Source organism: Streptomyces chumphonensis (genome assembly GCF_014779715.1).
Taxonomy (GTDB): Bacteria; Actinomycetota; Actinomycetes; order Streptomycetales; family Streptomycetaceae; genus Streptomyces; species Streptomyces chumphonensis.
In genome coordinates, this window is record NZ_JACXYU010000004.1 from 56,664 (window position 1) to 165,963 (window position 109,300).

The following is a 109,300-nucleotide window of genomic DNA, read 5'->3' on the forward strand; positions in this document are numbered from 1 at the left end:
CCGTACCCGCCGCGCCCCCCGTCGGGCTTCGACCGCCCGTCGGGGGCCCGACGGAGGCGCGGTTTCGCCGGGCACACCGTCGTCGTCCGGGCACGCCTGAGGGCCCCACCACGGGTGGGGCCCTTCACAGGCGAAAATCCTTTACGCCCTGCGCGGCGCTCGTCCAGCGATTGTTCCGGCGGAACCGGCGAACGTCACGCGCGGCGACGCTGGGGCGAGTCGTCCCGCTGGGACTCCTCGTCCTCGTCGTCGGCGTTGTAGAGGTCGGCGTACCGTGCGTACGGGTCGTCTTCCTCGTCGTCCTCGAACGGCTCACCGTTCGGCGGCTGCTGCGCCGGCGTTGCACCCAGCTCTTCGGCCAGACGCGAGAGATCCGTCCCGCCGCTGTTGTACTTCAGCTGGCGGGCGACCTTCGTCTGCTTGGCCTTGGCCCGGCCGCGCCCCATGGCTCGACCCCCTCAACGACGGGGCTCGACGGCCCCAGAGTCTTGACACGCGTTCATGGTGGAGAGCGGACTCTCGGTGGAGAGACCGGCTCTTAGAGCTTCAACGGTACCTGCTTCCGCGCCCGTACGGTACGCCGTCCGCGCGACCGAGCAGGTCCCCGGCACGCCCGGTGACCGATGCTTCGCTGGTCAGAACGCATTTTACCGCCCCCCGAGCGGAAGACCCGCCGGGGGGTGGTGAGAGAAATCTCCCCCACCACCCGTCACCCACCGTGACGGCGGCCGACGCCCGGACGGGTCCTCCGGCTCAGCCCACCGCGCCCGGCAGGCGCGTCCCGGCGGAGATCCGCTGTTCGGCGACGCGGTCGGCGGCGACGGCCGCCGGCACCCCCTCGGTGTCGGCCCTCCGGAGGATCTCCAGGGTCGTGTCGAAGATCCGCTCCGCCTTCGCCTTCGCGCGCGCGAAGTCGAACCCGTGCAGCTCGTCGGCGACCTGGATCACGCCGCCCGCGTTCACGACGTAGTCCGGCGCGTAGAGCACGCCGCGGTCCGCGAGGTCCTTCTCCACCCCCGGGTGGGCGAGCTGGTTGTTCGCCGCGCCGCAGACGACCGCGGCCGTCAGCTCCGGCACCGTCGCGTCGTTCAGGGCGCCCCCGAGGGCGCACGGGGCGTACACGTCCAGCCCCGGCAGACGGACCAGGGCGTCGGCGTCGGCCACCGCCGTGACCTGCGGATGGGCGGCCCGCACCCGCTCGACCGCCTCCTCGCGCACGTCGGTGACCACGACCTCCGCGCCGTCCGCCAGCAGGTGCTCCACGAGGTGGTGGCCCACCTTGCCGACGCCCGCGACGCCCACCGTCCGGCCGCGCAGGGTCGCAGCGCCCCAGCGGTGCCGCGCGGCGGCCCGCATGCCCTGGAAGACGCCGAAGGCGGTCAGCACCGAGGAGTCGCCCGCGCCGCCGTGCTCGGGGGAGCGGCCCGTCGTCCAGCGGCACTCCCGGGCGACGACGTCCATGTCGCGCACGTAGGTGCCGACGTCGCACGCCGTCACGTAGCGCCCGCCCAGGGAGGCGACGAAGCGCCCGTAGGCGAGCAGGAGCTCCTCGCTCTTGGTCTTCTCCGGGTCGCCGATGATGACGGCCTTGCCGCCGCCGTGGTCGAGGCCCGCCAGCGCGTTCTTGTACGACATGCCCCGCGCGAGGTCGAGGGCGTCCTGCGCGGCGGCCGCCTCGGGGAAGTCCTCGCCCTCGTAGGCGTGGAACCGGGTGCCGCCGAGCGCCGGACCGAGCGCGGTGGAGTGGAGGGCGATGACGGCCTTGAGCCCGCTCGCCGGGTCCTGGCAGAACACGACCTGCTCGTGACCGCCCAGCTCCGAGCGGAAGAGCCCGGACAGCACGGCGTCGGTCGGTGTTCCGTGCACGCCGTCGACGTTGACGGCGGCGCTACGTACGTCAGTCACGGTGGTGACTCCTGTAGTCGCGGTGGACGCCCTCCGGGGGTGGGGAGGGCCTGTGGGCAGCAGATTACGACCTCGCGGCGGAGTGTGGGGTCGTCCGATCATGGGGAGTGCCACTATGTCCCGGGGGACGTCCCGGCGGGGCGGCCGCGTCGCGGTCGTGCCCGCGGGCGCGGAGCCTCGGTACCGGCCCCGAGCGGGCCGCCGAGCGCGTCGAGAGGAGGGGGTGAGCGTGGGCCCGACCCCCGGAGTCCCCGTGCCGTACACGGCCTATCTGCGCGTGTACGAGCCGCTGGCCGCCTTCCCCGAGCCGGAGCGCACCCACTGGGCGCGGTACGCCCGCACGGAGCGCCGCCCCGGCGCCCAGGACGAGCTGCGCCGGGCCCTGGCCGGCCTGCTGCCCGTGCCGCCGCTCGCCGTCCCCGAGCAGGAGAGCGGCGACGCGTTCGTGGCCGAGATCGGCGGGGTGGTGTGCGTCTGCCCGTGGCGGACGCGGCTGCGCGCCTGGCTCGCCCTGGCCGAGGCCGACCGGGAGCTGCCGGCCCCGCTGCTGCGGGCCGCGCTGCCGTCCGTCGTCCGCAGGCAGGCCGAGGCCGACTACGAGAGCTGGCGGGAGCGGAACCCGGACGCCCGCCCCTGGCTGCGCTCCGCGCTCTGGCACGTGCCGGTCCGGTGGTTCCTGCTCTTCTCGGACGAGGAGCGGGAGTACCGCAAGCGCGGTGCGGGCGGCGACATCGGCGGCGCCGAGGACGCGGACGGCGCCGCCATCGGTGAGGGTGCCGAGGACGGGGCGGCCATGCTGCGCTACCGGACGCCCATGGTGCAGGCCCGGCGCCGGCTCGCGCGCTCCCTGCGGACGCTGCGCACGGAGGTGCAGGAGGGACCGCTCGTCGACGGCCTGGTAGATGTGGGGCGGTGGCTGGAGGAGTTCCATCCCCGTTCACTCGTCGAGCTGGACTACGGCGGGCTGGTGCATACGATCTCCGAGGACGACCTCGCGGCGGACCACTCGGCGGCGGACGCGGCCGAGGGGATCGCGGCCCTGCGCGACGGTGACACCGAACGTGCGGGCACGTGCTTCGAGGTCCTCACCGATCGGTGGCGCGCGGTGCAGGAGCGGCAGTTCGCGAGTTGACGGGCGTCCCGGCCCTCGTCGGGACTCCCGCCGCCCGGGTGCGTGACGGTAGGGTACCGGGACCTTGGTCCCGAACCGGGCCAAAGGCTCAAGCGTGACGGATGGCACGCAAGCGTGCGTAAAGAGCCCCTTGCCCGCAAGCCCACTCCTCGTGTCAAAATAGGACAAGGAGTCCGGACGGTCTCCTTCCGTCCTCCTGGGGGCGGACACTTCGGATACTTCGGTACCGCACCGCTTGTTCACTTTGGTGCCACCTCGTCTGGGATTGTGACGTATCGTCACACGGCCGTGACTGCCCGTTATGGGGCGGTCCATCGTCATCCGTCGAGGTTGCGCCCCGGAGAGGGCAATTCCGTCAGTTTGGCCGACGTGGCTGGACCGATGGTGTAGTTGTAGTGCCGAGGACAAGCCGTTCGTCCTATAACCGACTCGTCCCGCGTGCGCCATTTCGGGCAACGCGGGCCAAGGTGCAGAATTTAGAGGAAAGAACCGTGATGGTTCGGTTCTCCCGAGGAGGCCGCTCATGACCGCTCGCACCCCTGATGCCGAGCCGCTGCTGACCCCGGCTGAGGTCGCCACCATGTTCCGCGTCGACCCGAAGACGGTCACGCGCTGGGCAAAGGCGGGCAAGCTCACGTCGATCCGCACGCTCGGTGGTCACCGCCGCTACCGCGAGGCGGAGGTGCGCGCACTGCTCGCGGGTATCCCGCAGCAGCGCAGCGAGGTCTGAATACACCGCATAACGGACGTACCGGGATGACCCCCGGTGGTGTTCCGCCCCCACGAAACACGTCAGGTCGCCGCACCGCGGCGCCTGTGCATGCTCGTCGACGATCGCGTCGGACTCCGCCGGGTCCGGCGCGATTCGCGTTGTGGGGCCACCTCGACCGGCTCGCCCGTGCGGCCCCGTGGTGTCACATCCGTCCACACCGTCGCCCGGGTCGGCTCACTGCGGCTCGGGCCGCTTCGGCGGGTACCCGGGTCGGACCCGTCGGGGGAGTGTGCCGGGGTCCGGTGAGGGCACACGAGGGAGTGGTTGAAGGCTTCGTGCAATTGCACATATTAAATTGATCGGGTGTAGGGGTGGTATAAAGTCCCCGTTCTCACCACCCATTTCGGTGACTCCCGTCACACGAACGCGTTCTTGCCGCCCCAACGTACTGTGCGGTAATGGGACTTCGGTGTTCCACCCGTCTCACGGCCGCCCGTCCAGGACCAGCCTCCCACCTCGGGTGCCCCGCCGGAGCGGGCTTTCGTCACGACGTCCCGGGACTTTCGTCCCCCGTCGACCGGTAGGGCCGCTCGGTGCCCCCCGACGGGCGTTCACCGGCCTCCTCCTGCGCCAGGAGCAGCAACCGGTGGCAGACCGGGCAGCGCCGCGTCACGTGGCGGTAGCGGGCGTTCAGCGACAGGTGCGCGGCGGCGGACAGATGGGCCCGCAGCAGAGCGGCCGTCTCCCGGCGCCGTCCGCGCTCCACCGATCCCATGGGCGCCCCCTTCGTTGTAGCAGGGGTACTCGCGCTCCGTAGCGGCGTCAAGACGGCACGGCCCGCCCCCGTCCACGCCCCCGGGGCCCCGCCCGCGCCCCCGCCTGCGGCGCGGACCGATGTCCGGCAACGGGAAAGGGCCCGGATCTCTGGCGAGATCCGGGCCCTTCGACTGCTGCGGTCCTGACGGGATTTGAACCCGCGGCCTCCACCTTGACAGGGTGGCGAGCACTCCAAACTGCTCCACAGGACCATCGCGCCGATCTGCTCGACCGGCGCGAGACCAGACTGTACAGCAGCGTGGCCCACCTGTGCGAATCCGTCGCCCCCCGCCCCCGTACGGGCCGCCTGCGACCGGTCCTCAGCCGCTCCGCGGCCTGCGCGCGGCCCGTGCGCCGACGTCGTGGACGCGCCCTACGGGGCGGCGGCGTCCACCGCCTTCACGATCCGCTTGTCCGAGACCGGGTACGCCGTGCCCAGCGCGTGGGCGAAGTAGCTGACCCGCAGTTCCTCGATCATCCAGCGGATCTCGCGGGCCTGCGCCGGCACCGGCCGTCCCGCCGGGAACTGCTCCAGCAGCCACGCGTACTCGTCCTGCATCTCCTTGACCTTCGCCATGCGGCTGCGGTCCCGCTCCGCGTGCGTCGGCAACTGCTGGAGCCGCCGGTCGACGGCCGTGAGGTACCGCAGCAGGTCCGGCAGCCGCCGGGCGCCGTGCGCCGTCACCAGGCCCGGGCACATCAACGCGGCCAGCTGCTCCCGGACGTCCGCCAGCGACGGCAGCAACGTCGCGCTGCGCGCCAACGGCGGCGACTTCATGCGACGTTCGCACGACTGCCAGGCGACCAGCACCTCCTGCACCTGCCGCACCGTCTTCAGCGTCGCGTCCACGATGTCGGTGCGCACGGCGTCGAACAGCTTGCGGAACCCCTCCTCGTCCCAGGCGGGGCCCCCGTGCGCGGCGACGAGCAGGTCCGTCGCCGCGCTCACGCAGTCCTCGAACAGGGCCTGGACGCTGCCGTGCGGGGACGCGGCCAGCGCCAGCTTCTGCTGGTTCGTCAGCTTCGACTGGGCGAACTTCCCCGGATCCGAGGGCAGGTTCAGCCGGATCAGCCGACGCGTGCCGCGCCACATGGCCTCCTGCTGCTCGGCCTCGGTGTCGAAGAGCCGCACGGACACCGAGGAGCCGTCGTCCACCAGCGCCGGGAAGGCCTTGACCGGCTGCCCGGCCCGCCGGGTCTCGAAGGTGCGCTCCAGCGTGCCGAGGGTCCACGCCGTCAGCCCGCTGCGCGGCTGCGTCCCGGTCGCCGGTCCGGACGACCGCCCGTCGTGACCACCGGCGTCCGGCGAACCCGTCCCGGCGCCGCCACGTCCCCGGCGGCCACCCCGTCCGCCCTGGCCCGCCGTGGCCTCGAACGCCCGCGAGAGCGCCTCCCGCGCCTGCGGCCTGAACCGCAGCCGCAGCGCCTCCAGGTCCTTGTCCTCGGCCTCCGCCGCGGCCCTGCCCCGTACCGGCCGGCCGCGCTCGTCCACCACCCGGAACGTGACGCGCAGGTGGGCGGGGACCTTGGCCCGGTCGAAGTCCTCCTGCGCCACGGGCACGCCCGTCATCCGGTGCAGCGCCCGGCCCAGCACGGCGGTCAGCGGCTCGTCCAGCGGCACGCCCTCCGGCGCCCGGAAGCCGGCGAGGAACCGCTCGGCGAAGTTCGGCGCCGGCACGCAGTTGCGCCGGATCGGCTTGGGCAGGGAACGGATCAGCTCCGTGACGACGTCGAGCCGCAGCCCCGGGATCTGCCAGTCGAAGCCCTCGGGCCGCACCTGGTTGAGCACCTGCAGCGGCACGTGGACCGTGACGCCGTCCGCGTCCGTCCCCGGCTCGAACTGGTAGGTCACCTTCAGCCGCAGCCCGCCCTGCCGCCACACGTCCGGGTAGTCGTCCTTGGTGACGGCCCCGGCCCGCTCGTTCATGAGCATCGACTTCTCGAAGCTCAGCAGGTCCGGCTCCGCGCGCCGCCGGTGCTTCCACCAGGAGTCGAAGTGCGCGCCGGAGACGACGTGGTCGGGGACGCGCTGGTCGTAGAAGTCGTAGAGCGTCTCGTCGTCGACGAGGATGTCCCGGCGCCGGGCACGGTGCTCCAGCTCCTGCACCTCGCCGAGCAGCTTGCGGTTGTCGTGGAAGAACTGGTGGTGCGTACGCCAGTCCCCCTCGACGAGGGCGTTGCGGATGAACAGGTCGCGGCACGTCTCCGGATCGATGCGGCCGTAGTTGACCTTCCGCCGCGCGACGACCGGGACGCCGTACAAGGTCACCTTCTCGTACGCCATCACCGCCGCCTGCTTCTGCTCCCAGTGCGGCTCGCTGTACGTCCGCTTCACCAGGTGCTGCGCCAGCGGCTCGATCCAGTCGGGGTCGATCTTGGCGTTGACGCGGGCCCACAGCCGCGACGTCTCCACCAGCTCCGCCGACATCACCCACCGCGGCGCCTTCTTGAACAGAGCCGAGCCCGGGAACAGGGCGAACTTCGCGCTCCGCGCCCCCAGGTACTCGTTCCCGCGCGCCGCCGCCCGGCCGTTCTCCCCACCGGTGTCCTTCAGCCCGACGTGCGAGAGCAGACCGGCCAGCAGCGAGCGGTGGACGGCGTCCGGCGGCGCCTCCGCCTCCCCGATCGTGACGCCGAGGGTCCTGGCCACCTGCCGCAGCTGCGCGTAGATGTCCTGCCACTCCCGTATGCGCAGGTAGTTCAGGAACTCTCCCTTGCACATCCGGCGGAACGCGGAGGAGGACAGCTCCCGCTGCTGCTCCCGCACGTAGTTCCACAGGTTGAGGAAGGCGAGGAAGTCACTCGTCTCGTCCCGGAAGCGCGCGTGGTGCTGGTCCGCCTGCTGCTGCTTGTCCGCGGGCCGCTCGCGCGGATCCTGGATGGACAGCGCCGCCGCGATCACCATGACCTCGCGCACGCAGCCGTTGCGGTCCGCCTCCAGCACCATGCGGGCCAGCCGGGGGTCGACGGGCAGCTGCGCCAGCTTGCGGCCCGTCTCCGTCAGCCGCCTGCGGGGGTCCTTCTCCGCCGTGTCCAGCGCCCCCAGCTCCTCCAAGAGCTGCACGCCCGCCTTGACGCTGCGCTGGTCCGGCGGGTCGATGAACGGGAAGCGCGCGATGTCGCCGAGCCCCGCCGCCGTCATCTGGAGGATCACGGACGCCAGGTTCGTCCGCAGGATCTCCGCGTCCGTGAACTCCGGCCGGGAGAGGAAGTCCTCCTCCGAGTACAGCCGGACGCAGACACCGTCCGAGGTGCGCCCGCAGCGCCCCTTGCGCTGGTTGGCGCTGGCCTGCGAGATGCGCTCGATCGGCAGCCGCTGCACCTTCGTGCGGTGGCTGTAGCGGGAGATGCGGGCGGTGCCCGGGTCGATGACGTACTTGATGCCCGGCACCGTCAGCGACGTCTCCGCCACGTTCGTGGCCAGCACGACGCGCCGGCCGGTGTGCGCCTGGAACACCCGGTGCTGCTCGGCGTGCGACAGCCGCGCGTACAGCGGCAGCACCTCGGTGGAACGCAGCCTCTTCTTGACGAGGGCGTCCGCCGTGTCGCGGATCTCGCGCTCCCCGGACAGGAAGACCAGGATGTCGCCGGGCCCCTCGGCCTGCAGCTCGTCCACCGCGTCGCAGATCGCCGTGACCTGGTCGCGGTCGCCCTCCTCGCCGTCCTCCTCCAGCAACGGCCGGTACCGCACCTCCACCGGGTACGTCCGCCCGCTGACCTCGACGATCGGAGCCCCCGGCCCGGCGCCGTCCCCGCCCGCCTCGGCCGCCTCGGCCGCCTCGCCCGCCTCGGCCCCTGGGCCGGCGGCCGTGACGGTCGCGAAGCGACCGAAGTGCCGGGAGAACCGCTCCGGGTCGATGGTCGCCGAGGTGATGACGACCTTGAGGTCCGGGCGCCGGGGCAGCAGCTGCGCGAGGTACCCCAGCAGGAAGTCGATGTTGAGGCTGCGCTCGTGCGCCTCGTCGATGATGATCGTGTCGTACTGACGCAGCTCGCGGTCGGTCTGGATCTCCGCCAGCAGGATGCCGTCCGTCATCAGCTTGACGAGCGTGGTGTCGCTCACCTGGTCGGTGAACCGCACCTTCCAGCCCACGGCCTCGCCCAGCGACGTCCCCAGCTCGTCCGCCACCCGCTCGGCCACGGTGCGCGCCGCGATCCGGCGCGGCTGCGTGTGCCCGATCAGCCCCCTGACGCCCCGGCCCAGCTCCAGGCAGATCTTCGGGATCTGGGTGGTCTTGCCCGAACCCGTCTCGCCCGCGACGATCACCACCTGGTGGTCCCGGACGGCCGCCAGGATCTCGTCCTTCTTCTGGCTGACGGGCAGCGCCTCCGGGTAGGTGATCCGGGGCACCGCCGCGCGCCGGGCGGCGATCCGGGCCTCCGCCCGCTCCACCTCGGCGGCGATCTCGGCCAGCACGGCCTCCCTCGCCTCCGGCTTGCGGACACGCCGAACACCGTCGAGACGGCGGCCCAGCCGCCGCTCGTCGCGCGGCATCAGTTCGGAGACCCGCTCCAGCAGGGCGGGCAGGGTGAGGTCAGGCGCAGCAGACATACGCCCCCCAGCATCCCACCCGCCGGCCGGAACCGGCGAGCGCATTACCGTCGCCCGGGCCGGCCGGTCAGCGCGCGTCGTTCTCCCCCAGCCCGACCAGCCGGGCACGCCGTCCGGCGATCACCCCGTCCGGCATGACGAAGACCTCCGCCCTCGACGGCCACCTCGCCCTCCTCGACCCTCCGCACGACGCCGAGCCCCCGCGAACCGCCCCCCCCGGGCCCCTCGACGGCCCCGCCGTATGCCTGCTCCCCGTTCCGCGACCAGCCGCACCCCGCAGCTCCCTCCGGGCCGACCTCAAACGCGTCACGACCCTGAGCCCGCCCACCGACCCCCGCCGCCGGGCGGCTCCCGCTCAACCCCGGTCGTAGTGGTACCGGCACGCCAGGACGTGAGTCACGTCGTCCTCGTCGATGCGGTAGACCAGCCGGTGTTCGGAGTTGACGCGCCGGGACCAGTAGCCGGAGAGGTCGTTCCGCAGCGGCTCGGGCTTGCCGATCCCCTCATGGCCGTTGCGGCCGATGTCGGCGAGCAACTGGTTGACTCGTTTGAGGAGCTTTCGGTCGTTCTTCTGCCACCACAGGTAGTCGCTCCAGCCGTCGCCCAGGAAGCGGACCTTCACGCAGGGCTCCGGCGGGGCTCGTCGTCCGGATCCACCAGCTCCCGGACCGTGCCCCCGCCCGCCCGGTCCTGTTCGATGGTCCGGCGCAGACGCTCGGCCATCGCGGGTGACCGGAGCAGGTAGTCGGTCTCCTTCAGCGCCTCGTACTCGGCGAGCGAGACGACGACCATCGGCTCGTGGCCGGCGCGAGTGATCACCAACTCCTCGGCGTCGTTCTCCACCGCGTCGAGGGCATCGGCGATGCCGGCGCGCAGTTCGGTGACACTCATCGTCTTCATGGTGTACAGAATAACGTACAGGCGCTGGTGGTCTCGGCGCTGACGGCCGGGATCTCGTCGAGGCGGACGGAGCGGCCTGCGCTCACTGCGGGTGGTGACACCGCCCAGAACGGGTTCCGCCCGGCGGACCGTGGCCATGCCGCGCGCCTGAGCCGGAGGGGCTCGGAGGCCGGGAAGCAGAGCACTGTGGTGCTGACACGTCAGCACCGCGTCAGCACACGAAACTCTGGGGACGACCGCCGTCCGTGCGTTGCTTCACCCGGGGTACGCAACGAGAACGTCCCGGACGGCGTGCCGTCCGGGACGTTCTCGTTCTGGTGGCTGGGGCCGGGGTCGAACCGGCGACCTTCCGCTTTTCAGGCGGACGCTCGTACCAACTGAGCTACCCAGCCACGCAACCCCGGGGGGTTGCAGCGGTCCTGACGGGATTTGAACCCGCGGCCTCCACCTTGACAGGGTGGCGAGCACTCCAAACTGCTCCACAGGACCAGGCGTGTGCGGAACGGATTCCGCACGGGTGGTGCGTGCCCCCAACGGGATTCGAACCCGTGCTACCGCCTTGAAAGGGCGGCGTCCTGGGCCACTAGACGATGAGGGCTGATGGCCCACCTGGGCGCTTCGTCAGCGCGTCGGGGACGTGAGAAGCATATGGGATACCGCGACGGTTCGCCAAAACGGATTTCCGGTGGTGGCGCCGGTGGTGGCCGGGCCGGTTAGTTCGGGGTGGCGGTGGACGCGGGTTCGCGGGCGGGCGGGGAGGGCGTGTCGGGCGGGGCGTTCGGGGTGGCGGTGCCGGACGGGGCGGAGCCCGTCGGCGACGGCTGGGCCGAGGGGGCGTCGGACGGCTCGGCGAGCGGATCGTCGACGTAGTGCCGGCGGACCTCGGCGGACGTCAGCCCGAGCCCCCCGAGGGTGATCTCGTCCCACGCCTGGAGACGGCGGGTGTCCTGGTCGAGGTAGAGGACGGAGGCCTGGACGTCCGCCGGTGCCTCGCCCTCGACCGCGCGCAGCCCGCCGCCGCCGGAGGAGCCCTCGACCATCAGCCGGGTCCCGCGCGGCAGGTCGTGCTGCTTGCGGTTGTGCGTGTGTCCGGCGAGGGCGAGCGGGACGGCCCCGTCGATCTCCTCGGCCAGGACGGGGTTGTGGGCGACGGCGATGTCCACCGGACGTCCGGCCTCGGCGTGCAGGCGCAGGATCTCGGCCAGGGCGCGGCCCGAGGCCCGTTCGGCGGGGTCGCCGGCGGCGATGACGGAGCGGTCGGGGGTGAACTGGGGGTCGCCCATCCCGGCGATGCGCAGCCCCGCGACGTCGACGGGCTCGCCGTTGTCGAGGACGTGCACGTTCTCCATCTCCCGCAGGTACTGCTGCGTGGTCAGGGAGTCGTGGTTGCCGCGCACCCAGACGAAGGGGGCGCCGAGCTCGGCGGCCGGGTCCAGGAAGGAGTTCTCGGCGGCGGTGCCGTGGTCCATGGTGTCGCCGCTGTCGATGACGACGTCGATCTCGTACTGGTCGACCAGGGACTCGATGATCGACCACGACGCCGGGTTGAGGTGGATGTCCGAGACGTGCAGGGCCCGGATCGTCGAGGGGTCGGGCGCGTAGGTGGGGAGCGTGGAGACGGCGTCGTAGAGCTTGGTGACGTTCGTGACGAGCCGGGCCAGCTCCTTCTGGTAGACGTCGAAGTCGGACGCGATGCTGCGCGCGTTGCCGACCAGGCTGGGCGCGCCCGCGAGGAGCCCGGAGAACTTGGGCTCCAGGACGGCCTTCGGGTTCCAGGTGGCGGCGGCGGTCCCGGCGGAGGCGGCCAGCAGCACCAGGGCGAGCCCGCCGGCGGCCAGCGCGCGCCGGGGCCGGCGGTAGACGGCCAGGCCCAGGGTCGTCGCCCCGAGGACGACGGCCAGGGAGGAGCGTACGGCCAGGTCGCGGGTGCCGGACTCGACGTCCGCCGTGACCCGGTCCTGCAGCCCGTCGATGGTCTCCGGGCGGTCCACGAGGGAACCGACGCGTTCCGGGTCCAGCCGGGTCACGTCCACGTCGAGCCGCAGGGGCGCCGTGTGGCTCTCCAGCTCCAGCGCACCGAGCGGCGCCACGTTGATGCGGGTGCCGCCGTCGATCGAGGGGCGCAGCGTCATCGTGGTGTCCATCGGCCCGACGGGCTTGTGCACGTTGCCCACGGTGAGGAGGCCGAGCCAGGCGCCGAGGACCGTCACGGCGGTCAGGCCGAGGGCGCGCAGCCACGGGCGGGCGCGGCGCTCGTGGGCCAGTTCGGGCAGGACGCCCGCGCGACGCCGCGGGGCGGCGCGCCGGGGCGGGCGCCGGGCGGGGTCTCCGGGGGCGCCGGGGCGGGCGGAACGGCGGAGCAGGGTGCGGGCGGCGGTTCCGCGGCGTCCGACGGCGTTGCCGAAGCTGCGGACGGCGGCGCCGAACGACCTGAGCGGGGCACGGGCCATGTCCGGCATGTGCCCAGCGGGTGACCGAGTATGCGACCGCGGTCCCGCGTGACCGACAATGGCCCAGTGGTGGAGATGACGCGCGAGGAGTTCGAGGAACTGGTCGGCGAGGCGCTCGACCGGGTCCCGCCCGAGCTGACCCGGCTGATGGACAACGTGGCCGTCTTCGTCGAGGACGAGCCGTCCCCCGAGGATCCCGAACTGCTCGGACTGTACGAGGGCACGCCGCTGACCGAACGGGGCGAGTGGTACGCGGGCGTCCTGCCGGACCGCATCTCGATCTACATGGGCCCCACGCTGCGGCTGTGCGAGCGGGAGGGCGGTGGACGGGAGCTGGTCGTCGAGGAGGTCGAGATCACCGTGGTGCACGAGATCGCGCACCACTTCGGGATCGACGACGACCGGCTGCACGCGCTGGGCTACGGGTGAGCGGCGGGGCGGGGCCGACCGGGCGGGCGGGCTCCCGCCTCCCGGACCCGGACGAGGACGCCGTCGACCCGGACGTGGACCTGCGCGTTCCGGCCGACCGCGCCGAGATGTCCGGCCGACGCCGCTGGGGCGTGCTGGCCGTGATCGCCCTCGGCGGCGCGGTGGGCGGACTCGCCCGCTACGCGGCCCTGCGGTGGTGGCCCACCGGGGGCGGGGAGTTCCCGACCGCTCTGCTCGGCGTGAACGTCGTGGGCTGCGCGCTGCTGGGCGTGCTGATGGCGTGGATCGGCGCGCGCGGTGCGCATCCGCTGCTCCGCCCCTTCCTGGGGGTGGGGGTCCTGGGCGGCTTCACCAGCTTCTCCGGCTTCGCGCTCGACGGCACGCTCCTGTTCGACGCCGCCGCGCCCGGGACGGCGCTGGGCTACCTCGCCGCGACGCTGCTGCTCTCGCTGACGGCCGTCTGGGCGGGCGTCGTCCTGGGGCGGCGGGCCCTCGGCGGCGGGAGGGCGGCCGGGTGATGTGGCTGCTGGTGGCGCTCGGGGCCGCGGCGGGGGCGCCGCTGCGGTACCTCGTCGACCGCGCGGTGCAGGTCCGGCACGCGTCCGACTTCCCGTGGGGGACCTTCACCGTCAACGTCACCGGTTGTCTCCTGCTCGGGGTGCTGACGGGCGCGGTGCGCGGCGGTGGGCTCGGCCCGGCGGCCCAGGTCTGGATGGGCACCGGGCTGTGCGGCGCGCTCACCACCTACTCGACCTTCTCCTACGAGGCGCTGCGCCTCGTCGAGCGGGGCCGGCCGGGTCTGGCCCTGGCGAACGTGCTGGGGGCGACGGCGGTCGGCCTGGGCGCGGTGGCGCTCGGATGGTGGTTGGTGCGCGGCGCGGTGGGGTGAGTGGTGGGGTGAGTCGTGGCGCCGGACGGCGGAGGCGGCGTGGCGGGCGTGGGGCGTGTCCTCGACACGGACAACGGAGTTGGGCAGGAGGCCCGCCCGCCCCCGGAGGAGTCCGACCGTGCGCCCTGCTCCCGCCGCTCGCCCCGGTACGCCGGAAATCCGCTCCCGTACGCCGGTGCGCAGCGCCGTGCGCCCCCGCGCGCCCCGCCTCCTCCCCGCCGTGCGGACCGGCCTCGCGGCGCTCGGCCTGCTCGGCGCGGCCGGGTGCATGACGGTGGGCGGTGACCCGGGCCCGCCGGTACCGCAGCCGGCCGGCCACACGTCCGCCCCCTCGCCGTCCGGCCCGGCGGAGGACGGCGTCCCCGAGGGCGGACCCCGGGCGCCGGTCGGCTCGGACGGGCAGCGGTCCGAAGCGGAGGAGAAGACGCCCTCGTCGGAAAGGGACGCCACCGAGAAGCGGACCGACCCGGCAGAGGAGCCCGGCCCCGGGGAGCCCTCGGACAGCGCGCCGGAACCCGGCCCGCCCCCCGGCCCCGGTGCCGAGGAACCCTCCCCCGACCCGGGCGGGGGCCCCGGGCGGCCGGAGCCGCCGGGCGACGACGATCCGGCACCCGACCCGACGCCCACCCCGTCGCCCTCCGACCCGGAGCCGACGCCGGAGCCCGAGCCGTCGACCCCGTCCCCGGAGCCGTCCGGCGGCGGGGGCGAGGCGTCCGGGGGGTAGTGCGGGCGGAGCGGACGCCGGAGTGGGGGAGCCCACAGTCCCGACCCCGGTGGGGAGTTTGCACGAGGCCCGGGAGGGTGCGTATGGTGGTAGATCGTTTGATCCCATTTGACCCGGCGCCCAACTGAAGCGCGCCGCGTGGCGCGTTCCGTTGCTTAGCCGTGGGCTTGACCGCATGAGGCGGTCCTGTTGCGAAATCACGGAAGTTTGTGGCGCGTGCCGATGAACTCCGGAAGGTTCGCATCAGCATGTCTGTTTCCACGCCCGAAACCGTCTCCGTTCTCACGGACGACGTCGAGCGTTCCCCCGAGACCGCGACGACCGTCACGGTCGACCCCACCGTCGACACCGCCGACACCGCCGTCGAGGCGCAGGCCGACGAGCCCACGCCGACCTTCGCCGACCTCGGTCTCCCCGAGGGCGTCGTGCGCAAGCTCGCGCAGAACGGCGTCACCAGCCCCTTCCCCATCCAGGCCGCGACCATCCCGGACGCCCTGGCCGGCAAGGACATCCTCGGCCGTGGCCGCACCGGCTCCGGCAAGACGCTGAGCTTCGGCCTGCCGACGCTCGCCCGGCTCGCCGGGGGCCGCACCGCCCGGCACCGCCCGCGCGCCGTCATCATGACGCCGACGCGTGAGCTCGCCATGCAGGTCTCTGACGCCCTCCAGCCCTACGGCGACGTGCTCGGCCTCAAGCTGAAGGTCGTCTGCGGCGGCACCTCCATGGGCAACCAGATCGGCGCGCTGGAGCGGGGCGTCGACATCCTCGTCGCCACCCCCGGCCGGCTGCGCGACCTGATCAACCGGGGCGCCTGCTCGCTGGACGACGTCGAGGTCGCCGTCCTCGACGAGGCCGACCAGATGGCCGACCTCGGCTTCCTGCCCGAGGTCACCGAGATCCTCGACCTCGTTCCCGAGGGCGGTCAGCGCATGCTGTTCTCCGCCACGCTGGAGCGCGAGATCGACACCCTCGTCAAGCGCTACCTCGTCGACCCCGTCAGCCACGAGGTCGACGCCGCCCAGGGCGCGGTCACGACGATGACGCACCACATCCTCATCGTGAAGCCCCAGGACAAGGCACCGGTCACCGCCGCCATCGCCGCCCGCAAGGGCCGCACGATCGCGTTCGTCCGCACCCAGATGGGAGCCGACCGCGTCGCCGAGCAGCTCCGCGAGTCCGGCGTGCGCGCCGACGCCCTGCACGGCGGCATGACCCAGGGCGCCCGCACCCGCACGCTGGCCGACTTCAAGGACGGGCACGTCAACGTCCTCGTCGCCACCGACGTCGCCGCCCGCGGCATCCACGTCGACGGCATCGACCTCGTCCTCAACGTCGACCCGGCCGGGGACCACAAGGACTACCTGCACCGCTCGGGCCGCACCGCCCGCGCCGGCCAGTCCGGCACCGTCGTCTCCCTGGCCCTGCCGCACCAGCGGCGGCAGACGTTCCGCCTGATGGAGGACGCCGGCGTCGACGCCTCCCGGCACCTCATCGGCCGCGGTGACGTCTTCGACGACGACGTGGCCGCCATCACGGGCGCCCGCTCCCTCAGCGAGGTCCAGGCCGAGGCCGCCGCCAACTCCGCCCGCCAGGCCGACCGCGACGTCGCCAACCTCTCGCGCAAGCTGGACGAGGCCAAGCGGCGCGCCCAGGAACTGCGCGACGAGGCGGGCCGCCTGACCGCCCGTGCCGCCCGCGACCGGGGGGCCGACGCCGACGAGGCCGTCGCCCGGCTCACCGAGGAGATGGACCGCGCAGCCGTCGAGGAGGCCGAGCGCGCCGCCAAGGCCGCGGCGGCCCGCGCCGCCGAGCAGGAGCGCAAGGCCGCCCAGCAGCGCGAGGACCGCAAGCGCGAGGGCGGCAACTACCCGCGCCGCGACGACCGCGGCGGCCACCGGGGCGGCGGCTTCAACCGCGACCGCCGCGACGACCGGGGCGGCTTCAACCGCGACCGGGACCGCCGCGACGACCGCCGCTCGGACGACCGTGGCGGTTTCCGCCGTGACGACCGCCCGTTCAACCGCGACCGCCGCTCCGACGACCGACGGTCCGACGACCGCGGCGGCCACCGGGGCGGCGGCTTCAACCGCGACCGCCGCGACGACCGGGGCGGCTACCGCCGTGACGACCGTCGTTACGAGGACCGTCCGTTCAACCGCGACCGTCGCTCCGACGACCGCCGCCCCTACGGCCGTCGCGACGACCACCGCGCCGCCCCCGGCACCGGCAACCGCTCCTTCGGCCGCCGCACCGACAAGCCCCGCTGGAAGCAGAACGGCTGACGCATCGGGGGGCCCGGGCGACACCCACGCGCCCGGGCCCCCGATACCCACTCGGCTCTCCGGCCCCCGCCCGGCTATGCTCGATCCAGCACGCCCCGGGCCGTTAGCTCAATTGGCAGAGCAGTGGACTTTTAATCCATTGGTTGTGGGTTCGAGTCCCACACGGCCTACCGACAAGCCCCAGCTCAGCACCGCCTGAGGTGGGGCTCCTTGCGTTCTTCGGGGGATCTGAGGGCCGTTGCTCGGCCATTGCTCGGCCGAGTCGTTGGCGATCATGCATGACGAAGCCCCCACCCAGCTCCGGCTGGACGGGGGCTCAGGGCCGCTTCACCGACCGCGCGCTGCCGCGTAGGGCCCGCCCGGTGGCCGCTCCGCGATCGAGTACGGCAGGAACACGTAGGGCCTCACCCGGCCGGCACGCGGCGGGAGGTCGACGCGGGGCACGCGGACGCGCGGCGCGACGACCAGGCGCCGCGCACTCACCGGCCCACCTCCCGGTGACAGGTGCAGTCGCACCGGCCGGCCGCCGCGAGCTCGTGCCCGACCCGGACTTCCCAGGTGCCGTGGCACCAGCGGTGCATCTCCGCGATCGTCGGCTCGTGCGGGTCGGACTCGGCGGCGAGCTCCTGCGCGGTGAGGCACTCGGGCGTGAGGTACCGCTCGGCGGCGGGGGCGGTCACCGGTCCACCCGTTCCGGCTCGGCGACGTCGAGCGGGCAGAGCGGCGGCGCCTCGGACTCGCGGACGGGATCTGCGTCGACAGAATTGACGGAACTCCCCTCCAGGCCCTTTCCGTCAATTCTGTCGACGGGTTCCGTGTCGAGCGGGCAGGACGGCACGCAGGCAAGGCAGGCGCGGCGGGTCCAGCCTGGGCCGCTGTTGGCCTCGATGAGGGCGACGGGGCGGACGTCGTCGCGGAGCTGCCGGCAGTCGGGGCAGCGCTGTAAGGACCGGGGGGCGGTCACTGTGCCTGCCTCCGCTCGCCGGGGCGGAGGCAGGCCGGGCAGGCGTACAGCTGTTCCGGCGGGTGCGCGTCGGCCTCGACGGTGCCGACGGGTGTGCCGTCCTGGGTCAGCTCGGGGCAGCGGCAGCAGCGGCGCAGGGCGCGCGCGGGCGGGAAGTCGGTGGGGTCAGGGGCCGCGACCGGGCGCGGGCTGTCGCACTTCATGTACCAACGGTGACCGAACTCACAGTGTCGGTTCAATGACAGTTCCGTCAGCCCGCGGCCGGAACTATCACAGCGGCAGCGCCACCGCCGTCGCCAGCTCCCGCATCTCGGGCGTGAGCGTCCGCCGGCGGCCCACAATCCGCCCGACGATGTCCCGCGCGAACCGCTGCTGCGGCAACCACTGCGGGGACCCGGCCCGCACCGACTCCAGCACCTCCACCGCACTCCCGTAGTCCCGCAGGGACGCGTGCGCGTTCGCCACGTCCAGCAGGTGGCGGTTGCGGTTGTTCGACGTCGGGCGCAGCGACGACGCCGGCACCTGCTTGGCGAGCGTCAGCACCCGATCCGGCCGCTGTACCACCGAGGCGTTCTCCGCCGCTTTCAGCGCCACCGTGACGGGCCCGAACGTCCGCAGGAAGTCCGCTCGGGGCGCGTGCTCGCGGCCGAGGGCCACAGCGGCCGAGCGGGCCCAGCGCAGGGAGTCCTCGGCCACGTCCGGGCGGTTGTCGCGCACCGCGGCGGCGGAGACGCGCAGCAGCATCCACCCCCATGCGGACAGCTCGTCAGGGGTGGCCCGTGTGACCCGGGGTTCCACGTCGTCGGCCCACCGCACGGCCCAGTCCAGTGCCTCGGCGAGCCGCCCGGTGCGGAGCATGAGCCAGCACATCGTGCTGACGGTGGCGGCCCCGTCGAGCCGGTCGGCCGCCCCGTCCAGCGCGCGGGCGAGCGCTACCTCGGCCGCCTCGAACTGCCGTGTCTGCACCAGCAGCCAGCCGGTGAGCTGCAGCGTGCGGGTCCGGATCGCGCGGGCTTCGGCCGCGCTGCCCAGCGCTTCGGCGTCCCGGAGTAGCGGGGGGAGGATGCGGGCGAGGTCGCTGAACTGGTCGGCGGCGAACAGCGGCTCGGCGGCCGTCAGCGCCCGGCGGGTGCCGTCGACCGTCGGAGCGTCCTGAACCTCGTCTGTGGGCGGGGTGGTCAGGGCCGCGCGGACGGCGGCCCACTGGTCGCGGATCTCGACCGGCGGCGGGCCCGGCTCGTCGCGCTGCAGCAGGCTCGTGGTGGAGACGCGCAGAGCGACGGCGAGCTGGCGCGCGGTCTCCAGGCGCACGTCGCCGATGACTCCCTGCTCCAGCTTCGAGACGAGGGATGTGCTGACGCCGGCGGCTTGGGCGAGTTCGCGCTGGGTGAGGCCGCGGCGCTTGCGGATGCTGCGGAGCCGGGAACCGATGTCAGGGGTGTCAGGCATACTGGTCCTCCGTCGTGTGGTCGCACTCACGACGGTACCCGCAGCGCAGCGCGGGATTCAGCGAACGGCCCCCGGCTCACACGAGTTGGGGGCCGCTTCCGTCCGTGCATGACGAAGGCGCCCCGCCCGGCCATGAGGCCAGACGGGGCGCTTCTGCGTGGGGGTCAGCTGTTCATCTGAAGCAGGGCGACGACCAGCGCCGCGACGGACACCAGCGCGGCGAGGGACGGCAGCGGCCACCGGCCCCGCTCCAGCGCGCGGAGCCGCGTCTCGTGGTCCTGCATGTCGGTCCGTATGTCGCGGTTCTCTTCGATCAAGCCGTCGAGCTTGTGCTCGATGCGACCGACGGCCTGGGCCAGCCCTCTCACCTCCGCGTACATCTGGGGCAGGGAGATGTACACCCCTGCCCCCTCTTCCGGGGGTGTCACTCGCGGCTCCGGCGCACGGCCTCGGTGAAGCCCGGGGCGCGGGGCGTGTGCTTGGCCGCCCAGCCCGACACGAAGGTGATCGAGGTCGGGACGAGGGCGATCGCGAAGGGCTCCAGCCAGTCGACCATCCAGCTCAGAAGGTTCGGGTCGTCGGCCACGGCGGACAGCGCCGCGACGAGACCGGTGGACGCGACGAACGTGGCGGCGGACGCTGCGGTGACCTTGCGCTCGACCGGCGCGGTGGTGGTGGGCATGGTGGCTCCGTTTCTTCTGGTCAGGGAGCTGGACGTGCATGACGCACGCCCAGCCCTGTGGGTCAGGCGACGACGGTGAATCCGTGCCGGTCGCCGAGGTCGGTCAGGGAGTCCCAGCCGGGGATGCCGTCCGCGGCGCCGCCGGGCTGGGTACCGCGGTAGCCCATTCGCTGCTGATGCAGCGAGTAGCCGTGCACCGACTTGCTGCCGAAGTGGCCGTCTGCGTATCGGCGCTCCATCAGCCCGTCCTCGACGAGCGCCAGCTCGACGACGAGCGTCCCCGCGTAGCTGACGGGCGTGCCGGCCTTCGGGGGGTCGGTCTTCGCGGCGGCGCGGAGCCGGGACAGGTCGACCACCGTGCGGGCCGGCGGGCGGGACGGGCTGGTCTTCCCGGCGGGGATCGTCAGCTCCTGACCCGGGTGGATGGTGTACGGGGCGCGGATCCCGTTGGCGGCGGCGATCTGCTGCCAGGACACGTCCCGGTAGTCGCGGGCGATCTCGTAGAGCGTGTCGTCGCGCTGCACCTCGTAGGTGGTGCCGCCGGGCTTGTCGCCGGACGCGGCGGCGACGATGCCGGGGAACACGAGCTCGTGGAACTGGCGGATGCGGGCGGGGCCGGGGCAGGCGGTGCCGGACGGGGACCAGTCGCGGTGCAGGCTGTGGTACCCGAAGCCGGGGTCGTGGGCGCTGCGGCAGATCCGCAGCGGGACGTTGTGCGTGCGGTGGACCCACACGCCGAGGTCGATGAGCTCGGCTACCTGAGCCGCCGTCCACGGGTCCGACGCCTTGGTGTTGGAGGCGGTCTCGACGCTGACCGCACCCGTGCCGTCGGGGCGCCGGTTCGCCCGGTAGTTGGCGTCGGCGCGTATGCCGGTGTCGAGGTACTGGCCGACGTCGCCGCCGTACCCGATCCCGAAGTGGCTCTCCAGGTTGGTCGAGTCGCGCCAGTAGGCGTGCAGGCGGCGCGCGTCCCACGGCGCGACGATGCTGTGCATGAGCAGCTGCGTGGGGCGGATCGCGGGCTGTCGGGACTCCGGTCCCAGCAGCATCCGGGTCGCCCCCGGGTACATGGCCATGGGTGCCTCCTCGGGCATGGGTGAGCCCCCGGCGCCAGCGGCTTCCGGGGCTCGATGTGGTGATCGGTGGGTCAGGGGCGGGGTCAGGTCTCGACGAGGAGTGCGGCGCCGAGGCGGGGGCCGCGGGGGCCGGTCTGTGCGTCGAGGGAGCCGCCGGAGTCCTGGCGACCCAGGAGAGTGACCTCGTCACCGGCGGACAGCAGGGCCCCGCCGCACGCGGTGATCCGGCCCGACACGGTGGATACGTCGTCGACGTCCTTGGTGTGCCAGATCGTGCCGGTGCCGTTCACCGAAATGCACAGCTCGCGTCTGCCGGTCGCGTTGCCCTCGTAGTCGAGCGTGCCCCAGCACAGCCACAGTCCGGACGCTGGGATGACGAGCTGGCTGTTGGCGAGGTCGGCCGCGCTGGCGGAGTCGGCGTCGATGGTGTCGAGGGTGATCGTCGTCAGGCTGTTGTCGGCCAGCGTCGTGGAGACCGATGACGACATCTGGCAGGCGTACTCAAATCGGGCGAGGCGGGCCGCGGTGATTTTCGTGCCGGGCGATAGCTGCATGCGGTGGCCTCCTACAGGGCGACGATGGCGGGCCGGGTCAGCCGCACGTCGCTACCAGCGTCGTGGGGTTTGACGATGCCGTTGATGGAGCGGGTGACGGTCATGCGCTGCGGCGTCACCACCTCGAAGTAGTGGAAGGCGATGACGGGGTCGGTGTTGGTGTTGCCCGCGAACGCGGAGCCGGTGACGCCGAGAGCGCCGGAGGCGATGACGACGCTGGTGATCTCCACCTCGTGGTCCCAGCGGTGCGCGGGCTCCCCCATGCCGTCGGGCCAGGCTCGCAGCCGCACGGTCTGCCCGGTGATCCGGGCCCTCAGCCAGAACTCCTGGCCTGCGGTGTAGGTGTAGCTGAGCGGCGGTGTGGAGCCGACCGTACTCCCGTTCTGGGTGACGGACACGAACATGCCGCCTGCGGTCGAGAAGTGGAGGCGGGCGCGGTAGTAGTCGTTGCCGGACTCGCGCAGGAGGATGCCGGGCACCATGCTCGCCCCCGTCGCCACCTGATCCACCGACAGCCGGACCAGGACCTCGCAGTCGGCGACGTCGACGGGGAGGGCTTGGCGGCGGATTGTCTCCGGCGGTGAGGTGAGGGTGATGGTGCCCGTCCCGCCGGCCACCGCGAAGTCGGTCGCGGTGCCGACGTTCGACCATGCCTGCCCGGAGTCGGCCGTGCCCCAGGTGTCCGTCTCCGTCCGGCCGAAAGCGTCGTGCCCGAGCGGCTCGCAGGCCGTGGCCCGCACGACCTCGCCGCCCACCCGCAGATCGAACGGGAAGTCGCCCGGGAACGTGTCGCCGGGGCCGGCGGAGACGATCCAGGCGGGCACCTGGCCGGTGTCGGGCTGGGGGGTGTGGACGTCCAGTGTGGTCGCCGTCTCGTCGACGGCGGCCGCCACCTGCGAGCCGTCGGTGTCGACGCGGTTGGGCTGGTCGGTGCCGGCGTCCGTCAGCACGGTGACGGTCAGGTCGTCGATCCACGCCGCATCGCTGCCCGCGCCCGCGCTGTTGTCCTTGCTGTAGCGGAAGGTGACCGTGGACGATCCGCGGACGTCGAGGGTGTGGCGGGTCCAGCTGGTCTCGCCCTGGGCGCGCAGCACCTCCGACCCGTCCTCCAGCACCGCGAGGAAATCTCCGTCGTAGCCGGGCCCGGACGTCTCGCTGCTGGTCATGTACCAGAAGCTCAACTCCTGCGCGTCCGGCGGCAGCGTCAGCACCAGATCCGAGGTCTGGTTGTTGGTGATCGTCCCGGAGCGCAGCGACCAGGCGCCCGCGTGGGCCTGGGTGTTGTCGCGGGTCCAGGGGGCGTCCCCGCCGTCGGTGAGGTCCAGGACGTCGTCATACGTCGCGTCCTCGAACCCCTCCCTCAGCTGCTCCTCTCCCACCAGGCTCGCGACGGACCACGGCCCGGCGGGGTGGGAGTTGGCCTCGATGTCCCACGTGGTCAGGGTCAGGGTCTCGGTGTAGCCGGCCACGACCAGGTCGACGTCGCCCGGCGGCATCCACGCCGGCAGGTTCGCCAGGCGCATGACGGCTTGGACGTCGAGGCCGTCGAGGACCTGCTGCCGCAGGTCGGCCCGGCTGTCGGCCGTCAGCTGGATCCGCACGACCGGGTAGCGGGCCTCGTCCCAGGTGCCCAGGTGCAGCCGCCACGCCGCGATCGGCTCCAGCTGGCCGTCGCCCTCGACGTTGAGGGTGGCGGAGTCCTCGTAGACGCCCACCCCGTCCGGGTGCGGCAGCACCGACAGCGGCCCCTCCTCCGCCCGCACCCGCGCCGACGCACCACCCCGTCGGCCGATCGTGATGTCGTTGCGGGTGGCCTGGTCATCGTCGACCGGCTCCAGCGGCGGCGCGATGTGGCCCTGTGTGTAGTCCAGCACCAGGGCGGGGGCGCGGTCGTAGAGGACGTCCTTGGGTAGGTAGTGCAGCGCCTGGGCGTCGCGCAGCTCGTACAGCACCCCGCCGTCCGCCTCCGCCGCATCTGTCACGACCCGGAGGTAGGTGTCGATGGGCTGCGGGCCCAGCGCCTCACTGTGGACGCGCAGGCCGGGCGTCGTCAGCTTCAGGGCCTCCTCCTCGGCCAGGCGCCGCAGCCGCTCCCCTGCCGGCTCGCCGTCGAAGCCGGTGTCGGCGAGGTTGAACGCGTTGGTGTCGTCCTCGAAGAGCGCCACGTGGCCCAGGCTCATGCCCTCCAGCCCGGCCCCGAACTCGGTGTGGATGCGGGTGACGTGGCCGACGGTGCCGGTGTAGGAGGTGTCGGCCGCCAGCCCGATCCCCCCGATGGTGACCCAGCCCACCCGCAGCCGGATGCTGCCGCCCTCCTGCTCCTGCCGCAGCCACAGCCGATTCCACTGGCCGGCAACGTTCGGGTTGGTGACGTTGATCAGGAGCGTGGTCGAGGACGTCTCCTCACCCGGCTGGATACCGACCACGCGCACGGCGGTGGCGGTGACCTCGATCCGCAGCCACGGCCACGGGCTGGAGGTGGTGCGCACCTCCAGCACCGTCTCCGCGCTCGCGGGCAGCTCCGGCAGGTAGTAGACGCATTCGAGGTGCCAGGACCCGTCCGGCGCGGCCGGCACCGCCCCGTACAGCACCGCATCCGCGGTGAGCTTGGGTAGCGGGCCCGAGCCGGGCAGCGTCGTGTCGGCGGCCCAGTCCATGCCCTCGGCCGACAGCGGGATGACACCCTCGATCGGCGTCGACGCGAAAGCGGCGGAGGTGCCTTCTTCCAGGGGCCAGTAGCCGACCAGGCCGGGGTAGGTGGCGATCCGGCGGCGCAGCGTGGAGTGCAGCGGCAGCTGCCCCTGCCCCAGACGCCGCAGCGGCCCGTGCGCCATCACCGGCACGTACACGTCCGCGCCCGAGACGTCCCACCGCGACGGCCACGACGACACCTCGCCGTAGAACCGCCGGTGGTAGCGAGTCCGCGTGGCCAAGTTCAGGAACTGCCAGGTGCGGCCGACCGTGTCGGTGACGTCGCTGCTGCCGGTGCCGTGCGCGGTGAAATCGACGTCCGCCAGCAGCGGGCCGTCGATACCGTCGCGCAGCTGGACGGCGTAGTACCGGCCCCGCCCAGCGGAGAAGCCCAGCCCCGAGATGCTGCCGACCTCCAGATCGGCGGTGCCGGCCTGGAAGACGCCGGTCGTCCCGGCCCCGACGTGGGCGTCGCCCAGCTGCTCCCACGGCCCGGCCATCGTCGGGGCGGTGAAGAACCGCACCGTGTGGCCGCCGGCGTCGTCATCGACGTCGAGGGTGGCACGCAGCGCGAATCGCTGCCCCGGCCGATACCGCAGCACCTCGCTACTCGCGACGACGGAGAACGCGATCCCATCAGCGGACCAGACGAAGTTGATGCGGGCGAGCTGGTCGACCATGACGCGCCACATGCGCTGGTCACCGGTGATCTGGTAGCGGCCCATGATCTCCATGGACCAGGGGGCGTAGCTGCTGGACTGGACCGGGACCTGGTCCAGCGCGAGCTCGACGGCCACGTCCAGGTCCTCGGCCACATCCAGCGCCGTAGACGAGGCCACGGTGGCGCGGGCGTTGGTGGCCCCGATCCACAGGTACGGGGTCGGCCCCTGCGCCCACACGCGGATCGGAGTGTTCCGCCCGATGAGGCCGTAGTACGGGGACAGCGGATTCCGCGGGCTGTACTTGCCGTGTCGGTTGTTGAGGGTCAGCTCGCACGACCCCGGGTCCGACGCCGTGGCCTCGTCCGGCCGGCCCCGGGAGATGACGATGGGGTCGCGGTTGTAGGCGTCCTGGGTGATGTTCACCCAGCCGTCCGCGGTCAGGATCTCCACCAATGTGTTCGGCACCCGGGCCTCCTTCGTGTGGTCTGGGGGTCTACTGGCCGAGGACGGTGACGTCGCCGCCGCGCGAGCGGATACCGCGCCGCACCATCCGCACCAGGTCCCGGTCGCCCTCCAGGCGGATCGTGAGGTGTTGTCCTCGGGCGCCCCCGGAGGTGAGGAGGGGCGCCATGGTGCCCCCGGAGGCGGGCGCCATCACGGGCCGCACGGGCGGCGGGGTGAGGAGCGTGCGCATCGCACGGTCCAGGACACCGGAGTTGTCCTCGGCGCCCTGGGCGATGCCGGGCGGAATCCAGCGGCCGACCTCATCGGCCATCAGCTTCGAGGGCGACCCGATCCACAGGAAGCTGGTCGCCGCGTCGACGACCTTCGACCGCACGAACGAGCCCACCTTCTCGTACAGCCAGCCGCCCAGGGAGGACATGCCGTTCCACAGGCCGGTCACCACTGAGCGGCCCTTGTTGTAGAGGAGCCGTCCGGTGGAGCCGACCGCGCCCTTGATGCGTCCGGGCAGGTCTTCGGTCCAGTTGACGATCTCGGCGGCCTTCTCCACCCCGGCCGCCTTGAACTCGTTCCAGGCCGACCAGCCCTCCGCGTACAGGTTCCCGCCGAGCTCGGCCAGGGCGGTCACCGTGCGGCCGGGCAGTGCGCGCACGGTGTCCAGCCAGCTGTTCCACTGCTGGCTCACCGGCTCGGCGATGTAGCTGTCCCACAGCCCCCAAAACCACGTGCTGACGGCGATGCCGAGGGCATCGAGGGTCTGCCCGGCCTCGGCGGCCTTGGTGGCCACCCAGAAGGTGAAGGCGCCCCACACGTCGGGCAGCTTCTCGGTCAGCGTGCTGACGAGCTTGGAGACGAAGCCGCCGATGATGGTGATGGCGGTCACCGAGATGCCCGCGGCGATCAGGGCGGGCAGCGCGGCCAGGGCCAGCACGAGCGCCGTCGCGATCAGCGCCACCTTGAACACGGTGCCGGGGTTGGCGGCGACGTACTCACCGACGCGCTGCCCGAAGGTGAAGAACGCCTCGACGGCGCGGGGTGCGAAGTCGACGATCTTCTGGGCGATCTTGACGCCGATGACCTCCACAGCGGCCACGACCCGGTCCGCGCCGGTCGCGCCCCCCGCCCCGGCCTCCTCCCAGACACTGTCGAACGCGGTGGTGAACTCAGCCTTGAAGGCTTCGACGGCGGGGATGACTTCGCCGCCGAGGAAGTCGATGACGTTCTGCTGCACACCCCGCTTGAACGCCTGCATCTTCATCGCCGGGGAGTCTTCGAGCTTGGCCACGACATCGTCGGCGGCGCCGGCCACGTCGTCGAATCCGCCGGCGGCCGCCGCCGAGGCGGGGTCCAGCGCCCACAGAGCGTCGGCCTGAGTGTTGGCCAGGTCGCCGAACAGGATCTGCGCGGCGGACAGGCGGGTGGTGGCGTCGTCGGTGCCGCGCAGGGCGTCCATCGTGTCCTGCAGGGCCTCGGTGGCCTCATCCCCACCGGCCCTCATCTTGCGGCCGATGTCCTCCCCGTTGATCCCGATGGAGGCGAAGGCTTCGTTGACCTGGTCGCCGCCGGCCAGAGCCATCTCGCCGAAGATGCCGATGGCGTCCGCGACACTGTCGGCGTCCCGGGCGCCGGCCTCCAGGCCCTGGCTGATCAGCCCCATGGCGGTCTGGCCGTCCAGGCCGAGCCGCCGGAACTGGGTGCTGTACTCGTTGAAGACGTCCAGCAGGTCTTCGGACTTGTTGGCGACGCTGCTCATGCCGGCGGCGATGAGGTCCATCGCCTCGTCGAAGTCGGCGGCCATACCCGTCTTCACCATCTGACCGGCCGCCGCCGTGGCCTTGTTGATGTCGTCGTCGAAGGCGTCCGCGAGCGCGAGCGCCTTCTTCGTCATGTCCTCCAGGCCGTCCTGGTTGTCGGCGAAGTCGTCCATGTTCAGGGACACCGACTTGATGGCGTCGGCGACCTCGGAGGCTGATTCGCCCCACCCGTCGGTGAACACCTCGGTCATGGCATCGGTGGCCTGGGAGACGTCGGCGGTGGAGTTGGCGAGCTGCGCCTCCAGGCGGGCGGTGGCCGAGGAGACGTCCATGTGCTGCTCGAACGTCGAGGCCAGTAGGGCGGCGGCGCCGGCGCCGGCCGCCGCCCCGGCCGCCGCGAGCGCCGTGCTCATCTTCGCGCCGTTGGACTCGGCGGCGTCCACCATGGCGGAGGTCTCCCGCTCCACCGTCCGCCGCCCGTCCCGCATGCCGCGGTCCATGTTGTTGCGGGCGGAGAGGGCGAAGACCAGCGAGGTATCCGACACAGTGCGTCTCCTCTCGGCTGCCCGTCACCGGCGGGCGTGCTTCTCCAGCTCGGCGGCGTACTGCTCCAGCCAGTCCAGGAGGTGGTCCTCCTCCTCGACGGTCAGCTGGTCCCAATCGCGGGGGGTCATGTGGAGCAGGTGCGCGGCGTTGCCGAGCTGCCTCAGACGGCGAAGGGCAGCCGGGCTTTTCCCTCGTCCTCCGGCGCGTCCTCCAGCTCGCCGAGCATGCCCTCGATCAGGTCCTCATCCCCGCCCTTGGAGCGCATGCGCTCCACCGCGAGCTCGATCTCGCCCCGGGTCATCTCCACGGTGAGCTCGTCCCAGCAGAAGTCCACGTCGTCGAAGCGGATCGTGGGGTGATCGCGCTTGAGGAGGACGTGCAGCAGCGCGCGGCGGCACAGCGCGTCACCGCGCAGGACGTCCATGGCGAAGCTCTTGAACGCCTTGCCGGTGCGCTTCTCCAGCGCCTCCCGCTCCGCCGACATCAGCTTGTTCGGGTTGTAGTCGAAGACCTGCGTGTCCCCGCCTTCGGGGCTGTAGGTGACCTTCACGAGGGCCCTTCCTGGATCATCGGGACCGGGCGACGACGCGCTCGGCCATCTCCGTCAGCGCCGCCTCCACGGCGGCCTTGTACTCGTTGCGCTGGCCCTCGAAGGCACGGTCGAACCAGCCGATCTTGCCGTGCTGCTGGACCCACACCTCCCGGTTGCCGAAGACCGGGTGCCGCCAGCCGCTCGCCCGGTTGGTGCGCTTGGCCGCGTTCGCGAAGCCGCGCGTGTTGGGGGTCTTGAACGCCTTGATCTTCGCCCCGGGAAACCGGCCGGAGATGCGGACATCGGGGCGGATCTTCCGCGCGATCGCGCTCTTCAGGGCCGGGCCGCCGTGGGGGGTGGAGGACTCCATCGCCATGATGTTGTTCTTCGCCCGCGCCGCCCCCGGCTTGAGCGCCTCGCGCATGTTCTTCGTGAGTTCCTTGCGCAGCTCCTTGCCGTCCTCTTCGGCTTTGAGCGCGCGGCTGATCTGCCGGAGGTTCTGCGGGGTGAGCTCCAGACCCGTCGAGCCAGTCGACGCGCGAGCGGCCATCAGGACGTCGCCCGCGTCACAGCCCCCGAGGTCGGGAACCCCTGCGAGACGGTGGCCTCATCGCCGACCGCGCCGGTCAGCGGCGACCACCCGTTGATCAGGATGTTCCCGGAGTAGGAGGGGTTGGAGGTGCCCACGGCGCCGGAGTCCGCACGCACCTCGAAGGGCACCACGGTCCCCAGCAGCGGCCACATGATGCTGTCGAGCTCGGTCGCGGCGAAGTCCTGCAGGAACTCACACGACAGTTCGGCGGACTTCAGGCCGCCCTGGACTTCCTTCCAGCCCAGCGACGCGTAGGTGGTGACGTCCTTGTCCTCGACCTCGACCGCCAGCTCCGCCTTACGGGTGCGGTCGGTCAAGTCGTTGCTGTTGATGGACAGGTACTCGGCGAGCAGGACCATCTTGGGCACAGCGGCCTCCCTTTCAGGGCATGACGAAGGCCCGGCCAACAGGGGGTCTGGGGCCGGGCCGGTGGTGTGGGTGGGCTACTGGATGCCCAGCGAGGACACGAACAGGAAGCTGGGGGTGGTGCCGGTGATGGCCCAGGCGACGCGCCACCACGTATCGGTGATCGCGGTGCCGTCGGTGCGCAGGATCTGACCGCCCGCCTCGTCCGCCGCGGCGAAGGTCAGCCGCGTCGTCGGGGCGGCGAAGGTGTTGTCCGCGCTGGACTCCACCGTGGCGGTCAGCGACGGGGTCGTGCCGGATGCCGAGAGGACGTGCAGCGCCGCGTACAGCCGCTGGCCGGCCGCTACCGCCCCCAGCTCCAGCCCCGTGCCGGACCCGGTCGCGGTGCGGGCCGTACCCGGCGGGTGCGCGAACTGCCCGCGCGCCATGGGCCAGCTGCTCTTGGCCGTCCCGGTCCAGGGGGCGACCTCGCCGACCGCCTCACCGAGCTTGTACTCGGACCGCATCGCGCGCACGAGGTAGGCCAGGTCACCGACCGCAGCAGCGTTGTTCGCGCCGATGGTCCACGGGCCGGTGCCGCCCAGCTGGGACCAGGACGCGTCATCGACCAGGCCCGGGTCCCCGGCCTCCCACTGCCCCTCACCGGAGACCTCGGCCGACGCCAGCCCACCGAGCTTCTCCGTCCACCCCTGGGAGAGGTAGTTCGTCGCGTCCTTGTCCTCCACCTCGGTCGTCACCTCGACCTTGTTGGAGTGGCCGGAGAGGTCCGCGCCCACCGCGAACAGGCGCACGCTGGTCAGAACCGTCTTGCCCATCAGCCCTCCCCATCCTTCGGCTTGGTGGGCCTGCGGCGGCTCCGCTTGTCCGGCTCCTCGGCCGCGCGCGGCTCACCGGCCTCATCGGTACGGGCGGACTCCTCGGGCACCTTCTCGGCGACGCCGGAGGCGACCAGGTGCGCGGCCTGCGCCGTCGGCAGCTCCACCGGCTTCCCCCGCGCCGGCCACGGCTGTCCGTCCCGGGCCGACCCCGGCGGCATGTCGACCACCATCCGAATCCGCCTCACGTCGCCCCTTCCCCGATGACCTTCACCGTCAGCTCAGCGCCCACGTACTGGGTGCCGGCGTGCTCGTACCAGCGCGGGCCCTGCGCCCGCATCACGTGCAGGTCGTGCGCCGCGCCGCCCAGCGCGTACTCACCCGGCGCCCCGCGCGCCGCCTCCAGCGCCGCCTTCAGCGAGCCGGTGCCGGAGCCGGAGAGCATGAGGTCGATGAGCTCCTGTGAGGTGCGGTCGTCCTGCCGGCCGACCAAGACCCGGCAGGTGAACTCGACCTCGTCCAAGCCCCGGCCCATGGCACGGTCGTAGGTGTGCTGGGCCTCGGCGACGAAGAAGTGCGGCTCGGCCACGCTGTCGGGCACGTAGCCGGTCGAGGTCAGCGCGCCCACCCCGTCGGGCAGCGTGATGGTGCGAGCGGCGTCCGCCAGGCCAGCGCGGACCAGGCTGATCTGCACAGCGCGTCTCCTATCCGAAGCCGTCGAGGATGTAGGGCTCGATGAGCGCCCACACGTCCGGGTCGCGGCGCGAGAGCCGCACCACGCCCCACTCCGCGGACCCCATCACGCCTTCCGGGGAGTCCTTGCGCTTGAACAGGCGGCTCGCCTGGATCAGGGACGCCTCGGCGATGTCGTCCGGGACGGCCGGCCAGCCCCAGCGGGCCGTCACCCGCACGCGGGTCCGTGCCGCGCCCCACAGCCCGTCGGTGCGGAGCAGGCCCGTGACGGGCTTGCCCTTCAGCAGGGCGTTGTCCGGGCTCGTCTCGTAGCCGGTGACGGCGGTGAACGCGCCGGCCCAGCCCACTTCGACGGCAAGTCCGGTCAGGCTGCCGATGTCGTCGACCAGCAGGAGCTCGCCGTCCGCCTTGCGCACCACGCGGCCGCTGGGGGTGACCGTCCGCTGGACCGGGTCCGGGTCGAGCCAGAAGCGGCGGTTGCCGCAGGCCAGGTCGATCCCCCGGGAGGCGGCGGCCAGGGCCCTGTTCAGCAGCCCGTCGCGGCTGTCGTCGGCGGCTTCGATGCCCAGGCGTTCCTTCAGTTCGGCGACGGTGCCGTACTCATTGGCCATCGCCGCCTCCAGCCGACCGTGTGGGGGGCGTGTAGTCCGCCTCGGAGAGCCACATCTGCTTGTGGTGCGTGGTCTTCACGCCGGTGTGGACGAAGACGGGGAGCTGCAGCGTGGAGAGCCGCCAGCAGAACGACAGGTCCTCAGACACCAGGCGGCCGTCGCCGTAGCGGACGCGGTCGAACCAGCTGTCGCCGTGCTCGGCGCGCACCTTCTCGGCCGCCTGGCGGTGGATGAGGAGGCAGGCCGCGCCGGTGCCGGCTACCTGGATCACCGTGTTGTCCGGGTACTCCCAGCGGGTCGCGAAGCCGACGTTGCCCTGGGTGTCGTGCGCCGGGTTGTAGATGGTGGGCACCGGCATGATGCGGCGGCCGCCCATGCCGTCGAAGTGGGTTTCCCGGGCGGCGAAGCACAGGGCTCCGACCACGGGGCGTTCGGTGGGGTCCGCGGCGTGGAGCAGGCGCTCGACGGTGTCCGGTTCGAAGCCCATGTCGGTGTCGACGAACCACAGCCACTCGTGGGGGGTCTCATCCAGCCAGCGGGTCATGACCAGGTTGCGGGACTCCACCAGCGAACCGCTGCCGCAGGAGATCATGAACGGCCCGCCGGTGTCGATGATGCGGCCCTCGGCGAGCTGGTCGTACATCACCAGCCGCATCATCGACTCGTGCCAGGAGTGGGACACGGTGTGCGGGTGCAGGTAGGCCACCTGCACCCGGCCGTTCCCGGCCGCTGCGGGCGCGGTCCGGTCACTCATCAGACCGGCCCTTCGCGGTTCCCTTGCGCGTCGTGCGCGTGCCGCGGGTCTCGCCCGGGGCGCGGGTGGCCTGCTCGACTCCCCGCGAGGGCACGGCCGGCATCTTGATGTCGGGCTCCGGCTCGGCGTCGGTGAACAGGTCCGGCCGCTCGGCGACCAGGGGGTGGTCGTCGGCGATGGACTGGCCCGGCTTGAGGACCTGGAGTCCTCCCGACCAGCGGACCGCACCCGAGCACTTGGAGTACTTCACGATCTTCTCCTCTCAGCCAGGGGTTGTCCTGGCCGCCGCGCAGGCTGAGTACGCGGCGGCCAGGAGACAGGGGGCTACGCGGAGCGGTTGACCAGCAGCCGGAACGCGTTGGCGTCGACGACGCCCGCGCCGACGCGGGCCCAGGCGAACCAGCCGCGCTGACCGGTGGGCCGGTTGTTCGTGACGTCGAACAGCTGCGGGATGAACTCCACGGTCATGCCGGCGCGCTGGGCCACGAGGTAGCCCTTGAAGTCGCCGACGGCCAGCAGCGGCTGGGTGCCGGTGCCGGACGGGGAGTCCTCCATGAAGTCGTTCATGGGGTACTCCCTGCCGAACAGCCGCGGGATCGCCTCCTGGGTGATGTCCACGGTGAAGTTCGGGTCGGTCGTGCCCAGCTGGCGGATCGTGTTCTGCACGTCCGTCGAGGACAGCCACGCGGTGGTCGCCTTGCGCCGGTACTTCTGCGGCAGCTCGTTCCACAGGCCGTAGATGTCCACGGCGCCGACCACGCCGGCGGTGGTCAGCTCGATGTTCGCCGGGCTGGTCAGCGCGTCCAGCGAGGACACCAGGCCGTTGGGCTCGTTGCTGCCGGAGGTGCCGGTGGTCAGCTTGTCCGCCAGCAGCTCGTCGTAGCCCTCGGCGAGCAGCATGGACATCTGCTCGGCGAAGCCGGGCCAGTCCATCCCGATCTCGATGGAGAACGGGATGAACCCGTCCGCGCGGCGGGTGGGCACCTCCGGCTGCGCGATCGTCGGGCTGTTGTCGGCGGCCGCGGCTGCCTCGGCCTTGAACGACCAGGACACGCCCGCGGACGACAGGCCGCGCCAGGTGTCGTTGGTGATGGTCTCCACCCGGGCCAGGCGCAGGATGTCGTTCTCCGACCCCTGCGCGGTGAGGATGATCGTCGGGTCGATCAGCACCGGCACCGCGAAGCCGCCCGAGGCGTCCACGCCGATCGACATGGCGCGCTTGAGGAGCTGCACCTGCTCGATCGCCCGGGACTCCTCGGGGGTGAAGATCGGCGTCTGGGTGGCGGCGATCTTCTGGAACGCGCTGCGGTAGGAGGGGTTCTCCGTGGCCAGCAGCAGCCGCCCCACCAGCTCGCCGTTGGTGTCGCCGGTCTGCGTCCGCAGGACGTGCTGCACCTGGGACTTCTGGTCGTCCCTCAGGTGGCGGCCGCCCATCGAGGAGTCGACCACGGCCATCGACCGGTCGTAGACCGCGCGCCCGGACAGGGTGCGCGGGTCGTCGGCGAACGGGTCGTTCTGCGGGGAGAACTGGGTGGACGACCAGCGCTCGCGGGAGGCCCGCAGGCGCTCGGCCCGCTCGAACGCACGGACCTCGCCCTCACGGAACTTCAGCTCCGCTTCCAGGTCGTCCCAGCTGCGCTGCGCGGTCTCGTCGAGGTCCTCCCCGCCGGCCTCGGTGTCGATCACCCCCATCTCTTCGTGGATCTGCCCCACTCGCTCGGTGGCGGCCTTCAGGTCCTTCGCCCGCTCGAACGCCGGCTCTTCGTCGTGCTCGTGCTTCTTCGGCATCGTCTCTACCTCTTCACGCCGAGTAGGGTCATGCGGCGGCGGCGTGCCGCCGCGGAGAGTCCGTCGACGTGGCGGGCCGACTCATCGCCGGGTGCCGGGGTCTTCGGGGTGGGCCGGTGCCGGGATGCGGGCCCCTCCTCGGAGGGGGTGCTGAGCCCGTGCATGGCCCGAAAGGCAGCAAAGCTGCGCTGCAGTTCCTCGACCTGGTCCTGGTCGCGCTCGCGCAGCGAGTCCATCAGCCAGTCCACCCCGGACCGTGTCGAGGACCGCAGGCCCGCGGTCGCGTCGGGGTTGGCCGGCCAGGTGACCGGGCCCGCCTCGAACAGGCGGATCTCCTTGATGGTCCGCTCCGGCAGCCCGTCGGGGTTGTGGTCGCTCACGCCCGGGTCGTGGTTCCAGTCCTCACGCACGACCTCGAACATGAAGCTGGACCCGTAGGCACCCGCACGCAGGCCGGGGATCAGGTCACGGTTGTAGGAGGTGTCCAGGAGCGGCACCTCCATGTACGGGGAGGTCTCCCGCTCTTCAAGCGTGGTGGCCACGCCCAGGCTCTTCTGGTCGATCGTGAAGTCGCGCCCGTGGTTGAACAGCACCTTCACCCCGGCCGGGCCCAGCGCCTTGATCGTGCGCTTGAACGAGCCGCGCGCGGTCTTCTCCAGGAACCGGCCCTCCCACCAGGAGTCGATCTCGTACCAGGTGTCGAAGCGGGAGAACTCCACCGTCATCACCTGACCGGTGTCGTCGGCCGCCGCCGTGTCGCCGGCGTCGACCACGTCGACATCGGCCCGGGTCTTGGTCAGGGTCGGCGCCATCGCGGCGCCACGGATCAGCTTCAGTCCGCGGATCGCGGCCATGGTCACTCCTCTGCCTGAGAGTCGTCGGTGCCCGCCGGTGCGGCCCCCGGGGTGAACGGGGCATCGCCCCACGGCACGGGCGGACGCTCTTCCAGCCGACGCACCTCGTTGATCGTTTCCCAGTGGTTCGACAGCGCGGACGCGTGCGCCTGGTAGCGCTGCAAGGTGTTCGTCTCCAGCAGCGCGTCCCGGTTGAGCTTCACGTACTGCGGCCGGGGCAGGAACTCCGACAGCAGCCGCTCAACGCGGCGGATCCACTTGCCGATCGCGAACTTCAGCAGCGTCAACTCGCGGTCCTGGATGTTCGCGTAGGTCATGCTGCCGCCGGTCTCATACCCGAGGATCTCCGCGATGCCGGGGCCGAAGATGCGCGCGCACTCCGCCGCCGAATACCCCTGGGTCTGCAGGAACTGCGACTCCTCCGGGGCCACCTGGATCGTCTCGTACTCCCAGCCCTTGCCGAACACCACCGGCTCCCGGCTGCCCCGCAGCGCGGCCAGGAATCGGTCCTTGGCCGTGCGCACCTTGTCGTCGTCCAGGGAGACCTCGGTGTTCCGCAGGATCGCATTGGGGTGCGCCCCGTCCTGGAACCACTGGAGCCCGAACCGCGCCCCGGTCAGGTGCAGGCCGATCGTCGTCGCGTGCAGCCGGACCGGGGACAGGCCCAGCACCACCCCGGGCAGCGGGTTGACCCGCCGGTGCACGAAGGACCGAAGGTCGGTGACCTGCTGACCGCCCACCGCCCACCGCACCTCGCCCTGTTCCATCCAGCCCGAAATCTCGTCCGGATGGAACAGGCGCATCTGCTGCCTGAACCCTGCCGCAGCGCGCTGGAGTTCCTCGCCGAAGAGGTTGCCGCGCAGCAGCCACGACATCACCACCTGATAGCGCCAGTCCTCCAGCCCGTAGCCCGAGCCGTCCGGGTCCTCCAGCCACCAGGGCGTGCCCAGCTTCTTCGCGTCCTCCCCCATACCGCGGAACACGCCGACCGGCAGCTCCGAGACCAGCGAGGCGATCAGGTCGCAGGCCGACCACACCGCGACCGCCTGCAGCGAGGACTCCGCCCTGGACAGATCCACCTCGGCATACGAGCGGGCCGTCTTGAACAGCGACAGCGCCTGGTCGAGAGACATCCCCCCATCGCGCTGCGGACGTCGTCCTCCGGCCGGATCGCGGCTGCGCCACCACACGCTCATGGCACCCTCCGATCCGCCAGGAGCAGACACCCGCCCACCGCCAGGAACCCCAGCGGCGGCCACGCCAGCCACAGCCCATAGGCCACCAGGCCCGCGCCCACCATGCCGGGCATCGCACGCAGACAGGTCCCTGCAGCCGCCGCGGCCAGGCCGGCCGCAGCCCTCCACCGTCCCCGCCCGCGCTTCGCCATACCCACTCCTCAGAAGATGTTCGCCATCGGGTCGTAGTCCTCCATGACGTGCGGGCCCCGGATCAGCAGCGCCCACCGGGCGAACACCGCCGCGCACAGCGGGGAGATGTCCACCAGGCTGTTCGTGCGGTCCAGCGTCCACGCGTCCCCGTTGCGCCGTGTGCGGGCCCCGTTGACCGCAGCGGTCAGCGGCACCTGGTCCAGGTGCCGGATCGTGCCCTGGTTCATCGCGTCGGCCATCTGCCCGCACGCCTCGGTGATATCGCCCGACCGCATCACGACCAGGTCCCCCCGCTCCGGCGCCGCCTTGTCCTTGGGCACCGTGATGCCCGCCGCGACCAGGTCATCGATCAGCGCGCCGGCCGGAGCTCCGGCCGACGCCACCGCCACGACGACCGGCTTCCACAGCGCGTGCAGCCGCGCCACCGCCGGCACCACCCACTCGGTGCCCGGCCGGTGCGCCACCACCTCCATGTGGACCTTCCCGTCCGGCCGCAGCGACGCCGCCGCGATCGCCGCCCGCTTCCGGTCCTGCGAGACATCCAGCGCCAGCGCCACACTGCCCGCGTCCGGCCGGCTCTTCGCATCCACCAGCCCCGGCCAGGCGGCCTTAGGCACGTTCGGGTCCGTAGGCGGGGTCGGCTTCCGTGTCCGGTTCAGGTAGGCCCGGTCGAACTCGGCCGGGTCCAGCTTCTCCAACTCGGCCGCGATGATCTCCTCGGTCACCGTGTAGCCCAGCGCGGGCAGCGTCGCCCGCCACGTCTCCGGGTCCGACCGGTCCATCTCCTCCGGGGCGTACCACTCGAAGTACGCCGTCCGGGGCCGGGCCACGGCAGCGTCCTCGGCGAGCACGGCGAACAGCGCCTCGATCAGCGCGCGGCCCATCTCCCGCTTCCGGTTCAGCCACAGGCTCTTCGTGGTGCCGCCGGCCGACGCCCACCACAGCTGGGCCATGGGCCGGGTCAGCATCGCCGGGGAGAACGCTTGCTCCAGGCGGTCGTCCTCGTGCGCGAACGCCTCGTCGATGAACCCCAGGTCCAGCGGCGGCCCGTGACCGGCCTTCTCCGTGTTCGCCGTGATGCCCATGCGCGAGCGCTTGCCGGGGAAGAGGATCGCCTCGTTGCCGTTGCTCTTGCGGATGCGGGCGTACCGGGCCAGATCAGAGCCGCTGATCTTCTCCCAGAACTCATCCTCCCAGCGCTGCCGGGCCATGCCCCGCGTCTGCGCCGCGTAGACGATGTTCTGCCGGTGCCAGGCCATCGCCCGGTGCACCTGGGCCCCCAGGGTCAGCTCGGTCTTGCCCTGCTGCCGGGACACCGACAGCCCCACCTCGCGGTGCGCGAACAGCCCGGTCTCCGGGTCGATCTCCAGAGCCACGTCGGAGACGTACTTCTGCCACGGCATCGGCGGGGCGCCGAGCTTGGTCATGACCTTCCACAGCTTCGGCCCCAGCGAGGGCCGGTCCGGGTGGCGCGGGGTTCCCCAGCGCGGCGGGCACGTCAGCCCGTACCGCTCGTAGAGGTCCTCGGCGAACTCAGTCGGGGGAGCCCAGGTCTCCGAGGTCGTCGTCATCGTCAGCGGCCCGCCCCTCCAGCAGCTGGGCGAGCGTCTGCCGAAGCTCGCGGTTCAACTGCGGCAGCTGCCTGCCGTCCTCACCTCCACCGGCGTCGATCTCACGGGCCAGGGTGAACGCCATCTCCGATAGCGACGGCTCGACACCGACCAGGTCGCCGAGCTGCTCAACGTCGTTGCGGACGGCTTCCTCGACCGGGCCCATGACGCCCCCTGTCCATGATCATCCGGGCGTGATCTTCCCGGGGAGAGAAAAATGCCAGGTGGGCGCGGGGTTGCGAAATGTCCGATTTCTAAGAATCGGCGGGCGACTCGACGGGGCTCGACGTCATCGCGTCGCCTTGACCTGCACGTTCGCGGGTGGCTCGACCGTGAGCGGGGTGACTCGCTCTTCCCTCGCGCTCCGGCCGGTGCGCTCGTCCCGGTAGTGGCGGCCCGCCTCGTTGCGCAGCAGCGCCGCGTACCGGATGTGCTGCCCGTCGACGCTGATCGGCCCCTCCAGGGGGACGTCGTCCGGGTTGACGCCGTTGACGAGCAGCCAGGCGGCCACTGCGGCCCGGGGCCCGTAGGGCGTCTCGCTGTCGGCGCCCAGGGCGGGCGGGTGCTCGGCGGCGAGTTCGGCCATGGTCTCGCGCACGGTGGCCCGGTCGATCAGGCCGCTGGTGTAGCCGCACTCGCAGACGATCAGGGCCTGGCCGGTCTGCCGTCGTTCCATCCACTGTCCGCCGTCTTCTTCGGGCGGGCCGGGGCGGGACTCGGTGCGGGCGAAGGCGTGCAGTTCGTGGTCGGGTGTCCAGGGCTGAGGCATGGCTACCTCCTACGGCTGCGGCACCAGGCGTGGCCACAGTCGATGATCTCGGGGTTGCTGAGGGCGTCGGTCAGGCTGGCGGGCGGTGGGCTGGGCTCCAGGCCAAGGCTGGTCTCCAGGCCCCGGATGCGCGGGTATGAGGGGCGGTCGTGGGTCTCGCACCGGCGAGCGATCCGGCGCAGCAGTTGGAGCACGCGCACTCCTAGAGCAGGGAGTCGATGACCTTGTTGAGCAAGGTCATGGCGTCGCTCAACGCGGCTTCCTCGCGGGCGAGGTCGGCGCGGGCTTGGGCTACGTCGGCGTGCCTCGCGTACACGAGGTTCTGGGCCTCTCGGAGTTCCTCGGCTTTGTAGACGGAGAGTTGACGGCTGGTCCCTTGTGGCGTGCACTCGTCGATGTGCGCGGCGACAGCCTCGGCCACGGCCCGGTATGACTCCTCGTCGCGACCCATTGCGCCTCCGTAGGAGCCGCAGCCATCGCACCGCCAGGTGCGGTCGTCGTTCTCGATGTAGGCGATGGGCCGGGGCATGACGTTCTCCTCTACGGTCCGGCGAACCAGTCGACCGACGTCACGAGCTGGGCGACGTCGGCGAGGGGCCGGTCGCCCTTCTCCGAGTTGCACTTGCGGAGGCAGACGGGGCAGCCGGTCACGCCGTGGATGGGGGCGAGGTTGTCGGGGTCGAGGCGGGCGCCGCCCTTGCTGACGGGGGTGATGTGGTCGACGGCGTTGGCCGCACCGTGGCCGCAGACGATGCACACGTCGGAGGCGGCGAGGATGCGGGCGCGGAGCTGCCGGTATTCGTAGCTGGTGAGTTCCTGGCGGCCGTCGGCCACGGCTAGGGGGTGGTGTCGGTCGGCTGGGGGACGCTGACGCCGACGTCTTCGTGCTGCCGCCGGGCGAGGTCGAGGATGAGGTCGCGCACGAGGTCGGCCTCGAAGCCCTGGTTGGTCAGGTCATCGCGGTAGGCGGCGAGGTGTTCGGCGGTGGTCATCGTGTCCTCCTGACGGGCCGGGCGTGCGCGCTGGTTGCAGGGGCTGCCACAGCAGCGGTGGGCGCAGCGGGGCGCCGAGGGCGGTGGCGGGGGCGGGAACGGGGTGGTGACCGAGGGTTTGAGCTTGGGGACGTGCACGGGGTCTCCGGTGGGCGCGGCTACTTGCGGTGGGTGCTGATGAGGCACTTGATGAGGTCCATGGCCTGGGCCGGGGTGAATCCGGCGTGGACGTAGGCGCTGTACAGCTCGTGCAGCTGCACGGCGCTGGCCACGAGGGCCGTCAGGGGCGTGCTGGTGGGCGTGGAGGCGTGCTTGTCCACGGGTGTGCTCCTTCGGTGCGGCTGGGTGTGGCGCGGCCCGGGCCGCCGTGGTGGCGGCCCGGGCCGTCTTCCCCATCCACTCTCCCCGCGAGTGGTCTGTGCCGTGCGGCGTCGGTGCCTACTGCTGCACGGTGCCGTCCAGCGCCTCGGCGACCTTCGGGGCGAGGCGCTTGCTGTGGGCGAGCGCGGTCGCGTCGCGGGTGGGCAGACTCACCGCCCAGGTATCGCCGGTGACCGCTACCCCGCCGAACTGCTTGGAGAGCGGGACCCACGCGTCCAGGGCCTCGGGGGTGGGGAAGAGGTTGATGTAGGCGTTGCCGGGTGCGGGGTCGTCCTGGTCGGTGACGGTGAAGGTGTGCGGGGTGCCGCCGACATCGGTGATGTAGGAGTCGCCGGTGTCTTCCTTCGGGGTGGAGACGGTCAGGCCGGCGTCCTTCAGCGCGTCGGCGATGTCTTGGGCGCTGGAGATGTCGGCGGCCTGGGTGAGGGCGTCGGGCTTGTCGTCGGGGGTGTCGCTGCTGCCGCAGCCGGTGAGGATGAGTGCGGCGCCGAGGATGGCGGGGGTGATGAGTCTTCGCATGCGGTCAGCGTGCCGGGCTGCCTGGGGGCGTGTGGGGGGTGTTGCGGGGTTGTGACCGTGCGGGCCGGGCAGCACGCCTACTGTTCATCCGGCCCGCACGGGGACATGGGGTCAGGTGGCGCTGAGAGAATCCACGGCATGGATCAGGGGTTGGCAGCCGTATTGGGCGCCTGCATCGGTGTCGGGGCAGCAGCAGTGGGTGCCGCCGGGGGGTTCCTCGGGGGGCGTGCGCAGGCGAAGGGCACCGTAGATGGCATGAAACTGCAGCTGTCAGGGCAACGGGAGGATGCGCTCTGGCAGTCGCTTCGCGAGGCTCATGCCGCCTACTACGCGCAACTCAACCAAGTACGCATGGACTTGGGGCACGTCATCTCCCTGTTCGAGATGAGCGCGCGCCAGGCTCGGTCGTTGACCTCGGCTGGCTTCGGCACCCGCGAGGAGGCGCTGGGCAGCCTGCAGGCATCAGTGCGACACTGCTGGTATCAGCAGTGCCTGCTGAGGCTCAGCGTGCCAAGGGATCAATCAGCCCGTGCCGAAGAGGTCAATGAAGCGTTGTCTGCTGTCATGCATGCTGTGCATCCCTGGTGTGCTGAGCGGTCAGCGGGTCAACGCGATACTCAGGAAACCTGGGCCCGCGTTCAGGAAAATATGGCGCTGTTTCGATCAGCCATCGATCAGTACGCGGATGAGGCGCAGCAATGGCTGGCGGAGCCGCGGGCTGTGGGCTGGCACGCACCCTCGCCATGACCACGGTAGATCCCCATGGGTCAGCCGAAGTCTGTGTGTAACGAATCCGTCACGTGTGGTACTTGGATGCTCCTGGCGCCTGTTAGATCACACCATGGAGAAGCGTTGGGGTGACGAGTGGCGGCCCGGAATGCGGGTGCGGCTGTTGAACAGATGGAAGACTCCGCCGGCGATGTGCGACGGCACGATTCGGGATCGGTCCTGGGGGCGGGACAGGGGAAAGCCGATCTGGTGGTTCGTAGTGGTATTCGATGGCGAGGAGGAAGAGCGTGTCTTCGGCCCAGGGCACATAGCTGCTGGCGTAGAGAATGCCCGTCAAGTCACTGATTAACCAGGTGACGAAGGCCCCGCACCGTGGTGGTGTCGGGGCCTGGTGGTTCGGTGTCCGGGCATGCCGAACGCCCGTTCAGTGTTACAGCAGGTCAGAGCGTTGGTCAAGCGGCGGCGACGCGGGGGCGTTGCGGGGCGGGGCGTCCGGTGAGCTTCTCGACTTCGGTGAGGTTGACGAGGGTGCGGCCGCGGCGGTCTCGGTGGTGGGTGAGGCGGCCTCGGTGGAGCCATACGCGGATGGTGCCGGGGCGGGTTCCGGTGGCGAGGGCGGCGTCGTTGATGGTGCGTAGGCGCGGTGCAGCGTGCATGCCTCCAGTGTGCCCCCTGGGGCCCGTTCAGGCCCTGCTGGTGCGGGTGGTGCTAGCTGCTAGGTCGCAGCTCAGGGCGGGTGTGGGCCGCTAGCGGGGGTGCTAGACCTAGCAGGTGGGGCTGCTAGGTCTAGCGGGCCGTCAGGCGGTGTGGCGGGCCTTGATGGCGGCGACGATGGCGGCGCGGGTGATGCCTCGGCGGGTGGTGCCGCGGCCGTCGTCGGTGGTGCCCCACACGTCGCCGGTCTTCACACCGTGGGGCTTGAGCGCGGCGGTCACCTGCGGCCCCTCCCAGCCTTCGTAGGTGTCGGGGCGGAGGTCGGCGAGGCGGGCGGCGATCCGCTCGTTCCACACCTTCTCCTCGTCGGCGGGGACGACCTTGAGGACGTCGCCGAGGATGTCGAAGGAGGCGGTGGTGCTGGTGGGTTCTTCTCCGGCGGCGTGGCCGGTGATGTTGTCGTACTCCTCGCGCGCCTGGCGGGCGCGCTTGGCGACGGCTTCGGCCATGGGCGCGTCGACGAACGCGCTGGCGACGATGCGGGGGTCGTCGCCTTCGCCGGCCATCCAGCAGATGCCGCGGTCGGAGCGGGAGAACATGGTGCCGGTGTAGCCGGCCTTGTTCATGCCCTGGCCGAGGACCATGTCGTTCGCGAGGTGGCCCATGACCTTGAGGCAGAACCGCAGGACGGCGTTGTCGCTGATGCCCTTGGGCAGGGACTTCGCGTCGGGCCGCTGGGTGCCGAACATGGCGACGATGCCGAGGGCGGGGCCGCGCTTGACGAGGTCGGTGCAGATCGACTCGATCTCGGCCTTGTGGTCCTCGTCTTCGAAGGGGACCTGGCATTCGTCGAACGCGGCGACGATGGGGTGCAGGCCGAGTTTGCGGTCGTTGGCGAGCTCGGAGGTGACCTTGGACTCGGGGCAGCGGCGCCGCGGCAGGGCTTTGATGACCTTCGCGCGGCGTCGCAGCTCGTCCTTGAGCTCGCGCAGGGAGTGGAGGACGTACTCGATGTCCTCGGGCTCCTCGCCTGCCCGGTAGCGGTGGCAGACGGGTTCCAGGGCGCCGAAGTCGCCGGTGCCCTTGAAGTCGTAGGCGTGGAGTTCGGCGCGCGGGTCGAGGGCGGCGATGAGCAGCAGGAGCCGCATGAGGAAGGTCTTGCCCATGCGGGGGATGGAGCCGACGACGACGGAGGCGAACATGAGGGTGACCATGACGTCGCGCATGCGCTGGTCGTTGCCGAAGGGCACGGGCTGGAACAGGTCGACGGTGCCGGACTTGAGCAGGGGCCAGGCGGGGCGCTTCTGTTCGTTCATGGGCCGGTCGCCGACCCACAGCACGAGGCGGCCTTCGTGTTCGTCGGGGTCGCCGGAGGGCCACACGCAGCCGACCTTGCGGCGCAGGCCGGAGGCGAGGGCTTGGCGGTTCTCGAGGACGTCTTGGGGGGTGACGCCGTAGGGCAGGTCGATGTCGGCGCGGTAGCCGGGCCCGTCGCGGGTGATGGGTGAGGGGAAGCGCAGGCCGTGGTCTTCGCCCTTGGCCTTGATGGCGGCGCTGATCTTGGCGTTGCCGATGGCGGCCAGGCCGCGCAGGACGACGTCGGAGGTCAGCTTGGGCACTTCGGTCTTCAGGACGGCCGGCCCGATGATGGGGGCGTCGCGTTTCTGCCCGGCGTACCCGAGGGCGAGTACGCCGAGGGATGCGGTGAGGTACAGCCAGCCGGGGGCGAGTACGTAGAGGGCGGCGGCGGTGGTGAGGCCGAAGCATGCGGCGGTCAGGGCGATGAGTGCGCGGCGGTGTACTCGGGTCTCGTGTTTGCCGCTGAGGGACATGTACTCGGGTACCTGGTCCTTCTCGGCGGCGTGCTGGCACATGGGGGCCATTTCGCGGTCGGCGACCCAGTGCCAGGTGCCGCGGATGCAGCGGGCGGTGCCGACGGGTGCGCGGGCGGTCAGGCGCAGGGTGTAGGCGGGTACGCGTACTGCGTGGTAGGCGCTGGCGTAGGCGGCGTTGAGGGTGTTGTGGCGGAGGGTGGCGAGGAAGTCGACGCGGTTGCGGAGCCAGCCGGGGATGATGGGGCGGCGCTTCTGGGTGAAGATGCGGGGGGCGGGCAGCTTGGGGTCGTCGACGGGTACGGGTGTACTCGGTGTACCCGGGCCGTCGGGTACGGCTTCGTCGGCGGGTTCCGGGGTGGTGGTGGGGGCGGGTTCGGTGGGGGTCTTGTCGAGGTCGACGCGGGCGGGGCGGATGGCGGGGTGGGGTACGCCGTTGAGGGGTGTACTCGGTGTACCCGGGCCGGTGGTGTCGAGGGTGTCGGGGTTGGGCATGCTGGGGGTCCGCTCTCTCTGCTGTGGTGGAGGGTGCCGGGCCCGGGGCGGCCGGTTCGGTTGGCGCCTGGTCGGCCGCCCCGGGGTGTAGCTACCTGCGGGCGCGCTCGACGCGGCGTAGGCGGGTCTCGGCGGCCTTGCGGGCCTCACGGGCGGTGCGCCGCTCGGTGGGGTCGGCGGTGCGCTCGGCGACGCGGGCCGTCGCGACGGCGTTGCGGGCCTGGTCGAGCTCGGCGGCCCAGGCGCGCGCCTCACGGGCTCCACGGTCGGCGGCGCGGGCGTCGATGCGCTCGATCGCGGCCTCGACCGCGCTGGTGTCGCCGTAGGCACCGCGGGCGCCCTTGATGAGCAGGCGGGTGCGTTCGGCCTTCTCGGTGCGGGTGTAGGCGTACTCGGGCATGGGTGGGTCCTTTCTGGTCAGGCGCGGCGGGCGCGGGAGCGGAGGATGCGGGCGCCGGGCTCGGCGGCCAGGGCGGCGGCCTCGGCTCCGTCGAGCAGCTCGTCGCCGGGCTTGTCGGCCGGGCCGATCCCGTCGCCGCGGTAGGTGACGTGGCGGCCGTCGGCGGTGCGCAGGTCGACTTCGGCCTCGTAGCGGGCGGTCTTCTTGCCGAACATCAAAGGTTTCCTTCGGGTCAGCGGGTGACGACGGGCTTGGGCAGGTCGCGGTGGTGGACGGTGACCGGCGGGCCCGCGTGCTCGGCGAGGCGGTATCCGAGCTCGGACGCGACGGTGGGGGCGCGGTGGCGGCCGCCGGCGCATCCGACGGCGACCGTGACCGGCCCGGGGGTGGGCCCGGCCTGGTAGGCGCGGACGGCTCCCGCCAGGGCGTCCAGCAGCGGCACGATGCCGGGGGTCCGCAGAACGGTCTCGCGGACCTCCTGGTCCTCGGCGGTCAGGTACCGCAGGGCCGGGGACACGTGGGGGTCACGGAAGTGGTTGCGCAGGTCGACGGTCAGGTGGGCGGCGGGCGGCGGGGCGTGCAGGTAGCCGAAGCTGGTGATGGTGACGCTCACGAGGGTCCTTCCTTCTCAGGTGGTGGCTGGGCGGGGTCCGGCAGCCGTCAGGCCGGGTGGTGCTTGCTGTGGTCGGTGGCCAGCGTGATCAGCCGGTCGTCGTCCTCGACGTGCAGACGGCCGCTGAGCTCGATCTCCACGGGGCACCCGGGGGTGCCGCAGGAGACGAGGGACGTCTGCGGGTGCAGCCGGTCGACCAGGGGCCGCGTGGCGACGTCGATCAGCCAGTCGATGACCAGGTACGCGGCGACGGTCAGCGCGACCAGCCACAGGGTTCGGCCGGTGCCGGTGGCGTGCAGGTCGCGGGACAGCAGGAGCACGACGGCGCCGGTACCGGCGAAGGTGGCGGCGATGGCGCCGATGCTGAGCGCGGCTCGGGCGGTGGTGTTCATGGCGGTCCTCTCGTGTCGGCGCCGGGTCTGTCCCGGCTCCCCACCCGCCCCCGGGGGCTCCGGGGGCGGACAGGCAGCCGTCAGGGCTTCCGGCAGTCGGGGCACACGTCCACGCGGCGACCGGCCCGGCGCGGCCGGGTCCAGCCCTGCGCTCGGCCGTCCTCCCGCACCTCCGTCGCGGACCGTGAAGCGAAGCAGCGGCGCACAGCAGCCGAGGCCGGGCATTCGCGGGCCTCGTCCGGGCCGTCGCAGGCGACCTCGTAGCCGATCGGGAAGGCGGTCACGACTTCCCCTTCCGTCGCAGCGTCTTCGCGGCGGCCTGCCCCTCGGCTCCGCCGGCCGCGCGGACGACGGAGGTGACGGTCCAGCCGATGACGGCGACTACCAGGGCGACGACGGCGAGGGTGATGGCGATGGACGTCATGGCGGCCACCAGGAGCGGCCCGAAGTACACCCCGGCGGCGACCGCGCCGGCACCGGTGCCGGCGCCGAGGGCGAGCCGCTGCACGGTGCGGTCCGGCGCCGCCTGGTGGACGTGGACGACCTGCGGCACCTGCGGGGCCGGGTAGGGGGTCGGGTACGGCTCGGGTACGTGTACCTGCGGGCCGGGTACGGGCAGGTAGCAGCCACATCCGGCGTGGTGCTGGTGGGCGGGCAGGTGGCTCATCGGGTGGTGTCCTTCGTCTTCTGCGCGGGCCGCTGCTCGACGATCCATCCGTTGAGGTGGTCGGCGTCCCGTTCGGTGGAGTAGGGGCTGCGGTAGCGGAGCCGGTAGGTCTGGTGGGTCTCGGCCGGGTCGAGGATGGAGATGCTGTTGACGCCGAGCTGGTCGGCCAGGCCGAGCAGCGGGTCAGCGCCCCATTCGGTGAGCGCGTTGAGGGCGTCGGCGAGGTCCTGCCAGCGGGCGTACTCGATCGCGTCGTTCATGCGGGCTGCGGTCTCGTCGGGCACGGTCATCGCGCACCGCCCATCTCGCCCTCGGCGGTGTGGCCGGGGCACCAGACGTGCTCGTGGTCGGCCCACGGGTGCGGGTTGTGGTAGTCGTCGTGCCCGCACGGCTCCGTGCGCGGGTGGCCGCAGTCCGCACCGCCCGTCTCGGCGCCGTCCTGCTCGCCGCGCAGGCGGGCGATTTCGGCGCGGGCCTCGGCCAACTCGTGGAGCGTGGCGGCCAGCTTGCGGATGCCCTCCGGCGAGGCGTCCGGCCCGAAGTGCAGGGCCACCTCATTGAGGTGCACGACCGTCGTACCGCCGGGCAGCTCGAACTGCCAGTGCTCGCAGTCGTCGAGGCTGATGCCGATGCCGCCGAGGATTCGGGTGCTCATGCGTGGGCCTTCTCTCGGGTGTCGGTCGTGAGCTGGTCGCGGAGGCGCTGGGCGCGGGTCTGGCCGATGCCGTACTTGGCCTTCAGCTCGCGGACGGAGGGCCGGCCGTCGGTGATGGCCCCGGCGTAGTCGGCGGCGACCTGGTCCAAGAGCGGGTCCGCGTCGGCCGCCGCGGGGGCTGCCTGCGCGGCGGGCGCGGCGGGGATGGCGCGCGTCGGGGGCACGAGGGGCAGGGTGCGTACTCCGGCGGGTACGACCTCGCGCCAGATGTACTCGGTGTACTCGTCGGCCGGTTCCTGGGCCGGGCGGGCGACGACGGGAAGAAGCTCGGCGCCGTCGGGGACGACGGCCGTCCAGGGCTCCTCGGGTACGTCGAGTACGGGTGTACTCGGGGTGTCGGGTACGGCGGGTACGGGTGTACCCGGGGGCTGCCAGGGGGCGGGCAGGGCGAGCGTCGCCAGGGCGAGCGCGCCACGCCGTGCGGCCAGCTCGGCGAGGAGCCGCTCACGCTGGGCGGGGTCGGTGGCGACGGCGGCCCGGGCGACGGCGGCGGCAAGGCGCCGCTTGGCGAGGGGTCCGCGCCATCGGCGGGCGGCGAGACGCACCGCCGTGGCGGTGGCCCGGTCGCGGGTGAGCTGGGCGGCGGTAAGGCCGCGCACGGCGAGCCCGAGGCGGGACAGCAGGCGTTCCCGGGCTTCCCGGGCGATGACGGCCAGCAGCCCGGTGGACAGGGCGGCCGGGCGGGCGTGCCGGATCTCCAGGCCCATCGCCAGGTGCCACAGCAGCGCGGCCAGCACGGGTCCGAAGAAGCCGCGGATCACGCCGCCGAGGAGGCCGCCCTCGGCGAACGCGGGCACGAGCTGCACGACGGTGATGACCCACACCAGGGCACCCGGGACGCCGGGGGTGCCGGTGGTGGTGTCGGTCGAGGTCTGGCGGACGTTCTGCCGGGCCATCAGCGCGCACGCCAGCAGGGCGACCTCCCCGGCGGCGAAGAGGACCACACGTTCGGCGGTCTGCACCATGTCGAGGCGGTGCTCGGCGAACCGCCAGGCGGTGTCCGCGCTGTAGGCGGTGCACAGCAGGGCCGCGACGGCGGCGACCGCGACCGCGGGCTTGTCCAGGCGGCGCAGGCGGCGGGCGGTGGCCCAGGCGGCGCCGGCCGCCACCACCGTGAAGGTGATGGCGACGGCGGCGGCCGGGGCCGGGTGGGCGTGGGCCCACTCCAGCGGGAGGTCAGTCACGGCCGTCCTCCTGGTCCTGCGCGTCGAGGAGCTGCCGCAGCGCGACGGTGAGCGCGCCGACGTGGACGGACAGGGACACGTCGGTCGCGAGGTCCCAGTCGATGTCCTCGGCCTCGGCGAGCGTTTGCCGGGCGATCTGCTCGGCGACGAACAGCGGCGGCACGTAGGTGGGGGTGCTCATCGCCGCACCTCCCCACCGGCTCGGAGCACGGCGAGCGTGCGGGCCAGGTGCCGCAGCCGCGTCGCGTGCGCGACCAGGACGGCGGCGAGGCCGTCGAGCTCCTCGGGGGTGAGGCGCACGAACTCGTCGAGCTCCACGGACGCCAGCGGCAGCGGGTCGGCGCCGAGGTCGGAGAACGGGTAGGCGGTGAGCCGGGCGCCGAGGAGGGTGCGGCCGTGGAACATCGCGGCGGTCTCTTCGCCGTCGTGGGCGATGTCGGCGCGGTGCCCGCCGTCCTGGGGGGCGTGGTCGCCGAGGCACCAGGCGGGTTCGGGGATGGTGACGGGGCCGTGGTCGCGGGTGTGCACCGTGACGGTGCGGGGTGCGTTCACCGGGCGGTCCGGGTGATGGTGCCGGTGGCGCCGGCCTGGGTGGCGCGGACGGTGAGGGTGCGGCCGCCGTGGCGGCGGATGGTGCCGACGGCGACGAGGCGCCGGGCGGGGCTCCCGCTGCGCTGGGCAGCGGACATGGGAGGATTCTCCATGCCGGTCTCCTGGTTAGGTCAGGGGATTCGGTGAGAGGGCCGGGCGGTCGCGCGCGCCTGGGTGTTCCAGCACCCGGGAGCTGCTGCCCGGTCCTCGCTTATTCGGTTGTGTGCTTCTTGATCGCCTTGTCGATGGCGGTCCAGCTCTTGCCGAGGGTCTTGGCCACGGCGTAGACGGACCCCAGCTCGGCGGCTCCGTCCCGGAGCGCTTCGGCGCGTCGTTTGTGGGCCTGTTCGGTCTGGGTCCGGAGCTGTTCCAGCAGCTCCTCTTCCTCGCGAACGCGGTCCCGCCAAGGGGTCGTGTCCATCCCTGAAAGGGTATCACTCCCCCGGTTATATGCAACCCTAGGAGTGACAGTTGCCCTGCTCGACGTTCGAGCAGGGACATCACTTCCGGCACCTCCCGAAAGTGACGCGGCCTTCATCAACGCCCGCCCGAACGAGGGCGCGCCATCGCCTGCTGGATGAGCCGCTGCGCCATCGCCAGATGCCGCGCACAGATCAGCAGCTCCCCGTCCGGGTCCACCGCCTCCGCCGTGCACTGCTGACCGCTCTGCGGCTTCACGTACCGGCACGTCACCACACGCACGCTCATCAGCACGCCTCCTTCTGATCGGCCCACTGGCCCGACGCCAGCGCAAGCCACGTCTCCGGCGGGTACTCCGTCCCGCACCAACCGCACCGCACCTTCTTGCTCTCCGGCACCGCCCGCAGGACCGCGCCGCAGATCACCCCGTCCTCGAACTGGGCCGCGCAGTTCCCCAGCCGCATCGTCCGCTCGGGCGGGTCCACGATGCTGACCGCGGACCGCTCCAGGTCGTGGACCTCCTCCGCGAACGCGCCCGCCGGCGGCCAGCTCGACGCGATCCACGGCAGGTTCAGCCGCAGCGCTGAGGCCGCCGTCGTGACCCGGTGGGCGACGTCGCCCTCCCGTGTCGGACGGGACCAGCCCAGATCGGCGTGCAGGGCCGCGCGCCAGTCCTCCAGCACGCCGACCATGCCGCCGTCGGCCCGCAGGCTCAGCACGTCCTCACGCACCGGCAGCGGCGGCTCCGCGCGCCGCGTGCCGCCCCGCTCGGCCGGGCGGACACTCGGCGCGAGGAAGGCGGCCAGCGCGCGGTGCAGGCCGGGCAGCGCGTCCAGGCGCTCGCCGGTCACCCGCTCACACCCCGGGCACAGGTAGCCGTCCTCCCGGTCATCGGACAGGGGGCGCTCGCACAGGCCGCAGGGGTGGGTCATCCTCGGGCTCCGTGCTCGAAGCGGGCCGACAGGGCGGCGTTGTACGCCTCGGGCACGCCCGACTCGTAGGTGTCATGTGCGGGCGCGAGCCACGGGCCGCCGCACGCGAACGAGGTGGCCTCGCTGGTGTTGTAGAGGACCCACGGACGCCGGTTCTTCATGTAGCTGCCGAAGCCGTAGTGGTGATCCTCGATCCCCGAGCCTTCCTCGGGGTCAGTCCAGGGCGTCAGCCCAATCCATCCCCAGTCGCCCCGCCGGCTGCCTGAGGGGATGGGGCCCAGGATGAGCAGTCGGGGCCCCCGCTCCTGGCGATACGGCATCTCAGGCAGATGCTGCGCAGCGGCCGTCATCAGGGAGATGTCGAGGGCGTTCTCGTTGCCCTTCACCTCGACCCAGGTGCCGCAGTCGGTCAGCAGGAAGTCGGGCAGGTACGGCTGGCCGTCGATGACGTACCCCTGGGGCTCGTACTCCCAGGAGACGCCGACCTCGTCGAAGAAGACGGCCCAGCGGGCTTCAAGGCGGGAACGGAAACGCCGTCCGGCGTAGATGGTCTCGATGGCGTGGATGCTCACAGCGGCCTTTCTGTCAATTCTGTCTGCGGGGATCGGGCTACGCGGCTGAGGGGACGGCCTGCGGTGGGGAGTAGACCCAGGGGTGGATGAGGTAGCGCGGCAGGGGGTTCTGCCCGCGCTTGCCGGGCTCTCGCTCGGGGAGGGGCTGGCGGGCTACCCATCCGTATTCGTCGAGCAGGTCGAGGGCCTCCTGCACGTCCTCCGCCGACCCGGCGCTCCGGCCGAGGCCGCGCTGAGCGTCCCGGCGGGTGAAGGCGGTCAGCGGCTTCTCGGCCAGGGAGCGAAGCCACGAGATGATGTCGCGGGCCCGGTCCAGGGCGGTGTCCTCTTCCTTGCGGTCCATCACCTCGTAGATGCGGGAGGCGTGGGCGATGAGGTACCTGGCGATGCGGACCGCGCGGCCGACGTGCTCGGCGCTGACGTGCTGCGCGCCGGGGTTGTCGTAGAGGGCGAGCACGGAGGCGATCCGCGCGCACGTGCCGTGGAGCTTGCCGGCCCACTCGCCGATGACCCGTAGGTCGCCGGTCTTCTCCTGGAGGCGGGGCTCGATGGTCGCCCGGAAGGCGATCAGGGTGTCGGCAGCGTCGTCGGTGAAGGTGATCACCTGCTCGGTGCTGTCCCACACGCGTTCGACCAGCTCGTGGATGCGGCTGGAGTAGCCCGTGGCGGTGCTGGGCGGGATAGGCGCGGGGCGCATGGCTCGCTCGCCGACCCGCGACATGGGGTAGGCGTAGATGAACCGGCCGAGGAGTCCCTTGCCGCGGAGCTTGTTGTGCTTGCGGGCCAGGCCGTCCAGGACGCTGGGCTGGACGAGCAGGGACAGCGAGACATGCGCGGAGTCCATGGTGATGGTCTCGCGGCTGATGCGGTCGACGGGTTCGGCGTCGCCGGAGTAGGCGTTGAGGAAGAAGTTGATGTTCGGCTGGCCCTGGCTGTAGACGCCGGTCATCATCTCGAAGGTGCCGCCCTCGGCGGAGGCGACGGCGATGCGGCCGCCCTGTTCGGCTGCCCTCTTCTGGGCCACCTCGGGGGTGAGGTCGCCGAACAGGATGCGCGGCAGGGAGGGGATCTCCCCGATCTCGGCGAGCATCTCCCGCGCGGCTTGCGCGTCGGCCTTGCCCTCGTCGCGTTCGTCAGCCTTCCGTGCCGAGGTGGCCTGCTTCTCGGCGGCGGCCATGCGCCCCTCGGCGATCCGCCGTTCCTGCTGCTTCTCCTCGATCACCGGCGCGGCGGCGGTGCGCAGCTCCTTCTCGGCTTCCTTGATGGGAGCCGAGAGCAGGCGCAGCAGCGGCGACTTCAGCTCGCTGGAGTTGGCGATGCCCGCGACCCACAGGGAGGTGGTCTCGTGCCAGGCCGGGGTGACCTGGACCCGGCGGCGGCCGCCGATGGCTGAGGCGATGATGCCCAGCACGGTGATGCCCGGGAGGTCCTCGGGGACCTGGAACGTCTCCGCTGCGGCTGAGACGAGCGGTGCGAGGTTCGGGCCGAGCGCCTCGGTCGGGAAGGAGGGCAGCGGCGGGGAGTCGATCGGCAGCGGCTCTTCCCAGCCGGACTCGTACATGGGATCTGCGTCGACAGAATTGACGGAATGGACCTCAGGGGGTGTTCCGTCAATTCTGTCGACGGGTTCCGGGGTCGGGCGTTCTGTCGTGCAGCGCTGCTTGACGGCGGCGAGCACCTGGGCGGGCAGGTAGCGGGCGCCCGTCGACGAGGGTGCGCCCGTGGCGGCGCGCATGACGTCGCGGGCGGCGGCGGACACGTCGCCGCCGTAGTGGAGCTCGGCGAAGACGCGCCCCATCGTCAGCTTCCGTCCGCTCGGCTGCCGCCCGGTGGGGAGGCCCGCCGCGTCGGAGAAGTTGACCATGACGGGCGGGTTGTACGAGCACAGCGCCGAGTAGTCGGACTCGGACGCCCCGGCCGCGCCGGCGGGGCGCTTCCACTCCTCGCGCCCGTCGCGGTGGTTGCGCACGAACGACCAGCCGACGGGGGCGAGGATGTCGTGCCAGGAGGCGGTCTCCTCGATGACGTCGAAGGGGCCGGGCCCGGTGGCGCGCTGCTGCGGGAAGGCACGCTGCGGACCGGGCCGCGGCGGCGCGGGGGCGGGCTGCAGCTGCTGCTTGGCGACGGTGATGGAGCGGGCTGCGGCGACCTGCAGCTCGTCGAGGCTGTACAGGGCACCGGACGCTTCTCCGATGGTGGCCAGCTTCTCCTGGTCGGCCTTGCGGTTCACGGTGCCGGGGATGCGGAGGATGCGGGCCAGGTCGGAGACGCCGGTGTCGTGCGACCAGCCGTTGCGGTGGGCGGCGGCGGCGAGGATGGTCTGCCAGTCCTCGGACAGCTGCTTGACCCGGTCGCGGTCGTCGCCGATGAGGTGGGGCTCGTCGAGCCACCACCAGGCGTAGGCGCCGTACCCGGACCAGATGAGTCCGGTGGGGTCGGGCAGGCCGGACTCGGAGACGACGCGCAGCACAGCCTGCTCGTCAGGCGGCAGGGGCAGGGCGCCAGGGGCGGGCTTGTGGCCGACGGTGCCGAAGTCCAGGTCGGACCACAGCCCGCGCAGACCGTAGGCGAGTTCCTCGCCGCCACGGCCCTGGGTGGGCTGCTCGCGGAGGGTGGTGACCTGGGCGTAGATGCCCTTGGGCTTCTTCTTGTCGAGGCGGGCAACGTGGTCGACGGCGGCGGCGATGCCCGCCTCGTCGGTGGTGAAGCGGCTCCCTTTCCAGCCGTCTGCGGGGGAGCAGATGCTGAGGTAGCCGGGGATGCCGCCGTACAGGGCGTCGAGCCACGACCTGACGGTGTCGAGGTCGGCGGCCAGCGGCTCAGGGGTGTGGGTCACGAACAGCTCATTCCTGACGGTGCTGAAGTTCTGGTCCCGGTGCGGGGAGGGCGCCCGGGGGCGCCCTCCCCTTGGCTGGCGTCAGCCGGTCATGCGGGGCCAGGCGCCGTGGAGCTGCCGGAACTCGCGCGCGTGCTGGTCGATCTCACCGGCGACGTGCCGGGCCATGCGGTTGCTGGCCGGGGCGCGGACGGCGATGGAGCGGGCCGAGAAGTAGCAGGCGGACGCGATGAGCCGGCCGAGCCCGAGGGGCGGGTACTGGTCGCCGAGGAACACCTCGACGTCGGCGCCGTCGGGGATGGCTCGCCGGGTCTGCTCGCGGAGCTTGTGCGTCATGTCCTCGGTGGGGCCGCGCAGGTCGATCTCGATGACGAGGTGCACCTGCGGGTGGGGGAAGGTCGGGTCGGGTGTCGTCATGGCCGTCCTCCCGTGGCACGGACGAGGGTGGTGATGATGTCGTCGCGGTGCCGGTCGCACGCCGGGTAGTCGTAGCGGCGGTGCGGGCCGGAGTGGACGGCGACGACGGACATGGCGGTCTCGGGGCAGCCCGCGCAGCGGTACCCGGGCCGGTTGTGCGGCGAGTCCTCAGAGTCGTCGCAGTCACACCACGAACAGCGGGTGTTGTCGGGGGCGGCGACCACGGCGACGGGCAGCAGCTTCGGGTCGCGGGCGGCGTCGCGCACCGCCGCGAGGGTCTGGTCGGACCAGAACGTCTCCTGCGGGGTCGGCATCAGATCGGCCCTCCGTCCTGCTGTTCAGGGGTTCGGTTTTGCGCCACCTGAACGCACCAGGTGCAGGGGGTGCGGAGCACGCCCGAGACCCAGCCGACGGATCGGCGAACGCCGTGCTCGGACTCGACGCGGTCGAGGATCTGCCGCAGGGACAGGCACTCGGTGTGCCGCAGGTAGTGGACGCGGCTGAAGAGGCGAGCCCGGATCTGGGGGCTGTTCTGGGCGGGGTAGGACTTGCCGTCCAGCCCGAGGACGCGCGGCGTCACAGCTGTCCCTCCTCGGGGTCGAGGGCGGGGCCGCGGCGGGCGCGGCGCAGGGCCTCTTCCGCGGACAGGTCGGAGCGGAACAGGTCGTCGTGGGCGTTGCCGATCACCTGCCCCTCCGAGTTGTAGGCGGCCACGCCGCGCAGCTCCTCGCCGTAGACCTTGCGCATGGTGTGCGCCCAGTGGGGCATGGTGTTGTTCGCGAACTCGTGGCCCCAGGGGCTGCACAGCAGCAGGGCGGGCAGCCGGTCGCGGGAGACGAGCCAGTCCCCGGCGGTGCTCCACCGCTTCCCGAGCCCGTCGGGCTTGGCCTCGGGGTTCGCGATGCTCATCCACACGCCGAGGTCGACGACGCCGCGCATGTACTCGTAGCCCAGGCGCCCGTCGCCGCGTGCCTCGTCGGCGTGGCGCTGGTCGCGGAGGGCGTACTCGTACTCGTTGTCGGCCCAGGCGTGGGCCGTGTGGAGGGCCCAGCCGAGGGCGTCGGCGACGTCGGACAGCAGCACGTAGCCGCCGTCGTCGGCCGTGACGAACCGCATCGGCGCGGTGCCGAACCCGGCGAGGTCGATGACGGTGTCGCCGGCCGGGGCGAGCGGGGTGGTGGCGTGGAAGGCGGCGAGCCGCTGGGCGATGCGGGCGGCCTGCTCGTCGGGGCCTTCGTCGAGGAGGTGCGGGTCGTGCCGGTGGGCGACCATGGCGGCGAACTCGTGGAAGGTGCTCACGCCGGCGCCTCCCCGTCGAGGGTGTCGGCCAGGGCCTCGACCTTGACGAGCCAGGCCCGCATGTCGGCCACGGCCGCGCGGGTCTGGGCGGGCGTCAGGTCGGCGTCGCAGAACGCCACCACCGGGCCGGTCCCGCCGTCCTCCGCGAACAGGTAGGCGTCGACGACGACGCCGCTCGAACCGTCCGGGTGGGGGAACTTCACCATGGGGCTGGTGTGCTCCTGGTGATCCCCGGTCGCCGTGCACCAGCGGTGCGCGTGGCACGAGCCGGTGCCGGTCAGGGCGGGACGGGTGCCCCGCAGGACGGCGGCTTGCGATCGCAGCCACGCGGCGTGCGCCTCCAGGTCGGCGGCGAGCTGGTCCGTGGCGTCCGCGTCGAGCTCGTGGCAGTCGTCGTCCTGGTCGGTGGAGACGGTCAACTTCGGGGCGGTGTCGCGGGCGAACGGGGCCTGCCACAGCTCCGCGAGCAGCGAGCCACGCTGCTCGCCGCCGTGCCCGGTGAACAGCACCGAGCGGCACTCACCGGTGTGGAACACGTCCTCGATGGCGGCGACGCCCTTGGCGGTGTGGTCAACGGTGCACCAGCTGGGGCAGGCGATCTCGGTGGCCTTGCCGCGGACGGAGACGAGCGCGGTCCGCTCGCCCTGGCTGGTCTGCTGCTCGGTGTGGGTGATGCTCACGGCCGGGCCTCCTGCTGCACGCGGGCTTCGGACTGGACGAGACGGATGACGTGCATGGCGTCGTCGACCGACAGACGGTCCTCGTCGAGGACGATGCAGAGGAGTCCGCCGGGGAGGAGGGTGGCGTGGAGCGGGGGCTGGCCGGCGGGGATCGGGGCCTTGATGAAGAACCCGCCGCTGGAGATGGTGCCGCTGCGTGCGTTCCACGTGCGGATGAAGACCTGTGCGTAGCCCAGGGCGGTGTCGCTGCTGGTGACGCGGGGGTCGTGAGCGATGTGCAGCCCGGCGGGGCCGTGGTCGAAGCTGCTGAACACCTTCGGCTCGAAGCTGATGGCGGTGAAGGTGACCGGCTCGGCCGTGTGGGGGGTGCGCTGTACGGGTCGGGTCGACGGCGTCATTGCCGTCCTGGCAGAATCGGGCATGAGGATCCTTTCGACGGCGGTGCAATGGGGTGGCCTGGCAGCAGCCCCGCATCGCCGTTTTTGCTGGTTGAAGCTGGTATCGAGAGGTGACTCAGGCGGCGGCGTCGGGAGCGGCCTGGCAGCTCTCCCCGGCGTCGCCGTCGCTCTCCTCGGTGATGCCGAGGAAGTGCAAGAGGTCGCTGCGTCGGGCGCGGAGCTGTCGGCCGACCCGGACGGTCGGTATGGGCAACGCGTTGTCCCTGGCGAGGGCGTAGGTGGAAGTGCGGCCGATTCCGAGGGCTTCCCCCACCGTCGGCCAGACGTCGAACATGACCGGCAGTTCGAGTGCCTGAGAGACAGCAAGTCCCCCTCGTCGAACAGTCGAGCTTTGAGCCATTTTGGCGCAACTCCTTGCTGTTTTGAGCCGAGAAGGCTCGGCGTGGCTCGGACTGTACGGTACGAGTCGACACGGTGCAACCGGTGCCCTAGGTTGGGTCACCATGAAGCAACAGGACTGGGCGACACGAGTTGGCAGGAGCATCGCGGGCGAGGTCCGCCGGCACCGCGCTGCGAAGGGTTGGAGCGCGCAGAGGCTCTCCGATCGATGCGCGGAACTGGGGATGCCTATTCCTCGAACAGTGCTCTCCAACATCGAGAACGGACGCCGCACAAATGTATCCGTGGCTGAAGTGTTGATGCTGGCTCACGCTCTAGAGGTGGCGCCAGGTGCACTGATTTACCCGGCTGGATACGTTGAGGAGGTCGAGGTGGTCCCCGGCGTCCACGCGCATCCGGTCCATGGGATTCAATGGATTAGCGGCGAAATCCCGTTGCCGTCAATTAGAATGAGTACAGTCGCGGCGATCATGAAGACGGCATTGTTTTACATGCGTCAACTTTTGCAGGCCAAGGATCGCATGAAGAGGACTGAGGTGGAGGGCTATGAACTCCAGAGGAGGGCCGTAGAGGCAGATGACCCGGCGATTTCCGCCTCTTTTCGAAGTGCGGCTGAACAGCATTTTCAGTCCCGCAGGGAGGGGGAGGAGCACACTAAGGGTTGGGTGGAGACCCTTCGAGCGGGATTTCCTGGCCTGCTTCCGCAGCCGATCCCATTCCCGGACGTTCATCCTTACCCAGAAAACGTCACCATTGAGATGATGTCGGACCCCTATAGAACCCTGGTAGGTCTAGAGCAGTGGGGAGAAATACTGGCCAAGCGCGACGATAAACATTCTCAGACTGATGGCTGATTGTGGCGAAACGGAGCCTCATCGTGTCTACAACTCGCCGCGGGGGCGGCGTCCGCAGGCGCTGTGAGTGTCGTGGCGCGGACGGCAAGCGCAGGGGCGCGGCGTGCCCGAAGCTCAGCAGCCGGTCGCACGGAAGCCACGAGATCCACCAAGAGCTTCCACCCGACGCCAACGGGAAGCGGCGACGCTTCCGTCGGACCGGCTACCCCACCGTCAAGGAAGCCCAGGCCGACCTGGACCGAATCCGCTCCATCATCGACCTCGCCGGGGACGACGAGGACGATCAGCGGCGTGTCGGTGACTACCTCGCGGCCATCGCCGCCGACCGCACGCCCCTGCCCACGGTCGGAGAGGTGGAACGCAAGCTCGGAGTCGGTGTAGTCCTCGACGGCCGCATGACCGTCGGACAGTGGCTCGACACGTGGCTGGCGAGGAAGAAGACACGGAAGACCACCACGAACGGCTACGCGTCACACATTCGCGTGCACCTCAAGCCGCGCATCGGGCACCTGAGACTCGACAGGCTGAACGCCGAGCACCTCGCCGACATGTTCGACGCCATCCTCGACGACGCGCAGACCGTAGCCGCAGAGAACCAGGCCAGGCGAGAGCAGGCCGCCCGCTCGAAGTGGACCAAGCCCGGTCGCCCGCCAGCCCACGAACGGGCCCGGCTGGAGCTGGAGCGCGCGAAACTGGCCGCGATGCCGCCGTACCGGAAGGTCACGGGCCCCGCCTCCCTGCACGCCATCCGCCGCACCCTCAACGCCGCTCTGCGGCGAGCGGTCAAGCAGCAGCTCATCACCTACAACGCGGCGGAAAGCGTGGAGCTGGCCGCCCGGCGCCGGTCGAAGGGAATGCTGTGGACCGAGGAGCGCATAGCCAGGTGGAGGGAGACGGGGGAGAAGCCCGGCTTGGTGATGGTGTGGACCCCGGAACAGCTCGGGGCGTTCCTCGACCACGCGGAGGGGCACCGGCTGTACGCGGCGTACCACCTGACCGCTCTGCACGGACTGCGCCGGGCAGAGTGCTGCGGCCAGGAGTGGGAGCACTTCAGCCCGCAGCGGCGCCGTATCCGCGTCGTGCGGGAGATCGTCGTCGACGGGTACACGATGCTCCAGACCGACCCGAAGACCGAGGGCAGCGCGGCGGAGATCCAGCTCGACACCGGGACGGTCGACGTGCTCCAGGCGCACCGCGCCCGCCAGCTCGCCGAGCGGGACGCCTGGAACGCGCGGGCGGCCGAGCAGCGGGCCGCGGGCGAGGACGTCGCGGACTGGGTCGACACGGGGAACATGTTCACGGCCGAGGATGGCCGGTGGCTGCACCCGGATGTGCTGAGCCGGGAGTTCGACAGGCTGGTGGCCGAGGCCGGGCTGCCGCCCATCAACCTGCGCGACCTGCGGCACGTGGCGGCGGCCTTGGTGAAGGCCGGCGGTGGGGACATCCACGACGCGAAGGTGAAGCTGCGGCACGACACGATCGCGTTGACGTCGGACACGTACATGGAGCTGTTCCAGGAGTACGAGGAGGACCTCGCCGAGCGGTCGGCGGCGGCTGTGCCGCGTGCCCGGAAGGCGAGTGGCCAGGGCGCGGAGGTGTGACGTGGCCCAGGGGGGCCCACACTGCGGGTGCCCTTGCTGGGAGGCCGTCCCCGTGTCACTTCCCCGTCTGGTGAAGTGATGCCGCAGCCCTGCTGTCCCGGCGTGGTGCGCGGTACTCTGGAGGCTGATGTGAGCCCCTCGTTTCCGCAGGTGACGGGGGGCTTTCTGCTCGGCCATTGCTCGGCCGAATGCGTTGGTACGGGGTGGGACTGGATGGTACGAGTTGGTATTCGCGTCCAGTGCCAATGCCCTGTGATCAGGGCTTATGTGGGACCCGTTGGTACTGGATGGGATGGGACGGTACTGGTTGGTATCGGACATCGAGCCCGTCTTGGGGACTTTTAATCCATTGGTTGTGGGTTCGAGTCCCACACGGCCTACCGACAAGCCCCAGCTCAGCACCGCCTGAGGTGGGGCTCCTTGCGTTCCTGGGCCGCTGGAGGGGTGTCTGCCGGCCTGGTGTGCCGCCGTTGACCGGCCACGTGCGTCGAGACCGCTGTCGGGAGAGGGCACGCGGTGGCGGGCCCACCGGTCAGGGTGAGCCGTCCTGCCCGGTGCCGGGCTCGAAGGCCGTCGTGGGTCGGGGCTGTGGGCTCCGATGAGTTCTCGCCGTTCGGGGAGTCCACCTCATCGACAGAGACATCACCGCCTCATCCGGAGACCGCATGACGACTCACCCGACCGACACCGCTTCCGCCGGTTCCCTCACGGTGCCCGGTGCACGCCTGCACTACGAGGTGCGCGGCGAGGGTCCTCTCATCGTGTTGGCCGGTGCCCCGATGGACGCGGCAGCCTTCGCCCCGCTGGCCGAACTGCTCGCCACCGACCACACCGTGCTCACCACCGACCCACGCGGCATCAACCGCAGCAGCCTCGACGACCCCGAGCAGGAGTCGACACCCCCACTGCGCGCCGACGACCTGGCTCGGCTGATCGCCCACGTCGGCTCGGGACCGGCCGTGGCGGTGGGCTCCAGCGGCGGCGCGGTCAGCGTGCTGGCCCTCGTCCAGACCCGTCCCGACCTGGTGCACACCGTCGTCGCCCACGAGCCGCCGCTGATCGAGCTGCTGGAGGACCGGGAGCGGCTGCGCGCCGGCACCGAGGATCTCATCGCCACCTACCTCGCCGGGGATGTGACGCGGGCGTGGAAGAAGTTCTTCGCCCAGGCCGACATCGCGATGCCCGAGCCCCTGATCGAGCAGATGTTCGGTGGGGAGCGCGATCCGCGGCAGGTGGCGGACGAGCGGCGCTGGTTCGCGCACGAGATGCGTGCCTCCACCTACTGGCGGCCTGACCCGGCGGCCCTGCGCACGGCCGCCACCCGGGTCCTGGTGGGTGTCGGCGACGACTCGGCCGGGCAGCTGTGCGACCGGACCTCCCGCGCGCTCGCGCGGTCGCTGGGCACCGAGGCGACGACGTTCCCCGGCGGCCACACCGGGTTCGTCGAGAACCCCGACGTCTTCGCCGCCCGCCTGCGCGCGGTCGTACGCGGGGACTGAACGGCGAGAGCAGGTGTCCGGGCCGGGGCCTTCGCGTGTCGCGCCCCGCGTCCGGCATCATCGACGCATGCGGGTACGGGTGGTGCGGCGGGGAGAGCTGGGGCTGCTGCGGGACATCGAGAGGGCCGCCGGGCGGTGCTTCCGGGACGTCGGTATGGCCGAGATCGCCGAGGACGAGCCGCTGTCCGTGGCGGAGTTGGACCGCTACCGCCGGGCCGGGGGGGCCTGGGTCGCGGTCGACGGAGCGGATCGGCCGGTCGCGTACGCGCTCGCGGACCGGGTCGACGGGAACGTCCACGTCGAGCAGGTGTCGGTCCATCCGTCCTGGGCGCGGCGGGGCGTCGGGCGGGGTCTGCTGGAGCATCTGGCCGGTGAGGCCCGGGCCGTCGGGGCGCCCGCGTTGACGCTGACGACGTTCGCGGAGGTGCCGTGGAACGCGCCCTACTACGAGCGGTGCGGGTTCGTGCGCCTGGCCGACGGGGAGCTCACGCCGGGGCTGCGGGAGATCCGTGCGCGCGAGGCGGCGCACGGGCTGGACCGGTGGCCCCGCGTCTGCATGCGCCGGACGCCGTGACCCCGGCGGGGGCGGGGCGTCGGCGGCCGGCGGGCGAACCGGCGCTGCCGGCGGTCGCGTCGGTGGTGCCGGACGCGGAACGTCCCGAAGGAGGTTGACCGGTGGCCACGGAGCCCACGCCCACGCCCGCCTCGACGCCGTCGACGCCCGCCCCGGACGCCGCCGCGCACCTCCGGGCGCTGGACGACGTGCAGCAGCTCTTCGCCCGGGCCGACACCAAGGCGAGCCTGCTGCTGGCCCTGGACGGCGCGTTGCTCGCGGTCGTCGCCGGTGCCGCGCAGGAGGTGCCGGGGGATGTCGCGGTCCGGGTGGCGGGCGGGTGTGCGGTGGCGGTGCTGGCCGTCGCCGCCGTCCTGCTGCTGCGGGCCGTCCGCCCGCGCAACACGGCGCAGCTCACCACGGAGCACCTCCTCGCCACGGCGCACGACCCGGTGCGGCAGCTCGCCCGGCTGGACCGGCTGACCCGGACGGCGCGGCGCAAGTACGCGCTCATCGGGCGGGCCGTGGACTGCATCCTCGTCGGCGGTGCGCTGCTGGCGCTGGCCGCCGTGCTCGCCGTCCTGTAGGAGGCCGCCCCCTACAGCGGGGTGGCGGCGTGCAGGAGCGTGATCAGGGCGAACGCGGAGTTGGCGGAGGCCAGGGCGGAGACGGTGGTGCCCGCCGCGGCCGTCCAGGCGGCCAGTCCCGTGGCGGTCCACAGCGCGGGCCAGGCGGCCGGTGCGGGGGGTGGTTCGAGCAGGGCGGCGATGCGGCGGGGCACCGGGCCGGGGGCGGCGAGAGCGGCGATCGTGGGGCCGGGGCTGCGGGGGCCGGCCAGGGCGGCCTTGCCGACGGCGCGGGCCATGAGACGGCGGTCGCCGAGGAGCCGGGCCGCCTCCTCGTCGGCCCAGCGCTCGGCTCCGAAGGCGACGGCGTGGTGCAGGGGACGCAGGAAGGGGTTGGTCCGGGCGGCGAGCCGGGTGGTGAGGAGGTAGCGGTGGTGGCGTGCGGTGAGGTGGACGCGTTCGTGTGCGAACAGCGCGCGCCGCTCGGCGGAGTCGAGGCGGGCGAGCATCCCGGTGGAGGCGACGACGCGGTCCGGTCTGCCGGGGAGCGCGTAGGCGTAGGGCCGCACGTCCCGGACGACGGCGACGGGGCGCCGGGGCAGGTGGTCCAGGGCCCGGGCGGCGCGGCGCCGGACCCGGTGGTGACGCCACAGGGTCGCCGTGCCGAGCACGGTGACGGTCGTGAGGGCCGGGATGGCCGCCGCCCCGGCCACCTCGTCGTAGGGGACGGCTTCGCGCACCTCCGGGTCGGACCAGCCGTCGGGCAGCGGGTTGTGCGGCAGTTGCGCCGTGCCGACGACCATGATGAGGGCGAGGGAGAGCGTGCTGCAGACCGCCATGACGGCGCTGAGCCAGGCGAGCAGCCGGGTGGCGCGCCGGGGGTGCAGGTGCTGTTCGGCGAGGCGTGCGATCGGCCACGCGGTCAGCGGCAGTACGAGGGGGAGGAAGACGAAGAGGCCCATCTGGTCAGCCCTCCGGGCCCTCGTCCGTCTCGTTCAGCAGTTCGCGGACGAGGCGTTCGTCCTCGGCCGTCAGGGAGGTCACGAAGCGGGCCAGGACGGCTTCCCGGTCGGCCTCGCCGTCGAGGAGGTGGCGCATGCGCCGGGCCGCGAGCCCGGCTTCGTCAGCGGTGCACCTCCACAGGAACGCTCTGCTCACACGTTCGCGGCTGACGGCGTTCTTGGCCAGCAGCCGGGTGAGGATGGTGAGGACGGTGGTGTGGGCGAGGTCGCCGCCGAGGCGTTCGCGCACCCAGGCCGCGCTCACGGGGCCGGGGGCCTGCCGCAGCGCGAGGAGGACCTGCGCCTCCAGTTCGCCCTGGCCGCGACGCCGGGCGGGTCGTCGGTGGTCGGTCACCTGGCACCCCTTTCGCACGGGGCCCGTGCCTACCGTCGGTGCGGCGTAGTCGGACGCGCGGCGGCCCTCCCCGTCAACTTCTACAGTGCTGTAGATTCCCACGGGGGGTGCGGCTGCCGCACCAGCGACCACCGAGCGACCGTAGGAGCCCTTCTTGTCTCCCCGACCTCGGCGGCGGCCCGTCCCGGCCTGCCGCCGCCCACCGACGCGTGGGGGCGGTGAGCCGTGAGCGCGTGGCTCGGCCTCCTCGCCGTCGTCGTCCTGACGTTCGGCACCGGCTACTTCGTGGCCCAGGAGTTCGCCTACGTCGCCGCCGACCGGCTGGCCCTGGAACGCGAGGCCGCGGCCGGCGACAAGCGCGCCGCCCGCGCCGTGCGGGTGCTGAGCCGGCTGTCTTTCATGCTCTCGGGGGCCCAACTCGGCATCACCGTCACGGGCCTGGTCGTCGGCTTCCTCGCCGAACCGGCCATGGCCGAGCTGCTGCGCCCCGTGCTCACCGGCATCGGCGTGCCGGACGCGGCGGTGGGAGGCATCGCGCTGGTGACGGCGTTCGTGCTGGCCACGGCGCTGCAGATGGTCGTCGGTGAACTCGCCCCCAAGAACCTGGCGCTGGCGATCCCGGACCGGCTCGCCAAGTCCCTCGCCGTCTCCACGCTCGCGTACCTGAAGGTGGCCGGGCCGGCCATCCGCGTCTTCGACAGCGCCGCCAACCGGCTGCTGCGCCGGATCGGTATCGAGCCCGTGGAGGAACTGCACCACGGGGCCACGCTGGAGGAGCTGGGCCACCTCATCGAGGCCGCGCACGAGCAGGGCCACCTGCCGCACCACACCGCCCTCCTGATCGACCACGCGCTGGAGTTCGGCGACCGCAACACCGGAGCCGTCATGGTGCCCCGCGTCAACACCGCGTTCATCGCGGCCGGGGCCCCGGCGACGGAGGTGGTCGAGCTGATCGCCCGCCACGGGCACAGCAACTACCCGGTGCTCGGGGACCGTCCGGACGACGTGGTCGGCGTGGTGGGCGTGCGGGAACTGATGCGCCACGACGCCGACGCGCTCGCCGGGACGACGGCCGGCGCCCTCGCCCGCCCGGCCCTGCTGCTGCCCGACACCCAGCCGCTGCCGGACGCCGTGTCGCAGATGCGCGACCGCGGCGAGGAGTTCGCCGTCGTGCTCGACGAACACGGAGGGCTGGCCGGGATCGTCACCTACGAGGACATCGCCGAGGAGCTCGTCGGGGAGATCGCCGACGAGTCCGACCGGCCGGAGTTCACCGCCTTCGCGGAGGGGGACGGCTGGATCGTCGACGCGGGCCGCCGACCGGACGAGGTGGCCGAGGCCACCGGCGTCCACCTCCCCGAGGCCGAGGACTACGAGACGGTGGGCGGCCTGGTCATCGACCGGCTCGGCCGGTTCCCGACGATCGGCGACCGCGTGACGGTGGAGCTGTCCACCGGCGGTGCGGCCGTCGTCGACGTGCTGTCCCTGGACCGGCACGTGCCCGAGCGTCTCCGGCTGACCCGGGCGGACGCCACGCCGGACGAGGGGGAGCGCGCATGAGTCCGCTGACCGCTGTCTTCGTGACCGTCCTGCTGCTCCTCGCCAGCGGCTTCTTCGTGGCGGCGGAGTTCGCGCTCGTCGCCGCGAAGCACCACCGCATGGAGCACTACGCCGACCAGGGCCGCCGGGGGGCGAAGGCGGCTCTGGCGGGCATGCGGGAGCTGTCGCTGATGCTCGCGGGCGCCCAGCTCGGCATCACCGTCTGCACCCTGGGTCTCGGCAGCATCTCCAAGCCGGCGATCTCCCACCGCGTCGAGCCGCTGCTGGAGTCGTGGGGCCTGCCCGGCGGGTTGTCGTACGGCATCGCCTTCGTGCTCGCGATGGCCGTCGTCGTCTTCCTCCACATGGTGATCGGCGAGATGGCGCCCAAGTCCTGGGCCATCGCGCACCCGGAGAGTTCCGCGATGCTGCTGGCCCCCGCCTTCCGCGGGATCACGCTGGTCGTCCGGCCGCTCATCTCGGTACTGAACAGGATCAGCAACGGCCTGGTGCGGCTGTGCCGGGTGACGCCGCGCGAGGAGCTGGCGTCCGTCCACAACCGGGAGCAACTGACGCACCTGATCACCGAGTCCCAGCGCCTCGGCCTCATCAGCCAAGACGACTCCGGCCTGCTCAAGCGGAGCCTGACCGCCCCGCAGGAGCGCGTCGGGACGCTGATGGTGCCGGCCGACCGGATCGACGCCGTCCCGGCCGACGCCGACGCCGACGCGGTCCTCGCCACCGCGTCCGCGCACGACCGCACGCGCCTCCTGGTCCGCGACGGCGACCGGGTGCTCGGCTCGGTCCACGCCCGCGACGCGATCGTGGCCCGCGCCGGGGCGCACGGCCGCACGGCCCGCGGACTCGCCCGCCCGGTGCCCGAGGTCGGCCCGCAGGACACGGTCGCCCGGGCCATCGAGGTGCTGCGCCAGCGCCGCGCCACGCTGGCCGTCATCCGCGACGAACAGGGGCGGCTGCTGGGCCTGGTGAGTCTGGACGACCTGATCGCCCGGCTGACCCACGCGCAATGAGATGAACGGCGGCCGGGACAAACGCCGCCGACGGGGTAGGCGGACCGGGGAACGCGTACAGGAAGGACGGTCATGGAGATCTCGGGAATCATCACCGCGCTCATCGTCGGCGTCGTCATCGGCGTGCTCGGACGCCTGGTCCTGCCCGGCCGCCAGCGCATCGGCGTGCTGCTGACGATCGCGGTCGGCGTCCTGGCGGCGCTCGTCGGTACGGCCGTCGCGGCCGCCGTGGGCGTGGCCGACACCGACGGCATCGACTGGATCGAACTGGCCATCCAGGTCGGTCTCGCCGCCGCGGGCGTCGCCGCCGTGGAACGCCTCAAGGGCCGCCGTTGAGCACCGGGAAGGCGCTGCCGCGCGTGGGCGGCGTCGCACCCGGGAACATGTACTTAACGTCATCGCTACGATGCACACCGTGTGCGTCGTGAGGTAGTGAGAGAAGAAGGAGCGGACTGTTCCCATGGTTTTCAAGCGGCTACTCGGGTCGCTCGGCGTGGGTGCGCCCACGGTCGACACGGTGCTCGAGCCGGAGGCGGCCCTGCCCGGCGGAACCCTGCGCGGTGAGGTGCGCCTCAAGGGCGGCAACGCGGACTACGACGTCGAGCAGATCACCCTCGAACTCGTCGCCCGCGTCGAGGCGGAGCACGAGGACGGCGAGGCCGAGGGCACGGTCGCGTTCGACCGGGTCTCGGTCGGGGGCGGGTTCCGGCTCGCCGAGGGCGCCGAGCAGTCCGTCCCCTTCGCGATCACGCTGCCGTGGGAGACGCCGATGACGGAGCTCCACGGCCAGTCGCTCGGCGTCGTCCTCGGCGTGCGGACGGAGCTGGAGGTGTCCGGCGCCAAGGACAAGGGCGACCTGGACGCGCTGGCCGTCGCGCCCCTGCCCGCGCAGGAGGCGGTCCTGGAGGCGCTCGGGCAGCTCGGCTTCGGCTTCTCCTCGGCCGACCTGGAGCTGGGCCACATCCACGGCACCGGACAGCGGTTGCCGTTCTACCAGGAGATCGAGCTCAGCCCGGCGCCCCAGTACGCCGGTGCGCTGAACGAGCTGGAGGTGACGTTCCTGGCCTCGCCCGCCGGCCTGGAGGTGATCCTGGAGGCCGACAAGCGCGGCTCCGGCCTGTTCGGGCAGTCCGGCGGCGGCGACGCGCTGAACCGGCACATCGTGCCGCACGAGGGCGTCGAGCAGCGGGACTGGACGGCCGAGGTCGACGCCTGGGTGCGCGCCCTCGTGGACACCCGCGCGTCCTACGCGGCCCACGGCGGCGGGCACCACGGTGGGCACCACGGCGGGCACGGGCGTTCCGGGCCCGGCATGGGAGCGGCCGTCGCGGCGGGAGCGGCCGGGCTCGCGGTCGGTGTCGTCGGCGGCATGGTCGCCGCCGAGGTCGTCGACGAGATCGGCGACGCCTTCGAGGGCGAGGAGGACGAGGGCTGAAACCGCCCGCCCGGCACCGGGTGCGACCCCGCCGGGCACCACCGCGCATCCGTAGACGAAAGGGAAACCGAACCACCATGGCACTGTGGGACCGCCTCAAGGAATCCGCCCAGCAGATGCAGGGTCAGCTGGAGACGAAGAAGAACGAGCTGAAGAGCGGGGGCTTCCGGGACGCGAGCATGGCGATGTGCGCCCTCGTCGCGGCGGCCGACGGCTCCGTCGACCCGGCGGAGCGGCAGCGCGTCGCGTCGCTCATCACGAGCAACGACACGCTGCGGAACTTCCCCGCCGACGAACTGCGCCGTCGGTTCGACGCGTACGTCGACAAGCTCACCGCCGACTTCGAGTTCGGCAGGATCGCCGTGCTCCAGGACATCGGCAAGGTGAAGAAGAAGCCGGTGGAGGCCCGCGCCGTCATCCAGATCGGCATCGTCATCGGCGGGGCCGACGGCAACTTCGACAAGGACGAGCAGGCCGTCGTCCGCGAGGCGTGCCACACGCTGGAACTGCCGCCGGCCGAGTTCGACCTCTGATCCGCCGCGCGACGTCCGCCGCCGGTGCGCCTTGACGGCGCCCGGCGGCGGACTCCTTCAGAGGGCCGGTGTGACGACGACCGTCACGTAGACGCCGATGAGCAGGACCACCCGGACCTGGCGGGGCTCGAGACCGAGGCCCGCGCATCTCCGTGGACAGGACGTCGCGGCGACGGTGAGAGTGGCCGCATGACCTCTCGCGTGCACTCCGTCACCGTCGGCTCCCGCGACCCCTACCGGCTGGCCGCCTTCTGGGCCGAGGTCCTCGGCGCCACCCTCGCCGACGACCGCCGCCGCCCCGACGGCTCCGGCTGGGCCGTCCTCCACGACCCGGAGGGCAACGAGTTCCGCGTCGTCCGCAACGCCTCGGAACGCGCCCTCGCCCACCCGGCCTGACGCCCGGCCGGTCGGCGGCTCGGGGGGTGGTGAACGACCTGGTCGTCGGGGTGCGGGTGGGGGGTCAGTAGAGTGCGGGGGTCCCCGATCCGAGACCGAAGGCAACGGCTGTGAGCAGCGCACTCCCCGCACGTCCGGCACCGTCCGGGGTGACGGTCGTGGGGATCGGGGCCGACGGGTGGGACGGACTGACCGGGGCGGCGCGGGCCGCGTTGCGTGAGGCCGAGGTCGTCGTCGGGGGCGCGCGGCAGCTCGGGCTGCTGCCGGCGGAGTGCGGGGCGCAGCGGGTCGTGTGGCCCTCGCCGCTGCGACCCGCCGTGCCGGGGGTGCTCGCCGCGCACGCGGACCGCCGCGTCGCCGTGCTGGCCAGCGGGGATCCCCTGTTCTACGGCATCGGGCGGGCGCTGACGGAGGAGCTGGGCGCTGAGCGGCTGCGCGTCCTGCCGCACCCCTCGTCCGTCGCGTACGCGTGTGCCCGGCTGGGGTGGCCGGTGGAGGACACGGAGGTCGTCACCGCGGTGGGACGGCCGGTGGCCCGGCTGGCGGCCGCGCTGCACGACGGCCGCCGGGTGCTCGTGCTCAGCGCCGGCGCGGGGACCCCCGCCGAGGTGGCGGAGCTGCTGCGGGACCGGGGCTTCGGACCCAGCCGGATGTCCGTCCTGGAGCGGCTGGGCGGCGCGGAGGAACGCCGCGTCGAGGGGACGGCACAGACGTGGCCGCACCCGGCCGGCGACGCGCTGAACGTCGTGGGTGTGGAGTGCCGGTGGGACGGCGTGACCCCCCGGCTGGGAGCCGTCCCCGGGCTGCCGGACGGGGCGTACGAGAGCGACGGCCAGCTCACCAAGCGGCACGTGCGGGCCGCCACGCTGGGCGCGCTCGCCCCGGCGCCGGGGGAGCTGCTGTGGGACGTGGGCGGCGGGTCCGGCTCGGTCGGCGTCGAGTGGATGCGGACCCACCCGTCGTGCCGCGCGGTGGCGGTGGAACGGGACGCGGAGCGGGCCGGCCGCATCGCCCGGAACGCGGAACGGCTCGGCGTGCCCGGGCTGCGCGTCGTCCGGGGGACGGCGCCGGAGGCGCTGGCCGGACTGCCGGTCCCGGACGCCGTCTTCGTCGGCGGCGGGCTCACGACGCCGGGGCTGCTCGACGCCTGCTGGGACGCCCTCCCGGCGGGCGGCCGACTCGTCGCCAACACCGTGACGCTGGAGTCCGAGGCGCTGCTCGCCGAGCGGTACCGGCGGCACGGCGGCGACCTCGTCCGGCTGGCCGTCGCCCACGCCGTGCCCGTCGGCGGCTTCACCGGGTGGCGGCAGGCCATGCCCGTCACCCAGTGGGCCGTCGTCAAGTCCCCCCGCCCGTCAGGAGAACTGCCCGCATGACCGTGTACTTCATCGGCGCCGGGCCCGGCGCCGCCGACCTCATCACCCTGCGCGGCGCCCGCACGCTCGCCGCGTGCCGGGTCTGCCTGTACGCGGGCAGCCTGGTGCCGCCGGAGCTGCTGACCGAGTGCCCGCCGGGGGCCCGTCTGGTGGACACCGCGCGGCTGAACCTGGACGAGATCACCGCCGAGCTGGTCCGGGCCCACGCGGAGGGGGCGGACGTCGCGCGGCTGCACTCGGGCGACCCGTCGGTGTTCAGCGCGGTCGCCGAGCAGATGCGGCGGCTGGACGCGGCCGGGGTGCCGTACGAGGTGGTGCCGGGCGTCCCGGCGTTCGCGGCGGCGGCCGCCGCCCTGAAGCGGGAGCTGACCGTGCCGACGGTCGGCCAGACGGTGATCCTCACCCGCGTCGCCCAGCAGGCCACGGCCATGCCGGAGGGCGAGGACCTGGCGACGCTGGGCCGCAGCGGCGCCCTGCTGGTGCTGCACCTGGCCGCGCGGTACGCGGACCGGGTCGTCGCGGAGCTGACGCCGCACTACGGCGCCGACTGCCCGGCGGCCGTCGTCGCGATGGCCAGCCGGCCCGACGAGCTCGTCCTGCGCGGCACGCTCGCCGACATCGCGGAGCAGGTGCGGAACGCGGGGGTCGTGCGGACGGCCGTGATCATCGTCGGCCGGACGCTCGCGGCCACCCAGTTCCGCGACAGCCACCTCTACTCCGCCGACCGCGACCGCTGCGGCGACTGACCGCCGCCGGGCAGGCCGCTCTCACGCCGTCTCCGCGCCGCGTGGCGGTCAGCGCACGCGGCCGACCACGTCGACGGCGATGACGACGGGCTTCTGCTGCTTGATCGTGTACCAGACGCGGTAACGGCCGACGTGTATGCGGTACTTGCCGCCTCCGCAGTCCAGAGCGCCGGAGGGCTGGGGGTCCCGGGCCAGGAGGTCGACGCTGTCGAGGACCTGGTCCACGCCGGCCTGATCGTCTTTCGCGTACCGGTTGAGGGCGTTCCTCGCGGCGCGCTCCCACTCCACCCGGGTGCTCACGAGGACATCCGTCCGTCGAGCTGGTCGCGCAGCTCGTCGGTGGTCAGGGGGGCCGCTGTGCCCTGCTGCTCGTCCAGCCGCCCTTGGAGCAGGCCGAGGGCGTCCTCCAGCACGGCGAGCACGGCGGGGGAGACCACGACGGCGACGGTGTCGCCGTGGGCGTCCGTCAGCGAGATCGCTCCGGCCGTCTGGGCGAAGGCGAGGGCCCGCTCGGGGTCGAGGGCGGGGGAGTCGCCGTCCTTCTCCCGCTCGGTCAGGTCCTCCTGGGCCTGGGCGACGTAGCGGGCGACGGCTTCGAGCTGCCGCGCCGCGTCCGGGATCGGAAGGGTGTCCACCGGTCCCTTCCGGACTAATCCGTCGAACTGTGAGGAATCCATGGGCGACACCGTGGCAGTGCGGATCGCGTCCGGCAAGAGGACTCGGCGGAGGCACGGGCGCACGGGCGGGGCGCGGGGGAGCGCGGAGGGCCCGGTGCGGCGCGGGGGTCAGTCGGGGGTGCGGCCGACGATGGTGCCGGCGCGGTCGATGCACAGGACGTCGACGGTGACCGGGGCGCCGCGCAGGACGGCGAGGGCCTGGTCGCGGGCCTCGGCGGCGACGAGGTCGCCGAGGGGGACGCCGGCGGCGGTGCAGAGCTGGAGGGCGGCGAGGCCGGTGTTGGCGGTGGCGACGGCCTCGGCCAGCTCCGGGGACGCGCCGCCCCGGCGGGCCAGGTCGGCGAGGAGGCCCTTGTCGACCTGTGAGCGGCCGGAGTGGAGGTCGAGGTGGCCCGCGGCGAGCTTGGAGAGTTTGGCGAAGCCGCCGCAGAGGGTGAGCCGGGGGACGGGGTGGCGGCGGACGTACTTGAGGACGGCGCCCGCGAAGTCGCCCATGTCCAGCAGGGCGTCGCCGGGCAGGCCGTACTCGGCGACGACGGTCTTCTCCGACGTCGAGCCGGTGCAGCCCGCGACGTGGGTGCGGCCCGCCGCGCGGGCGACGTCGACGCCGCGCCGGATGGAGTCGATCCAGGCGGAGCAGGAGTAGGGGACGACGATCCCGGTGGTGCCGAGGATCGACAGGCCGCCGAGGATGCCGAGGCGGCCGTTCCAGGTGGAGCGGGCGAGCTCCTCGCCGTGGTCGACGGAGAGGGTGATCTCCACGTCGCCCGTCCCGCCGTGGCGCTCGGCGACGAGCGCGATGTGCTCGCGCATCATGCGGCGCGGTACGGGGTTGACGGCCGGTTCGCCGACGTCCAGGGGCAGCCCCGGCAGGGTGACGGTGCCGACGCCGGGACCGGCGCGGAAGACGACGCCCGCACCGGCGGGCAGGGCGCGCACCGTGGCGCGGACGAGGGCGCCGTGGGTGACGTCGGGGTCGTCGCCCGCGTCCTTGACGACGCCGACGGTGGCGCTGCCGTCCCCGAGGGCCTCCAGCGCGAGCGCGAAGGCGGGCGTCTGGCCCCTGGGGAGGGTGATGGTCACCGGGTCGGGGAAGTCGCCGGTGAGGAGGGCGGTGTAGGCGGCGGTGGTGGCGGCCGTGGCGCAGGCGCCGGTCGTCCATCCGGACCGCAGCCCGGTGTGCTTGAGTTGGGCCTCGCGCCCCCCGCTCGCCTCACTCATGGACGGATCCGATGCACGTACTCATCCTCGGCGGGACGACGGAGGCCCGTCGGCTCGCGGAGACGCTGGTCGCCGGGGCGGTGCCCGGTGTGCGGGTGACGTCGTCGCTGGCCGGGCGGGTGGAGCGGCCGAGGCGACCGCCGGGCGAGGTCCGTCTCGGCGGGTTCGGCGGGGTGGACGGCCTCGCGGCCTGGCTGCGCGAGCACCACGTTGACGCGCTCATCGACGCCACTCATCCCTTCGCCCGGACGATCAGTTTCCACGCGGCGGAGGCCGCCGCCCTCACCCATGTTCCCCTGCTGGCGGTGCGCCGTCCCGGGTGGGTGGCGGTCGAGGGGGACGACTGGCACGGCGTCGAGTCGCTGGAGCAGGCAGCCCGGCTGGCGCCCGTCCTGGGGAGCCGGGTCTTCCTCACCACGGGACGCATGGGGCTGGCCGCGTTCGCCGGGTGTGCGGAGGCGTGGTTCCTGGTGCGGTGCGTGGACCCGCCCGGGCCGCCGCTCCCGCCGCGCTCGGAGGTGCTGCTGGACCGGGGCCCGTACACGCTCGACGGGGAGCGGGACCTGATGCGCCGCCACCGCGTCGACGTCCTGGTGACGAAGGACAGCGGCGGGGCGGCGACCGCGCCGAAGCTGGCCGCCGCCCGGGAGCTGGGGCTGCCCGTCGTCGTGGTGCGCAGACCGCCGGTGCCGCAGGGCGTGCCGGTGGCCGAGGGCCCGGAGGCCGCCGTCGCGTGGTTGGAGCGGATTCACCCCTCCGGGTAGCGGCGCGGCGTCCAGACGACCTCCTCGCCGCCGTCGCTCCGGCGCACGGTGCGGGTCTGGGAGGAGCCGACGATCAGGAGGGTGCGCATGTCCACGGCGGCCGGGTCGAGGTCGGCGAGCCGGACGACGCGGACGCTCTCCTCCGGGCCGCCGACGTCCCGGGCCAGGACGACGGGGGTGTCGGGGGCGCGGTGTTCGAGCAGCAGCTCTCGGGCCTTGCCGACCTGCCAGGTGCGGCTGCGCGAGCCGGGGTTGTAGAGCGCCAGCACGAGGTCGGCGGAGGCGGCGGCGTGCAGGCGTTCCGCGATGACCTCCCAGGGCTTGAGCCGGTCGGAGAGGGAGAGGGCGGCGTAGTCGTGGCCGAGGGGCGCGCCGACGCGGGCGGCGGCGGCGTTGGCGGCCGTCACGCCGGGCAGGACGCGCACGGGGACGTCCGCGTACTCCTCCTGGGAGGCGGCCTCCAGGACGGCGGTGGCCATGGCGAAGACGCCGGGGTCCCCGCCGGAGACGACGGCGACGCGGTGGCCGCGCAGCGCCAGGTCGAGCGCGAACGCGGCGCGCTCCGCCTCCACCTTGTTGTCGGAGCCGTGCCGCCGCTGGCCCGGCCGGACGGGCACCCGGTCCAGGTAGGTGGTGTAGCCGACGAGGTCGGTGGCGGCGGCGAGCGCGCCCCGCGTCTCGGGGGTCAGCCACAGCGGGCCGGCCGGTCCGGTGCCGACGACGACGACCTCGCCGGACCCTTCGCCGGACTCGACGGGCGGTCGCGGGTTGCCGATGCGGCTGGGCAGCACGGCCAGCGAGAAGTACGGGACGCTGTCGGCGTCGACGTCGGCCAGGGCCGCCGTCCGCTCCCCGGCCATCGTCGCCCGCTCCACGAAGTGCGCCTCCGGGAGCCGCCCGGAGCGCTCGAAGGCGCGGCGGACGGTGGGGAAGGTGCGGCCTAGCTTCATGACGACGGCGGCGTCCGTCCCGGCCAGGCGGGCGGTCAGCTCCTCCTCGGGCAGGGTGCCGGGGAGGATCGTCAGGACCTCCTCGGCCTCCGCGAGGGGGGTGCCGAGCCGGGCGGCGGCGCCGCTCACCGACGTCACGCCGGGGATGACCTCCGTCGGGTAGCGGTCGGCGAGCCGCTTGTGCATGTGCATGTAGGAGCCGTAGAAGAGCGGGTCCCCCTCGGCCAGGACGGCCACGGTGCGGCCCGCGTCGAGGTGGGCCGCGAGGCGGGCGGCGGCCTGCTCGTAGAACTCGTCGATCGCGCCTCGGTAGCCGCCGGGGTGGTCGGTGGTCTCCGTGGTGACGGGGTAGACCAGCGCCTCCTCGATGTGGTCGGGGCGCAGGTGCTCGGCGGCGATGGAGCGGGCGATGGACCGGCCGTGCCGGGCGCTGTGGTAGGCGATCACGTCGGCCTCGGCGATGACCCGCACGGCCCGTACGGTCATCAGGGCGGGGTCGCCGGGTCCGAGCCCGACGCCGTAGAGCCGCCCCCGGGTGTCGGGCCGCGCGTCCTGGCTCTCGTGGTGGCGCTCGTTCTCGCTCACTGCCCTACTCTTCCTCGCTCGCGACGGCGTTGAGCGCGGCGGCGGCCATGGCGCTGCCGCCCCGGCGCCCGCGCACGACCAGGTACGGCAGCCGGGAGGCGTGCCCGGCCAGCGCCTCCTTGGACTCGGCGGCGCCGATGAACCCCACGGGCACCCCGATGACGGCCGCCGGGCGCGGCGCGCCCTCCTCGATCATCTCCAGCAGCCGGAAGAGTGCGGTGGGCGCGTTGCCGACGGCGACGACGGCCCCCTCCAGCCGGTCGCGCCACAGCTCCAGGGCGGCGGCGCTGCGCGTCGTGCCGAGCCGCGCCGCCAGCTCCGGCACGGCCGGGTCGGCCAGCGTGCACACGACGTCGTTGTCGGCGGGCAGCCGCTTGCGGGTGACGCCGCTGGCCACCATCCGCGCGTCGCACAGGATCGGCGCCCCGGCGCGCAGCGCGGCGCGGGCGGCGGCCACGGCGTCGGCGCTGTAGGCGAGGTCCCGGACGAGGTCGACCATGCCGCAGGCGTGGATCATCCGTACCGCGACGCGGCCGACGTCGGCCGGCAGGGCCGCGAGGTCCGCCTCGGCGCGGATGGTGGCAAAGGACTGCCGGTAGATCTCGGCGCCGTCCTTCTCGTAGTCGAACACGGTGCTCTCGCTCATCTCGTGGCGGTTCCCGTCGCGGAACCGCCGGTGGTTCGGGTGCCGACGCGGGCCGCCGCGAGGGCGGCGGCCGTCCGGCCGGGCGGTGGGGCGCCGCCGGCGGCGGGGGCGGGCAGGTGGACGGTGTGGCCGTCGGGGGCGGTGACGCGGTAGCCGTCGCCGGTGGCGAGCACGTCGACGTGCTCGCCGCGCGGGTGACCGCACCGGCGCGCGCAGCCCGACCAGTACACCGGCACCCCTCCGGTTCCGGACGCCGCGGGGGTGGCGGGCGCGGGGTCGGGCAGCGCGGCGGCGGCGTCGGCGCGGACGTCGGCCAGCGCCTTGGCGCAGCCGGGGCGGCCGACGCAGGCGCCGACCCCGGGCCACGGCGAGGCCGGGTCCGTCACCAGGCCGGCCGCCGCGAGGCGCGCGGCGGCCTCCTCGGCGCGGGCGCGCGGCAGGCCGGGCACGAGGACGCCGCGCCAGGGGGTGAGGGTGAGTTCGTCGGCGTCGCCGAGCCGGGCGGCGTCGACGAGGGCCCGCCACCGCGCGGTGCCCAGCGCGCCGAAGGGGGCGTGCACGGAGAGGGTGACCGGCCCGTCCGGACCGGCGCCGGGGAGGACGCCGGGGGTGGGCGGTGCGGCCGGGGGCGCGGTCGGGGGCGCCGTGCGGGGCGCGGGCGGGGGCGCGGCGGCCAGCCCGGCGTCGCGCAGCCGCTGCGGCAGGGCGCGGGCCAGTGCCCCGGGCCCGCCGGGCAGTTCGGTGACCCGCCAGGTGCGGGCGGCGCACTCGCGGGCGGCGGTGAGGAACGTCTCGGCGGCCAGCAGCGCGGCCCGGGGGGCCTCGGCGGCCGGGACGCGGGCGGCGGCGGTGTCCGCGACGTACAGCACCGCGTCGCCCGCCGGGGATGCGAGGAGTGTCACATCGGGGCCCAGGGCGAGGACGTCGCCCCGGCCGTCGTCGAGGGCGAAGAGGAAGCGTCCGGAGAGCTCCGGCGCGGAGTTGCTCGCGCACAGAAGTGCGTCCAGCTCCCGCAGCCACGGCCGCACGTCCCGGTGGCCGCGGCCGTCCCGGGCGGACAGCGGTGAGGCCACCACGTTGCGGACGCGCTCGTGCCGCGCCGACGGCAGCAGTCCGGCCGCCGTCAGAAGCCCGGCGAGCTCGCGGACGCCGTCCGAACGCAGCCCGCGCAGTTGGACGTTGCCGCGCGAGGTGAGGTGCAGCGTGCCGTCGCCGAGGCGGTCCGCCGCGTCCGCCGCGACCTGCGCCTGCCGCGTCGTGAGGACGCCGCCCGGTATCCGCACACGCACCAGCAGGCCGTCGTCGGCCGTGTGCGGCCGCAACGAACCCGGGCAGGCGTCACCGCCCTCCGGGGGAGGGGGCCCGTCCGGGAACGGCGGCGGGGCGGGGGGCGTGGGCATGCCGGGGAGCATACCGACCGGTTGTCGGCCCTCCCGGGGCCCACGGCCTGCCCGGGGAGCCGCGGCGGCGCTTACTATGCTCCTCGGCGGACCGTCCGGTCCGCCATCGCCGAAGACGGCGACAGGGGAGGAAGCCCGGTGCGAATCCGGCGCGGTCCCGCCACTGTGAATCCGGCCACACGGGCCGGGTGAGCCAGGAACTCCCGCCGTCCGACACCGCCCGGGGCGCGGACACCCCGAGGAAGGCCAGACGCCGCATGATCCTGCTCCTGTCGACGTCCGACACCGATCTGCTCAGCGCCCGCGCGGCCGACGGCCCGGTCCCCTACCGGTACGCCAACCCGGCCCGCCTCGACCTCGGCGAACTGCCCGCGCTCCTCGACGGCGCCGACCTCGTCGTCGTCCGGCTGCTCGGTGGTGTCCGGGCCTGGCAGGAGGGGCTGGACCTGCTCCTCGCGGAGGGGCGGCCCGTCGTCGTCCTCAGCGGTGAACAGGCCCCCGACGCCCAGCTCATGGCCTCCTCCACGGTGCCCGTCGGCATCGCCGCCGAGGCGCACGCCTACCTCGCGCACGGCGGCCCGCGGAACCTGGAGCAGCTCGCCCGCTTCCTGTCCGACACGGTGCTGCTCACCGGCCACGGCTTCGACCCGCCCGCCGCCGCGCCGACCTGGGGCCCGCTGGAGCGGACGGCCCGCGCCGACGTGACCGGACCCACCGTCGCGGTCCTCTACTACCGCGCCCACCACATGAGCGGCAACACCGCCTTCGTCGACGCCCTGTGCGGGGCGATCGAGGACGCCGGCGGCCGGCCCCTGCCGCTGTACGTGGCCTCCCTCCGCGCGCCCGAGCCGGAGCTGGTCGAGGCCCTCGGCGCGGCCGACGCCGTCGTCACCACCGTCCTCGCCGCCGGCGGCACCAAGCCCGCCGAGGCGTCGGCGGGCGGGGACGACGAGTCCTGGGACGCCGGCGCCCTCACCCGGCTCGACGTGCCCGTCCTCCAGGCGCTGTGCCTCACCGGCTCCCGCACCGCCTGGGAGGAGAACGACGAGGGCGTCTCGCCGCTGGACGCGGCCACGCAGATCGCCGTCCCCGAGTTCGACGGGCGGCTCATCACCGTCCCCTTCTCCTTCAAGGAGATCGACGCCGACGGCCTGCCCGCCTACGTCCCCGATCCCGAACGGGCCGCCCGCGTCGCCGGGATCGCCGTCCGGCACGCCCGGCTCCGGCACGTCCCGGCGGCCGAGAAGCGCATCGCGCTCGTGCTCTCCGCCTACCCGACGAAGCACTCCCGCATCGGCAACGCGGTCGGCCTCGACACCCCGGCCAGCGCCGTGGAACTGCTGCGCCGACTGCGTGCCGAGGGCTACGACTTCGGCACCGAGGAGATCCCCGGCCTGGAGTCCGGCGACGGCGACGAACTGATCCGCGCCCTCATCGAGGCCGGCGGCCACGACCAGGACTGGCTCACCGAGGAGCAGCTGGCCCGCAACCCCGTGCGCATCCCGGCCGCCGACTACCGCCGCTGGTTCGCCACCCTCCCCGCCGAGCTGCGCGAGGCCGTCGAGGAGCACTGGGGCCCGGCGCCGGGCACGATGTTCGTCGACCACAGCCGCGCCGCCGACGGCGGCGACCCGGACGGCGACATCGTCCTCGCCGCTCTGCGCCGGGGGAACCTGCTCATCGCCATCCAGCCGCCGCGCGGCTTCGGCGAGAACCCCATCGCGATCTACCACGACCCCGACCTGCCGCCCTCGCACCACTACCTCGCCGCCTACCGCTGGATGGCGAGCCGGGCCGAGGACGGCGGCTTCGGCGCCGACGCCATGATCCACCTCGGCAAGCACGGCAACCTGGAGTGGCTGCCGGGCAAGAACGCCGGGCTGTCCGCCGCCTGCGGCCCCGACGCGGCCCTCGGCGACCTGCCGCTGGTCTACCCGTTCCTCGTCAACGACCCGGGCGAGGGCACCCAGGCCAAGCGCCGCGTCCACGCCACGCTCATCGACCACCTCGTCCCGCCCATGGCCCGCGCCGACTCCTACGGCGACATCGCGCGGCTCGAACAGCTGCTGGACGAGTACGCGCAGATCTCCGCCATGGACCCGGCCAAGCTGCCCGCGATCCGCGCCCAGATCTGGACGCTCATCCAGGCCGCCCGGCTCGACCACGACCTCGGTCTGGAGGCACGCCCCGACGACGACGGCTTCGACGACTTCCTGCTGCACGTCGACGGCTGGCTGTGCGAGGTCAAGGACGCGCAGATCCGTGACGGCCTGCACGTCCTCGGCGGCGCCCCGACCGGCCCGGAGCGCGTCAACCTCGTCCTCGCCGTCCTGCGCGCCCGGCAGATCTGGGGCGGCACGACCGCCCTGCCGGGGCTGCGGGAGGCGCTCGGCCTGGACGAGTCGGCGGCCACCCGCGTCGCCGCCGACACCGTCGAGGCCCGTGCCCGCGCCCTCGTCGAGGCCATGGAGGACGCCGGCTGGGACCCGGCCGCCGTGCCCGCCGTCGCCGCCGGAGAGCCCGAACAGGTCGCCGACATCCTGCGGTTCGCGGCCCGCGAGGTCGTGCCCCGGCTGGCCGGGACCACCGCCGAGCTGGACCACGCCGTGCACGCCCTGGCCGGCGGCTTCGTCCCCGCCGGGCCCTCCGGCTCACCCCTGCGCGGCCTGGTCAACGTCCTGCCGACCGGCCGCAACTTCTACTCCGTCGACCCCAAGGCCGTCCCCTCCCGGCTCGCCTGGGAGACCGGGCAGGCGCTCGCCGAGTCGCTGGCCGAGCGCTACCGGCGCGACAACGGCGAGTGGCCCACCTCCGTCGGCCTGTCCCTGTGGGGCACCAGCGCCATGCGCACGGCCGGCGACGACATCGCCGAGGCGCTGGCCCTCCTCGGCGTCCGGCCCGTGTGGGACGACGCCTCCCGCCGCGTCACCGGCCTGGATGCGGTGCCGCTGGAGGAACTGGGCCGCCCGCGCATCGACGTCACCCTGCGCATCTCCGGCTTCTTCCGCGACGCGTTCCCGCACGTCGTCGGACTGCTCGACGACGCCGTCCGGCTCGCGGCCTCCCTGGAGGAGCCGCACGGGAGCAACCACGTGCGCGCCCACGCCCAGGCCGACCTCGCCGAGCACGGCGACGAACGCCGCGCCACCACCCGCATCTTCGGCTCCCGACCCGGCACCTACGGCGCGGGCCTGCTCCAGCTCATCGACTCCCGCGACTGGCGCACCGACGCCGACCTCGCCGAGGTCTACACCGTCTGGGGCGGCTACGCCTACGGCCGGGGGCTGGACGGCCGTCCGGCCCGGGAGGAGATGGAGACCGCCTACCGGCGCATCGAGGTCGCGGCGAAGAACACCGACACCCGCGAGCACGACATCGCCGACTCCGACGACTACTTCCAGTACCACGGCGGCATGGTCGCCACGGTCCGGGCGCTGAAGGGCACCGCCCCCGAGGCGTACATCGGCGACTCCACGCGGCCCGAGACCGTCCGCACCCGCACCCTGGTCGAGGAGACCTCCCGCGTCTTCCGCGCCCGCGTCGTCAACCCCAAGTGGATCGAGGCGATGCGCCGCCACGGGTACAAGGGCGCCTTCGAACTCGCCGCCACCGTGGACTACCTGTTCGGCTACGACGCCACCACCGGCGTCGTCGCCGACTGGATGTACGACAAGCTGGCCCAGACGTACGTGCTGGACCCGGAGAACCGCGCCTTCCTCCAGGAGGCCAACCCCTGGGCCCTGCACGGCATCGCCGAGCGGCTGCTGGAGGCCGAGTCGCGCGGGCTGTGGGCCAAGCCGGACGCGGAGACCCTGGAGGCGCTGCGCGCCGCGTTCCTGGAGGCGGAGGGCGACCTCGAATCCGACTGAGCCCGACCGACTCCGGCCGAATCCCGGCTGAGTCCGGCTGAATCCCGGCTGACCCGGCCGGGCCCGAAACCGCTGGCGGCGACGGGCCCGGCCGGGACACAATCCGCCGATGAAGATCACCGCGCGCGAGCTCAACCGGGCCACCCTCGGCCGTCAACTCCTCCTGCGACGCGAGGCGCTGGCCGTCCCCGACGCGGTGCGCCGCATCGTCGCCGTCCAGGCCCAGCAGCCCGCCTCGCCGTACCTCGCCCTGTGGAACCGGGTCAGCGACCTGGCGCTCGCCGAGGTCGACGCCGCCTTCACCGACCGCTCCGTCGTCAAGGCCACCCTGCTGCGCCTGACCCTGCACGCCGTCCACGCCGACGACGACCCGGTGTTCCGCGCGGCGATGCGGCCGACGCTGCGTGCCGCGCGGCTGGGCGACCGCTTCGCCGACGCCGGTCTCACCCCCGCCGACGCCGAACGGCTGGTGCCGCAGCTCCTGGCCTTCGCCGACCGGCCCCGGACCTCCGCCGAACTGCGGGCGTGGCTGGCGGAGCGGTTGGGCGCGGAGCAGACGGCCGGGGCCTGGTGGGGGCTGCGCGCCTACGCGCCCCTGCACCACGCGCCCACCGGCGGCCCGTGGTCGTTCGGCTTCAGCCCGTCCTACGTCGCGGCGCCCGCCGCGTCCCTCCCCGCGCCGGACGGGGCCGACGCCGGCCCGGACGCGGCGGCGCGGGCGCTGGAAGCGCTCACCCTGCGCTACCTGGCCGGCTTCGGCCCCGCCTCCGTAGCGGACGTCGCCCAGTTCGCCACCGTGCGGCGCACCGCCGTCCGGGAGGCACTGCGCGCCCTCGGCGACGCCGTCGAACAGCTCGAAGGCCCCGACGGCGCCACCCTGTACGACGTCCCCGAAGCCCCGCGCCCGCCCGCCGACACCCCGGCCCCGCCCCGGCTCATGGCCATGTGGGACAGCACCCTGCTCGCCTACGCCGACCGGGCCCGCGTCCTCCCTCCCGCCTACCGCCGCCTGGTGATACGCAGCAACGGCGACGTGCTGCCCACCCTGCTCGTCGACGGTCACGTCGCCGGGGTGTGGCGGCCGGTCGAGGACGGCATCGAGGCCACGGCCTTCCACACGCTGCCGCCGGCCGTGTGGGACGCCCTCGCGGCGGAGGCCGGGGCCCTGGCGGCGCTGCTCGCCGACCGCGACCCCCGCCCCTACCGCCGCTACGACCACTGGTGGGCCAAGCTCCCGGACGCCCGGCCGCGCCTGCTCACCCCCTAGGGCCGCCCGGGAGCCGGGCGGGTCACTCGAGCTCGCCGGAGCGGGCGAGCAGGTAGGCGAGCTGGGCCCGGCTGCGGCTGCCGAACGTCTCCGCCGCCCGCCTGACGTGGTTGGCCACGGTCCGCGTGCTCATGCCCAGCCGGGCGGCGATGGCCGTGTCCGTGTGCCCCTCGACCATCAGCCGCAGCACGGTCAGCCGCTTCTCGTCCGTCAGCGGCGCGGGCCGGCCGTGCGGTGTCCGGAAGTCGACGGGCTCCGCGCGCTGCCAGGCGTGGTCGAAGACGTCCGCGACGAAGCCGACGACGCCCGGGTGCTCGATCGCCAGCGCCCCGTCACCCTGCTCGGCGCTGTGGTCCGGGATCAGGGCGAAGCTCCGGTCGTAGAGGAAGACCCGGTCGAACAGCTCGTCCAGGGTGCGGAACTCCCCTCCGTGCGCGTGCACTTCGGCCATGAAGTCCACCACCGGCCCGTGCGCGCGCACGGAGTGCTGGTAGAGCGCCCGCACCCGCACGCCGCGGGCGAGCAGGCCGAGGACGCGCGGCAGGTTGCGGCGCAGCAGCTCCGGAGGGCGCGGCGCCTGCGGCTGCGCGTACCGGAACTCCGTGTGGCACTCAGCCCCCTTCTGCCGCACCGCCGCCACGATCACCTCCCGCCCCTCCAGCCGCCGCACCGGGGCCAGGCTCTCCCGCAGCCCCTCGTCCCATAAGCCCTGCACGGTCGCGAAGGCGTCGCGCAGCACGCCCAGCCGCTGCCGTCCGTCCCGGATCGCCTGCTCGACGGGGTGGGCCAGCCGGTGCGACGCCAGACCCGGCGGCACCGGCGTGAAGACCTCCGTCCGGTCGTCGCGCCGCCGCAGCAGCCGCAGGTCCAGCAGGCAGGCGGGGATCTCGCCGGAGACCGCGCCGTGCGTGAGCGCGTCCCGGTACACGGCCAGTCCTCTGGCGCAGGGGGGCTCGGGTTCGGTCGCGGTCGGTTCGTCCGGTTCTCGGCACATTTCCGTCCCCTGCGTGTTTCGGCAATGCGAGATCCGGCATCCTCTCATCGGTCGGTCTCCCGGCACGGGCCCGACATGATGGGCGCCGTGGCCACGCGGACACGGGGGACGTGGCCGTGCAACGGGGGAACCCCTGGCGCCGCACCAGCGCGCACGCCTGTGACGAGGTCGGCTCCACGGACCCGTCCGGCTCCGGCCGACGGGACGTCCGTGGCCGCCGAAAGCCCGTTGGTGCGCGCCGGGCGCCGTACGCGGGAGGTGTGCCCCTCCCGCGTGCTCCGCCCCACGGCGGCGTCCGTCCTCAGGCGGCCCCGCGCCGGGCGGCCTCCCGGCGGACGATCCAGGCGGCGCGGCCCGCCGACCACAACACCAACATCCCCACCAGCGGGCCGACGAGGAACACCACGCCGACCACCGCCAGGTCGATGCCCAGCGTCACGTCCGTCAGCACCCGCCAGGCGGCGCCCGAGACGAGCCCGGCCACCACGAGCGGCCCGACCACGCTCCACCGGCACGGGTCGTACCCGCGCCACCGCACCACCGCGCCCCGCAGCAGCAGCGCCAGCAGCAGCACCACCAACGCGCCCGCGCCCAGGGCGTGCTGGGCGACCGAGCTCCGCACGAGCGGCTCGACGAACCGCGTGCCGCCGTCCGGCCCGCCGTCGCCGCCCAGATCCCCGACGGCCCACCAGGTGAGCACGGGGGCGGCCAGGACGAGCCCGCAGGCCACCGCCGGGACCGCCCCGACCCGTCCGGCCAGCCGCTGACCGAGCGGTGGTCTGCGCGCGTTCACGGGCGCCGCCCGCCGGTCCACAGGAGCCAGATGGCGCAGCCCGCGGACCACAGGAGCAGGCCCGCCACGAGCGGACCGCCGAGCAACAGCGCGAAACCGGCCCCGATGTTGGCCCCGATGCTCGGAGCGGTGATCACGGCCCATGCCGCGCCCGCACCGACGCCGGCCACCAGGGCCGGGGCCAGCGCCGTCCACCAGCGGGCGTCGAACGTACCCCGCTGCACCGCCTGGAGCACCACTATGCCGCACAGCACGACCAGCGTGAGTGAGACCGTCCCGAGCAGCGCCGTGACCTCCGAGCTCGGCGGACGCACGGCGTAGTCGGGGTCGACGACATCCGGGTCGGCCGTCACCGCGCCGACGACCCACCACACGGTGACCGGCAGGGCGAGCACCAGACCGACCGAGGCGGCAACCGTCGCCGGGGCCCACCCGCGGCCTTCCGCTCCTTCTCCTGTGTCCATGGCCGCAGTATCCCCGCACCCGCGCGCCGACGGCCATGCGCGCGGGTGCCAGTGCCCACCCGCTAAGGCTGTGGCAAGATCCGCCGTCGGGCGGCTCCCGCGGGCGTCCCCGTGCATACGATCGCGCGCGTGCAGAAACTCTCGGACCTGCCGAAACGCATACTCCTCGGGCGGGCGCTCCGCAGCACGCAGCTCGGCGAGACGCTGATCCCCAAGCGGATCGCGCTCCCCGTCTTCGCCTCGGATCCGCTGTCGTCCGTGGCGTACGCGCCCGGCGAGGTCCTGATCGTGCTGTCGCTCGCCGGCGTCGCCGCCTACGGCCACAGCCCCTGGATCGCCGCGGCCGTCGTCGTCCTGATGATGACGGTCGTCGCCTCCTACCGGCAGAACGTGCGCGCCTACCCGAGCGGCGGCGGCGACTACGAGGTCGCCCACACCAACCTCGGCCCCCGTGCCGGGCTGACGGCGGCCGGCGCCCTGGGCGTCGACTACGTCCTCACCGTCGCGGTGTCGATCTCCGCGGGCGTGGAGAACCTCGGCTCGGCCGTGCCGTTCGTCGTCGAACACAAGGTGCTGTGCGCCGTCGGCGTCATCGCCGTCCTCACGGTCATGAACCTGCGCGGGGTCCGGGAGTCGGGGAAGCTCTTCGCGATACCGACGTACGTCTTCGTCACCGCCGTCCTCGCCATGATCGCCTGGGGCACCTACCGGGCCGGCGTCCTCGGCGAGGAGATGCGCGCCCCCACGGCCGGGCTGGAGCTCCGCGCCGAGCACACCGGGCTCGCCGGGCTCGCCCTCGTCCTCCTCCTGCTGCGGGCCTTCTCCTCCGGCTGCGCCGCCCTCACCGGCGTCCAGGCCATCAGCAACGGCGTGCCCGCCTTCCGCGGGCCCAAGAGCCGCAACGCCGCGACCACCCTGCTCCTCATGGGCGCCCTGGCCGTCACCATGTTCTGCGGGATCATCGGCCTCGCCCTGGCCACGGACGTCAAGATGGCCGAGGACCCGGCGCACGACCTGCTGCGGGACGGCGCCCCCGTCGGCGCCGAGTACGTCCAGGACCCGGTGATCACCCAGGTCGCCGCCGCCGTCTTCGGCGACGCGACGCCCCTGTTCGCGCTGCTCGCCGCCGCCACCGCGCTCGTGCTGTTCCTCGCCGCCAACACCGCCTACAACGGCTTCCCGCTGCTCGGCTCGATCCTGGCCCAGGACCGCTACCTGCCACGGCAGTTGCACACCCGGGGCGACCGACTCGCGTTCTCCAACGGCATCGTGCTCCTGGCGACGGCCGCCGCGCTGCTGGTCTGGGCCTACGGCGCCGACACGACGAGGCTGATCCAGCTCTACATCGTCGGCGTCTTCGTCTCCTTCACCCTCAGCCAGACCGGCATGGTGCGGCACTGGAACCGTCACCTGGCGACGGAGACCTCCCCGCCCGCCCGGCGCCGCATGCTCCGCTCCCGCGCCGTCAACGCCTTCGGGGCCTGCTTCACCGGCCTCGTCCTGCTCGTCGTGCTCGTCTCCAAGTTCACCCACGGCGCCTGGGTCGCCCTGCTGGGCATGGCCCTCTTCGTCCTGCTCATGACGGCGGTCCGGCGGCACTACGACCGCGTCGCGGCGGAGCTCGCCGCCCCCGAGGAGCCGGGCGACGAGGCGAACCTCCCCTCCCGCGTGCACTCCGTCGTCCTCGTCTCCCGGCTGCACCGGCCCACCCTGCGCGCCCTGGCCTACGCCCGCTTGCTGCGCTCGGGCCACGTGGAGGCGCTGACCGTCGACGTCGACCCGCAGGAGACGCGGGAGCTGCGGGCCGAGTGGGAACGCCGCCGCATCGACATCCCCCTGAAGATCCTCGACTCGCCCTACCGCGAGATCACCCGGCCCGTCGTCGACCACGTCCGGAGCATCCGGCGGGAGAGTCCCCGCGACGCGGTCAGCGTCTACATCCCCGAATACGTCGTGGGCCGCTGGTACGAGCAACTCCTGCACAACCAGAGCGCCCTGCGGCTCAAGGGCCGGCTGCTGTTCACGCCCGGGGTCATGGTGACCTCGGTGCCGTACCAGCTGGCCTCCTCCGAGGCGGCCAAGCGGCGCGCCCGCCGACGGGAGCGCTGGGCCGCGCCGGGCGCCGTCCGCCGCGGCCCCGTCGAACCCACCGCCCCGCCCGCGCCGTCGGGTCCGCCCGCGTCGTCGGGTCCGCCCGCGTCGTCCGGTCCGCCCGCGTCGTCCGGTCCGTCGGAGCCGGACGGATGATCACCCCCGACCGGTGCGGCCCACCCCGCCGCGCCGAGGCCGTCTTGTGAGCGGTCCGCCGACTTCCTAGCGTGGAGCACCGGGGGCGGTGGGCCGGAAGGGCGGGGCATGACGGACGGCACGGTGCGGCGCGCGGGGACCGACGACCCCGCCGGAGAGCCGGTGGTGGTGCCGCTCAGGACACCCCGCAGAGGGCTCTACGTCCTGACGATGGTCCTGTTCGGGGCGCTGGTCACCCTCGCCGTCCACACCCACTTCGAGTGGGCGCCCCTGCGGGTGCCCGGTGCGCGCGAAGCCGTCGTCACCCAGGTCCACGGCTGCCCCGCCGAGCGGCCGTCCCTCACGGCGGCGGACTGCTCCGCCTCCTGGCGCTTCGCCGACGGCGCCACCGGCCGCGGACGCGTCGTGCGCGGCGCCGGCCTCACGGCCGGGGACACCGTGCACGCCGACACCGGCCTGGCCTACGACACGGCGGGCACCCTCGTGGAGGCCGCGTCGATCTGCGTCGGACTGAGCCTCATCGTCCCCGGTGTCCTGGCCGCCCAGTGGCTCGGCCGACACCGCGCCCGGCGCCGCTACCACCGCCTCGGCCGCACGTACCCCTGACGTCCCGTCCCCTGCGGTCGGTCACCGTGCCGATGAGGGACCGATGACATCGAAAGCCCTCCCCGGCCGCCTGTCGGCCGCTAATGTGACGCGTCACACAATCAGCCCAAGGGGGGCACTTTGAGCAACCCGTACGTCGTCAGCCCACCCGGCCCGCTACCGTCCGACGACCGGCGGCCGGTGTGGAAGATGAAGCGCGCCTACGCCGCCGGCGTCCTCATCCTGCTGACCGGATTCGCCTGTGGCAGCACGGCCGCCTCCGAAGACGCCACTGCGTCGGCGGACCCGGCCCCCACCGTCACGGTCACCGCCGCCCCGACGTCCACCCCGACCGTCACGGCCACCCCGGAACCCGGGCCGACCGTCACCGAGCCCGGCCCCACGGTGACCGTCACCGAGACGGCCACCGAAGAGGTCGCCGTCCCCGCCGAGGTCCCCGAGGCACCGGAAACCGGCACCGGCGGCGGGGACGACGCGGGCGCCGCCGCGTACTACCGGAACTGCGACGCCGCCCGCGCCGCCGGAGCAGCGCCCGTGTACCGAGGTCAGCCCGGCTACGGAGGTCACCTGGACCGCGACGGCGACGGCGTCGGCTGCGAGTGACGCGGCGGCGGACGTCTCGCGGTGGACGCCGACGGCTCAGCCCGGCTTCGGCGGGGCGGGGCGCCGCGGCGTCGGCCGGACGGCGTCGGCGTGGCGCAGCTCGGCGAGCACCTCCCCGTCGGTGACCTGCGCGAACTCCTCGTACCACTGGCCCACCGCGCGGAAGGACGGCGGCCGCCGCAGGCACACCAGGTCGTCCGCCTCCCGCCCCACCGGCCCCGCCGCCTGCGGCGCGCAGACCGGCACGGCCAGCACGAGCCGGGCCGGCCCCAGCGTGCGCAGGTGACGCAGGGCCGCGCGCGCGGTGACGCCCGTGGCCAGACCGTCGTCGACGACGATCACCGTGCGCCCCGCGACGTCCGGCGGCCCGCCGCCCCGCCGGTACAGCTCCTCCCGCCGCCGCAGCTCCGCCCGCTCCCGGGCCACGACCGGGGCCAGCGACTCCGGCGTGAGCCCCAGCAACTCCAGCGTGCGCACGTCGAAGAGCGGCTCGCCGTCCCCCGCGATCGCGCCCACCCCCATCTCCGCGTGCCCGGGCGCCCCGATCTTCCGGACCACGACCACGTCTAGCGGCGCGCCCAGCGCCTCGGCGACCTCCGCCGCGACCGGGACGCCGCCGCGCGGCAGCGCCAGGACGACCGGCCCCGTGACCCCGTGATCGGCCGCCCACCCGACCAGCCGCACGGCCAGCCGCCGCCCGGCGTCCCGGTGGTCACGGAACCGCTCGCCGTTCATCCCCGCACCTCCGTTCCGCCCGCACCGTCCGTGGCGTCCGGCCCGCCGGGGTGCAGGAACCACGCCCGCGCCACCGCCGCGACCTCCGCCAGCGCGCCGGGCTCGGCGAACAGATGCGTGGCGCCGGGCACGACGTGCTCCCGGTGCGGCGCCCCCAACTCCCGCGCCGCCTCCCGGTTCAGCCGCAGCACGTCGGTGTCCGCGCCACCGACGACCAGCAGCACCGGAGCCCGCACCCGCGCCAACGCCTCCCCGGCCAGATCCGGGCGGCCGCCCCGGGAGACCACGGCCCGCACCCGCTCCGGCCGCGCGGCCGCCGCGTCCAGCGCCGCCCCCGCCCCCGTGCTCGCGCCGAAGAGTCCCACCGGTACCCCCGCCGTCCCGGGCCGCTCACCGAGCCGGTCCACGAGGCCCACGAGCCGCCGCGCCAGCAGCGGGACGTCGAACCGGTGCCGGTGGCTCGTCGCGTCCGCCCGCTCCTCCTCCGCCGTCAGCAGGTCGACGAGCAGGGTGCCCAGCCCCGCCTCCCGCAGGTCCTGCGCGACGGCCCGGTTGCGCGGACTGTGTCGGGAGCTCCCGCTCCCGTGCGCGAACACCACCACGCACGGCGCTCCGTCCGGCACCGCCAGGTCACCGGCCAGCACGACCCCGTCCACCGGCATGCCCACGCTCTCGGCGTCCACCGCGACCACCTCCCGCGACGCCCATCCCCCCGCAGTACCCCGCACCATCCACCCAAACGGCTTCGCCCCGACGACCTGCCCCGCCGTCGCCCTCCCGCCGTTTCAGCCATGGCCGAAAAGTCGCTCTTCCCGCCGCTCGCCCCCTCTCCCACACTGACTCCGGAGCGTGACCGGAGGGAGCGGCATGGCGGCGGGAACGGCTGCGCGCGGACGGAGGGCAGCCGCGCGGAGGCAACGGCGAAGGCGGCTCGGCGCGGCGTCGGCGGGTGCCGTGCTCCTGCTGATCCTTCTGGCCGCCTTCTGGTCCACCCTGTGGCCCTACGTCCTCGGAGCCGGGTGTCTGTGCGGCCTGGGCGCCGTCGCTTGGTGGTGGCGGCGGACGGACCGCGCCCTGCGCGGCGGCGACCGCCGCTGGCGGCAGGAGGAGGCGGTGCGGGCCGGGCACCGCACGCTCACCGAGGTGGACGCGATGACCGGGACGGAGTTCGAGGAACTGGTCGCCGCGCTGTGCCGACGGGACGGCTGCACCGAGGTCCGCCGCGTGGGCGGCTCCCACGACAACGGCGCCGACGTCGTCGGCCGCCTCCCGGACGGCCGGACCATGGTCGTCCAGTGCAAGCGCTTCGTGCCCACCAGCACCGTCAGGAGCCGGGACGTGCGGGATCTGCTGGGATCCGCCGTGCACTTCCGCGCCGACCTCGCCGTCTTCGTGACCACGACCCGCTTCAGCGGCCCCTCGGAAGCGTTCGCGGCGCAGAACGGCATCATCGCCGTCCACCGCGACCTCCTCGGCCTGTGGAACAGCGGAGCCTCCCTGACCTCCCTGATCGAGGTCAACGGCGCCGGCCAGGGCGACGCCCGCCACCGCACCCGCTGGAAGCAGACCTACGCCACCCCCCGCCGCAAGCCCCCCAGCAAGCGCCCCACCTGACCGGGCCGCGCCCCGGACGTGGCGTGCGCCTCGCCGCGCACCGCGTCGGGACGTCGTCGTGACGGCCGGGCGGCGGGCCCACGCCCTCACGTCCCGGCGGCTTGCAGATCCGCCCCGGTCCGCGAGGGGCCGTGCAAGACCTGGCCGGTGTGCCAGGACCGGTGCTGCGCCGCCGCGGGGCGGACGCCCGGCTGCGGTCCGGTGAGCGAACGGCCCGCGACGTCAGCCCCTGATCAGGTCCTGCGCCAGGCGCCGAGCAGTTCTTCGGGGCCGTACGCCGCCTGGATGCCGGAACAGGTGGTCCCGTTGCGCGAGACCGCCACGAGCGGTACCGGCTCGTCGGTGATCGCCGCCCGGTGCTTGTGGAGCGCGGCCAGGTCGTGGGCGTCGAACGCGGAGTTCTCCAACCACTTGACCGAGCCGAGGAAGAGCAACGTGTGGGCCACCGGCTGCCGGTCGGCGCCGACCAGGTCGATCTCGACGTCGTTGCTGCGGGTCCAGTAGCCACCGATCGCCGGAGCGGCGGGCAGGAGCTCGTCCGGCAGGAGGCGGGCGAGGGACTCCCGGACGAGGGGCTCGACCGCACGCCCCCGCCAGCTCGACCATCGCTCCTTGATCCGGCTCAACGTGAGATCGCCCCGCATCCGCTCGATCTCCGCCATGTGGGGATCCAGAAACGCGAGCCAGAACCGTAGGTACGGGTCGGCCACGCGGTAGCGGCGTTCCTTCGACGGGCGCAGTGAGAGGGGCAGTTCGGCCGCCACCACCCGCTTCTCGATCAGCAGGTCAGTGGCTCGGGTGAGCGTGGTGTGGGCGATGCCGCCGGCCGCGCGGGCGATGTTGGTGAAGGTCCTCTCTCCGCTTCCGATGGCCCGTAGCACTCCTCTGCTCAGCGCCTGTGGTGGGAACTCCGCTGCGAGTGAGCGCTCGGCGGAGACCAGCAGCGCCGAGATCGGGTTGTCGAGCGAGTCGCGGAGGAACTCCCAGACGTCCGCTCCGGCCCGCCACTCCGCGCAGATCAGCGGAAGCCCTCCGGTGACCAGTGCGGCGTCGAAGGCGGCGGCCGGTGCCAGGCCGAGCATCTCGCCGATGTCGGCGGGGTTCAGCGGCCCCACGACCATCTCCCGGCCCCGCTGGTGGAACGGGCGGTCGTAGCTGTTCAACGCCTCCATCATCGACAGGTCGGAGCCGACCAGGAGGAGCAGTACGGGCTTACGGCTGAGGAGACGGTCCCATGCCCGCTGGAGCATGCCCTCGAAGGCGTCGATGCGGTGCATGAGGTAGGGAACCTCGTCCATGACGACCACGCTCGGGCTGTCGTCGGGAAGGATCTCCGCGAGCAGCCTGAAGGCCGCGTTCCACTGGTTCGGAGTCTCCTCCGAGAACAGTTCCCGATCCGGCACGGTGGATCGGGCGACGGTGTCGAGCAACTCCGTCAGCTCGTCCTCCGCCGTGCCGCCCCCTGCCGTGAAGAAGAGGTGCGGCACCTGCGTACGCCGGAGGAACTCCTCGACGAGGCTGGACTTGCCGACCCGCCTCCGCCCACGCATGAGGATGCACTGTCCCGGCTTCGCCGAGCCGGTGGCGTCCTGCACCGATCGCAGAGCGTCGCCGAGCACCTTCAGCTCGCGGTCCCGTCCGATGAAACGCTGCACGCGATACCTCCACGAATAATAGTATCGACAGAGATAGTATCCGTGATGATACCAAGTGAAGGAGCGCATCGGCCCGGGTCGGGGCGGGTCGGAACGGGTCGGTCCGTCACACCTTCTCGACGGAGCTGGTCCGGGACCAGCTACTCCCCGGCGTCCACGTCCGAGGTGAAGACGTGACCAGGCCCTTCCACTGCCGCGCGATGACGGCGAGCACCGCGCCGATGGCGTACGTGTGACCGTGCGGCTTGGCGTCGGCCAGGGGGGCCGACGGGCCTGACGAGCCTCGTCCTTGCCGATATCGGCGACCTTGACGGTGATCATTCCGCATACCCGGACGGCGCCGACCCGATAGCCTGCATGAACGCGTGAGGTCGCGGCTCGGCGGCGTCCGGACAGGGGAGCGTGGGCATGACGGAGTCGGTCAGGAACGTGGCCGTCTTCTCCCTCGGCGGCACGATCGCCATGACCACCGACCCCACCACCGGAGGCGTCGTACCGGCGCTTTCGGCCCACGAACTCCTCGCGGCGGTACCCGCGCTGGCCACGAGCGGCATCGGCCTCAAGGCGCAGGACTTCCGTCGTCTGCCGGGCGCCTCCCTGACCTTCGAGGACCTCACCGCACTGTCAGCCACGATCGCGGCGGAGCTGGAGACCGGAGAGGTCGACGGCGTCGTCGTCACCCAGGGCACGGACACCATCGAGGAGACCGCCTTCCTCCTCGACCTCTACCACGGCCACGAGCAGCCTCTCGTCGTCACCGGCGCCATGCGCAACCCCACCCTGCCCGGCGCCGACGGCCCGGCCAACCTCCACTCCGCCGTTCTGGCCGCCGCCGACCCCGGGCTCGGCGGCGCCGGCTGTCTGGTCGTACTCGGCGACGAGATCCACTCGGCCCGGACCGTCCGCAAGTCCCACACCACCAGCCCCGCCGCCTTCACCTCACCGGCGTGCGGCCCGATCGGGCGGATCGCGGAGAACCGCGTTCGGAGGGTGGGCGGGTTGCCGCGCCGCGGGCCGTTTGTCCCTGTCCCCGACCGCGAGGCGCGCGTCGGGCTGTACACCGTCACCCTCGGCGACGACGGCGCGCTGCTCGACCTGTGGGACGGCAACTGCGACGGACTCGTGGTCGCGGCCTTCGGCGTCGGCCACGTCCCGGAGCGCCTCGTCGAGGGGCTCACCGAGCTCGCGTCCCGCATCCCCGTGATCCTCGCCTCCCGCATCGGCAACGGACCCGTCCTGTCCGACACGTACGGCTTTTCCGGCTCCGAGAAGGACCTCCTCGGTCGAGGGCTGATCGGCGCCGGAGACCTCGGCCCGTACCAGGCGAGGCTCCTGCTGCACGCCCTGCTCGCCCATGGCGCCGACGGGGCGACGGTCCGAGAGACCTTCACCACCGCTTCCGCCCGCTGACGCACCTTCGCGTCCGTCGGCCAGGCGCGTGCCGGAGCGGCGAGCAGCGGCACCACCGCTTCGACGTCGGTCTCGTCCTGGTGCCGGGTCGCCTTCGCCTTCCGGCGCCCAGCGCCCCGGCACTTCGCCCCATCACCCGCCCTTACGCCCCGTGACCCAGGGGGCGGAGGTCAGGACCGGCGGCGGGTCGGCGGTCTCACCGCACCAACGACGAAGGTCCCGGCCGCTTGTGCGGTCGGGACCTTCGTTCAGCCCGGTGAGAGCTGGGCGGAGGATACGAGATTCGAACTCGTGAGGGGTTGCCCCCAACACGCTTTCCAAGCGTGCGCCCTAGGCCACTAGGCGAATCCTCCGCCGAGAACTGTACACAACCGGAGGGGGTGCTTGCGAACTCGATCCCAGGTCGGGGGATCGGGTAGGGTTGGCGCCAGCCCCTCACGTGGCGCTATCTGACTGAACTCCCCCAGGGCCGGAAGGCAGCAAGGGTAGGTTGGCTCTGGCGGGTGCGTGGGGGGCGTTGTCGTCTCCGGTGCGGCTCACCTGTCGGTGGGCTCCGATACCGTCGTATACGTGTCGTCCCTCGCGCTGTACCGCCGCTACCGCCCCGAGACCTTCGCCGAGGTCATCGGGCAGGAGCATGTGACCGCCCCGCTGCAGCAGGCGCTGCGGAACAACCGGGTCAACCACGCCTACCTGTTCAGTGGGCCGCGCGGGTGCGGCAAGACGACCAGTGCGCGCATCCTGGCGCGCTGTCTGAACTGCGAGCAGGGGCCGACGCCGACGCCGTGCGGGACGTGCCGGTCGTGTGTCGACCTGGCGCGCGGGGGCTCGGGCTCCATCGACGTGATCGAGATCGACGCCGCCTCGCACGGTGGCGTCGACGACGCCCGTGAGCTGCGGGAGAAGGCCTTCTTCGGGCCCGCCGCGAGCCGCTACAAGATCTACATCATCGACGAGGCGCACATGGTGACGCCGGCGGGGTTCAACGCCCTGCTGAAGGTCGTCGAGGAGCCGCCGGAGCACCTGAAGTTCATCTTCGCCACGACGGAGCCGGAGAAGGTGATCGGCACCATCCGGTCGCGGACGCACCACTACCCGTTCCGTCTGGTGCCGCCGGGGACGCTGCGCGACTACCTGAGCGAGGTGTGCGGCCGGGAGAGCATCCCGGTCGAGGAGGCCGTGCTGCCGCTGGTGGTGCGGGCCGGGGCCGGCTCGGTGCGTGACTCGATGTCCGTGATGGACCAGTTGCTGGCCGGTGCCGGTGAGGCGGGCGTGACGTACGCCATGGCCACCGGGCTGCTGGGCTACACCGACGCGGCGCTGCTGGACGAGGTGGTCGACGCCTTCGCGGCGGGTGACGGCGCCGCCGCCTTCGGTGTGGTGGACCGGGTGATCGAGGGCGGCCACGACCCGCGCCGCTTCGTGACGGACCTGCTGGAGCGGCTGCGGGACCTGGTGATCCTCGCCGCCGTGCCGGACGCGGCGGAGAAGGGGCTCATCGAGGCGCCCGACGACGTGCTGGAGCGCATACGGGCCCAGGCCGAGGTGTACGGGGCGGCGGAGCTGAGCCGGGCGGCGGACCTGGTGAACACCGGGCTGACGGAGATGCGGGGGGCCACCTCGCCCCGGCTGCAGCTGGAGCTGATCTGCGCCCGGGTGCTGCTGCCCGCCGCGTACGGGGACGAGCGGTCTGTGCAGGCCCGGCTGGACCGGCTGGAGCGCGGCGTCGCGGCGGCACCCGGTGCCGTCCCGGCGGCGGGTGGCGCTCCGGCGCCGCAGGCCGCCGTCCCCCCGGGCCCGACGGAGTCCCCCGCGCCGCACACCGCGCCGCCCGCACCGCACACCGCGCCGCCCGCATCGCACACCGTGCCGTCTGCCGCGTCGCCCGCGCACGCCGCCCCGCCCGCGCACGCCGCGCCGGGGGCGGAGGCCGGGCCGCCGGTGCGGGCGGCCGAGGGAGGGCGCCGGCCGGGCGCCTGGCCCACGGCGGCGGGGGCGTCGGCCCCGACACCCACGGCGGCGCCGGCACCCGGTGCCGCGCCCGCGCCGTCGGCGACGGCTCCCGCCCCGCCCGCTGCGCCGCCGTCCGCGCCGTCGGGCGGCGGGGACGTCGGGCAGGTGCGGCAGATGTGGCCGCAGGTGCTGGACGCCGTGAAGAACCGGCGGAAGGTGACCTGGATGCGGCTCACCGAGTTCGCCCGGGTCAACGGGTTCGACGGGACGACGCTTCAGCTCGCCTTCCCGAACGCCGGGGCGCGGGACAGCTTCGCCGGGAGCGGTCACGAGGAGGTGCTGCGCGCGGTCCTGGCCGAGCAGTTCCGGGTGCAGTGGAAGATCGAGGCCGTGGTCGACGCCGGGGGAGGCGAGGGCGGCGGGGGCGCTGCGGCCCCGGGCCGGCCGCCCTTCGGCCGGCAGTCCCCGGCGCCGCAGCCGCCGCAGCCGTCCGGCCAGCAGCCCTACGGGCAGCAGCCGGGGGCGGGGTACGGGGGGCCCGCCGCGTCGGCGTTCGGCGCGGCGGCGGTGCGGGCTCCGGCGCCCGCCGGGCCCCAGGGTGCGCCGGGTTCCGGGGCCGCGCAGGCGGCGGCCCCGGAACCGGGGCGGCCCGGGCGGCCGGAGCCCGAGGCGCAGCGCGCGCCGCAGGCGCGGCCGCCGGAGCCGCCGCCCGTGCCGGTCGAGGACGACATCCCGGAGGACGACGATCCGGACCTGGACGAGTCGGCCCTGTCGGGCCACGACCTGATCGTGCGGGAGCTGGGGGCCACGGTGGTCGAGGAGATCAACCACGAGTGAGCCGGACGGGACCGCCGCACAGCACGTAGGCTCGGCACACGACCCGACGTGGTGAAGGAGCGAGCCCGTGTTTCCCGGTGGTGGCGGCCAGGCCGACATGCAGCAGCTGCTGCAGCAGGCCCAGAAGATGCAGCAGGACCTCGCGGCGGCCCAGCAGGAGCTGGCCGAGACGCCCGTGGAGGGCTCTGCGGGCGGCGGACTGGTGAAGGCGACGGTGACGGGGGCCGGGGAGCTCCAGGGCCTGGTCATCGACCCGAAGGCGGTGGACCCGGAGGACACCGAGACGCTGGCCGACCTGGTGCTGGCGGCGGTGCGGGACGCGAACGCGGCGGCGCAGCAGCTCCAGCAGGAGAAGCTGGGCCCCCTCGCGCAGGGTCTGGGCGGCGGCGGCATGCCCGGTCTCCCCTTCTAGCCGGTCCGAGCGGGTTCTGGCCGGTACGAGCGAGCGGTACGAGGAGCAGCGGTGTACGAGGGCGTCGTCCAGGACCTCATCGACGAGCTGGGGCGGCTGCCCGGCGTGGGGCCGAAGAGCGCCCAGCGGATCGCGTTCCACATCCTGCAGGCCGAGCCGGCCGACGTGCGGCGGCTGGCGAACGCGCTGTCGGAGGTCAAGGCGAAGGTCCGGTTCTGCGAGGTGTGCGGGAACGTCGCCGAGGAGGAGCAGTGCCGGGTCTGCCGTGATCCGCGCCGCGACCCGTCGGTGATCTGCGTGGTGGAGGAGCCGAAGGACGTCGTCGCGATCGAGCGGACGCGGGAGTTCCGGGGGCGGTACCACGTGCTGGGCGGCGCGATCAGCCCGATCGAGGGTGTCGGGCCGGACGACCTGCGGATACGGGAGCTGCTGGCGCGGCTCGCGGACGGCGCCGTCACGGAGCTGATCCTGGCCACGGACCCGAATCTGGAGGGTGAGGCCACCGCGACGTACCTGGCCCGGATGGTGTCGTCCATGGGTCTGAAGGTCACGCGGCTGGCCAGCGGTCTCCCTGTCGGGGGAGACTTGGAGTACGCCGATGAGGTCACGCTGGGGCGGGCCTTCGAGGGGAGAAGGTTGCTCGATGTCTGAGACGACGCAGACCGGTACGGCGCACGTCGCCGCTCGGCTGAGTGACGACGCCGCCGATCCGGACGACTTCGCGGTCCAGATCGCCGACCAGGTCGAGAGCTTCATCCTCGCCGTGACCGAGGTGGCCAAGGGTGACGAGCCGAGCAGCGCGGTGCCCTACCTGCTGCTGGAGGTCTCCCAGCTGCTGCTGGCCGGTGGGCGTCTCGGCGCCCACGAGGACATCGTTCCGGACGAGCGGTACGAGCCGGACACGGGCCCCGAGCCGGACGACGTCGACGAGCTGCGGGAGGGTCTGGCGACCCTGCTGGATCCGGTCGACGTCTACGCGGAGGTCTTCGACCCGTACGTCCCGCGCAACGCTCCGGTCACCTCCCGCATCTCCGACGACATGGCGGACGTCATCACCGATCTGCGGCACGGCATGGCGCACTACCGCGCCGGCCGCACGTCGGAGGCGCTGTGGTGGTGGCAGTTCTCGTACCTGTCGAACTGGGGCTCGACGGCGTCGGCGGCGCTGCGGGCGTTGCAGTCGCTGGTGGCGCACGTCCGGTTGGACACGCCGCTGGGCGAGCTGGACGGGCTGGACACCGACTCGGGCGCGGACGGCGACGACGGCGAGCTGGAGCGGGAGGCCGGGGCCGTCATGGCGGCGGAGATCGGTGTACCGCTGGGGATGAAGCCGCTCGGCGGGGCCTGACGCCCCCGTCGGTCGCGCCGCCGGGTACGGGAAGACGGCCGGCGCGGTGAGTTTCCGTCCGTGCGGCCGTCGGTCCGGGTATGCGGGTGGGAGGAGCCCACGCGAGACTCGGGACGACGGAGGTGGACGGTATGTCCGGGATGAGGGAGCCGGCGACGCGTCTGGACGGCCGGTTCAGTTCGCCGTCGGCGGCGGCGACGGCGTGGTCGGACGCGGCCGAGCGGTTGGAGCGGGCGGAGGTGTTCTGGCTCTCCACCGTGCGGGCCGACGGCCGACCGCACGTCACGCCGCTGATCGCCGTGTGGCACGACGGGGCCCTGTACTTCTGCACGGGTCCGGCGGAGCAGAAGGCGCGGAACCTGGCGGTGAACCCGCACTGTGTCCTGACGACCGGCACGAGCGCCCTGGACGCCGGTGAGGACCTGGTGGTGGAGGGCGAGGCCGTCGAGGTGACGGACGAGGAGCGGCTGCGGGCGCTGGCCGAGACCTACGTCGTGAAGTACGGCGAGGAGTGGCGCTTCGACGTGCGCGACGGCGCGTTCACCGGGCAGGGCGGCCGGGCGCTGGTCTTCGCGGTGGCGCCGGTGCGGGCCTTCGGGTTCGCGAAGGGGGAGCCGTTCGGCCAGACGCGGTGGCGGTTCGACGGCGCCGGGTGACGTCGGGGCGGTCGCGGGTCCGCCGGGAACAGGGCAGGGCCTGCCGGTGCCCCCTCGGCACCGGCAGGCCCTGGTCGTGGCCTGGAGCGGAAGCGACCGTCAGAAGGTCAGGCTCCAGGAGTCGATGTAACCGGTGTCGCCGGAGTAGACGTCGGTCACCCGGAGCTTCCAGGTGCCGGCGGCCGCGACGGAGGACGCGTTGACCGTGTACGTGGCGTTGACGTGGTCGGCGCTGTCGTAGTAGTCCGTGCTCTTCAGCACGGCGGAGCCGCCGTTGGGGGCGACGATCTCGATCTTCAGGTCGCCCCGGTAGGTGTGCTTGATGTCGACGCCGATTTTGAGGTCGGCCGGGGCGGCACCGCTGAGGCCGGTCACGTTGATCGACGAGGTGGCGGCGTAGCCGTTGTTGTCCGGGATGGTGACGTTGTCCCCGTTGGTGTAAACGCCGTCACCGGGCTCGGGCTCGGGGTCGGGGCCCGGGTCGGTCGGGTCGCCGCCGACGGCGGTGAGGGTGGCCGCCGCGTCCGCGAGGCCGGAGCCGCAGCCGCCGGTGCACGAGCCGGGCAGGTTGCGCGCGTTGTCCTTGATGGCGGACTCGACGCCGCCCGGGGTGAGCGAGGGGCTCGTCTCGTACATCAGCGCGGCGAGGCCGGCGATGTGCGGGGCGGCCATGCTGGTGCCCTGGTAGGAGGCGTAGTTCTCGCTGCCGACGCTGCGGGTGCCGTTGTTGAGCGTGGACCAGATGCCGTTCGCCGAGGAGACCGCCGTCTCGCCGCCGGGGGCGGCGATGTCGACGACGCTGCCGTAGTTGGAGTAGCTGGCCCGGTTGCCCTCGCGGTCGCTGGCGGCGACGCTGATGACGTTGGCGCAGCTGGCCGGGTTGAAGCCCGCGGCGTTGGCGTTGCTGTTGCCGGCGGCGACGACGACCGTCGTGCCGCGGCTGACGGCGCCGTTGATGGCGTTCTGGGTGCCCTGGTCGCAGCTTCCGCCGCCGCCGAGGCTCATGTTGATGACGTCGGCGGGGTTCGGGTTGTCCGGCACGCCCTGCACGGAGCCGCCGGAGGACCAGGTGATGGCGTCGATGATGTCGGCGGTGGTGCCGCCGCACTTGCCGAGGACGCGGACGGGCTGGATGGTCGCGTTGTGCGCGATGCCGGCGACGCCCTTGCCGTTGTCGGCCGTGGCGGCGATGGTGCCGGCGACGTGCGTCCCGTGCCAGGAGTTGTTGGTGTCGCGGGCGGGCACGGGCTGCCCGTTGGCGTCGGTGCCGCACTCGCCGCGGTTCATCCAGTCGCCGGGGTCGGCCGGGTTGCCGTCCCGGCCGCCGCCGTCCTGGGCCATCCACGGGTCGGAGATGAAGTCGTAGCCGTCGATGATGTTGGCGGCGAGGTCGGAGTGGGCGACGTAGCCGGTGTCGATGACGGCGACGTTGACGCCCTCACCGGTGGCCCCGCTCGTCCAGGCGTTCTCGACGTTCATGCCGGCGCGCGACTCGAAGAGGTCCCACTGCTGTGCGTAGTAGGGGTCGTTCGGGTCGGCCATGGCGAACATCCGGGTGTCCGGGACGACGTAGGCCACGTCCGGGTCGGCCGCGAAGGTCTCGACGACCTCGTCGACGGAGCGTTCGTCAAGCTCGCCGCCGAGGTCGACGAGCGCGGCGCCCGTCCCCAGCCTGCGGTCGAAGTCGAGAGACTCGCCCGCCTTCCTGCCCTTGGCCCGGGCGTCCTTCTCGGCCTCGGTGTCGGATGTGGCTTCGGCCGCCTGCGTCGTGTAGCCGACGATGAGGCGCTGGGTGCGCTCGTCGGCGGAGTTCTCCGCGCCGGCCGCGGTGGGCTGGCCACCGGGCGCCGCGATCGACGTCGTCACTCCCGTGCCCAGGAGCGCTGCCGTCGTCACCGCCAGGAGGGATATGCGGAGGTGTCTGGAACCGTTCACGGTGGTGCACTGCCTTTCACGAGCCGGTGTCCGGGCATGCGGAACCAGCAAATGGTGCGGTTCATGACAAGTCGCGCGGCGCCGGCCGTCCGGTGGGGTTGGGGGGTGGGGTGGGGGGTGGCGGCCGAGGGGTGGCGCGGGCAGCGGAGGGAGCGCCGGTACGGGTGCACGGGGTGCGTGCGTCCGTACGCGGTGCCGGGACCGCAGGGTGCCGGTGCGTGCCGTCGTGTTCGACGGCCCCGCCCCGCACGCCCGCTCCCTCCGGGGGTGCCCTTGCACGACACCGGTTGGCCGAGCGCGGTCGCAGCGAATCCCCCGCAGCGGAAGAACGTTCGACCAACCGGTGCCAGGAACCTACGGGCGCACGGCGGACGCGACTATCCGGGGACCGGAACCTACGGATACGCAATTAACCCCGGCTTCACCGAGGTGCTGGTCTAGTCCTGACCTGCGGTTTCCCCGCCCCCGAGGGCCTCACGGGAGTCGGCGAGCTCCTGCCGCGAGGCCGTGCCCAGCTTCCGCATCGCGCGCGCCACGTGCTGCTCGACGGTGCGCGGCGAGAGGTGCAGCGTCGTGGCGATCTCACGGTTGGTCAGGCCGGAGGACGCCAACTCCGCCACCTCCCGTTCGCGGGGGGAGAGTTGGTCGCCGTAGGACGGACGGCCGGGCGGACGGCGGCCCTCGGCCGGCTGGTAGGCGCGCAGCACGGCCCGGGCCCGCGCCGCGTCCCAGGTGGCGCCGAGGTCCGCGAACCGCTGGGCGCAGGAGGTCAGCACGGCCGCCGCCCGCGCCTTGACGTCCTCGGGCAGCGCGTCGGCGTCGGGCAGCGCCTCGGCGTCGGCGGGCGCGGTGGCGTCGGCCGGACCGGACGCGTTCGCGGCTGCTGTGTCTGCGGCCACCGCGTTCGCGGCGGCTGTGTCTGCGGCCACCGCTTCCGCGGCAGCCGCCTTGAGCACGCAGCGGCCCGCGCCCTCCGCGCACAGCGTCGCCACGTACGGGCGGGGGAGCGCCGCGAAGGCCGCCTCCGCCTCCTCGTACAGCGCGGCGGCCTGAGCCGGGCGGCCCGTCGTCTCCGCGAGCACCGCGTGCGTCCACACCGCCGCCGCCGAGGCCATCGGCGCGTCACGGCCGTCCAGTTCGGCGGCGAACCGGTCCGCCATCCGGCGCGCCGTCCGCACCTCGCCCGCCAGGGCCATCGCCTCCACGGCCCACGGGGCGAGCTCCGCGCCCCACACCCACACGCCCTTCTCGGTCAGCGTCGCCCACCCGGACCGCGCCTCCGCGACGGCGGTGGGCAGGTCCTGCCGGGCCAGCGCGAGCCGGATCAGCGCCCCGGACGTGGCGGCGGCGAGCGGAGCCGAGGCGTGCTCCCGGGCGGCCGCGTCCTTGCCCGAGAGCCACGCCAGCGCCCGCCCCCAGTCGCCCTGGGCGAGGTGCAGCAGCCCGAGCACCATCCGCGCGTCGGCGGCGACGACGGGCATGGCCGACGTCTTGGCGAGGAACGCCTCGCACCGCTCGGGCAGTCCGGCCCACCGGCCCGTCGTCCACTCCAGGAGCAGCCGGGCGCCGAGGGCGGTCTGCTCGGCGTACGGGGCGCCGCTCTTCGCCGACATCTCCAGGCCCTCGGACAGCAGCCGCTCCGCGCGTCCGTAGTAGCCGAGCCAGATGGCGGCGTCGGCCGCGTTGCACAGCCCGCGCGCGGCCTGCTGCCGCTGGCGCAGGTCCTGGCTCTCGACGGGCAGCGCCCGCACCTGCTCCCAGCCCTGCGGGTCGCCGTAACACAGCGACACGCTGGAGCGGTTGACGGCGACGGCGGTACGGATCACCTCGTCCTTGCTGTCGGCCGCCGCCTCCTCCGCCGCCGCCATCCAGCGCAGGTGGATGGCGAGCGTGTGGCCGGGCCAGTACGGCATGGCGAGCGAGGACATCGCCCGCGCGGCCAGGGCGGGGCGCAGCTCGCGCAGTTCGGCGGCGGCGCGTTCCAGCTCCGCCCACCCCTGCGTGCCCATGCCCACCTGGTTGCACAGCAGCAGCCCCAGGTCCAGCCGCATCTCGCCCCGCATGGCGGCGGGCAGCGTCTCGTCCTCGACGATCTGCGCGAGCACGTCCACCGTCTGGTCCGAGCGCAGCCCCACGACGGCGCTGGCCGCCAGCACCGGCGCCAGCCGGGCGCGGGCCGCGTGCGGGACGAGGGGGGAGGCGAGCGTGGACTCCAGCAGGCCGATCGCCTCCTGGTGCCTCCCCGCCCCGGCGGCCCGCCGCGCCGCGCGCTCCACGGCCCGCAGCCAGCCGCCGATCCGGCCGCTGGCCCGGCGGTGGTGGGCGAGCGCGGGCCACGGGACGGGCTGGCGGCGTTGCAGGACGTCGGCGGCCCGGGCGTGCAGCTCCTGCCGGACGGGGCCGGGCAGCGTCTCGTGGACGGCGGCGGCGGCCAGCGGGACGGGCAGCGTGTAGCGGTCGTCGGCGTCCTGCCGCAGCGCGGCACCGGCCAGCGCGGCGACGAGGGCGTCGCGCCCGTCGTCGTCGGCGAGCCCCGCCACCGTCAACAGGTCGGCGGCTCCGGCCGGTTCGTCCAGGACGGCCGCCGCCCACACCACCCGGCGGGCCGCTTCGGGGAGTTGTGCCGTGCGGCCCAGGACGAGGTCCGCGAGCCGCACGGGCACCCCGGCGGCGTCCACGTCGGCGGCCGTGCACGACGCGCGGCCGCCGTCCCGGAGCGCGGCCAGCACGTCCACCACGAACCGCGCCACCCCGCCCGTGCGTTCGTGCAGCCGCGCCACCGCGTCCGGGGTGCACGCCTCGCCGAGCGCCTCCACGGCCGCCTGCCGCACCTGTTCGCGGCTCCACGGCTCCACGCGGTGCCGCAGCACCGTCAGCTCCGCCGCGTAGCGCGGGGGAGGGGCGCCCAGCGGCAGGCCCGGCGCGGCCAGTTCCTCGGGCCGGTAGGTGGCGACGGCCGCCAGCCACGGGCGCGGGTCCTCCAGGAGGGCCCGGAGCCGGTCGAGCTCCGCCGCGTCGGCCCGGTGCACGTCGTCGACGAGGAGGAGCACGGGTCCGTCGCCGTCGGCGGGCGGCTGCGGCGGCCGACGGTCCCCGCAGCGCCACCGCACGGTCGTCGCCCGGGCGGCCTCCGGCAGCTCGGCCAGCCGTGCCGTGAGGCGGGTCTTGCCCGTCCCGGCCCGCCCCTCCACGAGGACCAGCGTCGGCGCCGAGCTCTCCCCGGTGAGCGTCCGCCGCAGCCGCCGCACCCAGAACTCCTCACGTACCGTGACCACGCCGCTCCTGACCGCTGCTCGTCCGGGCTTCCGGCTTTCTTTGCGTATCCGTACTTCAGTTTGCACTGATTGTTCGGACGGGGAACGGCCGTCAGCGTGGAATTCACGAGTAGTCCAGCCCGCCGACTCCCGGGCGCAGACTACGGACAGCGGACCGAGTGCGCAGGAGAGCCGCATGATCACCGCACAGCAGGGCCACCTCACCGTCGTGCCGCCCCCCGACCGCGCCACCTCCGCCGAGCAGGCGGTGTGCACCCTGCCGGTCACCCCTGCCGCGGCCCCCGCCCTCCGCCACTTCGCCACGACCTCCGCACGCGGCTGGGGGCTGGGCGACGACGTGCGCGACGCCCTGGCCCTCGTCGTCACCGAACTGGTCGCGAACGTCGTCCTGCACAGCGGCAGCGCGGACGTCACCCTGCGGCTGCACCTGCTGCCCACGCAGCGCTCGGTGCGCGTCGAGGTGCGGGACGCGGGCCACTGGCACCCCCGACCCGCGCGCCCCGACCCGGCCGCGCCGCTCGACGCCGACGAGGGATGCGCCGAACGCGGCCGGGGCCTGGCCATCGTCGAGGCGTTCGCGCTGCGCACCGCCGTGCGCCTCACCCCCGACGGAACGACGGTGCGCGCCGATCTTCCGCTCGGCTGACCGCGCGGGACCTCACTCGTCCCAGGCCTGGACGGTGGTCTGCCGCGCGATGCGGCCGTCCTTCAGCGAGGCCATCGAGCTGGCGAGCACCCGTGTGCCGTCCGGGTACGCGCAGGACTCCACGTAGGCGAGGTGGTCGCCCTGCACGACGCACTCCTCCAGCGTGTGCGTCATCTCCCGGGAGGTCACCTCCTCCAGGAGGCCCCGGATCTCCTCCCGCCCGTGCATGACCATCGGGCGGCTCGGCTGCGTGTTGCGGTCCACCATGCGGAACTCCGCGTCGTCGGCGTAGAGCCCGACCAGTGCCCGCGCGTCCCGTTCCTCGACGGCCCGCTTGAGCGCGTCGGTGTCGAAGGACGGACCTGCCATGGTTCCCACGTCTCTCACCTCTTCGAGCGGGCGCCGTGCCGCACGCGGCCCGCGGGCCCCCGACCGCCGTACGGCGCGGCCTTGCGGCCCCTGCTTCCAGCGTGCGCGCCTCCCGCCCCGGGGACAACCGAACCGGCCCGGCCGCGCCGCCCGTGCGCGGGCCGTGTGATGATCGGCCGATGGGGACGAACGCCGCCGGGGGCGGCCACCGGACGGCGCGACGAACGACGGTCCTGCTGGCGGCCGGCGCCCTGGTGCTCACCGGCTGCGGCACACGGGAGGCGACGTCCGTAGCGACCGACGGCGGCCCGGCGGCCCCGTACGGCGTCGAGGCCGACGAACTGAAGGACGCCGACGGACTCGTCGAGGCCGACGAACTCGACGAGGACGCCTACGACGAGTACCGCGTGCCCAACCCCACCGGCGCCCCGTCCCCCCAGCCGACCACCGGCCCCTGCCCCGACGACGGCGTGCGGATCACCGCCGGGGTGGTCGACGCCGCCATGGGGCTGCGCGCCCTGACCGTCCACCTCGTCAACTGCGGCGACGCGCCCTACACCCTGCACGGCTACCCCGAGGCCCGCGCCCTGGACGCGGCGCGGGAGCCGCTGGACGTCCGGGTGCTCGACGGCACCGAGCACGTCACCGCCGGCGGGGTCGGCGACCAGCGGGTCCGGTCGGTGACCGTCCGGCCGGGCGACGCGGCCCACACGAGCGTGGTGTGGCGCAACACCACGGAGTTCGGAGCGCCGGTCGACGCCCCCTACCTCGACGTCGCCCCCGCCGAGGGCGCCGCCTGGCAGACCACCGTCCCCGAGGGCGGCCTCGACCTCGGCACCACCGGCGAGCTGGCCCTCGGCCCCTGGCAGCCCGGCGCCCCCGGCGAGGCACCCGTCCGCACCCCCGCCACCCCCGAGCCCGACCACGGCTGAGCCTCGCGGCCGGGCCACCGCGTCAGGGGTTCAGGGGCGGGGTGGGGGGTGGGCAGAGGGTGCAGCGGTCGGTGCCGTCCCAGCGGGACCAGCCGAACGTCTCCGGTGTCAGCGACCGGCCCTCGGTCTCCGCCCGGACGGCCACGCGGTAGGCCCACACCGCGCCGATGTAGGGGTGGTAGGCGTTGTGGAAGGCGGCCGACGACGGCTGCGCGCCCGCCGCGACGGCGGCCTGCAGGGCGCGCAGCCGCTGGAACATCGTCTGACCCGCCCCGGCGACGGTGGCGCTGGCGTCGATGAACAGACGCTCCCGCGCCTCGCCGAGTCCGCTGTCGGCCAGCGCCGCACGGGCCTGTGCCGCCAGCTCGTCCGCCGTCCGGCCGGTCTCCTCGGCGGACTCCTGGGCGAGTTGGCGCAGCCGGGCGTGACAGGTCTCGGCCGCCCCGATGAAGTCGACGGAGACGGCCCGCCGCCGCTCGGCGAGCTCCCGGCCCCCCTCGCGGCGGTGCCGCAGGTGGTCGGCCAGGACGGTGCCGGTGATCGCGATCGAGCCACCGCTCACCGTCGCGATGAGTGTCCCCCAGTCCATGAGCCCCCCAGCATCACGCGTGACGTCGCGGGTGAATCTACCGGCGCCGGCGTGCTGTTGCCGTCATCCGGCAATCCCGGCCGGGGACAGACGGCCCGTTTTCCGACTGGCGGAGCACGACGCCGGTGCGGCATGGTCGGGGGACAGGGGAAGGGGGACGACCATGGAGGCGGCAACCAGAGCGACGGCCGGGCCCGTGCTGCGGTCGGGCGGGGTCACCGTCCGGTTGGCGGAGGACGGCATCGAGTGGGAGGACCGCAAGGCGGTGAGCCGGATTCCGTACGAGGCCGTCGTGTCGGTCTCGGCGCACGGCACGGTGGGACGGTACGCGCGGCTGCGGCTCGGGCTCCAGCACACCGGCACGGGCCACCCGGACCGGTACGAGGTGCTCTGCCTGCGCCGTTCCGGCCAGCCGTTCGCGGAGCAGCTCAACGAGCGGCTGTCCGACGCGGGCGGGGTCTGGGGCGTCGGACGGCGGCCGAGGGTGACGGTCGAGCCGCGCGCCGACGCCGGAACGCTCCGCACCGCACGGCAGGCGCTGCGCCGGCGCTGCACTACGCGCTGAGCACCGAGTCGTCCTCGACGCGCGCGCCGGGCAGCCGGTGCCGCGCGGCGACGAGGGCGCTGTCCACATCGCCGGTGCCGGTCGCGGTGCACAGGGAGTAGGCCAGGTCCTCCAGCCGCTGGCGGACCTCGGCCCCGCCCTCCTCGGCGTGCAGGGCCGTGAGGGTCTCGTACTCGGCGACGAGCTTGCCCAGGACTGCGGAATGGGCCATCAGCACGGCGGATCTCCTTCTGCGGTGTCCATGGTGGTCCACGGTGTGTCGGCACACCCGCGACCGGTTGTTCCGTAGCCCCGGCTACCCGGGGCCGCACCACGTATGCGTGACGGGCGGACGTCGCACGCATCGTTTCCGCGGCGTTCATCCGGTCACCGACGGGAGGGACGCGCCCGGCGCGGCGCCGGACCGCGCGACGCCACCGCGAGCGGGGGTCGACGGCACGGCGGACGCCACGGAGGCGGGCGGCACGCTCCCGGGGCGGACGCCCGCTCCGGCGTCACCGGATCGTGACGTGTATCCGTGCAACGTCACAGGGGCATGGTCGGTCAGCGCTTCGACAGACCATGATCCCGAGGAGTCCCCGTGCAGAGCCCGCCGCCCCTACCGGCGCACCCGCCTCCGTCCTCCCCGGCTCCACGGCGGGGCCGTATGCCGCTGCTCCTCGCCTGCGCGGCGCTGCTCGGCGTCGTCGCCGGCGTCGCGGGCGGCTACACCGTCCAGGCCGACCGGGAACCGGCCGCCACACCGCCGCTCTCGCAGCCGGGCCTGGCCTACCCGGCCGAGCCGCTGCCGAAGGACGAGGAGCCCGAGCCCCTGACGGCCGAGGAGGACCCGCGCGTGCGGACGGAGGGCGACCTGCGCCGCCTCCTGCTCCGCAAGCCGGGCGGGGCCGAGTACGACCGGGTGCGCGGCTTCCACCAGAGCTGGGTGCCGCTCGCGGACTACGTCATGAACTACACCGATCCCCGGGGCGCGTTCCACGCCATGCTGGGGTACTCCTTCCGCCGCGCCGTGGTGACGCACTGGGAGGAGGAGAACGCCTACGTGACGATCTCCCTGGTCCAGTTCCGCGACGACACGGCCGTCGGCTCGATCGACCACCTGGAGACGCAGCAGGGCTACCTGAGCGACACCGACCAGGCCGACAACCGGGGCACCGCGCTCCCGGGCAGCGGCAACGGCCGCGTCTGGGTGTACGACGAGCCCTACAAGGAGGAGGGCTCCGTGCCCGTGTACGAGGCGCGCTGCCTGGCCCGCCGGGGGGACATCGTCATGGAGCTCTTCTACTCCTCGCCCGACCCGATCGACGAGGACGCCGTGCTGGAGCTGTCGGCGCGGCAGGTGGAGCGACTGTGATCGAGCCACCCACCCCGGACGTGACGTCCGCCGGGACCGGATCCGCCGAGGACGCGGCGGACCGCGCGCGCCGCTCCCGGATCCGCCGCGTGGTGACGACCGTCCTGGCGGCGCTCGTCGTCGTCGGCGGGACGGTCGGGGGCGTCGGGTACACGTACGCGACCGTCGCCGGGGCCGACCGCAGCGCGCCGACCGTGCTGCGGCACGAGCCCTCGGAGGCGGAGAAGGAGGCGCGCGCGGACGACCCCGCGCCCGACGTCAGCTTCGGCCGCTCGGACAGCCCCCTCACCGAGCGTCTGCTGCCCGCCCCCGACCTGCTGGGCCCCGACCTGCCGGGCTTCGACAGCAACGACGTGGAGCTCGGCGCCGAGGAGGCCCGGCGGGAGGGCGTCTTCGGTCGGGTGAGCACACCGGTCGGGATCCGCGGCATGTCCAGGGCGATCTTGACCGAGTTGGGCCTCCAGGGCGCGGCGCTGCGGACGTACGAGTCCTTCTCGGGCATGGTCGCGGAGTTCCGGCTCAACCGCTTCGGGGACGCGGAGGCGGCTCAGGAGTACCACGACTTCCTCGTCGAGACGTTGGAGGCGTCCGGCGGCCTTCCGTCGCCCGCGCCCGGACGCGCCGCCCACACCAGCCCCGAGGACGTGGCCCTGTGGGAGCACGTGCGGTGCGTACGGATGCCCGGTGATGAGGAGATCGGTCCTGAGGTCGCGCTGTGCACGGTGCCCCGGGGCGAGCTGCACCTGCTCGTCGTCGCGTTCGGCGGCGGGTACGGCCCCGGCGATGTGCCGCTGCCGGACTACGAAGCGCTGGGCGCTCTGCTGAACGAGCAGCTCGTCCACCTGGACACCGAGGGGAAGCAGGTATGAGCGGGACGGCCACCACGGCGCCGGACGGCGAGGAGCGGGCCGAGGGGGCCGCGCCGGACGCCCCCGCCGCACCCCTCCAGGTCCCGGACGCCCCGCCCGCCCCCGCGCGGGGCCGGGCGCTGCGGGCGACGGCGCTGCGCTGGGGCGCGGCGGTCGCCGTCTTCGCGACGCTCGCGGGCGGCGTCGGCTACGGCCTCACGCGGCTGGAGCGGGAGGAGCTGCCGGGCCTGGCCCGGGAGCACGACGGACGCTGGGACTACCCGGAGCTGAGTCTGCCGGCGCTGCCGTACGGCTCGCCGCGCCCGTTCAGCGACGCGAACCTCACCCGGTCGCACCACGCGGACCTGCGGGACCTCCTGCTGCCCGCACCCGAGGGCGCGGAGGCGGCCGAGGGGCTGCCGGGTCCGGAGGGCGGCTGGTCGACGGTGGACGCGTTCCTCGCCGCGTACGCGGAGGAGGACCGCCCGCGCCTGCGCCTGCTGCTTCTCGACCACGCCGTGCGGCACACGGCGGCGCGCGGCTGGGTCATGCCGGACGGTACCCGGACCAGCGTCCACCTGCTGCGGTTCAACACCGGCGCCGTGGCCTCCCGGTTCCGCGTGGACGCGATCGGGGGCGACACCCGCCTCGCGGCGGACCTGGCCGGGACGCCGGACCTGGAGCCGGACCCGGAGTGGGAGGAGCCGACCGCTTCGGACGACATCGCGGTCCACGCCTACGACGAGCAGCGGCCGCGCGGTGGCACGCACACCCGGATGGCCCAGATCACGGCGGGCGACGTCGTCGCGGTGATCGTTCAGGAGCGGGCCGGCGGTGCGCCCGCCGTGCCGTTCGACCAGACGGTCGTCCTGCAGGGCCAGCTGCTGGGCTGACGGCTGGGGCGGCCGGGGCGGGCGTCGCGGGCGCGCGGATGCGGGGGGCCGGTGTGAGGTACCGCACGTTCCCGTGTGGGGGCGCGTGAAGCGGGCAGGGGACGCCCTGGTCGCGTCTCATGATGCGGCTCGCCGGGAGGCCGAGAGGCGCCCGGTCGATAAAATGAGCCGACCGAGGGCCCC

124 protein-coding genes, 6 tRNA genes, 1 other RNA gene, 1 pseudogene and 1 riboswitch are annotated in these 109,300 nt (G+C 73.3%); of the genes and pseudogenes, 42 read left to right on the forward strand and 90 right to left on the reverse strand.

Features of this window, described 5'->3' with window-relative positions; translation table 11 throughout:
* Positions 1-194: 194 nt before the first annotated feature.
* A complete protein-coding gene (locus IF129_RS10030) occupies positions 195-446 on the reverse strand; it encodes a DUF3073 domain-containing protein (RefSeq protein WP_191209215.1) in 252 nt (83 codons plus the stop codon).
* Positions 447-753: 307 nt separating this feature from the next.
* Complete coding sequence (locus IF129_RS10035) at positions 754-1,905, reverse strand: Leu/Phe/Val dehydrogenase (RefSeq protein ID WP_191209216.1); 1,152 nt, start codon at positions 1,903-1,905, stop codon at positions 754-756.
* A 229-nt stretch (positions 1,906-2,134) separates the two neighbouring features.
* On the opposite strand from IF129_RS10035, the gene IF129_RS10040 reads away from it, so the two are divergent.
* Together IF129_RS10040 and bldC are read left to right on the forward strand one after the other, a co-directional pair.
* Positions 2,135-3,037, forward strand: coding sequence for a hypothetical protein (locus IF129_RS10040; protein WP_191209217.1), 903 nt, complete (start codon positions 2,135-2,137; stop codon positions 3,035-3,037).
* Between the two features lie 523 nt (positions 3,038-3,560).
* Positions 3,561-3,767 carry a developmental transcriptional regulator BldC gene (bldC, locus tag IF129_RS10045; RefSeq protein WP_027749187.1) on the forward strand — a complete coding sequence of 69 codons (207 nt, stop codon included), beginning with the start codon at positions 3,561-3,563 and terminating at the stop codon, positions 3,765-3,767.
* Between the two features lie 526 nt (positions 3,768-4,293).
* On the opposite strand, the gene IF129_RS10050 is transcribed toward bldC, so the two are convergent.
* The 9 genes from IF129_RS10050 to IF129_RS10090 all read right to left on the reverse strand — a co-directional run bounded on the left by IF129_RS10050 (position 4,294) and on the right by IF129_RS10090 (position 12,467).
* Positions 4,294-4,524: a DUF6274 family protein gene (locus tag IF129_RS10050; RefSeq protein ID WP_191209218.1), complete on the reverse strand. Its 231-nt coding sequence runs from the start codon at positions 4,522-4,524 to the stop codon at positions 4,294-4,296.
* A 178-nt stretch (positions 4,525-4,702) separates the two neighbouring features.
* Positions 4,703-4,777 (reverse strand) — tRNA-Asp (locus IF129_RS10055).
* A 161-nt stretch (positions 4,778-4,938) separates the two neighbouring features.
* The gene (hrpA, locus tag IF129_RS10060) at positions 4,939-9,117 is read right to left on the reverse strand and encodes an ATP-dependent RNA helicase HrpA (protein WP_191209219.1); all 4,179 of its coding nucleotides are present in this window, start codon (positions 9,115-9,117) and stop codon (positions 4,939-4,941) included.
* Positions 9,118-9,472: 355 nt separating this feature from the next.
* Positions 9,473-9,739, reverse strand: a complete 267-nt coding sequence (locus tag IF129_RS10065; protein ID WP_191209220.1) for a Txe/YoeB family addiction module toxin — start codon at positions 9,737-9,739, stop codon at positions 9,473-9,475.
* A complete protein-coding gene (locus tag IF129_RS10070) occupies positions 9,736-10,017 on the reverse strand; it encodes a type II toxin-antitoxin system Phd/YefM family antitoxin (RefSeq protein WP_224754728.1) in 282 nt (93 codons plus the stop codon). Before IF129_RS10070 ends, IF129_RS10065 begins: the two co-directional genes overlap by 4 nt.
* Positions 10,018-10,332: 315 nt before the next feature.
* Positions 10,333-10,409 (reverse strand) — tRNA-Phe (locus IF129_RS10075).
* A 22-nt stretch (positions 10,410-10,431) separates the two neighbouring features.
* Positions 10,432-10,506: transfer RNA gene (locus IF129_RS10080), tRNA-Asp, on the reverse strand.
* Positions 10,507-10,542: 36 nt separating this feature from the next.
* Positions 10,543-10,615 (reverse strand) — tRNA-Glu (locus tag IF129_RS10085).
* Between the two features lie 115 nt (positions 10,616-10,730).
* A complete protein-coding gene (locus tag IF129_RS10090; RefSeq protein WP_191209221.1) occupies positions 10,731-12,467 on the reverse strand; it encodes a metallophosphoesterase family protein in 1,737 nt (578 codons plus the stop codon).
* A gap of 75 nt (positions 12,468-12,542) precedes the next feature.
* Here IF129_RS10090 and IF129_RS10095 point away from each other — a divergent pair, with 75 nt between their 5' ends.
* The 6 genes from IF129_RS10095 to IF129_RS10120 all read left to right on the forward strand — a co-directional run bounded on the left by IF129_RS10095 (position 12,543) and on the right by IF129_RS10120 (position 16,961).
* A complete protein-coding gene (locus tag IF129_RS10095; RefSeq protein ID WP_191209518.1) occupies positions 12,543-12,896 on the forward strand; it encodes a metallopeptidase family protein in 354 nt (117 codons plus the stop codon).
* Positions 12,893-13,414 carry a FluC/FEX family fluoride channel gene (locus IF129_RS10100; protein WP_318153649.1) on the forward strand — a complete coding sequence of 174 codons (522 nt, stop codon included), beginning with the start codon at positions 12,893-12,895 and terminating at the stop codon, positions 13,412-13,414. Before IF129_RS10095 ends, IF129_RS10100 begins: the two co-directional genes overlap by 4 nt.
* Complete coding sequence (gene crcB / locus IF129_RS10105; protein ID WP_191209222.1) at positions 13,411-13,785, forward strand: fluoride efflux transporter CrcB; 375 nt, start codon at positions 13,411-13,413, stop codon at positions 13,783-13,785. The genes IF129_RS10100 and crcB overlap by 4 nt, the downstream gene beginning before the upstream one ends.
* Before the next feature lie 175 nt (positions 13,786-13,960).
* Complete coding sequence (locus IF129_RS10110) at positions 13,961-14,509, forward strand: hypothetical protein (protein ID WP_191209223.1); 549 nt, start codon at positions 13,961-13,963, stop codon at positions 14,507-14,509.
* 248 nt (positions 14,510-14,757) lie between these two features.
* On the forward strand, positions 14,758-16,791 hold the full coding sequence (locus tag IF129_RS10115) for a DEAD/DEAH box helicase (protein WP_191209224.1): 2,034 nt from the start codon (positions 14,758-14,760) through the stop codon (positions 16,789-16,791).
* 97 nt (positions 16,792-16,888) lie between these two features.
* Positions 16,889-16,961: transfer RNA gene (locus tag IF129_RS10120), tRNA-Lys, on the forward strand.
* A gap of 157 nt (positions 16,962-17,118) precedes the next feature.
* Here IF129_RS10120 and IF129_RS10125 read toward each other — a convergent pair.
* The 32 genes from IF129_RS10125 to IF129_RS10280 all read right to left on the reverse strand — a co-directional run bounded on the left by IF129_RS10125 (position 17,119) and on the right by IF129_RS10280 (position 40,295).
* Positions 17,119-17,274 (reverse strand): hypothetical protein, encoded by a 156-nt coding sequence (locus IF129_RS10125; protein WP_191209225.1) that lies wholly within the window; start codon positions 17,272-17,274, stop codon positions 17,119-17,121.
* Positions 17,271-17,471 (reverse strand): hypothetical protein, encoded by a 201-nt coding sequence (locus IF129_RS10130; RefSeq protein ID WP_191209226.1) that lies wholly within the window; start codon positions 17,469-17,471, stop codon positions 17,271-17,273. Before IF129_RS10130 ends, IF129_RS10125 begins: the two co-directional genes overlap by 4 nt.
* A complete protein-coding gene (locus tag IF129_RS10135) occupies positions 17,468-17,755 on the reverse strand; it encodes a hypothetical protein (protein ID WP_191209227.1) in 288 nt (95 codons plus the stop codon). Before IF129_RS10135 ends, IF129_RS10130 begins: the two co-directional genes overlap by 4 nt.
* Positions 17,752-17,958 (reverse strand): hypothetical protein, encoded by a 207-nt coding sequence (locus tag IF129_RS10140; protein WP_191209228.1) that lies wholly within the window; start codon positions 17,956-17,958, stop codon positions 17,752-17,754. The genes IF129_RS10135 and IF129_RS10140 overlap by 4 nt, the downstream gene beginning before the upstream one ends.
* A 67-nt stretch (positions 17,959-18,025) precedes the next feature.
* Positions 18,026-19,204 carry a helix-turn-helix domain-containing protein gene (locus IF129_RS10145; protein WP_191209229.1) on the reverse strand — a complete coding sequence of 393 codons (1,179 nt, stop codon included), beginning with the start codon at positions 19,202-19,204 and terminating at the stop codon, positions 18,026-18,028.
* A 164-nt stretch (positions 19,205-19,368) separates the two neighbouring features.
* On the reverse strand, positions 19,369-19,605 hold the full coding sequence (locus tag IF129_RS10150; RefSeq protein WP_318153650.1) for a hypothetical protein: 237 nt from the start codon (positions 19,603-19,605) through the stop codon (positions 19,369-19,371).
* Between the two features lie 23 nt (positions 19,606-19,628).
* Positions 19,629-19,886: a holin gene (locus IF129_RS10155; protein ID WP_191209230.1), complete on the reverse strand. Its 258-nt coding sequence runs from the start codon at positions 19,884-19,886 to the stop codon at positions 19,629-19,631.
* Between the two features lie 62 nt (positions 19,887-19,948).
* A complete protein-coding gene (locus tag IF129_RS26235) occupies positions 19,949-20,962 on the reverse strand; it encodes a LysM peptidoglycan-binding domain-containing protein (RefSeq protein ID WP_224754729.1) in 1,014 nt (337 codons plus the stop codon).
* Positions 20,963-21,045: 83 nt separating this feature from the next.
* Positions 21,046-21,516, reverse strand: coding sequence for a hypothetical protein (locus IF129_RS10165; protein ID WP_191209231.1), 471 nt, complete (start codon positions 21,514-21,516; stop codon positions 21,046-21,048).
* An 11-nt stretch (positions 21,517-21,527) separates the two neighbouring features.
* Positions 21,528-25,334 carry a hypothetical protein gene (locus IF129_RS10170; protein WP_191209232.1) on the reverse strand — a complete coding sequence of 1,269 codons (3,807 nt, stop codon included), beginning with the start codon at positions 25,332-25,334 and terminating at the stop codon, positions 21,528-21,530.
* Between the two features lie 28 nt (positions 25,335-25,362).
* Positions 25,363-27,630, reverse strand: a complete 2,268-nt coding sequence (locus IF129_RS10175; protein WP_191209233.1) for a phage tail tape measure protein — start codon at positions 27,628-27,630, stop codon at positions 25,363-25,365.
* Positions 27,631-27,791: 161 nt separating this feature from the next.
* Positions 27,792-28,181: a hypothetical protein gene (locus tag IF129_RS10180; protein ID WP_191209234.1), complete on the reverse strand. Its 390-nt coding sequence runs from the start codon at positions 28,179-28,181 to the stop codon at positions 27,792-27,794.
* A 16-nt stretch (positions 28,182-28,197) separates the two neighbouring features.
* The gene (locus IF129_RS10185; RefSeq protein WP_224754730.1) at positions 28,198-28,713 is read right to left on the reverse strand and encodes a hypothetical protein; all 516 of its coding nucleotides are present in this window, start codon (positions 28,711-28,713) and stop codon (positions 28,198-28,200) included.
* On the reverse strand, positions 28,713-29,114 hold the full coding sequence (locus IF129_RS10190; RefSeq protein WP_224754773.1) for a phage tail protein: 402 nt from the start codon (positions 29,112-29,114) through the stop codon (positions 28,713-28,715). Before IF129_RS10190 ends, IF129_RS10185 begins: the two co-directional genes overlap by 1 nt.
* An 84-nt stretch (positions 29,115-29,198) precedes the next feature.
* Complete coding sequence (locus tag IF129_RS10195; RefSeq protein WP_191209236.1) at positions 29,199-29,936, reverse strand: hypothetical protein; 738 nt, start codon at positions 29,934-29,936, stop codon at positions 29,199-29,201.
* Complete coding sequence (locus IF129_RS10200; protein WP_191209237.1) at positions 29,936-30,184, reverse strand: hypothetical protein; 249 nt, start codon at positions 30,182-30,184, stop codon at positions 29,936-29,938. The genes IF129_RS10195 and IF129_RS10200 overlap by 1 nt, the downstream gene beginning before the upstream one ends.
* On the reverse strand, positions 30,181-30,630 hold the full coding sequence (locus tag IF129_RS10205) for a hypothetical protein (protein WP_191209238.1): 450 nt from the start codon (positions 30,628-30,630) through the stop codon (positions 30,181-30,183). The genes IF129_RS10200 and IF129_RS10205 overlap by 4 nt, the downstream gene beginning before the upstream one ends.
* 10 nt (positions 30,631-30,640) lie before the next feature.
* Positions 30,641-31,240, reverse strand: a complete 600-nt coding sequence (locus tag IF129_RS10210) for a head-tail connector protein (RefSeq protein WP_191209239.1) — start codon at positions 31,238-31,240, stop codon at positions 30,641-30,643.
* Positions 31,230-31,994, reverse strand: coding sequence for a hypothetical protein (locus tag IF129_RS10215; RefSeq protein ID WP_191209240.1), 765 nt, complete (start codon positions 31,992-31,994; stop codon positions 31,230-31,232). The genes IF129_RS10210 and IF129_RS10215 overlap by 11 nt, the downstream gene beginning before the upstream one ends.
* The gene (locus tag IF129_RS10220; RefSeq protein WP_191209241.1) at positions 31,987-32,244 is read right to left on the reverse strand and encodes a hypothetical protein; all 258 of its coding nucleotides are present in this window, start codon (positions 32,242-32,244) and stop codon (positions 31,987-31,989) included. The genes IF129_RS10215 and IF129_RS10220 overlap by 8 nt, the downstream gene beginning before the upstream one ends.
* A gap of 74 nt (positions 32,245-32,318) precedes the next feature.
* Positions 32,319-33,782 (reverse strand): phage major capsid protein, encoded by a 1,464-nt coding sequence (locus tag IF129_RS10225; RefSeq protein ID WP_191209242.1) that lies wholly within the window; start codon positions 33,780-33,782, stop codon positions 32,319-32,321.
* 5 nt (positions 33,783-33,787) lie between these two features.
* Positions 33,788-34,636, reverse strand: a complete 849-nt coding sequence (locus IF129_RS10230) for an HK97 family phage prohead protease (RefSeq protein WP_191209243.1) — start codon at positions 34,634-34,636, stop codon at positions 33,788-33,790.
* A gap of 2 nt (positions 34,637-34,638) precedes the next feature.
* Positions 34,639-35,769, reverse strand: coding sequence for a phage portal protein (locus tag IF129_RS10235; protein ID WP_191209244.1), 1,131 nt, complete (start codon positions 35,767-35,769; stop codon positions 34,639-34,641).
* 263 nt (positions 35,770-36,032) lie between these two features.
* On the reverse strand, positions 36,033-37,595 hold the full coding sequence (locus IF129_RS10240) for a terminase (protein WP_191209245.1): 1,563 nt from the start codon (positions 37,593-37,595) through the stop codon (positions 36,033-36,035).
* Positions 37,558-37,800 (reverse strand): hypothetical protein, encoded by a 243-nt coding sequence (locus IF129_RS10245; RefSeq protein ID WP_191209246.1) that lies wholly within the window; start codon positions 37,798-37,800, stop codon positions 37,558-37,560. Before IF129_RS10245 ends, IF129_RS10240 begins: the two co-directional genes overlap by 38 nt.
* Before the next feature lie 123 nt (positions 37,801-37,923).
* The gene (locus IF129_RS10250; protein WP_191209247.1) at positions 37,924-38,403 is read right to left on the reverse strand and encodes a hypothetical protein; all 480 of its coding nucleotides are present in this window, start codon (positions 38,401-38,403) and stop codon (positions 37,924-37,926) included.
* Between the two features lie 2 nt (positions 38,404-38,405).
* A complete protein-coding gene (locus IF129_RS10255) occupies positions 38,406-38,597 on the reverse strand; it encodes a hypothetical protein (RefSeq protein ID WP_191209248.1) in 192 nt (63 codons plus the stop codon).
* Positions 38,598-38,605: 8 nt separating this feature from the next.
* The gene (locus IF129_RS10260) at positions 38,606-38,932 is read right to left on the reverse strand and encodes a hypothetical protein (protein ID WP_191209249.1); all 327 of its coding nucleotides are present in this window, start codon (positions 38,930-38,932) and stop codon (positions 38,606-38,608) included.
* An 11-nt stretch (positions 38,933-38,943) separates the two neighbouring features.
* Positions 38,944-39,237 (reverse strand): HNH endonuclease, encoded by a 294-nt coding sequence (locus IF129_RS10265; RefSeq protein ID WP_191209250.1) that lies wholly within the window; start codon positions 39,235-39,237, stop codon positions 38,944-38,946.
* Between the two features lie 2 nt (positions 39,238-39,239).
* On the reverse strand, positions 39,240-39,395 hold the full coding sequence (locus IF129_RS10270) for a hypothetical protein (protein ID WP_191209251.1): 156 nt from the start codon (positions 39,393-39,395) through the stop codon (positions 39,240-39,242).
* Between the two features lie 158 nt (positions 39,396-39,553).
* Complete coding sequence (locus IF129_RS10275) at positions 39,554-39,715, reverse strand: hypothetical protein (RefSeq protein ID WP_191209252.1); 162 nt, start codon at positions 39,713-39,715, stop codon at positions 39,554-39,556.
* 118 nt (positions 39,716-39,833) lie between these two features.
* Positions 39,834-40,295, reverse strand: coding sequence for a hypothetical protein (locus IF129_RS10280; protein ID WP_191209253.1), 462 nt, complete (start codon positions 40,293-40,295; stop codon positions 39,834-39,836).
* A gap of 255 nt (positions 40,296-40,550) precedes the next feature.
* On the opposite strand from IF129_RS10280, the gene IF129_RS10285 reads away from it, so the two are divergent.
* Positions 40,551-41,042 (forward strand): hypothetical protein, encoded by a 492-nt coding sequence (locus IF129_RS10285; protein WP_191209254.1) that lies wholly within the window; start codon positions 40,551-40,553, stop codon positions 41,040-41,042.
* Between the two features lie 434 nt (positions 41,043-41,476).
* On the opposite strand, the gene IF129_RS10290 is transcribed toward IF129_RS10285, so the two are convergent.
* The 26 genes from IF129_RS10290 to IF129_RS10415 all read right to left on the reverse strand — a co-directional run bounded on the left by IF129_RS10290 (position 41,477) and on the right by IF129_RS10415 (position 56,455).
* Complete coding sequence (locus IF129_RS10290) at positions 41,477-41,680, reverse strand: MerR family transcriptional regulator (protein ID WP_191209255.1); 204 nt, start codon at positions 41,678-41,680, stop codon at positions 41,477-41,479.
* A 141-nt stretch (positions 41,681-41,821) separates the two neighbouring features.
* Positions 41,822-44,005, reverse strand: coding sequence for an FtsK/SpoIIIE domain-containing protein (locus tag IF129_RS10295; RefSeq protein WP_191209256.1), 2,184 nt, complete (start codon positions 44,003-44,005; stop codon positions 41,822-41,824).
* Between the two features lie 91 nt (positions 44,006-44,096).
* Positions 44,097-44,405, reverse strand: a complete 309-nt coding sequence (locus tag IF129_RS10300) for a hypothetical protein (RefSeq protein ID WP_191209257.1) — start codon at positions 44,403-44,405, stop codon at positions 44,097-44,099.
* Positions 44,406-44,422: 17 nt separating this feature from the next.
* Entirely contained in the window at positions 44,423-44,620 is a 198-nt protein-coding gene (locus IF129_RS10305; protein ID WP_191209258.1) for a hypothetical protein, read from the reverse strand.
* 17 nt (positions 44,621-44,637) lie between these two features.
* Positions 44,638-45,018 (reverse strand): RapZ C-terminal domain-containing protein, encoded by a 381-nt coding sequence (locus IF129_RS10310; RefSeq protein ID WP_191209259.1) that lies wholly within the window; start codon positions 45,016-45,018, stop codon positions 44,638-44,640.
* 47 nt (positions 45,019-45,065) lie between these two features.
* Entirely contained in the window at positions 45,066-45,410 is a 345-nt protein-coding gene (locus tag IF129_RS10315; RefSeq protein WP_191209260.1) for a hypothetical protein, read from the reverse strand.
* A gap of 80 nt (positions 45,411-45,490) precedes the next feature.
* On the reverse strand, positions 45,491-45,694 hold the full coding sequence (locus tag IF129_RS10320; RefSeq protein ID WP_191209261.1) for a hypothetical protein: 204 nt from the start codon (positions 45,692-45,694) through the stop codon (positions 45,491-45,493).
* Positions 45,691-46,077 carry a DUF6251 family protein gene (locus IF129_RS10325; protein ID WP_191209262.1) on the reverse strand — a complete coding sequence of 129 codons (387 nt, stop codon included), beginning with the start codon at positions 46,075-46,077 and terminating at the stop codon, positions 45,691-45,693. Before IF129_RS10325 ends, IF129_RS10320 begins: the two co-directional genes overlap by 4 nt.
* Positions 46,074-46,367 (reverse strand): hypothetical protein, encoded by a 294-nt coding sequence (locus IF129_RS10330; RefSeq protein ID WP_191209263.1) that lies wholly within the window; start codon positions 46,365-46,367, stop codon positions 46,074-46,076. The genes IF129_RS10325 and IF129_RS10330 overlap by 4 nt, the downstream gene beginning before the upstream one ends.
* Entirely contained in the window at positions 46,364-46,732 is a 369-nt protein-coding gene (locus IF129_RS10335) for a hypothetical protein (protein WP_191209264.1), read from the reverse strand. Before IF129_RS10335 ends, IF129_RS10330 begins: the two co-directional genes overlap by 4 nt.
* Positions 46,729-47,976, reverse strand: coding sequence for a hypothetical protein (locus IF129_RS26920; protein WP_318153651.1), 1,248 nt, complete (start codon positions 47,974-47,976; stop codon positions 46,729-46,731). The genes IF129_RS10335 and IF129_RS26920 overlap by 4 nt, the downstream gene beginning before the upstream one ends.
* Positions 47,969-48,157 carry a hypothetical protein gene (locus IF129_RS10345; protein WP_191209265.1) on the reverse strand — a complete coding sequence of 63 codons (189 nt, stop codon included), beginning with the start codon at positions 48,155-48,157 and terminating at the stop codon, positions 47,969-47,971. Before IF129_RS10345 ends, IF129_RS26920 begins: the two co-directional genes overlap by 8 nt.
* On the reverse strand, positions 48,154-48,528 hold the full coding sequence (locus IF129_RS10350; protein WP_191209266.1) for a DUF6907 domain-containing protein: 375 nt from the start codon (positions 48,526-48,528) through the stop codon (positions 48,154-48,156). The genes IF129_RS10345 and IF129_RS10350 overlap by 4 nt, the downstream gene beginning before the upstream one ends.
* The gene (locus tag IF129_RS10355) at positions 48,525-48,665 is read right to left on the reverse strand and encodes a hypothetical protein (RefSeq protein ID WP_191209267.1); all 141 of its coding nucleotides are present in this window, start codon (positions 48,663-48,665) and stop codon (positions 48,525-48,527) included. The genes IF129_RS10350 and IF129_RS10355 overlap by 4 nt, the downstream gene beginning before the upstream one ends.
* Before the next feature lie 113 nt (positions 48,666-48,778).
* Positions 48,779-48,988: a hypothetical protein gene (locus IF129_RS10360; protein WP_191209268.1), complete on the reverse strand. Its 210-nt coding sequence runs from the start codon at positions 48,986-48,988 to the stop codon at positions 48,779-48,781.
* Positions 48,989-49,104: 116 nt separating this feature from the next.
* Positions 49,105-49,275: a hypothetical protein gene (locus IF129_RS10365; RefSeq protein ID WP_191209269.1), complete on the reverse strand. Its 171-nt coding sequence runs from the start codon at positions 49,273-49,275 to the stop codon at positions 49,105-49,107.
* Positions 49,275-49,919 carry a hypothetical protein gene (locus IF129_RS10370; RefSeq protein WP_224754731.1) on the reverse strand — a complete coding sequence of 215 codons (645 nt, stop codon included), beginning with the start codon at positions 49,917-49,919 and terminating at the stop codon, positions 49,275-49,277. Before IF129_RS10370 ends, IF129_RS10365 begins: the two co-directional genes overlap by 1 nt.
* Complete coding sequence (locus tag IF129_RS10375; protein ID WP_191209270.1) at positions 49,916-50,491, reverse strand: PDDEXK family nuclease; 576 nt, start codon at positions 50,489-50,491, stop codon at positions 49,916-49,918. Before IF129_RS10375 ends, IF129_RS10370 begins: the two co-directional genes overlap by 4 nt.
* A gap of 37 nt (positions 50,492-50,528) precedes the next feature.
* Positions 50,529-53,327: a DUF3987 domain-containing protein gene (locus IF129_RS26925; protein ID WP_191209271.1), complete on the reverse strand. Its 2,799-nt coding sequence runs from the start codon at positions 53,325-53,327 to the stop codon at positions 50,529-50,531.
* Between the two features lie 81 nt (positions 53,328-53,408).
* Complete coding sequence (locus tag IF129_RS10385) at positions 53,409-53,744, reverse strand: hypothetical protein (protein ID WP_191209272.1); 336 nt, start codon at positions 53,742-53,744, stop codon at positions 53,409-53,411.
* A complete protein-coding gene (locus IF129_RS10390) occupies positions 53,741-54,058 on the reverse strand; it encodes a hypothetical protein (protein WP_224754732.1) in 318 nt (105 codons plus the stop codon). The genes IF129_RS10385 and IF129_RS10390 overlap by 4 nt, the downstream gene beginning before the upstream one ends.
* Positions 54,058-54,324: a hypothetical protein gene (locus IF129_RS10395; protein WP_191209273.1), complete on the reverse strand. Its 267-nt coding sequence runs from the start codon at positions 54,322-54,324 to the stop codon at positions 54,058-54,060. The genes IF129_RS10390 and IF129_RS10395 overlap by 1 nt, the downstream gene beginning before the upstream one ends.
* Entirely contained in the window at positions 54,321-55,043 is a 723-nt protein-coding gene (locus IF129_RS10400; RefSeq protein ID WP_191209274.1) for a hypothetical protein, read from the reverse strand. The genes IF129_RS10395 and IF129_RS10400 overlap by 4 nt, the downstream gene beginning before the upstream one ends.
* Positions 55,040-55,723, reverse strand: coding sequence for a DUF6907 domain-containing protein (locus tag IF129_RS10405; RefSeq protein WP_191209275.1), 684 nt, complete (start codon positions 55,721-55,723; stop codon positions 55,040-55,042). Before IF129_RS10405 ends, IF129_RS10400 begins: the two co-directional genes overlap by 4 nt.
* Positions 55,720-56,121, reverse strand: a complete 402-nt coding sequence (locus tag IF129_RS10410) for a hypothetical protein (RefSeq protein WP_191209276.1) — start codon at positions 56,119-56,121, stop codon at positions 55,720-55,722. Before IF129_RS10410 ends, IF129_RS10405 begins: the two co-directional genes overlap by 4 nt.
* 115 nt (positions 56,122-56,236) lie before the next feature.
* Entirely contained in the window at positions 56,237-56,455 is a 219-nt protein-coding gene (locus IF129_RS10415) for a helix-turn-helix domain-containing protein (RefSeq protein ID WP_191209277.1), read from the reverse strand.
* Positions 56,456-56,624: 169 nt separating this feature from the next.
* On the opposite strand from IF129_RS10415, the gene IF129_RS10420 reads away from it, so the two are divergent.
* From IF129_RS10420 to IF129_RS10440, 5 genes are all read left to right on the forward strand, one after another.
* Complete coding sequence (locus IF129_RS10420; RefSeq protein ID WP_191209278.1) at positions 56,625-57,374, forward strand: helix-turn-helix domain-containing protein; 750 nt, start codon at positions 56,625-56,627, stop codon at positions 57,372-57,374.
* A 23-nt stretch (positions 57,375-57,397) separates the two neighbouring features.
* A complete protein-coding gene (locus tag IF129_RS10425; protein ID WP_191209279.1) occupies positions 57,398-58,975 on the forward strand; it encodes a site-specific integrase in 1,578 nt (525 codons plus the stop codon).
* 665 nt (positions 58,976-59,640) lie between these two features.
* Positions 59,641-60,474, forward strand: a complete 834-nt coding sequence (locus IF129_RS10430; RefSeq protein WP_191209280.1) for an alpha/beta fold hydrolase — start codon at positions 59,641-59,643, stop codon at positions 60,472-60,474.
* A gap of 67 nt (positions 60,475-60,541) precedes the next feature.
* Positions 60,542-61,048, forward strand: a complete 507-nt coding sequence (locus tag IF129_RS10435) for a GNAT family N-acetyltransferase (RefSeq protein WP_191209281.1) — start codon at positions 60,542-60,544, stop codon at positions 61,046-61,048.
* Between the two features lie 101 nt (positions 61,049-61,149).
* The gene (locus tag IF129_RS10440; RefSeq protein ID WP_191209282.1) at positions 61,150-61,614 is read left to right on the forward strand and encodes an integral membrane plasmid transfer protein; all 465 of its coding nucleotides are present in this window, start codon (positions 61,150-61,152) and stop codon (positions 61,612-61,614) included.
* 11 nt (positions 61,615-61,625) lie between these two features.
* On the opposite strand, the gene IF129_RS10445 is transcribed toward IF129_RS10440, so the two are convergent.
* Both IF129_RS10445 and IF129_RS10450 read right to left on the reverse strand, forming a co-directional pair.
* On the reverse strand, positions 61,626-62,555 hold the full coding sequence (locus IF129_RS10445) for a M56 family metallopeptidase (RefSeq protein ID WP_191209283.1): 930 nt from the start codon (positions 62,553-62,555) through the stop codon (positions 61,626-61,628).
* Positions 62,556-62,559: 4 nt separating this feature from the next.
* The gene (locus tag IF129_RS10450; protein WP_191209284.1) at positions 62,560-62,949 is read right to left on the reverse strand and encodes a BlaI/MecI/CopY family transcriptional regulator; all 390 of its coding nucleotides are present in this window, start codon (positions 62,947-62,949) and stop codon (positions 62,560-62,562) included.
* Between the two features lie 225 nt (positions 62,950-63,174).
* On the opposite strand from IF129_RS10450, the gene IF129_RS10455 reads away from it, so the two are divergent.
* From IF129_RS10455 to cobM, 8 genes are all read left to right on the forward strand, one after another.
* Entirely contained in the window at positions 63,175-64,509 is a 1,335-nt protein-coding gene (locus tag IF129_RS10455) for a hemolysin family protein (protein ID WP_191209285.1), read from the forward strand.
* On the forward strand, positions 64,506-65,519 hold the full coding sequence (locus IF129_RS10460; RefSeq protein ID WP_191209286.1) for a hemolysin family protein: 1,014 nt from the start codon (positions 64,506-64,508) through the stop codon (positions 65,517-65,519). The genes IF129_RS10455 and IF129_RS10460 overlap by 4 nt, the downstream gene beginning before the upstream one ends.
* Positions 65,520-65,591: 72 nt before the next feature.
* Positions 65,592-65,855: a GlsB/YeaQ/YmgE family stress response membrane protein gene (locus tag IF129_RS10465; RefSeq protein WP_191209287.1), complete on the forward strand. Its 264-nt coding sequence runs from the start codon at positions 65,592-65,594 to the stop codon at positions 65,853-65,855.
* A 124-nt stretch (positions 65,856-65,979) separates the two neighbouring features.
* Positions 65,980-66,954 (forward strand): sporulation protein, encoded by a 975-nt coding sequence (locus IF129_RS10470; protein ID WP_191209288.1) that lies wholly within the window; start codon positions 65,980-65,982, stop codon positions 66,952-66,954.
* A gap of 77 nt (positions 66,955-67,031) precedes the next feature.
* Entirely contained in the window at positions 67,032-67,487 is a 456-nt protein-coding gene (locus IF129_RS10475; protein ID WP_191209289.1) for a tellurite resistance TerB family protein, read from the forward strand.
* A 189-nt stretch (positions 67,488-67,676) separates the two neighbouring features.
* Entirely contained in the window at positions 67,677-67,883 is a 207-nt protein-coding gene (locus tag IF129_RS27075) for a VOC family protein (protein ID WP_345602169.1), read from the forward strand.
* Between the two features lie 110 nt (positions 67,884-67,993).
* Positions 67,994-69,259 (forward strand): precorrin-6y C5,15-methyltransferase (decarboxylating) subunit CbiE, encoded by a 1,266-nt coding sequence (gene cbiE, locus IF129_RS10485; protein WP_318153652.1) that lies wholly within the window; start codon positions 67,994-67,996, stop codon positions 69,257-69,259.
* Positions 69,256-70,005, forward strand: coding sequence for a precorrin-4 C(11)-methyltransferase (gene cobM / locus IF129_RS10490; protein ID WP_191209291.1), 750 nt, complete (start codon positions 69,256-69,258; stop codon positions 70,003-70,005). The genes cbiE and cobM overlap by 4 nt, the downstream gene beginning before the upstream one ends.
* 48 nt (positions 70,006-70,053) lie before the next feature.
* Here cobM and IF129_RS10495 read toward each other — a convergent pair whose 3' ends face one another.
* The 3 genes from IF129_RS10495 to IF129_RS10505 form a co-directional block, all read right to left on the reverse strand.
* Positions 70,054-70,305 (reverse strand): type II toxin-antitoxin system RelE family toxin, encoded by a 252-nt coding sequence (locus IF129_RS10495; protein WP_191209292.1) that lies wholly within the window; start codon positions 70,303-70,305, stop codon positions 70,054-70,056.
* Complete coding sequence (locus IF129_RS10500) at positions 70,302-70,682, reverse strand: hypothetical protein (RefSeq protein WP_191209293.1); 381 nt, start codon at positions 70,680-70,682, stop codon at positions 70,302-70,304. Before IF129_RS10500 ends, IF129_RS10495 begins: the two co-directional genes overlap by 4 nt.
* A gap of 108 nt (positions 70,683-70,790) precedes the next feature.
* A complete protein-coding gene (locus IF129_RS10505; protein ID WP_191209294.1) occupies positions 70,791-71,903 on the reverse strand; it encodes a cobalt-precorrin-5B (C(1))-methyltransferase in 1,113 nt (370 codons plus the stop codon).
* Between the two features lie 11 nt (positions 71,904-71,914).
* Between IF129_RS10505 and IF129_RS10510 the strand changes: the two genes are divergently transcribed.
* Entirely contained in the window at positions 71,915-72,667 is a 753-nt protein-coding gene (locus IF129_RS10510; protein ID WP_191209295.1) for a cobalt-precorrin-6A reductase, read from the forward strand.
* On the opposite strand, the gene cobJ is transcribed toward IF129_RS10510, so the two are convergent.
* From cobJ to cobG, 3 genes are all read right to left on the reverse strand, one after another.
* Positions 72,652-74,103, reverse strand: a complete 1,452-nt coding sequence (gene cobJ, locus IF129_RS10515) for a precorrin-3B C(17)-methyltransferase (protein WP_381480878.1) — start codon at positions 74,101-74,103, stop codon at positions 72,652-72,654. The genes IF129_RS10510 and cobJ overlap by 16 nt on opposite strands.
* Before the next feature lie 103 nt (positions 74,104-74,206).
* Positions 74,207-74,848, reverse strand: a complete 642-nt coding sequence (locus IF129_RS10520) for a precorrin-8X methylmutase (RefSeq protein WP_191209296.1) — start codon at positions 74,846-74,848, stop codon at positions 74,207-74,209.
* Entirely contained in the window at positions 74,845-76,248 is a 1,404-nt protein-coding gene (gene cobG / locus IF129_RS10525; RefSeq protein ID WP_224754733.1) for a precorrin-3B synthase, read from the reverse strand. The genes IF129_RS10520 and cobG overlap by 4 nt, the downstream gene beginning before the upstream one ends.
* A 106-nt stretch (positions 76,249-76,354) precedes the next feature.
* A riboswitch (cobalamin riboswitch) is annotated at positions 76,355-76,451 on the forward strand.
* Positions 76,452-76,505: 54 nt separating this feature from the next.
* Here cobG and cobN point away from each other — a divergent pair.
* Both cobN and IF129_RS10535 read left to right on the forward strand, forming a co-directional pair.
* The gene (cobN, locus tag IF129_RS10530) at positions 76,506-80,117 is read left to right on the forward strand and encodes a cobaltochelatase subunit CobN (protein WP_191209527.1); all 3,612 of its coding nucleotides are present in this window, start codon (positions 76,506-76,508) and stop codon (positions 80,115-80,117) included.
* 109 nt (positions 80,118-80,226) lie between these two features.
* Positions 80,227-81,384 (forward strand): winged helix DNA-binding domain-containing protein, encoded by a 1,158-nt coding sequence (locus IF129_RS10535; protein WP_191209298.1) that lies wholly within the window; start codon positions 80,227-80,229, stop codon positions 81,382-81,384.
* A gap of 22 nt (positions 81,385-81,406) precedes the next feature.
* Here the strand turns inward: IF129_RS10535 and IF129_RS26930 are convergent, their stop codons facing one another.
* The 3 genes from IF129_RS26930 to IF129_RS10550 form a co-directional block, all read right to left on the reverse strand.
* Positions 81,407-82,312: a helix-turn-helix transcriptional regulator gene (locus IF129_RS26930; protein ID WP_191209299.1), complete on the reverse strand. Its 906-nt coding sequence runs from the start codon at positions 82,310-82,312 to the stop codon at positions 81,407-81,409.
* A 367-nt stretch (positions 82,313-82,679) separates the two neighbouring features.
* Positions 82,680-83,171 (reverse strand): hypothetical protein, encoded by a 492-nt coding sequence (locus IF129_RS10545; RefSeq protein ID WP_191209300.1) that lies wholly within the window; start codon positions 83,169-83,171, stop codon positions 82,680-82,682.
* Positions 83,168-83,635, reverse strand: coding sequence for a hypothetical protein (locus tag IF129_RS10550; RefSeq protein ID WP_191209301.1), 468 nt, complete (start codon positions 83,633-83,635; stop codon positions 83,168-83,170). Before IF129_RS10550 ends, IF129_RS10545 begins: the two co-directional genes overlap by 4 nt.
* 129 nt (positions 83,636-83,764) lie before the next feature.
* Here IF129_RS10550 and IF129_RS10555 point away from each other — a divergent pair, with 129 nt between their 5' ends.
* The 3 genes from IF129_RS10555 (at position 83,765) to IF129_RS10565 (ending at position 87,091) form a co-directional block, all read left to right on the forward strand.
* Positions 83,765-85,882, forward strand: coding sequence for an APC family permease (locus tag IF129_RS10555; RefSeq protein ID WP_191209302.1), 2,118 nt, complete (start codon positions 83,765-83,767; stop codon positions 85,880-85,882).
* Between the two features lie 108 nt (positions 85,883-85,990).
* Complete coding sequence (locus tag IF129_RS10560) at positions 85,991-86,488, forward strand: hypothetical protein (protein ID WP_191209303.1); 498 nt, start codon at positions 85,991-85,993, stop codon at positions 86,486-86,488.
* A gap of 120 nt (positions 86,489-86,608) precedes the next feature.
* Positions 86,609-87,091 (forward strand): excalibur calcium-binding domain-containing protein, encoded by a 483-nt coding sequence (locus IF129_RS10565; RefSeq protein ID WP_224754734.1) that lies wholly within the window; start codon positions 86,609-86,611, stop codon positions 87,089-87,091.
* A 36-nt stretch (positions 87,092-87,127) separates the two neighbouring features.
* Here IF129_RS10565 and IF129_RS10570 read toward each other — a convergent pair whose 3' ends face one another.
* Together IF129_RS10570 and IF129_RS10575 are read right to left on the reverse strand one after the other, a co-directional pair.
* Positions 87,128-87,826, reverse strand: coding sequence for a phosphoribosyltransferase (locus tag IF129_RS10570; RefSeq protein WP_191209304.1), 699 nt, complete (start codon positions 87,824-87,826; stop codon positions 87,128-87,130).
* Complete coding sequence (locus tag IF129_RS10575) at positions 87,823-88,509, reverse strand: dienelactone hydrolase family protein (protein WP_191209305.1); 687 nt, start codon at positions 88,507-88,509, stop codon at positions 87,823-87,825. The genes IF129_RS10570 and IF129_RS10575 overlap by 4 nt, the downstream gene beginning before the upstream one ends.
* Before the next feature lie 271 nt (positions 88,510-88,780).
* On the opposite strand from IF129_RS10575, the gene IF129_RS10580 reads away from it, so the two are divergent.
* Positions 88,781-89,440, forward strand: coding sequence for a restriction endonuclease (locus IF129_RS10580; protein WP_318153654.1), 660 nt, complete (start codon positions 88,781-88,783; stop codon positions 89,438-89,440).
* 86 nt (positions 89,441-89,526) lie between these two features.
* Here the strand turns inward: IF129_RS10580 and IF129_RS27080 are convergent.
* Both IF129_RS27080 and IF129_RS10585 read right to left on the reverse strand, forming a co-directional pair.
* Positions 89,527-89,661, reverse strand: a pseudogene (locus IF129_RS27080) (phosphorothioated DNA-binding restriction endonuclease); the annotation flags it as partial.
* 12 nt (positions 89,662-89,673) lie between these two features.
* Positions 89,674-91,095, reverse strand: a complete 1,422-nt coding sequence (locus IF129_RS10585) for an ATP-binding protein (RefSeq protein ID WP_191209307.1) — start codon at positions 91,093-91,095, stop codon at positions 89,674-89,676.
* Positions 91,096-91,503: 408 nt separating this feature from the next.
* Between IF129_RS10585 and IF129_RS10590 the strand changes: the two genes are divergently transcribed.
* On the forward strand, positions 91,504-92,505 hold the full coding sequence (locus IF129_RS10590; RefSeq protein WP_191209308.1) for an asparaginase: 1,002 nt from the start codon (positions 91,504-91,506) through the stop codon (positions 92,503-92,505).
* A 268-nt stretch (positions 92,506-92,773) separates the two neighbouring features.
* Here IF129_RS10590 and IF129_RS10595 read toward each other — a convergent pair.
* Positions 92,774-92,858 (reverse strand) — tRNA-Ser (locus IF129_RS10595).
* Positions 92,859-92,931: 73 nt separating this feature from the next.
* On the opposite strand from IF129_RS10595, the gene ffs reads away from it, so the two are divergent.
* From ffs to IF129_RS10625, 6 genes are all read left to right on the forward strand, one after another.
* Positions 92,932-93,030, forward strand: an RNA gene (gene ffs / locus IF129_RS10600) — signal recognition particle sRNA small type.
* A 45-nt stretch (positions 93,031-93,075) separates the two neighbouring features.
* The gene (locus IF129_RS10605; protein WP_191209309.1) at positions 93,076-95,295 is read left to right on the forward strand and encodes a DNA polymerase III subunit gamma and tau; all 2,220 of its coding nucleotides are present in this window, start codon (positions 93,076-93,078) and stop codon (positions 95,293-95,295) included.
* Between the two features lie 97 nt (positions 95,296-95,392).
* Entirely contained in the window at positions 95,393-95,707 is a 315-nt protein-coding gene (locus tag IF129_RS10610; RefSeq protein ID WP_224754789.1) for a YbaB/EbfC family nucleoid-associated protein, read from the forward strand.
* Positions 95,708-95,758: 51 nt separating this feature from the next.
* Positions 95,759-96,358 (forward strand): recombination mediator RecR, encoded by a 600-nt coding sequence (recR, locus tag IF129_RS10615; RefSeq protein ID WP_191209311.1) that lies wholly within the window; start codon positions 95,759-95,761, stop codon positions 96,356-96,358.
* Entirely contained in the window at positions 96,351-97,055 is a 705-nt protein-coding gene (locus IF129_RS10620) for a DUF5063 domain-containing protein (RefSeq protein ID WP_191209312.1), read from the forward strand. The genes recR and IF129_RS10620 overlap by 8 nt, the downstream gene beginning before the upstream one ends.
* 131 nt (positions 97,056-97,186) lie before the next feature.
* The gene (locus IF129_RS10625; RefSeq protein WP_191209313.1) at positions 97,187-97,711 is read left to right on the forward strand and encodes a pyridoxamine 5'-phosphate oxidase family protein; all 525 of its coding nucleotides are present in this window, start codon (positions 97,187-97,189) and stop codon (positions 97,709-97,711) included.
* A gap of 99 nt (positions 97,712-97,810) precedes the next feature.
* On the opposite strand, the gene IF129_RS10630 is transcribed toward IF129_RS10625, so the two are convergent.
* Positions 97,811-99,646: a S8 family serine peptidase gene (locus tag IF129_RS10630; RefSeq protein ID WP_318153655.1), complete on the reverse strand. Its 1,836-nt coding sequence runs from the start codon at positions 99,644-99,646 to the stop codon at positions 97,811-97,813.
* Positions 99,647-100,083: 437 nt separating this feature from the next.
* The gene (locus IF129_RS10635) at positions 100,084-102,921 is read right to left on the reverse strand and encodes a helix-turn-helix transcriptional regulator (protein WP_318153656.1); all 2,838 of its coding nucleotides are present in this window, start codon (positions 102,919-102,921) and stop codon (positions 100,084-100,086) included.
* Between the two features lie 175 nt (positions 102,922-103,096).
* Between IF129_RS10635 and IF129_RS10640 the strand changes: the two genes are divergently transcribed.
* Positions 103,097-103,567 (forward strand): ATP-binding protein, encoded by a 471-nt coding sequence (locus IF129_RS10640; protein ID WP_191209314.1) that lies wholly within the window; start codon positions 103,097-103,099, stop codon positions 103,565-103,567.
* 12 nt (positions 103,568-103,579) lie between these two features.
* Here the strand turns inward: IF129_RS10640 and IF129_RS10645 are convergent, their stop codons facing one another.
* Entirely contained in the window at positions 103,580-103,945 is a 366-nt protein-coding gene (locus IF129_RS10645) for a nuclear transport factor 2 family protein (RefSeq protein WP_191209315.1), read from the reverse strand.
* 170 nt (positions 103,946-104,115) lie between these two features.
* Here IF129_RS10645 and IF129_RS10650 point away from each other — a divergent pair, with 170 nt between their 5' ends.
* Positions 104,116-104,868 carry a DUF4232 domain-containing protein gene (locus tag IF129_RS10650; RefSeq protein WP_191209316.1) on the forward strand — a complete coding sequence of 251 codons (753 nt, stop codon included), beginning with the start codon at positions 104,116-104,118 and terminating at the stop codon, positions 104,866-104,868.
* 22 nt (positions 104,869-104,890) lie between these two features.
* Here the strand turns inward: IF129_RS10650 and IF129_RS10655 are convergent, their stop codons facing one another.
* Positions 104,891-105,457 carry a CchlQ gene (locus IF129_RS10655; protein WP_191209317.1) on the reverse strand — a complete coding sequence of 189 codons (567 nt, stop codon included), beginning with the start codon at positions 105,455-105,457 and terminating at the stop codon, positions 104,891-104,893.
* A gap of 163 nt (positions 105,458-105,620) precedes the next feature.
* Here IF129_RS10655 and IF129_RS10660 point away from each other — a divergent pair, with 163 nt between their 5' ends.
* Positions 105,621-106,022 carry a hypothetical protein gene (locus IF129_RS10660; protein WP_191209318.1) on the forward strand — a complete coding sequence of 134 codons (402 nt, stop codon included), beginning with the start codon at positions 105,621-105,623 and terminating at the stop codon, positions 106,020-106,022.
* Here IF129_RS10660 and IF129_RS10665 read toward each other — a convergent pair.
* Positions 106,012-106,239 (reverse strand): DUF5133 domain-containing protein, encoded by a 228-nt coding sequence (locus tag IF129_RS10665; RefSeq protein ID WP_191209319.1) that lies wholly within the window; start codon positions 106,237-106,239, stop codon positions 106,012-106,014. The two genes, IF129_RS10660 and IF129_RS10665, sit on opposite strands and share 11 nt — an antisense overlap.
* Positions 106,240-106,668: 429 nt before the next feature.
* On the opposite strand from IF129_RS10665, the gene IF129_RS10670 reads away from it, so the two are divergent.
* The 3 genes from IF129_RS10670 to IF129_RS10680 are packed head-to-tail and all read left to right on the forward strand — an operon-like array spanning position 106,669 to position 109,117.
* Positions 106,669-107,376, forward strand: coding sequence for a hypothetical protein (locus tag IF129_RS10670; RefSeq protein ID WP_191209320.1), 708 nt, complete (start codon positions 106,669-106,671; stop codon positions 107,374-107,376).
* Entirely contained in the window at positions 107,373-108,245 is an 873-nt protein-coding gene (locus IF129_RS10675) for a hypothetical protein (protein WP_191209321.1), read from the forward strand. Before IF129_RS10670 ends, IF129_RS10675 begins: the two co-directional genes overlap by 4 nt.
* Positions 108,242-109,117 carry a hypothetical protein gene (locus IF129_RS10680; protein WP_191209322.1) on the forward strand — a complete coding sequence of 292 codons (876 nt, stop codon included), beginning with the start codon at positions 108,242-108,244 and terminating at the stop codon, positions 109,115-109,117. The genes IF129_RS10675 and IF129_RS10680 overlap by 4 nt, the downstream gene beginning before the upstream one ends.
* Positions 109,118-109,300 lie beyond the last annotated feature (183 nt).

Coding starts and splice junctions, on each gene's coding strand:
- IF129_RS10030 (WP_191209215.1), bottom strand. CDS start 446: ATGGGGCGCGGCCGGGCCAAGGCCAAGCAGACGAAGGTCGCCCGCCAG.
- bldC (WP_027749187.1), top strand. CDS start 3,561: ATGACCGCTCGCACCCCTGATGCCGAGCCGCTGCTGACCCCGGCTGAG.
- IF129_RS10050 (WP_191209218.1), bottom strand. CDS start 4,524: ATGGGATCGGTGGAGCGCGGACGGCGCCGGGAGACGGCCGCTCTGCTG.
- hrpA (WP_191209219.1), bottom strand. CDS start 9,117: ATGTCTGCTGCGCCTGACCTCACCCTGCCCGCCCTGCTGGAGCGGGTC.
- IF129_RS10070 (WP_224754728.1), bottom strand. CDS start 10,017: ATGAAGACGATGAGTGTCACCGAACTGCGCGCCGGCATCGCCGATGCC.
- IF129_RS10090 (WP_191209221.1), bottom strand. CDS start 12,467: ATGGCCCGTGCCCCGCTCAGGTCGTTCGGCGCCGCCGTCCGCAGCTTC.
- IF129_RS10095 (WP_191209518.1), top strand. CDS start 12,543: ATGACGCGCGAGGAGTTCGAGGAACTGGTCGGCGAGGCGCTCGACCGG.
- IF129_RS10115 (WP_191209224.1), top strand. CDS start 14,758: ATGTCTGTTTCCACGCCCGAAACCGTCTCCGTTCTCACGGACGACGTC.
- IF129_RS10140 (WP_191209228.1), bottom strand. CDS start 17,958: ATGAAGTGCGACAGCCCGCGCCCGGTCGCGGCCCCTGACCCCACCGAC.
- IF129_RS10145 (WP_191209229.1), bottom strand. CDS start 19,204: ATGCCTGACACCCCTGACATCGGTTCCCGGCTCCGCAGCATCCGCAAG.
- IF129_RS10155 (WP_191209230.1), bottom strand. CDS start 19,886: ATGCCCACCACCACCGCGCCGGTCGAGCGCAAGGTCACCGCAGCGTCC.
- IF129_RS26235 (WP_224754729.1), bottom strand. CDS start 20,962: ATGGCCATGTACCCGGGGGCGACCCGGATGCTGCTGGGACCGGAGTCC.
- IF129_RS10165 (WP_191209231.1), bottom strand. CDS start 21,516: ATGCAGCTATCGCCCGGCACGAAAATCACCGCGGCCCGCCTCGCCCGA.
- IF129_RS10185 (WP_224754730.1), bottom strand. CDS start 28,713: ATGGCCGCTCGCGCGTCGACTGGCTCGACGGGTCTGGAGCTCACCCCG.
- IF129_RS10190 (WP_224754773.1), bottom strand. CDS start 29,114: ATGGTCCTGCTCGCCGAGTACCTGTCCATCAACAGCAACGACTTGACC.
- IF129_RS10195 (WP_191209236.1), bottom strand. CDS start 29,936: ATGGGCAAGACGGTTCTGACCAGCGTGCGCCTGTTCGCGGTGGGCGCG.
- IF129_RS10210 (WP_191209239.1), bottom strand. CDS start 31,240: ATGGCCAATGAGTACGGCACCGTCGCCGAACTGAAGGAACGCCTGGGC.
- IF129_RS10215 (WP_191209240.1), bottom strand. CDS start 31,994: ATGAGTGACCGGACCGCGCCCGCAGCGGCCGGGAACGGCCGGGTGCAG.
- IF129_RS10225 (WP_191209242.1), bottom strand. CDS start 33,782: ATGCCGAAGAAGCACGAGCACGACGAAGAGCCGGCGTTCGAGCGGGCG.
- IF129_RS10230 (WP_191209243.1), bottom strand. CDS start 34,636: ATGGCCGCGATCCGCGGACTGAAGCTGATCCGTGGCGCCGCGATGGCG.
- IF129_RS10235 (WP_191209244.1), bottom strand. CDS start 35,769: ATGTCTCTCGACCAGGCGCTGTCGCTGTTCAAGACGGCCCGCTCGTAT.
- IF129_RS10240 (WP_191209245.1), bottom strand. CDS start 37,595: ATGACGACGACCTCGGAGACCTGGGCTCCCCCGACTGAGTTCGCCGAG.
- IF129_RS10245 (WP_191209246.1), bottom strand. CDS start 37,800: ATGGGCCCGGTCGAGGAAGCCGTCCGCAACGACGTTGAGCAGCTCGGC.
- IF129_RS10250 (WP_191209247.1), bottom strand. CDS start 38,403: ATGCCTCAGCCCTGGACACCCGACCACGAACTGCACGCCTTCGCCCGC.
- IF129_RS10260 (WP_191209249.1), bottom strand. CDS start 38,932: ATGCCCCGGCCCATCGCCTACATCGAGAACGACGACCGCACCTGGCGG.
- IF129_RS10270 (WP_191209251.1), bottom strand. CDS start 39,395: ATGACCACCGCCGAACACCTCGCCGCCTACCGCGATGACCTGACCAAC.
- IF129_RS10280 (WP_191209253.1), bottom strand. CDS start 40,295: ATGCGAAGACTCATCACCCCCGCCATCCTCGGCGCCGCACTCATCCTC.
- IF129_RS10285 (WP_191209254.1), top strand. CDS start 40,551: ATGAAACTGCAGCTGTCAGGGCAACGGGAGGATGCGCTCTGGCAGTCG.
- IF129_RS10290 (WP_191209255.1), bottom strand. CDS start 41,680: ATGCACGCTGCACCGCGCCTACGCACCATCAACGACGCCGCCCTCGCC.
- IF129_RS10295 (WP_191209256.1), bottom strand. CDS start 44,005: ATGCCCAACCCCGACACCCTCGACACCACCGGCCCGGGTACACCGAGT.
- IF129_RS10300 (WP_191209257.1), bottom strand. CDS start 44,405: ATGCCCGAGTACGCCTACACCCGCACCGAGAAGGCCGAACGCACCCGC.
- IF129_RS10305 (WP_191209258.1), bottom strand. CDS start 44,620: ATGTTCGGCAAGAAGACCGCCCGCTACGAGGCCGAAGTCGACCTGCGC.
- IF129_RS10315 (WP_191209260.1), bottom strand. CDS start 45,410: ATGAACACCACCGCCCGAGCCGCGCTCAGCATCGGCGCCATCGCCGCC.
- IF129_RS10325 (WP_191209262.1), bottom strand. CDS start 46,077: ATGAGCCACCTGCCCGCCCACCAGCACCACGCCGGATGTGGCTGCTAC.
- IF129_RS10330 (WP_191209263.1), bottom strand. CDS start 46,367: ATGACCGTGCCCGACGAGACCGCAGCCCGCATGAACGACGCGATCGAG.
- IF129_RS10335 (WP_191209264.1), bottom strand. CDS start 46,732: ATGAGCACCCGAATCCTCGGCGGCATCGGCATCAGCCTCGACGACTGC.
- IF129_RS10345 (WP_191209265.1), bottom strand. CDS start 48,157: ATGAGCACCCCCACCTACGTGCCGCCGCTGTTCGTCGCCGAGCAGATC.
- IF129_RS10355 (WP_191209267.1), bottom strand. CDS start 48,665: ATGTCCGCTGCCCAGCGCAGCGGGAGCCCCGCCCGGCGCCTCGTCGCC.
- IF129_RS10360 (WP_191209268.1), bottom strand. CDS start 48,988: ATGGACACGACCCCTTGGCGGGACCGCGTTCGCGAGGAAGAGGAGCTG.
- IF129_RS10365 (WP_191209269.1), bottom strand. CDS start 49,275: ATGAGCGTGCGTGTGGTGACGTGCCGGTACGTGAAGCCGCAGAGCGGT.
- IF129_RS10370 (WP_224754731.1), bottom strand. CDS start 49,919: ATGACCCACCCCTGCGGCCTGTGCGAGCGCCCCCTGTCCGATGACCGG.
- IF129_RS10385 (WP_191209272.1), bottom strand. CDS start 53,744: ATGACGACACCCGACCCGACCTTCCCCCACCCGCAGGTGCACCTCGTC.
- IF129_RS10390 (WP_224754732.1), bottom strand. CDS start 54,058: ATGCCGACCCCGCAGGAGACGTTCTGGTCCGACCAGACCCTCGCGGCG.
- IF129_RS10410 (WP_191209276.1), bottom strand. CDS start 56,121: ATGACGCCGTCGACCCGACCCGTACAGCGCACCCCCCACACGGCCGAG.
- IF129_RS10415 (WP_191209277.1), bottom strand. CDS start 56,455: ATGTTCGACGTCTGGCCGACGGTGGGGGAAGCCCTCGGAATCGGCCGC.
- IF129_RS10420 (WP_191209278.1), top strand. CDS start 56,625: ATGAAGCAACAGGACTGGGCGACACGAGTTGGCAGGAGCATCGCGGGC.
- IF129_RS10430 (WP_191209280.1), top strand. CDS start 59,641: ATGACGACTCACCCGACCGACACCGCTTCCGCCGGTTCCCTCACGGTG.
- IF129_RS10435 (WP_191209281.1), top strand. CDS start 60,542: ATGCGGGTACGGGTGGTGCGGCGGGGAGAGCTGGGGCTGCTGCGGGAC.
- IF129_RS10445 (WP_191209283.1), bottom strand. CDS start 62,555: ATGGGCCTCTTCGTCTTCCTCCCCCTCGTACTGCCGCTGACCGCGTGG.
- IF129_RS10460 (WP_191209286.1), top strand. CDS start 64,506: ATGAGTCCGCTGACCGCTGTCTTCGTGACCGTCCTGCTGCTCCTCGCC.
- IF129_RS10465 (WP_191209287.1), top strand. CDS start 65,592: ATGGAGATCTCGGGAATCATCACCGCGCTCATCGTCGGCGTCGTCATC.
- IF129_RS10470 (WP_191209288.1), top strand. CDS start 65,980: ATGGTTTTCAAGCGGCTACTCGGGTCGCTCGGCGTGGGTGCGCCCACG.
- IF129_RS10475 (WP_191209289.1), top strand. CDS start 67,032: ATGGCACTGTGGGACCGCCTCAAGGAATCCGCCCAGCAGATGCAGGGT.
- IF129_RS27075 (WP_345602169.1), top strand. CDS start 67,677: ATGACCTCTCGCGTGCACTCCGTCACCGTCGGCTCCCGCGACCCCTAC.
- cobM (WP_191209291.1), top strand. CDS start 69,256: ATGACCGTGTACTTCATCGGCGCCGGGCCCGGCGCCGCCGACCTCATC.
- IF129_RS10500 (WP_191209293.1), bottom strand. CDS start 70,682: ATGGATTCCTCACAGTTCGACGGATTAGTCCGGAAGGGACCGGTGGAC.
- IF129_RS10505 (WP_191209294.1), bottom strand. CDS start 71,903: ATGAGTGAGGCGAGCGGGGGGCGCGAGGCCCAACTCAAGCACACCGGG.
- IF129_RS10510 (WP_191209295.1), top strand. CDS start 71,915: ATGCACGTACTCATCCTCGGCGGGACGACGGAGGCCCGTCGGCTCGCG.
- cobJ (WP_381480878.1), bottom strand. CDS start 74,103: ATGACCGTACGGGCCGTGCGGGTCATCGCCGAGGCCGACGTGATCGCC.
- IF129_RS10520 (WP_191209296.1), bottom strand. CDS start 74,848: ATGAGCGAGAGCACCGTGTTCGACTACGAGAAGGACGGCGCCGAGATC.
- cobG (WP_224754733.1), bottom strand. CDS start 76,248: ATGCCCACGCCCCCCGCCCCGCCGCCGTTCCCGGACGGGCCCCCTCCC.
- cobN (WP_191209527.1), top strand. CDS start 76,506: ATGATCCTGCTCCTGTCGACGTCCGACACCGATCTGCTCAGCGCCCGC.
- IF129_RS10535 (WP_191209298.1), top strand. CDS start 80,227: ATGAAGATCACCGCGCGCGAGCTCAACCGGGCCACCCTCGGCCGTCAA.
- IF129_RS10550 (WP_191209301.1), bottom strand. CDS start 83,635: ATGGACACAGGAGAAGGAGCGGAAGGCCGCGGGTGGGCCCCGGCGACG.
- IF129_RS10560 (WP_191209303.1), top strand. CDS start 85,991: ATGACGGACGGCACGGTGCGGCGCGCGGGGACCGACGACCCCGCCGGA.
- IF129_RS10570 (WP_191209304.1), bottom strand. CDS start 87,826: ATGAACGGCGAGCGGTTCCGTGACCACCGGGACGCCGGGCGGCGGCTG.
- IF129_RS10590 (WP_191209308.1), top strand. CDS start 91,504: ATGACGGAGTCGGTCAGGAACGTGGCCGTCTTCTCCCTCGGCGGCACG.
- IF129_RS10610 (WP_224754789.1), top strand. CDS start 95,393: ATGCAGCAGCTGCTGCAGCAGGCCCAGAAGATGCAGCAGGACCTCGCG.
- IF129_RS10620 (WP_191209312.1), top strand. CDS start 96,351: ATGTCTGAGACGACGCAGACCGGTACGGCGCACGTCGCCGCTCGGCTG.
- IF129_RS10625 (WP_191209313.1), top strand. CDS start 97,187: ATGTCCGGGATGAGGGAGCCGGCGACGCGTCTGGACGGCCGGTTCAGT.
- IF129_RS10640 (WP_191209314.1), top strand. CDS start 103,097: ATGATCACCGCACAGCAGGGCCACCTCACCGTCGTGCCGCCCCCCGAC.
- IF129_RS10650 (WP_191209316.1), top strand. CDS start 104,116: ATGGGGACGAACGCCGCCGGGGGCGGCCACCGGACGGCGCGACGAACG.
- IF129_RS10655 (WP_191209317.1), bottom strand. CDS start 105,457: ATGGACTGGGGGACACTCATCGCGACGGTGAGCGGTGGCTCGATCGCG.
- IF129_RS10660 (WP_191209318.1), top strand. CDS start 105,621: ATGGAGGCGGCAACCAGAGCGACGGCCGGGCCCGTGCTGCGGTCGGGC.
- IF129_RS10670 (WP_191209320.1), top strand. CDS start 106,669: ATGCCGCTGCTCCTCGCCTGCGCGGCGCTGCTCGGCGTCGTCGCCGGC.
- IF129_RS10680 (WP_191209322.1), top strand. CDS start 108,242: ATGAGCGGGACGGCCACCACGGCGCCGGACGGCGAGGAGCGGGCCGAG.